This is a genomic window from Psychrobacter sp. CX14, assembly GCF_057396205.2.
In genome coordinates this window covers 2,825,902-2,941,244 of sequence record NZ_CM183187.1, presented here as the reverse complement: position 1 = coordinate 2,941,244, position 115,343 = coordinate 2,825,902, and the positions used below count along the sequence as shown (strand labels likewise).

The window sequence follows — 115,343 nt, the reverse complement described above, 5'->3', positions numbered from 1 at the left end:
GGTAGACATAATGGCGCCTGCATCACCAGGAACATTAATTAAGATTGCAGAAATTCGACCACCATACTCACATCCTAAGTAAACAGCTGCTAATAAAATGAGAGCACTTTCTGGGGGTAGACCTAAGGCATAAGCAAATGGCAGCAATATTGCAACACCATTTATAGGACCCAATCCTGGTAACATACCTACGATGGTACCTAAAAATGCGCCTATAAAAGCGATAAGCAGGTTTTTAGGGGTCATTGCAATGGCGAAACCATGCATTAAAAAGTCAAAAGTTTCCATAAATTTAACCCCTTATGCCTGATAAAAACCCGAGTGGTAACTTAACATCTAAAAATATATCGAATAGGATATATAAAAAGACACTAAGAATTGCAGAGAATACAAAGCTTTTAACAGGGTTGCCTCCAAATAGAATACCTACGGCGAAAGACATTAGGGTGGTTGCTATAGGAAATCCAAGGGTCTCGAAAAATAAACCATAAATAATTAAAGCTATTACACATAGAATTAAGTTCCGAATAATAGCTGGATTGAAATTCAGGTCTATTTGTTTGGTAAACCTTGAGGGTCTTAATGCAACAATAAATAAGCCCAATGCAAGAAGCGAGAAGATTAATATTGGATAAGGTCTAGGTCCTATTGGATCGTAAGCAATTGGTGCCGTATAGCCTATTGCTAAATATATTAGCCATAGACTGATAGCTCCTAAAAGACCAGAGAAAAGACGCTCCATTGTCATAATTTCATTCCTAAAGCTTGAAAGTAAGAAAGTTGGAAAAGGTATTTAAACCAACTCTTACCATTCTAGAGATTAATTATTGCTCAATAAGATTGAATTGAGAGGATAATTCTCTAAGCTCTCCAGTACGTTTATATACGTATTGTTCTAATTCTTCACCCGTCATAGAGAAAGGTAATAATTCTCTTTGCTCACGGATTTCAGCAAACTTAGGGTCGGCTAACATTTTATCAAAGCTATTTTTCCACCAATTATAAGCTTCTTCACTTACATCTGGCCCCATATAGAAACCGCGAATAACTGGCCATACTACGTCATAGCCTTGTTCTTTAGCGGTTGGAATATCTGCCATATTACCCTCTAGTCTTTCGTCTGAAAAGACTGCTAAAACACGAAGCTTTCCAGCATTAACTTGAGGCATTACTTCTGCTATACCAGAGCTGACGGCAGTAATATGTCCACCAAGTACAGCAGTTATAGCCTCTCCACCACCTTCCATGGCGACATAGGTCATACTACTAGGATCAACGCCTACTGTTTTAGCGAACATAGCGGTTTGGAGCCAGTCTTGTCCACCAACACTACCACCCGCACCAAAACTCACTGATTTAGGATCGGTGTTTAGCGCTTTGGCTAAGTCTTCGAGGTTTTTAATTGGCGAATCGGCACTTACTGCAACGGCACCATAATCAGTACCAACTGCGGCCAACCATTTGACATCCTGTTCGGTATACTTTCCAAATTTACCTTGCGAAAGGTTTAGTATTGAACCTGTTGAGAAAGCAATAATGGCATCATTGTTTTCACGATCATTGCTGACAATTTTATTATAGGCAACTGCTCCCACGCCACCAGGCATATAAGTAACCCGCATTGGCTTTTCAAGTAGTCCAGTTTCTTTTAAGCCAGACTGAGCAAGTTTACAGGTTAAGTCAAAGCCACCGCCAGGTTTAGCTGGGGCTATACATTCAGGGCGAGAGGGTTCCCCAATAGGATCAGTAGAAGTTGAAGTTGATTCAGAAGGGTTGTTACAAGCAGTTATTGATAGAATTGATAGTCCAATAGCTAAATAAGATAGTTTTTTCACACTAAATTCCTTTTTTGTGTTTTTTATCACTTAATGACTACTAATAAATCGAAGAGTCATCAATAATGTTATAGATTTTAAAACGGGTTGGTTCAACTTGGTAAGTTGATGCTCATAAGATGAAAAATTACTCATGAATAGACTATGAAGCATCCATGCTATAGCTCACAGATAATGCAACAAAAATTAGAAAAACTCAATACTTCTTTATAAATTTTCTAATCTAGTCATATATTATCTATAGGTTAATACTTTAGGTATCCTGCCAACACGCCGAAAACTCTTGATGGCGCACACTGCCATCTTTTTCTAGTTTGGATATTAAATAACTTCGAGTTTCCGCTTGCCACGCCTCAAAGTCACTAGAGGATAGTTTACCGCTTAGACGTTGCCAACGTAAATAAATCAACCATGTATTGAGTACATCTGATTCACAATAAATAGCCAATTTATGCCACTGTTCTTGCTGCACTAAATCGCCGACCATACTGCCATCAATATCGGTTTTACCAGGCAGGCCATATAAGCTTGCAACTACGTGCATGGCTTCTCTGTGGCTTGCGCCGTATTGACTAAAGCGGTCCATCAAATCCAGATGTCTGCTTTGATAGCGATTAACATAGTTATCAAAGCGCATACTATTTATTCGGTTACCTTCTTCAAATAACAATGGCACGCTTAAATCATACTGCATTGCCCGATATATCAGCACTGGAATATCAAAGCCAGAACCATTCCAGCTCACTAGTTGAGGGAGGTTGTTAATATCCTTAAAGGCTCTAAAAAAGGTCTGGATAATCTCTTTTTCACTTTTTGTTTCACCGGTCAATGAAAACAAAGAGAACTGACCGTCTTTAATATATAGCATAGAAATGCAGACGATACGCTGCAATGGCAGGCGCATAAAGGTATGACCTGACTCTTGCAGACGTAAGTTGTTTAATGCCGTCAGCGTGTCTTCATCGTTAAGCTTTGCTAGTTGCGAATAGACTTGGCGCGCCCCGTCTAAATCGGCAACGGTCTCGATATCAAAAACCAAAAGCGGCGTATTAGGAAAATCTGTCATCATATCTAAACCATGCTATAGACGATAATCAAACGAATGAACAGTAGTCATGACTCAGCCATAACCACGACAAAGTTAAACTTTTAAAAAGGTATTACTCAGCAGTAAACAAACCTGTCGATAAGTAGCGATCACCACGGTCACAAACGATAAAGGCAACGACTGCATCCGGCTGACTGTGTTGGATTTCAGCAGCAACTTGCAGCGCAGCCCAAGTAGCGGCACCAGAGGATACACCGGCCAAAATACCTTCGGTACGGGCCAGTTTACGCATGTATTCCTCTGCTGTATGCTGATTGATATCAATAACACAGTCTACCACACTGGCATCAAAAATCTCTGGCTTATACGCTTCAGGCCAGCGGCGAATACCTGCAATAGATGCTTCTTCATCAGGTTGTAGGCCAATTACTTGGATATCTGGGTTTTGTTCTTTCAAATATTTACCAGTGCCTGAAATAGTGCCTGTGGTGCCCATTGAGCTAATGAAATGGGTAATGTGGCCTTGAGTCTGGCGCCATAATTCTGGGCCAGTTGTTTCATAGTGAGCAGCACTATTATCTGGGTTTGAGAACTGATTAAGCACAATGCCTTTGCCTTCTGCCTGCAATTGCAGTGCTTGATCGCGTGCCGCTTCTATACCTTCGTCGACTTCAATTAATGTCGCACCGTAAGCGGCCATCGCATCTTTACGCTCTTGAGTCGAATTAGTTGGCATTAGCAATATCATCTCATAACCACGCATTGCGGCAACCATGGCCAATGCGATACCGGTATTACCGCTGGTGGCCTCAATCAAGGTGTCACCTGGCTTGATATCACCACGTTTTTCGGCCTGCATAATCATATTAAAAGCAGGACGGTCTTTTACCGAACTGGCAGGGTTGTTGCCCTCAAGCTTGGCCAAAACTTGTACCTGACCGCTGATACCTTCAAGCTTTGGCAAACGCTGTAATGCGACTAATGGCGTGTTGCCAACACAATGCGATAAAGTAGTCACTTGTTCGATGAAATTAACCGGAAGTTGAGTTGATTTTGACATAAAAGCTCTCAGTTCAAAAAGGTAAGTGTGGGTTATATAGAATATCAATGTGGAGGATTATAGCATTTTGACACTCAGCAAGTTATCTGCAATAGGTCGAAAAACTGTTACACTTAACAGCTGGTGCTTTAGTCTCTATTGACCGCTGATGGCTACGGCTAAACTTGCCCGTTTTCCTTTCTATTTTACTATTATAAAAGTTTAAACCATGCGAACAAAAATACTCGATTTTAGTAGTGCCTACGCTCAGCTTATTTTGATGGTGTTTTCACCCATTGTATTACTGGCAGCGGTGGGCGCGTATTTGGTTGAAAAGGAATCGAGTAAAGCCATTGAGTCTGAGCAGCGTACTTTAGCGACGGCGGCTTTAATTCGTTATGAGCCGATGGTAAAACAAATATTGCCGGTGATTTTGAACAGTCAAGGCATCGGCGATATCCAAAGTAATTGGGAAGTTGACCCAGAGTTATCAGCTTCGGCTCAAAATAGCTTACCCGCTCTATCTCAAAGGTCTAATAACTCTAATACATCAAGCGATATACCACAAAATACGGATGATAATACTGAGCGTACTGACCGCGATGAGTTAGAAGTTGAGGATCAAAGCACACCCAATAATACAGGCGCCAGCTCACTAAACCTGTCTTTAAATAACACGCTTGCTGACAATCAAGTCATTGAGGAGAATTTGCATTCTTTAGACGATGTGCAAAAACGTATTAGCTTTATCTTATCTTCAATGAATAACAATCAACATATTCAGCGCGTGGCCGTGGTGGATGCCAAGGGTAATTTAGTGGCTTCATCAGGTGATCAAAACGCCATGTCGTGGGCGGTTATTATCAATCAAGAAGCGGCAGATGCTTATGGCTTTATTGAGGGCGTGCCGACATCAGCAGGCACCGCCTATGGTCATCTCTTAGGAGAGTATGAGGGCACTAAGTATTGGCTATTTGTCGATATGGACAATGAGCCATTAACCATTGCTCAGCTAAAGGTGTGGCTAGGACTTGGGGTAACCGGTTTATTTACCTTATTGATTTTGTTATTGAGTTTAAATATCTATGCTAAACGGTGGATTGCGCCAATTTATGACTTGCGCCTACATCTGCAGCAAATTACACCAGAGAATATGTATCAGCCGGTCAATACCGATTCGCGCGGTGAGCTAAATCAGTTGCAGCAGGATTTAATGAAAACATTGCGCCGACTGTATAGCGATTTTCAAGAATTAAAAGACCACTCTGATCAGACCGAAGATGACTTACGTGATGCGTTCGATGAGATGGAGATGCAAAACATCTTTATTCGTGAAGCACGGGATCAGGCGATATCCAGTAGCCAAGCCAAGTCTGCCTTTTTGGCCAATATTAGTCATGAACTGCGCACCCCGTTAAACAGTATCGACGGCTTTATTAATCTGCTGGCACGTCATGGTGAGCTTACGGCCGAGCAAGACTTATATGTACAAACCATTCGTAAATCATCGGCGCATTTATTGGCGCTGGTCAATGACGTGCTGGACTTCTCGAAAATTGAAGCGGGCAAACTGGTCCTCGATAAGCATGAATTTAGCTTATATTCGGCCATTTATGATGTGATGGATATGCTATCGCCGCTTGCTGCTGAGAAGGGCTTACGCATGGCGGTGATGTACTATAACGACGTACCAAATACCATTATTGGTGATGCGCTACGCGTTAAGCAGGTGTTGACCAATTTGGTAGGTAATGCCATTAAATTCACAGATGTGGGTGAAGTGGTGGTGCGTGTTGGCATTGATGAAGTAGAGACCATTGACAATGCCTATATTATCGACAGTGAGTCAGATGCAGATAATGCGCAGCAAGGCAGTAAACGCAGCTCAAACAACAAAGCTAAGTCTGGCGGCATGATTCATATTGCCATTCAAGACACAGGACATGGTATTTCCGAGAAAGCTAAGACTCAGCTGTTTAAAAGCTTTAGCCAAGGCGACCCATCGATTACTCGTCAATATGGTGGTACAGGGCTGGGCTTGGTAATCTCTAAGCAATTGACTCGATTGATGGGCGGTAAAATTGGCTTTTATGACAATGACAGCGAACGAGATAACGAACAGATGTCTTTGTCAGAATCAGGGATTGCCAGTAGCGGTTTAAACAGCAATCCTATGGGCAAAGCTGCGCTGCGTTCTGGAGCAACTTTCTGGTTTAGCATTCCGGCTCATGTCGAGATGGATGTGCCTGACGATATCGAGTTTGGTGCCAGTTTTGATAGCATCGATAACGAAGAAAAGGTGCAATTGCCGGTATTGTGCCCATTTGCTCAAGCGGACGGTAACGGTGATACGCCGTTTGAAATGCTAGTTTGGATCAATCACGCCTCTAGCATGCAGGTATTTATGGCGGCAGTCAGACCACTGAGCATTAATGTGACTATAGCACGCTCACTGGCCGGTGCGCTTGAAAAATTAAAAGAGGGTGGCAACCGTTGGGATTGGGTTATTATTGATGGCGGAAACAGTGAGGCACGTGAGGACAGAGCCGCTTTATTAAAACAAATTCGCCTGCATTATCAAGGTAAACTGGCCATTTTTGGTTATCAGGTTGCACTAGATGCACTGCTATTAGAGCGTTATAAAGCGCTTGGATTGTACCAACCTTTAGACAAGCGACAGCTATATCGTATGCTCGATACGCGTACGGCCAGTATGTCGACCATGGTGGCATCCCCAACGTGGCAAGGAACGACAGTATTAGCCGTTGATGATCACTTGCCGAACTTATTGGTATTAGATGCCTTATTAAGTGAGCTTGGTATTAAGGTGGTAACGGCCAGTAGCGGCTATGATGCGGTGGATATTATTAGCCGGCAGGTCATGTCTGAGACTTATCAATTATCGAATAGGGCTAATCCGAGTAGTATAGACAGTGCCATAGATTTAGATAATAAGGCGCAAGATAAAAAAGGCCGTATTGATCTGGTGTTCATGGATGTGCAAATGCCGCGTATGTCTGGCGATGAAGCGGCCAAAAAGATACGTCAGCTAGAAGAAGAGGTAAAACGCAGTCACAAAGCGTATCAAAAGCATTTGCCGATTATTGCCTTAACCGCGCATGGCCTTGCCGATGGTAAAGACACGCTTATCTCTGCCGGTATTGATGATTATGTGGGTAAACCGATTAGTCGTCCGCAATTATTGCAAATCCTTCAGCGCTGGCTTGGTAAAGGTGGCGAGGCGCCAACCCGTGCGTCAGCAAATAAGTCGCCGAATATTGCGACAGGATTGACTAAGCCTGAGCCGCAAACTCATTCAGCGAATACGGTTAACAGTGAGGGTAATATAAAGTCTCATGATGAATTACCTGTGGTCGATTGGAAAGATGCCTTGGTGCGTTCTGCAAATAAACCAGATTTGGCCAAGCAGCTACTAGTTATGATGCAAGCGTCTGTGCCAGAAGAGATTCATGCGTTAGAGGCTGCGTGGGAGATGCGAGACCGTGAAGAACTGGCTCAAATATCGCACCGTATTTTGGGTGCCAGTCGCTATTCGGGGGTACCGCAAATCCGTCAAGCCAGCCAAGACTTTGAAGATAAATGTTTACTGAATGTGCAGCACACAATTCCGGCTCAGTTTGAGATGTTAGAGAATTATTATAAGCGTCTAATCAGCAGTCTTAAAACGTTGCAGACGCTAGATTTAGAGCATTACATTGAAGAGCAAATGCAGGCGAATGATGCAAAAACGCTCAGTGAAAATGACATGACCTGGAAAATGATTTAGCCCCTTTGATTCAGTCGTTTAATCCCTATTTGTCGATGGCTTAGCGCTAAATTTTTTTAGAAAATACTATTTAAAAAGGTCATATTTAGAAAAACGTTTATTACCCTTATTTTACTTATATAAAGAGGTCAGTTATGTCAGCCATTACTCGTAAAAGCTATCCACTATTAGCGCTTAGTGAACAAGATAATATCTTAACGATTACTCTAAACCGTCCAAACAAAAAGAACGCCATGAGCATTCAGATGATGCGTGAGCTGATTGATGTGGCTGAGCGTCTTAAAAAGGATCGCAGTATTCGTGCGATTATTATTAACGGTGCGGGCGATGCATTTTGTGCAGGGATTGACTTGGGTGATTTAAACAATCCAAAGAATGCATTGATGGGTCTGTATGAATTGGTCAAACCGAAGCAAAGCATTTTTCAGCGCGTTTGCCTCGTATGGCGAGAAGTACCGATGCCGGTTATTATCGCCACGCACGGCTACTGTATTGGTGCCGGCATGCAGCTAGCACTGGGCTGTGATATTCGGATTACCACGGCTGATTGTCAGATGGCAATTATGGAAGCCAAATGGGGCTTAGTGCCTGATATGGGACTGACACAGTCGGCGCTACATGTGGTGCGTGCTGACGTGTTAAAAGAGTTGACCATGACCGCGCGTATGATTGATGGCAAACGAGCGCAAGAGCTCGGTGTCTTTACTCATGTGGATGACGCGCCTTACGAGCGGGCACAAGCCTTGGCGGCCGAAATTGCCACACGCTCGCCAGATGCAGTACTCGCTGGCAAACGTGTCATCAACCGCATGACCAAGCAAAGCCGAGTGGCTCTATACAATGAGAAGGTGTGGCAATTAAAGCTGATGGCAGGGGGCAAAAACCGTAAACTTGCCATCAAAAAAGCTAAAGACAGCAGCGTGGCGTTCTTAAAGCGTCAATTTAAATAGCCGAGTCATATAGCGAGTTAAGTAGACAAGCGCATCCTTAAGTTATCATTAGGTACAGTGTGCGTAATTTTAGTTGAATAGACGGGGTGTAAGGGTAGGTAAGTTGTCATAAATTGGTTATCATGTAACTCTGATTTTGCTTAACCCTTCATCTTTAACAGCGCGTACCGTCCACTTGATATCTTGCACTTGATGTCTTGATGAGGTGTTTTGGTGCAGTACATTATCTTAATCCGCTGTTAACCGAATATCTTAGCCTACATTGGCAGTCTACCCCATTTACTGAACATTGTTTGAATAGCCTAGCTAATAGAATACTATTGGCTATTAAGTGGTCGGCTCCGAGTTCCTCTTAAATGGTCTTAATCTATCCAAGTCAACCGCTTATAGCTTGATCGAAAGTCTAGGCAGAGAGAAGAGTAAAGCAAACCAATATTTATTTAATAAGTGTTCATAACGAATAATCATAACTGAATCTATAGAAATAAATAAGCACTCACCCCATTGTGTGAGGATGCTTTTCTTAAATTGTTAGGTGTGCGTATCTTTTATGTCAAATAATTCAACTCATCACAACACTCATTCCAGCGACCAAAAGTTACCGGTCGCTTGGATTATGATGCTTGGACTGATTGTTGCCATCGGTCCTTTATCTATTGATATGTATTTACCGGCGCTGCCGCGTATGGCAGATGACTTCGGTGTCAGTACCGCTCAAATTGCAAACTCTGTACCTGCATATTTTGCTGGTCTGGTATTTGGCCAATTGGTTTATGGGCCACTAAGTGATCGGGTCGGCCGAGTAAAGCCGCTGTATTTTGGGATGACGTTATATGTTATCGCCTCGCTCATTTGTGCCACCACAAACAATGAATATGTACTGTTTGCGGCGCGAACACTACAAGCCTTAGGGGCATGTGTTGGTGCTGTGGTTACCCGTGCGGCGATTCGAGATACATTGCCACCAAAGCAAATGGCAAAAGCGTTTTCGATCATGGTATTGGTCATGGGCTTAGCACCAATTTTGGCACCATCACTGGGTGCAGCCTTTTTGACTTTCTTTAGCTGGCACGCAATTTTTTGGTTCTTAGCCAGTTTTGGCATCCTAAACCTGTTACTAACTAAGTTCTTCTTTAAAGAGACTTTAACCGAAGAGAACCGTAGCCATCGTCCATTCAATACCATCATTAGTCAATATATCGACTTATTAAAAGATCCCTCATTCGGCTTTCCGGCCATTGGCGGCGGTATGTTGATGGGGTCGATGTTCGTTTATATTAGTGCAGCGCCTGAGCTATTAATGGACGGGTACGGATTAACCGAAAGCCAGTTTAGTTTAATATTCGGTATGAATGCGGCAGGCTTTATTATTCTCACTCAGGTCAACCAATTCTTGACCAATCGCTTCCGTCTCATCTCGTTATTGCGCTTTGGTGCATTATTGCAGGTTACTGCGGCGACAGGTTTGCTAATATTGGGGGTTTTATTTGGTTCAGAAGCTTGGCTACCACTGGTATTAACCTGCATCTTCTTTTGTATTGCTGGTCTAGGTTTAACGCAGCCAAACGCCTCAGCCATTGCTTTAGCGTTCCAAAAACACCGTGCTGGTATGGCCAGTGCGCTTCAAGGCTCGTTAATGTTCTGTGTGGGTATTTTCGGCGGACTTTTACTAAATATGTTCCCAGTAAATCCAGTATTTAAGCTTGGTGCGACCATGTTCTTATTAATGTGTTTGGGCACCTTCTTAATCTTTAAAATTGATGGTAAGTTAAATCTAGACAATGCCGATTAAACGGACTGGATGAATCATTATCCTGATATTTTTATCAATAAAAAGCGCTGCAAATAGGCAGCGCTTTTTTGGTCTAGTAAATTAGGGCGTGTGCAACATTCGCAAATTAGCACTGCTGATAGCTAAAATTGTTTCAGACTAGGCGTAAACCGTCGTTAATGTCTAGACCTTGACTAGGTTTGCAACAACGTCTGGGGCGATTTTAGCATCAGCCTCACTCGAGCACAGCTCTCGCCTTGCGAACGGGCAAAGCAGTGCTTTGCTTAATCCGTTCTCAGGGGCGGGACTCTTTTTTACCAATATATTGCGAAATCGTCTAACTTAGAATGACTAAGCGTCAAAAATTTCACTGCATATTGACTAAAAAATAGTCGCCGCCAGTGCCATGGTCGAATGTTCCACACGCCCTATAGAAAGCTTACCAAACGGGTCTGAAATAAGGGCCATTCCAATAACGCGGATTGTAATAGCCGTAACGTCCGTAGCCATAACCCCAAGGATAGGGTGAAGCCAAATACTCTAGATCACGTTGGCGGATATAATAGTATCGGCCTTGATTATAAGCATCCTCTAACTTCTCAATACCCTCAAGCGGACAAACAGGTTGCCAGTCAAGGCCTTCACGTCCTAATTTATAGGCGTTCAATTCAGTGCAATAAGCCTCTAGCCCTTGCTGACGGCCTTCTTCCCATAAAATGCGATTGGGCTCACTGCCAGAAACGCCGGTGCATTCGCTAACGTGCTTGCCAAAATAGGCACCTGAGCGGCCTGCAGCGCCATCAGCATAGCCAATCTCTTTCCAGTTGCCGCTCTGACATTGCTGCGCAGAAAGCGTCGGTGTGGTAGCACAGCCGCTAAGGGCTATCATCGCAAGTCCAATAAGACTGCTAGCTAAGGTAATGTGTTTCATGATTATCTGCCCTCGTCGTTTATTAAGCTTCTGTCATAAAGCCAAGCTTTTGAGCGTAAAGTATGGCGCTTAAAATAACGCTTACTCTAAAGTCTAACTCTGAATAGCATATTTTTCTGTAAGCTTATATTGTATTTATTAGTTGTCATGCCGTCCATTTGCCAAGAGGCTTTGGTATGATAGGGTATTAATTTAACAAAGACAGCAAAGCAGCGGCTTACAGATTGGATAATAAAGCCCTTATTTCTGGTTGTTTAGAGAAATTAATCAGTTTATTTTAAGCTATATTATTAAATAATATATTGAATTCAGATCCAATTAGACGTATATAAATAGTATAAATCATACATGGTCAGTAGAGTTTTTCAGTATTTCAGCGATTATATGGGTAAACAGATATGAAGACCGTACTTGTAGCAAATCAAAAAGGCGGCTGTGGTAAGACCTCAGTCGCCATCACCCTTGCCGCTGCACTTGCTAATCAAGGGCAAACCGTAGCGCTAGCAGATGCAGACCCGCAAAAGTCGAGCTTACGCTGGCTTAAGCTGCGTCCAAGCGACGCCGCTAAGATATATTCAGTAGATTGGCATGATGAAGAGGATATAGGCGACTTACCTAAAAAGGTTGCCAAGAATCTGGGTAAAAAAGACTGGTTGATTATCGATGCGCCCGGTTCGGTTAGTGCTGAGCGAGCGCAGTCGTTAATTAGTGAAGCAAAGGCGATTTTGATTCCGGTGCTACCCTCAATCTTTGATGCCGACAGTACCAAGCAGTTTTTGACTTCGATTCAAGATATAAAACGCATTCGTAAAGGTAAAGTTGATATCCATCTACTTGCTAACCGGGTTCGTCCGCAGAGTAGTACCAATCAGGCGCTTCAAAGCTTCTTTGAAGAGATAGGACAGCCGCCGTTGGCTTGGCTTAGTGAAAGAACCTTATATCCGCAATTAGCCGAGCAAGGACTGAGTATCTTTGATCATACCCAAAAGCGCTACCGTGATGTGCAAGCCCAGTGGCAGCCGGTGATGGACGCTTTGATGCCCAAAGTTGCTAGCAAATATGAATCGCAATTAGCCGATGCCAATATTCCTGCCACACTAGAGAAATTAGCGACGGCAGATGATAAAAAATCAAAGTCGTCGGAACAAGATGATTCCACTTGGTACGAATAATGGTAAAATCTGAGCCTTTGTTGTAAAGGCTAATGCTTGCCACCTTATTTAAGGTCTGAATTTAGAGTGCCATTAGCCTAGATAATTTTACTGTAAACAATAACGGAAAACATATGGGTACTTGGATTGCAGTTGCCATCGGACTGTTTGTATTGGGTAGTATGATGGCGCTGAAGCCGAATGGGGTTGAGTTGCGGTTAGATAAGCTGCGGATGAGTGCCCGTAGATTAGAGCTTCACCCTAGGCTAATTTCGTGCCCTGAATGGATTCGTGGTCGTAATAATGAGTTTGGCAGCGGCATGATGGGGCAGTATGCGCTGGTCCTAGATGATATGAAGTTCCCAGAGACGCGTTATCAAGTGCTCGATGGACAGCTGCGCCCAGACAGTAGCGTCAAACCAGCCTCTGAGCAATCTCTAACAGAGCCGAGCGGACCTGTGGTTAATTACGATCTTGATGGGGAGCCACTGGATTTACCCGATACTATTGCGCCTTTTGTAAAAGCGGTTTATAGCAAAGCCAATAGTCTAGTTGTCTTCTGGGATGACAGTGGTTATGTCAAGCCAAATACCAATCCGCATTATGATGCCAATCAGATAGAGCCCGACTTATTAGCCCTTAAATCAAGAATGCTAGATTGGGCGCAAAAACTCTCTTAATAGTATTGATTTTAAACACGATAAATAGTCATTCAATCATCATAATACGCACCTGCACTTGAAAAACACTGTTGACAGCGCAACTGTTAGCAGTGTAACGTCTATTCAATTTTGACCGTAATGTTGCTGTAAATAAGAGACAGCAATCACGATTACGGCGCACAAAACATAATTTATAAGAAAGATTAATTAGGATTTTAATATCAATGGCAAAAACCACTCGCAAGAAAACAACAGAGGCATCCACCGCTAGTGCCAAAGGCAAGTCACTGGTGATTGTGGAATCCCCTGCCAAAGCCAAGACCATTAACAAGTACCTAGGCGATGACTTTATTGTTCGCTCAAGTATTGGTCATGTACGCGACTTGCCGACCAGCAGTGGTGTAAAGAAAAAAGCCACGGCAGCGGATGAAAAATTAAGCAAAGAAGAAAAAGCGCAACAAGCTTTAGTACGCCGCATGGGTATTGACCCAGAGCACGGCTGGAAAGCGGTGTATGAAGTATTGCCTAACAAAACCAAAGTCATTAAAGAGCTCAAATCTCTGGCTAAAGATGCCGATAAGATTTATCTGGCAACGGATTTGGATAGAGAAGGAGAGGCGATCGCTTGGCACTTACGTGAAGTGATTGGCGGTGATGACAGCAAATATCAGCGTGTGGTCTTTAACGAGATTACTAAGTCAGCGATTCAAAATGCGTTTAAGCAGCCGGGTAAACTCGATATTGACCGTGTTAATGCGCAGCAAGCACGCCGCTTTTTAGACAGAGTAGTGGGCTTTATGGTATCGCCACTACTTTGGCAAAAGATTGCCCGTGGCCTATCTGCTGGCCGAGTACAATCGGTGGCAACACGTTTGGTGGTTGAGCGTGAGCGCGAAATTCGTGCCTTTATTCCAGAAGAGTATTGGCAGATTTATGCCGATACCACGATGAAAGGCAGCGATAATGCCAATGTTGCCGAAGATACGCCGATTCGTCTAGAAGCAGTCAAGCAAGATGGCAAAGTATTAAAGCTTGGTAATAAAGAGCAGACAGACGCGGTATTAGAGATATTAAAACCTGCAAAATATATCGTCAAAGAGCGTGAAGAGAAACCGACTCAGTCGAAGCCAGGTGCACCGTTTATTACCTCTACCCTGCAGCAAGCAGCCAGCACCCGTCTCGGCTTCCCTGTGAAAAAGACCATGATGCTTGCTCAGCGCCTATATGAAGCGGGTCACATCACCTACATGCGTACTGACTCGACTTTCTTGTCAGCGGATGCGCTATCGACCGTACGCGGCTTTATTGAAGACAGCTATGGTAAGAAGTATCTGCCTGAAAAGCCAAACTTCTATGGCAGTAAGCAAAATGCACAAGAGGCTCACGAAGCCATTCGTCCGACCAATGCCAATTTAAAATCCACTCAGCTAAAAGGGGTTGAGCGTGATGCGATTCGTTTGTATGAGTTAATTTGGCGTCAGTTTGTGGCTTGCCAAATGTTACCGGCCAAATACAAGTCAGTGAATTTACTGGTTGAAGCTGGTAATGTTGAGCTCAAAGCGCGTGGTCGTACTATGACTTTTGATGGTTTTACCAAAGTAATGCCGCCAGCAAAAACAGACGACACCTTGTTGCCAGATGTTAAAAAAGGCGATGAGTTAAATCTGATTAAACTCGACCCAAGTCAGCACTTTACTAAGCCGCCGGCACGCTATACCGAAGCAAGCTTGGTAAAAGAGCTTGAGAAAAAAGGCATTGGCCGCCCATCGACTTACGCGTCGATTATCTCGACCATTCAAGACCGCGGTTATGTGAAGCTTGAAAATAAGCGTCTGTATGCCGAAAAAATGGGCGATATCGTTACTGATCGTCTGACCGAAAGCTTCCCTGAGCTGATGGATTACACCTTTACTGCAGGGCTTGAGGACAAGCTTGACAATGTAGCACAAGGCGATCAAGACTGGAAGGCGGTCTTAGATAACTTCTATGGCGACTTTAAGACCAAGCTTGAGCATGCCAAAGATAAAGACGGTATGCGCCCGAACGACCCAACCGATGTGCCTGACGTGCATTGTGATCTGTGTGACAGACCAATGCAGCTGCGTAATGGCTCAACCGGTGTGTTCTTAGGCTGTACGGGTTATAACCTGCCGCCAAAAGAGCGCTGTAAAGGCACCAAAAACCTAATGCCGGTTGAAGCCTTTGCCAATCTTGATGACAGCGAGATTGACGAGAGTGTTGAAGTCAAAGAGTTGATGGAGAAAAAGCGTTGCCCTAAATGTAGTACCGCGATGGATGGTTATATCGTTGATGGCGGCTTGAAGCTGCATATCTGTGGTAATAACCCAGATTGTGATGGATACTTACTAGAAGAAGGTAAGTTTGAAGTACCTGGTTCTGATGCGCCCACCATTGATTGTAATAAGTGTGATGGTCAAATGGAGCTGAAAACGGGTCGCTTTGGTCCATATTTTGCGTGTAATAAGTGTGACAACACCCGTAAAGTGCTAAAAAATGGTGAACCTGCGCCGCCGCGTATGGATCCAATCGATATGCCAGAGCTAAGATCAACCAAGCATGATGACCACTTTATCTTACGTGAAGGGGCAGCTGGTCTGTTCTTAGCGGCATCGAAGTTTCCAAAAGTACGTGAGACGCGTCCGCCTAAGCTTGCAGAGCTGCGTGCCATCAAAGATAAAATGGATGAGAAATTCCAATATCTATTTGATGGCCCAGACGAAGATCCAGACGGTAATCCAACCATTTTGCGTTGGTCACGTAAGCAAAAAGAGCAGTATATCGGCTCGGAGAGCTTAAAGACTGGCAAAGCCACACGTTGGGGTGTCTATTGGCGTAACGGCGAATGGGTAGAGCAGTAAGTTTTTGACCCTCTTTTCTCTGCCGTATTATTGATATAAAAATGCCCACCGTTAAACGGTGGGCATTTTTGCTAAGTGTTCATTATCAACTATTTCAATTTATTAGACTGGTTTCTTATCACCAAATAACAGCTATTGTTCGTTCTTTTGCTCTAACTTGGCTTGCAGCTTTTGTTGTTTACGGGCTTCAATCACTTCATTTACGTCAGCACCGATATGGGCTTCACCACGCTGCTTTGCCAGTTGGATTTGGCGTTGACGTTCACGAAAACGGGCGCGTTGCTCCTCTGTGGCTTTATCGATACAGTGAGGACATGACTCGCCTTTAACATAGGCAGGGTCTTGCTTATCCTCTTCAGTGATTGGCATACGGCAAGCATAGCACTGATCGTATTCACCTTTGTCTAGGCTGTGATTGACGGCCACGCGGTTATCGAATACAAAGCAGTCGCCTTGCCATAGAGACTCTTCGGCAGGCACTTCTTCTAGATATTTTAAGATACCGCCTTCTAAATGATAGACCTCATCAAAGCCTTGCTCACGTAAATAGGCCGTCGACTTTTCACAGCGAATACCACCCGTACAGAACATGGCGACTTTTTTGTGCTTATTTGGATCAAGCTCATTTTTGACGTATTCAGGGAACTCACGGAAAGTCTCTGTTTTTGGATTTACCGCGTTTTTAAAGGTGCCGATTTGCACTTCATAATCGTTGCGCGTATCAATTAGCAGTACCTCGGGATCGCTAATTAAATCATTCCATTCGCTAGGCTTAACGTAGCGGCCGACCGATTGTAGAGGGTCAATACCTTCTACGCCCATAGTGACAATTTCTTTTTTCAGCTTCACTTTGGTACGGAAAAACGGCTGGGTATCGGTAAAAGATTCTTTATATTCAAATGCGCCAATGGCTGGAATGTTTTGGATATATTCAAGCACTGCATCGACACCAGCACGGTCGCCAGAAATAGTACCGTTAATACCTTCAGAGGCTAGAAGCAAAGTGCCTCGTACGCCTTTGTCTAGCATCAGCTGACGTAGCGGTTCACGGTAATCTTCATAGTCATTAAAGCGGGTGAATTTGTACAGTGCGGTGACGACAATGTTGTTGGTGTCAGTTAATGTTGATGATGTGGTCATAATTTTCTCCTGCTGGCTAGGTCGTAAACCTAGTGCGTGATTTGGCTAAATGCTAAGCGTATTTGTCAAAGTGAAGGACTTAAACCCAAGGCTTAAGAGTGAATACAGCCTGAGCCTAAACCAGTAGACACAAGCTGATAGTAAAAAGGTAGTCTATTAGGGATTTATAGCGAACTTCAAGTGAGTTTATTCAGAATCTGAAGTATTCTCGCTGCTACTGCCCGACGCTGCATTGTTACTGCTGCTATTAGAGCTATTGCTGTTCTGGCTATTGGCTTGAGAACGGACAGGCCTTGCTGATTCAGAGCTCACAGCCGGTTTTGGCTCAGGCGGTGGCGGTGGTAACTGACGCTCACTCATGGCAGCTTTTGGCGGCTTTAAGTTAGAGCTTTCAGTGATTTTTCTATTGGTGATTTGACGCGTTTTGTCGTCTTTTGACTCTTCGCTGGTATTATCATTATCCTCAGATAGGTTAATAACGTCTTGCTTTTGCTTTTCAGATTTAGCGACATTATCAACGCTGACCCATTGATGTGGTCTACCTTTAAGCTGAGCACGCATAAAGTCCATCCAAATAGGCAAGGCCGCTACACCGCCATATTCTCCGCGGCCCAAAGTAGATGGTTGATCAAACCCCACCCAGACGATAGAGACTAGGCTTGGTTGGAAACCTGCAAACCAAGCATCTTTCATATCATTTGTGGTACCAGTTTTACCACCAATATCACTACGGCCTAAGGCCAATGCACGGCGTGCAGTACCACGTTGTACCACATCACGCAGGATACCAGCCATCTCATAAGCGACGATAGGCTTTAAGATACGAGGCGCTTGCTCAGCGGGTGAATATTGTATTGGTTTTGGTTTTAAGCGATCACTGATAGGAGATGCGTTGTAGCGTAGCGCTTCAATAGCGGCTTCACGTACTGCTTCATCATCTTCAGTAGTTGATATATCTTCGTCACTTGCGTTGCCAGCGATTAATACTTTTGCGGTCTTTTGGGCGTCTGCTGTAGAAAGGTTGGTCTCGTTCTTTAGGGTTTCTAATGCCTCATCACGCAGTTTGAGTTGCTCTTCTTGCTTTGCCTCATACTCCTCTTTAAGCTGAGTATTTAGCTTTTTAAGATTGCTATTAAAGCACAGCGCACAAGCACGTTTGGGGTTGGCTAAATATAGCAGATTATTGTCATAGTCATAAATCTGATCAATAAAGTAAGGCTGTACGCGGTGTCCGCCATTGGCAAAGGCGGCATAAGCAGTTGCCATCTGTAGCGGCGTGGCCTGACCGGCACCCAAAGCGAGTGATAGAGTAGTTGGTAGTTTTTCTTTATCGAGACCAAACTGATCTAAAAGTTGACGTGCATCCTCGGTACCGACGGCTTGCAATAGACGGATAGACACGAGGTTACGCGACAAGTATAAACCGCGGCGTAAGGTCATATTGCCATAAAATCGGCCATCTGAGTTTTTGGGTTTCCAGTCACCGATACGTAGCGGTCCATCCGAAATCATGCTGTCTGGACGATAGCCTTTTTCTAATGCGGCGGCGTAGTTTAAAGGTTTAATAGTAGAGCCAGGTTGACGCCAACCTTGAGTGGCACGGTTAAACTTACTATAGCGGTAATCAAAACCACCGACCAATGCAGTAAGTGCACCAGTTTCTGGGTCTAATGCCACCAAGCTGCCTTGAACTTTCGGTACTTGGGTGAGTCGCCAAGAGGTTTGGTCTTCATTGGCAATCAAACGTACGATGTCGTCTTTTGACACAATATCTGCCGCACGGTTCGGATATCTACGAATACGGTTTGCGTCTAAATATTCTTTCGCCCAGCTCATGCCTGACCAAGGAACGGTCACTACTTCGCCATTTTGAAGCTCAGCCTTAAAGCTGCGATAATCTACTTTAGTGACCTTGGCAGGAACCATGTTCGAGTAGGTCGTAAAGTCAGAAAGCGGCTTACCATTGGCTTCAGCACCGCGCCAGCCGTGACGTCTATCATAACCAATCAGGCCTTTTTTGATGGCGGTATCCGCGGTGCTTTGCGCCTCACTGTCTACAGTCAATTTAACACGCCAACCGGCATTAATAACGCCAGTACCATAACGGCTGACCAGTGCGTGACGGGTCATCTCTGCCAAATAAGGCATATTAACATCTAGCTTTTCTTTGTACAGATGCACGCCGATAGGAGCACGCACGGCTTCGTCATGCTGAGCCTGAGTAATATAGCCAAGATCTAACATGCGGCCAACAATCCAGTTACGACGTTCTTTGGCTTCTTCTGGATTAGAGACGGGATTATTTTGAGAGGGTGCTTTAGGCAGACCAGCAAGTGTCGCCATCTCTGCGATGGTCAAACGATCAAGCGATTTACTAAAATATTTCTTAGCAGCGGCTTTAATACCGTAAGCACCTTCACCCATATAAATCTTATTGACATAAAGTGTCAGAATCTCTTCTTTAGTCAGCTCATCTTCCATACGGCGGGCAAGATACAGCTCGGTCAGCTTACGACTAAAGGTACGCTCTGGGCTTAAGAAATAGTTTTTAGCCACCTGCATGGTAATGGTTGACCCACCGGTCTGACCCTCGTCATCAGTAATAATCTCGGTCACTGCACGGCCAAGACCTTTGATACTAATACCACTGTGCTCATAAAAAGAGGAATCCTCTGCAGCCAAGAACGCATTAATTAGGTCCTCTGGTACCTCTTCATAGGTCACCGGCAATGACATGCGATTGCCATACTGCCCAATGAGTTTGTCATCTTTACTATATATCTGTAGCGGCATCTCAAGATTGGCCGTCTTAATTTCAGAGACGCTTGGCAGATTGGGCGAGATGTACATCGCCATCCCATAAAATCCGATAGGAAAGGCCAATACCAAGATAATGACGAACGCTATAATCGCCAGTAGGAGATATACAAGGAAATGGATAAGACGAGAAGAAGCAGGCTTTTGAGGCATAGTGACTCTATTAATTAGAAACTGAAGTATTAGACACAGTGGTCCTCACAATTTGTGACGGGTTGACCATGTTTATATAGATGCAATTATAAAGCAAATTATAAAGTAAACGAGCGTTATCTTATAGGCTTTACTGTAAAACAGTCGCTGTAATTGACTTAATGATATAAGAAACAAAACCACTATTTAATAAATAAAGTCGATTTAATGAGTTTTTTGGATGCTTTATGGCTACGCTTAATAGTATCTGATAGCCAATTACTACCATAAATATTAGTCTTATCAATAAAGGTTAAAATATTAAATAAGTTGACAATAACACTTTATTTAAATATTGTTGTAAATAAGCAACTAAAACTAACTAAATATTAATTAATGTAATTTTAATTACATTGAGATTTTACTTGCCCCTAAAAGGATTTTGTATTGTGAGGTTGTTTCCCTCAAAGCGGCAGCGGCTAATAGGGATAGATATTAGTACCACCGCCTTAAAAATAGTGGAAGTGGTCAGACAGCATGACACCTACCACCTTAAAAGCTACGCTATTCAAAGTCTAGCTCAAGGTACGATTGTCGACGATATCTTAGTTGATAGTGACGCCATTGGTAAGGCCGCAGCGGCTTTAGCACAGCGCTTAACCGGCAGTTCGAGAAAAGCAGCCATTGCCATGCCGGCTGCGACGACAACCACTAAGCTGATGGACATGCCTGCGCACTTTACTGAACTACAAAGAGAGGCGCATATCTATGTCAATGCTGAACAATATATTCCTTATCCATTAGCAGAAGCCTATTTGGATTTTGAGGTGGTGGGCACGTCAACAGTGAACCCCACCGATATTCAAGTGCTACTGGTTGCATCAAAAGCAGAACCCATAGATCACCGTGTTGAGGCGTTAAAGCTAGGCGGCTTACGTGCTGTAGTCGTTGAAACCGTGCCTTATGCTATCGAGCGCGCCTTCCGACTTATTGATAATGCCTTGCCTAATGCCCCAAGTTTAATAGTTTTAGTCGATATTGGTGATGAGCATACCGAATTTTATATTGCTCGAGATGGCACGTTTGTGCACAGTCGTGAGCAGCGCTTTGGTGGTGGGCAGTTAACCGAAGCCATTGAACATAAATATGGGCTGAGTCTTACTGAGGCCATAGAAGCGAAATTTGATCCATCTGCCCTGTCAGATTATGAAGCGCAGGTACTAATTCCTTTTATTGACAATCTAAATCAGCAATTAAGCCGATTTATTCAGCTGTATCTATCCTCCAACCCATCATCACAAGTTGACCACATTGTATTATGTGGTGGTACGGCCTGTTTATCAGACCTGCCTTCTATTCTGCAAAACCGTTTGAATATACCGACCACAGTCGCCAACCTTTTTCAGAATATGAGTATTGATCGCAGCATTGACTTAGCTCAGCTAGCAGTAGATGCGCCGCGCTTAATGACGGCTTGTGGTCTGGCATTAAGGGTGGAGCACTAATTTATGGCTACTATTAATCTACTACCTTGGCGGGATGCTCAGCGCAAACGCCGCAACCGCAACTTTTTAATTGTACTTTCTGTCAGTTTGATTTTGGGAATAGTCGCTACTTTTCTTGCATGGTGTTATGTTGATCAGACTTTAGAGAGTCAATATGCGGCTAATGACCGTATTTCGGCAAAAAACAACGCATTAAGTGCAGAGCTGATTTTAATTAAAAATCTGATGCGGCGCCGTGATGATATTATGGCGCAGACGGAGGCTATTCATACCTTGCAAACTCAGAGCTCGATGCCGGTGCGTGTTTGGGATGATGTGGCCAAAGCAATCCCAGATACGCTGTATTTGAGCGGGATGGCAGGAGAACAGGCGCTGCTGACTTTAATCGGTAGAGCAGATAATCCAGATCGGGTAGGGAGATTGATCGAAGGCTTGGATGCCAGTGATTGGCTCAATGAGGCAACGGTTAAATTTGTTAAGCAAAATACGGCTAACATCGCTTCTATAAGCTCACAAGAGTCATTTAATTCCTTAAATAATGGGCAATACCCAGAAGACGGTTATATTGACTTTGTGGTGACTACCCAAATGCAGCAAGTCAGTCTATCTAATCCAAAGCAGCCGAACACACCACTTAATAGTGATGGAGTAGAGCCATAATGGGAGACGTTACAAAGCGTCCCAATCTTAATCACAATGCTAACCTTACCTCAAAAAAGCGTTTTGATTTACGCAATTTCTGGCAAGAGTTACAGCAACTTGATCGACAAAACTATGGCAGTTGGCCTTTGGTCATCAAAGTCTTGCTTATCTTAGTCTTGTTATTGGTCATAACAATAGTGGGTTATGCTGTGCCTATTCGCCATAAGTTAGCCGATATTCAAGCAGCGGAAGCACAGCAAGAAGTGCTGCTACAAACGTACCAGAGCCAGAAAGCTCAGTCAGGACAATTGCAATCCTATAAGGCGCAGGTAATACAGTTAGAGTCCCAGTTTGCAAAGTTGCTTGGACAAATGCCAGCGACTGCCTCTGCCTCTGATTTGGTTGACAGTATTAATAGCATAGGGGTAGATAGCGGTATTCGGTTTCAAGACATTGCTATTGATGCAGCGATTGAGCAGCCTCTATTTATTGAGCAGCCCATTCGCATTATTGCAGTGGGCCAGTATCATCAGTTTGGTCTGTTTATGAGTCGTTTGGGTGAGTTGCCGCATTTAATCACGTTGCATGATTTCGAAGTCACTAATCTAATGCCAAGTTTGCAGAAAGCACCGGAGCTGACCTTAACGTTGCAAGCCAAAGCGTATCGAGTGAAACCTATTGCTTCAGAGATTGCTGTCGCTAACTCTGAGCCAAATTATCCCGACGCGACTTTGGTGAATGACTAGATGAGAACTGTGATAAATATTCAGGGTGCTCAGGTTGTAGCAGCAAGTCTTCAATTAATCGGGTTGGTAACTATTTTATTGCTATCAGGGTGTTCAGACCGTGGTGCGATTGCCGATGCTGCCATAGCAAACATAGATACCATGTCAGCCACTCATCTTGAACCAATCGCTGCTCTGGACACCTCTGATACGATAACAGAACCCGATGCCTATATTTATTCTTCACAAAGTTTACGCAGCCCATTTATGCCGCTTAGTGTGTTAAACAAACGGCCGGCTGCTCCTGCTACTGGGGTTATCGAAACTCAGCCGGTAGAGGTAACACCGACACTACCGGTTCAAAAAACCATTCAAATTAAACATGGACTTGAGCGGTATAAGCTACAACAGCTGCATTATAGAGGGCGCATGACCTCAAAAACCAATGTGCTATATGGCTTGGTTGAGCGTCCTGATGGACTTATTGCCCGTGTGCAAGTGGATGATAAATTAGGTCCTTATAACGGCCGAATTGTTGCCATTACTGCCAACCATATTGAAATTGTTGAGCAGTTTCTAGATCCGCAAGGCGGTCAGCTTGAGCAGCCTGCCTTTCTTAGATCTTTCCAATAATACCTTTAAGACTCACACGCTTTATATTACTTAGGTCTGCATGTATTTGGATATCAGATACGAGCGTTATCACTATTAGAAATACCATTTGGATAATCAGCACCATTTTTAGGGAAGAGTATGCTCAGTAGAGATAAGACAGGCGGCGCAGTAACTGTGGCCGTTAAGATTAGCGTGCGTTTTATTGTTTTTATTATGGCAGCGATTGCCTTGTCTCTAAGCATCCTTCAGGTTTGTCTAAGTAAAACCCTAACAGGATTAATGGTTGATAAGTCGTCTGATAATTCGACACAGCTGCGACTTGGTTTTGATGGGACAGCTGTCATGCCAAAAGCGTATCAATTAGACAATCCGTCGCGTTTGGTATTGGATTTTAATGATGTGGCAAATGGATTGTCGTTACAGCAGTATGATATTCAGCAAGGCACTATATCGACAATTGAGAGTTTAAGTAGTGAGGCGCATACTCGATTGATTGTTCATCTAAGCCCTAGCGCACAAAGCCCGACCTTTATGAGTATGGCTCAGAATGATAGTTTGCTGGTTAATATTAACCAGCAGCAAAAAGTCGCCAATACCTATCGTTACGGCAATAGCTTGGTAGATAGCTCACAGCCGAGTGTCATTAATTATGGTAGTGAGCAGCTTAAATCCCTACCGAGTCCCACTCGAAAGGGTAAAGAGCAAAGCAGTCAGCTTTACGGTTTAGACAATCTGGCCTATAGCCGCCCAACAAAAGGGGTGGGCACGCTAAGTATTGAGCTGATTGATGAGACAGCTCTAGATATACAGCGCCGAGGCAATAAGGTCATGATACGCCTGCTAGGTGCGACTATTCCGCAACAGTTACTGGGACAGCATCATGTTAATGATGGTCTGGTCGATAAAATGACTGTGATGAATAAAAGCACTTCTAAGGGTGAGGAGGGGCTTATTACGCTTTCGATGCCTAAAGATTTTGAATACCAAGCGTATCAAGCTGGTAAGCAGTTCACTTTAACGATAAAGCCGGCACAGCTGTTACACACACCGGTTGTGACCAAAAAGAAATACAGCGGCCAACCGATGTCGATGGATTTTCAGAATGTAGAGGTGCGCAGTGCGCTACATTTACTGTCTGAATTTACCGAGATGAATATTGTCGTCAGTGATGCAGTCGCAGGAAAAATAACCTTAAACCTGATTAACGTGCCGTGGGACCAAACCTTAGATCTAATTTTGCAAAGCAAACAATTAGCGATGCAGAAGCAAGGTAATGTGATTTTGGTCGCGCCCATTGCAGAAATTGCTGAGCGTAATCTTAATGCGCTTAAAGCACAGCAGCAGTTAGCAAATAGGCTGCCGCTACGTACAGAATATGTACGCTTAAATTATGCGAAAGCCAGTAAGGTGGTTAACCTTATATCTCAAGCCCGAAGCTCATCTGCTCCATTAACCTCCAAAGCGCTAACATCTAAAGGGCTGACTCTGGTCAGTCAAGCAGGCGCTTTATTATCGGGTAGAGGCAGTATTACGGTTGATACGCGCACCAATACGCTGATAGTCAGAGATACTGCGGTAAGCCTAGAGAACATACATGAGCTGATTGCCAAAATAGATATTCCAGTGCGTCAGGTCATGATTGAGGTTCGTATTGTCAGCGCCACCGATAGCTTTAGTAAGGAGATGGGGGTTAAATGGGGCGTCTTGTCCAAAGGCATTGGCAATAATGATACTTTATTGGTCGGTGGTAGCACCCAGACGTTGGCTGATTTAAAACAGTTTACGATAGAGAATACGACAATAAATAGTAAGTCGGTGTCTTCCCCTAAATATGCTATCCATCGCCCCGATAATTTAAATGTGGATTTGGGTGTGTCTAATGCAGCAGGGCGTATTGCGTTTGGCCTACTCAGTATGTCCGATTTAATGATAGATTTAGAGTTATCGGCGATGCAGGCAGATGGACGTGGCGAGGTGATTTCGACCCCGAAGATTTTGACCATGGATAAGCAAACTGCCAAAGTATCTTCTGGTACCAAAATACCGTATCAGAGCGAATCAGAAGGCGGCGGCACCACCACTCAATTTGAGGAAGCGGTGCTTAGCTTAGAGGTCACGCCTAATATCACGCCCGAGGGTAAAATTGCCTTACAATTAAATATTGAAAATGGTCGCCCCAATCCAGTCGGGCAGGGTATTATTCTGATAGATACCGATACGTTAAGTACCAATGTGACCATTGATGATGGGCAAACCATTGTTTTGGGCGGCATTTACCGCAATCAAATCTTTAATAATGTCGAAAAAGTGCCTTTCTTTGGTGATATTCCTTATATGGGTCATTTGTTTAAGAAGGATTTGCGTAGAAATGATAAGCAAGAGTTGCTTATTTTTGTGACACCCAAACTTATCGATGAGCAGGTCGAGAGTTTTTATTAGTTTTTATATTTGTCAGCTTTTAGTGCCGCTTAACCCCATTTGCAAATAATAAAGGGCTATATTTGATAAATAATAAGCTATTTAGTTTAATGGGGTTGTGTACCAAAATAGCATTAAGCACAAAAATGTCTGTATAATCTGTGAATTTATGTGAGAGATAATAATGCAATCATCTTTGCCATCATTATTTATTGTTGGCCCTATGGGAGCGGGGAAGACCACAGTTGGTAAGCTGTTGGCAAAACACTTCGGCCGACAATTTTTAGATAGTGATCACTACATCGAGGCGCAGACAGGCGCAGACATTCCTTGGATTTTTGAAAAAGAAGGGGAAGCAGGTTTCCGTGAGCGTGAAGCAAAGGCCATTGCTGAGCTGACAGATTTGCCGAATATCGTTTTAGCAACTGGTGGCGGCGTGGTGGTGCAAGAAGCAAACCGTGAGTGCTTAAAAAAACAAGGCATTACTATCTATTTGCAAGCCAACGTTGATGTTCAGCTAAAAAGAACCTCCAAAGATAAATCGCGCCCTTTATTACAAACGCCGAACCCACGTGCGGTTTTAGAATCTTTGTTTGAGGTGCGTGACCCCTTATACCGAGAAGTGGCGGACATTATTGTTGAGACCGGTGAGGGTTATCCAAGATATATGCTGCGCAAAGTGGTGGAAGCGTTAAAAGAGAAATATCCTGAGTTTGCAGAGGCCGATTAATACGGTAGCAAGCAGCTATCTATATTAATTTTTGCAAATAGTATAAGATTCTAGCTAGCGGCAAATAACAAAGTTAACAGTGAAAGCTGACACAGAGAGTATTATGAAAGCCAATTTAACCGTTCATACCCAAAGCCACGATTATCCGATTGTCATTACCAGTCAGTGTGATATGGCGGCTGAGATTGCCCCTTATATTAAAGGCCAGCAGGTGATGATTGTTTCTAATGAGACGGTTGCGCCGTTATATTTGCAAGCGCTAGTTGATGGGCTTGAGGCTGATTATAAAGTGATGAGCGTTATCTTGCCCGATGGCGAGCAGTATAAAAATCAGCAGCACATAAATATGATTTATGATGCGTTGATGGACAATCACTGTAGCCGTGATGTGACCTTAGTGGCGTTAGGTGGCGGCGTCATTGGGGATATGACCGGCTTTGCTGCGGCGTCCTTTATGCGAGGGGTGAATTTCATTCAAATCCCGACTACTTTGCTGTCGCAAGTGGATTCTAGTGTTGGCGGTAAAACCGGTATCAATCATCCCAAAGGCAAGAACATGATAGGCGCATTTTGGCAGCCACAAATGGTGCTCGCTGATATGCATACGCTGACTACTTTGCCAAGACGCGAGCTGTCAGCGGGTATGGCTGAGGTGATTAAGTATGCCCTGATTATGGATGCCAAGTTTTTGGATTGGCTTGAGCAAAATATGAGTGCCTTAATGGCGTTAGACAAGATAGTACTGGCCGAAGCAGTGGCCAGATGTTGTCAGTATAAAGCGGATATTGTTAAGCAAGATGAGCGAGAAGCTGGCAAGCGTGCATTGCTTAATTTTGGTCATACCTTTGGCCATGTGATTGAAACGCATGAAGGCTACGGCGAATGGCTACACGGTGAGGCAGTTGCTGCGGGCATGGTACAGGCAGCTAAGTTATCGCAGCAAATGGGCTGGATTAGTGAGGCCGACCTGCAGCGTATTTGTAACGTACTGATATCGGCAGAGTTGCCTATCGCACCGCCGCCAATTGATACCCAAACGGCACTGGGCTTAATGCAGCATGATAAGAAAGTTAAATCAGGACAAGTACGCTTGATTTTGTTAAAATCACTCGGTGATGCCGTTGTGACTGCTGACTTTGATCCGGCGCTACTTGAGGCCGTATTAAGTGAGACCATTTAAGCAACTTTTGGTTTCATAAGCTTCACTCTCATAAGAGTCGCTCTTTAGGCTCAACTTGGTTAATAAGCGTTATATCAATTGTTATAATGGCTTATTGGCAATTAACAAAGAGACATGAGTTAAGGATCTATTTCACCGTTAACGATGCTCTTTATTATTAAATATTCTACTATACTATCTATTGACTGGATTTGCTCTATGGCAATCACACAAAGCCCCACGCCTAAAAAGACGCCTAATAATAAATTACAGAAGAACAAAAAGCGCGTTGTTGCCAGTGTCTGGTTGATTATGGCGTTGCTATCCGGAGCAGCGGCGTTGGCCTTATGGATGTTTAGTTCTGCCCCTGGGTTTGATGAAAAGACAGAAGAGACAGGACAGAAAACAGAAGAGACAGTGGCTAATACCTTAGGTCAAGTAACCAAAATTGAGCAGTTAAATGAGCTAGATAATGAAGTTCAGCCTATCTCTTTTGATGCTTTGGTACGTGATTTGCGTGATTATCCGCCTGAGTTTAAAGATGCCAGGTATCTGAAGAAAAACAAAGGCAAATGGACCGTTCAAGTGATGGATGTATCTGAGCATGATATTATCACTGATTATTTAAACTCGCGCGATGACCGTGAGAAGTTTGCTTATTTCCGTTATCGTGATGACAGCGATCAGCCGCGTTATATCTTGACCTATGACGTTGTGGGTAGCAAAAAGCTCGCTGAAGGTACTGCTGATGCAGTAGATTTTGATTTACCATCAAATGTGCGTTTAATACCAGAGCAGCTCAGTACCTATATCGATGTGATTGAAAACTATGAGTTATCTGCGCCGATTAAGGACTTATCATCGAATCGTACGCGTCAAGTAAGATTGCAGCCGACTAAGCGTGAATTAGCGGTACGTCGCCGCAATGAAGCTGCTTCGCAGTCGTCACAATCAAGCAGTAGCAGTGAGGTTAACGATAATAGTAGTAATAATAGCCAACGCTCAAACAGCCCAGCAGCCAGTTCATCACCAATTAGAAACTCTAATGACACCAATGATACCTTGTCAGTGCAAGAAGAGCGTAAAGTGATTGTGGATGGGGAGGAAGCACCATCAAGTAATACGGGTGTTGCCAATCAGTCTAATGCTCAAGGTAGCGCGCCTCAAACGCCATCGCGGCCCAAGTCTGATAGCAGCCCGAAACCTCAGAGCGCACCAGCAACGCCAGTGCCGCCAACCAAGCCGGCACCAAGCAATAACCGTCCTGCCAATAATTCAAACAGTGGCGGTAATGCAAGTACTGATAGTATTGGTCAGCTTATTGAAGAGAAAACCCAATAGCTTATTAAGTATCCTTTTACATACTGCTGTTATATAAAAGCGTTATCCTTGAAAGATAGCGCTTTTTTGTGCGCTAGTTTTAGCCAAATGATAAGACAAATCAAGCGGTCTTATAACTGGAAGTCATAAAAAGCAATCAGTAAAGAATGATTTACATTAAAAAAGTTATGACTAAAAGTTCAAGCCGGTCATTAAATTTCACTGGATTTTATACCCATGTTTCTCTAATATGGTTTATATTGACGTTTAGGAATGTTATCGCAGGTATTTATTATCTTGATAGTGAATATCACTATTGACTCACATTTTCCTAATATAGTGTCATTGTCAGTCATTATTTAAGACGCTTTTTGAGATGGCTGATACAGATTAAGAAGTAGTGACTAAGTAGGCTTGATAAAGCACGACGATTATCCTAGCTTTATTTTGCTTGCTTAAGATCGGTATTGCTGTTTATACGATATTATTTTTAAACAGTCTGCCCATTAAAGCGTTATAGTCATTTGATTTAGTTCGCTATGATAATATGATAAATAGTCATAACCCGATTTCTCTCTGAGCGTTTATCGACTCATTGAGGTTGGTTTACCGACTCCCTATAGCGACTATAAAGAAAGCATTCGGAATTCGATCTTTCTTTTTTGGCTCACTCCATACCGCAGTTGTCATATGAATGTTGCAACTGCGCTTATTTAGAACATTCATTTAGTAGTGGCTTTTTTATACCGCTATATAAATAAAGGACACGCCATGACCCAGAATTTTACAGCCAATCCTACCGCCGCAAACTATCAATATAGCCAGCCTCCTCATCCTATTGACGACACTCAATCCTACCTTGCTTCACCAGACGATTTTAAAGACAACTGTGGTTTTGGCCTCATTGCTCACATTGAGGGCAAACCAAGCCATCATCTTGTTAAAACAGCCATTCACAGCTTAAGCTGCATGACTCACCGTGGAGGTGTGGCGGCTGATGGTAAAACAGGAGACGGCTGTGGTCTATTATTGGCCAAGCCAGTTGATTTCTTTAATACCGTTGCTAGTGAATTAAACATTGAGCTGAGTGAAAACTTTGCAGTGGGCATGGTGTTTTTAAACCTAGATGAGACGCTTGCCAAGCACAGCCAAGACGTATTGAATAAAGAAGTAGAAGCTCAAGGCCTCAGTGTTGCCGGATGGCGTGATGTGCCGGTAGATTTATCAATTGTTGGTGAAATCGGCCGTGAGACATTGCCACAATTCAAACAAATCTTTGTGAACGCAGAAGATGATTTGTCGGTTGAAGACTTCAACCGTAAGTTATATGTTGCTCGCAAAAAAGCAGAGCTTGCACTAACTGACGATGAGCTATTTTATGTGACCTCACTGAATTGCCAAACGGTCATTTATAAAGGTCTGGTGATGCCATCAGATTTGCCAGCCTTCTATAGCGATTTGCAAGACAGCCGTCTACATTCTCATATCGTGGTATTCCACCAACGCTTCTCCACCAATACCTTGCCGCGTTGGCCATTGGCTCAGCCGTTCCGCTATCTTGCGCACAACGGTGAGTTAAATACCATTACTGCCAACCGTAACTGGTCTGTGGCACGTACACCTAAACTTGAAACAGAGAAGCTTCCAGAGATTACACAGCTGCATCCGCTGGTTAACCGTACCGGTTCTGACTCATCAAGCCTTGATAACATGCTTGAAGTGTTAATCTCAGGTGGTATGAGTCTGTTTCATGCGATGTCGATTTTAGTACCGCCTGCATGGCAGAATGTTGATAGCATGGATATGGATTTACGTGCGTTTTATGAGTTTTACTCACAGCACATGGAGCCATGGGACGGTCCTGCCGGTCTCGTTATTCAAGACGGCCGCTATGCGGTCTGTATGCTTGACCGTAATGGTCTGCGTCCCTCACGCTGGGTCACTACCAAAAATGGATATATCACCGTTGCCTCAGAGATTGGCGTTTGGGATTATGAGCCAGATGACGTAATTTCTAAAGGCCGCGTCGGACCAGGTCAAATGTTGGTTATCGATACCTTAAATGGCGAAGTACTTGATGACCAGGTTATTAGTAACCGTCTGAAAAAGGCGCATCCATATCGCAAATGGTTACGCGAAGAAGCAACGCGTATTCGTGATGTTGAACAAGCTGAAGAGAAGTTGTTAGAAAAAGGCGTGCGCGGTGAGCCGCTTAAAGCCTTACAAAAAATGTTTAACATTACCAATGAAGAGCGTACCGAAATTATTCGCCCGAATGCCGAAAATGGTCAAGAGCCTGTCGGTTCTATGGGTGATGATACGCCAGTCGCTGTGTTGTCTAAGCAAGTGCGTAACGTGGCAGACTTTTTCCGTCAGCAGTTCGCTCAGGTGACTAACCCACCAATCGATCCCTTACGTGAATCGATTGTGATGTCATTGCAAACTTGTTTGGGTGCTGAGACCAACATCTTTAACCCAACGCCGCGTGATGCGCACCGTATTATCCTATCGTCGCCTGTATTGTCACCAAGCAAAATGCAGCAGATTGAAGCGCTGGATGACCCTGCTTTTATAAGTCAGCGTATTGATATCAACTATGACCAATCACTGACACTAGATACCGCAATCAAACAGATTTGCGAGCAAGTTGAAAGCGCTGTTAAAGATGGTAATACGATTATCATCCTGTCAGATAAAGCGATTGAGAAAGGTAAAGTACCTGCTAATGCGATTATGGTAACTGGTGCTGTGCATCATTATTTGATTGAAAAAGGTCTGCGTACCGATGCCAACTTAATTATTGAAACTGGTGTGGCGCGTGACTCGCATCAAGTAGCGGTCTTAATCGGCTTTGGTGCAACCTGTGTGTATCCATACCTTGCGTATGATGTGATTTCTGATTTAGTCGCCTCTGGCGAGCTATTAGGCGACCCATTACAAGCACGTGCGAACTTCCGTAAAGGCTTGGATAAAGGCCTATTAAAAATTCTATCAAAAATGGGTATCTCAACGATTGTGTCTTACCGGGGCGCTCAGTTATTTGAAGCTGTGGGCCTATCTGAGGAAATCGTTGAGCTGTGCTTTAAAGGCGTTCAAAGCCGTATTAAAGGCGCAACCTTTGCTGATTTAGCACATGACCAAGCGATACTTGCAAAAAATGCATTCAGCCGCCGTACGCCTTTAGATCAAGGTGGTATGCTGAAGTTCGTATTCAACAAAGAATACCATGCGTTTAATCCAGACGTGATTAACACCCTGCATAAAGCAGTGCGTACTGGTGATTACGAAAATTATCGTGAATATGCCAACTTGGTTAATACACGTCCTGTAGCCACTTTACGTGACTTGCTACAGTTAAAATCAGAAAATGGTATTGATATTGATGAGGTTGAAGATATCGAGAGCATCCTGCCACGCTTTGATTCAGCCGGTATGTCACTTGGCGCATTATCGCCAGAAGCGCACGAAGCCATTGCTATGGCGATGAACACCATTGGTGGTCGTTCAAACTCTGGTGAGGGCGGTGAAGACCCAACCCGTTACGGCACGATACGTAACTCAAAAATCAAACAGGTGGCCTCAGGTCGCTTTGGTGTAACGCCTGCTTATCTGCGTTCGGCACAAGTGATGCAGATTAAAGTTGCTCAGGGTGCAAAACCAGGCGAGGGTGGTCAGCTACCAGGTGGTAAAGTAAACTCATTAATTGCACGTCTACGTTATTCAGTACCTGGTGTGACGCTGATCTCTCCACCACCGCATCACGATATTTATTCAATTGAAGATTTGGCACAGCTGATTTTTGATTTAAAACAAGTCAACCCAGATGCGCTGGTATCGGTTAAATTGGTATCACGTCCAGGCGTGGGCACCATTGCGACCGGTGTTGCTAAAGCTTATGCTGATTTAATTACTATTTCAGGTTATGACGGCGGTACAGCAGCCTCACCATTATCCTCCATTCACCATGCCGGCTCGCCTTGGGAGCTTGGTCTAGCCGAAGCGCATCAATCGCTACGTGTGAATGGCCTGCGTGATAAAGTACGTATGCAAACTGACGGCGGTCTAAAAACCGGTCTTGATGTGGTGAAAGCCGCTATCTTAGGCGCTGAAAGCTTTGGTTTTGGTACCACGCCAATGATTGCAGTGGGCTGTAAATACCTACGCATTTGCCACTTAAACAACTGTCCAACCGGTGTGGCAACTCAACAAGCGCGTTTACGTGACGAGCATTTCATCGGTGAAGCAGAAATGCTGATTAACTTCTTCAAATTTATTGCGACAGAAACCCGTGAATGGTTGGCCTTCTTAGGTGTACGCAGTATGGAAGAGTTGGTTGGTCGTACAGATTTACTAGAGCTGTTAGAAGGTACGACAGATAAGCAGCGTAATTTAGACTTATCGCCACTATTACGTAGCCATCCAGCTGCACAAGGCAAACCGCAGACTTGCCAAGTTGAACGTAACGAGCCATTTGATAAAGGTCTACTGGCTGAGAAAATAGTAGAAGATACTATTGTTGCAATTCGCCAAGGTAAAGGCGGCAGCTTTAGCTATCAAGTCGGTAACTGTGACCGCTCAATTGGTGGCAGATTATCTGGTGAGATTGCTCAAGTTTGGGGTAACCTTGGTATGTCTGATAAGCCAATTACTCTACATCTTACAGGTACTGCCGGTCAGAGTTTGGGTGTTTGGAACGCGGGCGGCTTAAATATTGAGCTTGAAGGCGATGCTAATGACTATGTGGGTAAAGGCATGGCCGGTGGTGAAATCGTTATCTATCCACCCAAAGGCTCAACCTTTGCTTCACAAGAGACAGCGATTATCGGTAACACCTGTTTGTACGGTGCCACTGGCGGTAAGTTATATGCTGCGGGTACGGCAGGTGAGCGTTTTGCGGTACGTAACTCAGGCGCGCATGTGGTTGTTGAAGGCGTGGGCGATCACTGCTGCGAATATATGACAGGCGGTGTGGTCACTGTACTGGGTAAAACTGGTCTGAACTTCGGTGCCGGTATGACAGGCGGCTTTGCGTTTGTGCTTGATTTAGATAATACCTTCTTTGATCGCTGTAACCATGAGTTAATCGATTTACATCGTATCTCAAGTGAACAAACAGAAGAGCACCGTATCTACTTGAAGCAAATTATCGAGACGCATATTGAGAAAACAGGCAGCGCTTGGGCACGTCAAATCCTAGCGGACTTTGAGCATTATGTGCGTAAAGTGTTCCTAGTGAAGCCAAAAGCGGCCAATATTGCGTCGCTACTGAATAGTACAACGGCTGACCCACAGTAAGCAGCTGTTTTAACTTGGCATAAGTGGCATACCAACTGATTATATGAGTCATGAGGTGTGCCGTTAGTCAAAATAAGTTTGGCTTGAACACGAAGTAGTAAAGACGTACCGATACGTGAACCCGATAGCGACCGGATAGATGTAAAGTGAATGCAAAAGCTTGATTGGTTAGCAAGTAAATAATGAACTGTGTCATCACTTTATAACTATCCCCCATATATTTTGTCCAAGTAAGGAAGCAATCCCTCTTGTGGCAGGTTTTACAGGCAGCAAACAGTTATCTTTTGCCACACTGACGCCACCTGTAATACCAACTTAAGGAGACAAAACCCTAATGAAGCGTATTAATAACAACTTTCAATTTCTAGATGTGCCGCGTAGTGAGCCTGAGAAAAAAGACATCGTCACGCGCTCTACCGAGTTTGTAGAAATCTATACGCCATTTGAATCGCAAGATGCTGCACAACAAGCACATCGCTGCTTAGAATGTGGTAACCCGTACTGTGAATGGAAATGCCCAGTACATAACTACATTCCAAACTGGTTGAAATTGGCTACCGAAGGTCAAATCTTCCAAGCGGCCGAATTGTGTCATCGTACCAACACTTTACCTGAAGTTTGTGGGCGCGTTTGTCCACAAGACAGATTGTGTGAAGGCGCGTGTACTCTAAATGATGGCTTTGGTGCCGTGACTATTGGTAATGTTGAAAAATACATCAATGACACTGCGTTTGCCTTAGGCTGGCGTCCGGATATGAGTGACGTGCAGTGGACCGATAAAAAAGTCGCTATTATTGGCGCTGGCCCTGCTGGCCTTGGCTGTGCGGATATCTTAATCCGTGCTGGCGTGAAGCCGGTAGTGTTTGATAAGCGTCCTGAGATTGGCGGTCTATTAACCTTTGGTATTCCAGAGTTTAAGATGGAAAAACAAGTGATGCGCAATCGCCGCACCATCTTCGAGGGCATGGGTATTGAGTTCCGTTTAAACACGGAAGTGGGCACAGATGTGACCATTGATGAACTTATGGAGGAGTACGATGCCATCTTTATGGGCATGGGTACTTACACCTATATGCGCGGCGGTTACCCTGGAGAAGAGCTAGAAGGTGTCTATGATGCATTAGACTATCTGATTGCTAACGTTAATCGCTGCAACGATTGGGAAGTAAACCCAGAAGAATATATTGACCTAAAAGACAAGCGTGTGGTGGTATTAGGCGGCGGTGATACCGCGATGGACTGTAACCGTACAGCGATTCGTCAAGGTGCTGAGCGTGTGGTTTGTGCTTATCGCCGTGACGAAGCCAACATGCCTGGCTCGTTGCGTGAAGTAAAAAATGCCAAAGAAGAAGGCGTTGAGTTCCTATTTAACCGTCAGCCGACACAAATCGTTGGTCTAAATGGTAAAGTAACTGGCGTAAAAGTAGTGACCACACAATTAGGTAAACCAGACAACCGTGGTCGTCAGCGTCCAGAGCCGATTCCAAATTCAGAAGAGATTATCGAATGTGATGCGGTGATTATGGCCTTTGGTTTCCGTCCAAGCCCTTCTGATTGGTTTGACAGCAATGAGATTGCGACCGATGATTCAGGCCGAGTAGTTGCCCCAGAAGAGCAAACCTTTAAATTCCAGACCAAGAATCCAAAAGTATTTGCAGGCGGTGATATGGTACGTGGCTCTGACCTAGTGGTAACTGCCATCTGGGAAGGTCGTGAAGCGGCAAAAGGTATTTTAGATTACTTAGAAGTGTAGTATTAAGAGAATCGAGCAGAGATATTGATTATCCTACTTGCTTTTATGTTTTGTGAATTTTTGCTACTAAACCCTCCATTGTGAGGGTTTTTTATTGCGTCAATTTTATTGGTTAACTCAATAATGCTATAGTCAGGTTAACCTAAAATTATTGCATGTTTTAATCCATATATTTAAGGTAAAAATGACTCAAATACAGAACCGTTCAAATGACGAAAAGCGGCTACCAAGGTGGGCAAAATCTCTACATGATTTGGCCAACCTGTTTAAGGTAGATGATAGATTATATCGCAGTGAGCAGTTAGAGGCAGATGAAGCAGTGCTACTTACCAAGCACAAAATTGATGCGGTGATTAATCTGCGATTCTTTGATCGTAATGATAATGAGCAGCGCTTTTCTGATTTACCTGAGCTCAAGCAGGTCGACTTTTATAATTGTCCGCTGATGACTTGGTATGTGACGCCAGAGCGTATCGCTAATATCCTATGGCGGATTAGGAGTCTGCAAAGCCAAGGTAAGTCAGTGCTGGTACATTGCTATCATGGCGCTGATAGAACCGGTATTATTATCGCCATGTACCGTGTTGTGATACAGGGCTGGTCGATAGCTTATGCCAAAGAAGAGATGACGCAGGGTAATTTTGGCTATCACGCAATTTGGCGCAATCTTGAGAATATGCTTAATGCAGAAGAGGTTGAAGAAGTTCGAGCGGCGTATCTTGAGCTGAGTCAAGAACAGTCATATTAGTTTATCAACTCGGTGATAGATGATTTATTCGCAGGTTTTTAGTAGTAGATTTTCAGGTTACTGTATTGCACTGCGGAGAATCTAAAACCCTGTGATAAAATGAACACCTTATTTTTATACACGCTAGACTTATCCAAAATCATACTGACTCAAGAGATCTTATTTATGACATCAAACTCTGCATCAAGTCGCCCGAAAAATGCTGAAGAGGCACTGCAATGGCTAAAAAAAGGCAATCACCGTTATGTTGAAAGCCTGACAGATACCGAACAAAAAATGCAAAAACGCCCAGAGTTGGTTTCAGAGCAGGATCCGTTTGCGATTATTCTAGGATGTTCTGATGCTCGTGTACCGGTAGAAATCGTATTTGACCAAGGTTTAGGTGACTTATTTGTTATTCGAGTTGCCGGTAATGTGGTCGCGCCCTCACAGATTGGCTCTGTCGAATTTGCGGCAGAAAAGTTCGGCACACGTCTGGTAGTGGTATTGGGACATTCTCATTGCGGCGCAGTGACGGCCTGTGTAGAGGCGTTAATTAACCCAGAGCAGAATTACACACCAAACCTGCAATCTATTGTTGATCGTATTCGCCCAAGTGTCTATAACTTGCACGAGCTTGCCACAGCAACAGGCGCAGATATTGATGCACAAGAGTTAATTGACCGCTCAATTAGTGCCAACGTGCGCATGTCGGTTAGCCAGTTAAAGCACGGTTCGCGTTTGTTAGAGGATATGCACCGTAGCGGTGAGCTACTTATCGTGGGTGCCGAGTACGATTTGACCACAGGTAAAGTTGAATTCTTGGCAGATTAAGTGCCCTCTATCAGTCGATAATCAATAGTTAAATGAAGTCTGTATTTATAACTTACTAAATAAAGGAGCAACCATGTCTGTTAATCATGTTGACCAACCAAAATCATCTACCATCGTAGACGGTGTGCAGCCTATTCCTTTAGCAACGACTGGCTATACGTTTAACCATACCATGCTGCGCGTTAAAGACCCAAAAGTCTCATTAGAATTTTATACCGGTGTATTGGGTATGACGCTATTGACCATTAAGAAGTTTCCAGAAATGGAGTTTGATTTGTACTTCTTAGCCAAATTAACTGAGGAGGAGCGTGCGAACCTTCCTGAAAATGAAGATTTAGCCATTTACACCTTCCGTCAGCGCGGTATTTTGGAGCTGACGCACAACTATGGTACTGAAACACAGGAAGGCACTATCTATCATGATGGTAATAGCGAGCCACAAGGCTTTGGTCATATTTGCTTTAGCGTGCCGAATTTAAAAGAAGCCGTCGCTTGGTTTGATCAAAATAACGTTGAGTTCAAAAAGCGTCCTGAAGATGGTAAGATGAAAAATATCGCCTTCATTAAAGATGTAGATGGCTATTGGATTGAGATTGTACAAGCGGACTTAATGGGTTAATTCTACGTCGATAATAATGGAAATAAACTAAGGGTGAGTGAATGCCAGATATAAAGGTAACGGATAAAGTAAGCGATAAGATAGACGAGTATCAAACCATTGCATCAGCAGCCAATGGCATGTTTGATGACTTTATGGCTCGGGTGCCTTATTTTATTGTGGCCATCATTGTTCTGTTGTTGTTCTGGCTATTATCCAGTATCTTCAAAAGTTTAGTCACTAAGCTATTAAGTAAAAGTCATACCCACCGTAATTTGGTGCGCGTGTTTCAGCGTATTGGCGGTGCCTTGATTTTGTTTGTTGGCTTTATGATTGCCATGGTCATTGCCATTCCTGGGTTCACTCCGGCTAAGCTGGTCGGTGCGCTAGGTATTGGGTCAGTGGCCATTGGTTTTGCATTCAAAGATATTTTCCAAAACCTATTATCCGGTATTCTACTGCTGTTATCTGAACCCTTCAAAATTGGCGATCAGATTATCTCAGGTGACTATGAGGGCACGGTAGAGGACATCAAGGTTCGCGCCACTACGATTCGTACCTATGATGGACGTCAGGTGGTTATTCCAAATTCGCAGCTATATACTGGCGCACTAACAGTCAATACGGCTTATAAACGTCGTCGCCTAGAGATGACCGTCGGTATTGGCTATAACGATGATATCCGCGGTGCAAAAAAAGCGATATTAGCAGCGTTAGAGAATGCTAAAACGGTTTCTAAATTAGCAGAGCCGTCAGTGATTGCTACTGAGTTTGGTGATTCAAGTATCAACTTAAAAGTCAGATGGTATATCGATGACGGCACCCAGGCGAACAAAGTGGCCTCTATTCATGAAGTCATTGTCGAAGTCAAAGATTACTTAGATGAAGCAGATGTGAATATTCCGTTTCCTATTCGCACCTTGGATTTCAGTGATGGTTCAGCCAAAGCTTTGGCAGAACAGGTGGTTGATATCCAAGCAAAAGGTACTGGGAAGAGTAAGACGTAAGCGACTATTCAAAACTAGGTTTAATGCCTATATAAAAAAGCGCCCTGATATTTTATCAGGGCGCTTTTTTATGTCTTACAATAATTAGCTGTAATAGCTGTTTAGATTAATCCTTAGGTGCTTTAAATGTCTCGTGGCATGACTTACAGCTTTGGCCAACCTCAGTGAAGGCAGCTTGCAACTCATCAACTGAAGCGTTGTTTTGCGCTAAGCTATTTAATTCAGCAGTCGCTTCTTCAAAGTGGGTGGCTGCTGCTTGAAATCCTGCTGTATCAGACCAGACCGCAGGGGTAGCGCCGCCAACCTCATTTTCATCAGCGAAATACTGCCAAGGCTTACTGGCATCATCTGCCAAAAACTGCGCTTCTGATTTAAACTTTTCAGCATCAAAAGCGTCTGGCGTTTCTAATAGACTCTCCATAGAGTCTTTGGCGTCTTTCCAATTTTTCATAGTATCTTCGCGCGCTTCAATCGCATCGCTAGAAGCGGTATTGCTGCTATTACAGGCAGCAAGAGTTAAGCTTAACGGAAGTAGGGTGGCTAGCAATAATGACTTTATTTGCATGGCTAAATCCTTTTTAGGTGTTATTCAAATACGATAGACAAGAGGGTACAAACCAATATTAGCATTTAGCATAACTTCTTGAAAAGCTCATTCTGGTCAAAAGAGTTGAGGCGTTTTTGCAAATACTACACCCCTTATCATGAGTGATAGCTATAGTCATAGTCATATAAATGAGGTACGGTGTTAACCTCGCTAAGCCTACATTTGTAGTACTTGCGCTCGGTTGCCTTGTATCTCAAATATATGACTACGACTATATAAAATAAATGCTTAGACAAAAAAATAGACAGATGCGATGACGTCTGTCTATTTTTGATATAGAAACGGCTAGTGACTATTAACAACTAATAATAACAACTAATTAAGTCTAATCTATTTTGCAGTTGACTCTAAATTCAACCAATCTTGAGGTTTAAGATAGAAGTCAGTTAGCTTATCTTCTGGTGTGCCTGGCTCTGGCTCATAACGATATTGCCAACCGGTTAATGGCGGTAAGCTGACTAAGATAGACTCAATACGCCCGTTACTTTGTAAGCCAAATAAGGTACCACGGTCATAGACGAGGTTGTATTCAACATAACGGCCACGGCGATAAAGCTGAAAATTACGCTGCTCTTCAGTGACCGGTAGCTGCTTACGCTTCTCAAAAATAGGCAGAATACCGTCTAGATAGCCTTGACCAACTGCCTGCATAAATTTAAAGCAAGTCTCGAAATCCCAGCCACGACTTTCGGTATTGACATCATCATAGAATAGACCGCCAACTCCGCGCTGCTCATCACGGTGACGTAGATAGAAGTAGTCGTCACACCATTTCTTGAAGTCAGGGTAGACACTATCACCAAAAGGCGCGCATAAATCATGACACACTTGATGCCAATGCACGCAGTCTTCTAATACTGGATAAAATGGCGTCAAATCAAAACCGCCGCCAAACCACCAAATCGGCGCTTCGCCTTCTTTTTCTGCCACAAACAGACGCACGTTAGCATGGCTTGTGGGTACGTGTGGATTGCGCGGATGCACAACCAATGACACACCCATAGCTTGAGCGGTACGGCCTGCAATATCAGGATGGCGAGCAGTAGCAGATGCTGGCAGGTTATTAATCTGGATATGACTGAACATCACGCCTGCTTTTTCAATGACTTTACCGTCGGCCATAACGCAAGAACGGCCACCACCGCCTTCAGGACGCTTCCAATCATCAGCGATAAAGGTTGCCGTACCGCCGCCATCTACTTCTTGTTGTTCTAGCGCCTTGCAAATGTCGGCTTGTAGCGTCACTAAAAACTGACGAACCCTTTCGATATCTTGTGCCGTTGGGTTATTCCCATCGCTCGCATTCGGGTTAGCAATATTTGGATTCTGATTACCGTTTTGTGAGGTCATACTAGGCTCCGTTTACGTGTTTTGCGACGTTTGATGTATCTGGTCTAAGAACCTGTATTCACAAGCTATAATTGGCTCTTTTTGCCTAAAACAAGCCACTACTTTGTTAAAATTCGGCTCGAATAGAATGACTATTCAACCCAATTTTGCCTCGTATTGTCTCATTTTATTCTAAAAATACCATAACTGTAGCTTATGAATACAGGTTCTAATAAGAAGTGATGGCTCAGCGCGACCTCTGATTGTTAATCAGAGGTCGGCTTAAACACCAATGATGATATGTCATTCGCAAGATAATGGCCCATACGCTCACGTTTTGTGGCCAAATAATCCACATTAAACGGGTTTAGCCCCACTACTAGAGGAATACGCTCGACTACTTCAAAGCCCAAATCTTCTAGATAGCTTAATTTTTCAGGATTATTGGTCATTAGGCGCAGCTTGCTTACACCCACATGGTCAAGCATCGGTTTACACATCTCATAAGTACGCGCATCAGCCGGTAGCCCTAACATTAAGTTCGCATCTAAAGTGTCGTGACCTTGGTCTTGTAAAGCATAAGCACGTATTTTATTGGTCAGACCAATGCCGCGGCCTTCTTGACGCAGATACAAAATAGCGCCGCAGCCTTCGGCTTGAATTGCTTTCATAGTCGCATTTAGCTGTGGGCCACAGTCACATTTTAAAGAAGAAAACGCATCGCCGGTTAAGCATTCAGAGTGAATACGCACCAATGGCGCTTTTGGGTCGGCAGAGTCTGTTTCTTTGTCATCAGGCAAGGGTAGACCGCAGGTTAGCAGTACGTGCTCTTGGCCGTCATCATTTTCAAAGACATGAATATCAAATTCGCCATGCGCTGTAGGCAACTTGGCCTTGCTGACAAAGTGGTAGGGTGAAGGGATCGTATTTTTCAAGGATTTTTGAGACATTACAGACCTAAATAGTCATATTCGTGAATAAGAGTGAGCGTTAGGTTGATAATTTTAAAAAGCGTGACGCTGTCTTATCTAAGGTTCTTTTAGATATATATAGGGGCACTGCTGCGAGAATTAAATTAAAAACATAGAAAATTCACATATGAAACAGGATGACTAAAGCGTTAAATGAAAAAAAATGCTATTATGCCATACTCTTAATTCTGATACAGTATTTGCTTAAGTCAGGCTCAGTAATATTACTAGGGTTTGTTCTTATGTGCTTACTATATATTTATTATTTTGGTAAAGGCTGTATATCGTACCCTGTTGTTATCACTGGTTGCTAAGACTCATCACACCTGTAATAAGGGTTGGATACGCTTTTAGCTTATCTAGGGTAGATGGTTGAGCCGATAGTAAGCTTGTATGCTGGTGCAGAAGATGCACAGCTCTGATATCTTATAAGGGTGCCTTAGCGATATCAGGCAGATTATTTCTACACATATTCATTCACGCTGATGCTACCAAACAGTCAAGCAGAGGTTTTCTATCTCGACTGTCGGCCGCCCTGATATGACACTGTGATATCAACTGCCGAAGTAGTGTCGCTACAATAAGATTAGTAGGTTTTGTAAGGTCTATGCAGCAATCATCTAACCCCACTACGCCCGTGTCTGCGCCTTCGCAAAAAGTTAATTCATCGCCAAAAGGTGATACAGATAAAGGCTTAAGTGATGCTGCGAAAAAGGTGTCCGCAGGGATGCGCTTATTTAGCGACATTCCTACTGTACGTCCAATCACACCTATATTAGATAACATAGACTCGCCTGCTGATTTAAAGCCATTAAACCAAGAGCAACTATTAACTCTTGCCAACGAGCTGCGTGAATACTTATTGTATTCAGCCGGTCAAAGCGGTGGACATTTTGGGGCAAATTTGGGCGTGGTTGAATTGACCATTGCTCTGCATTATGTATTAAATGCACCCAATGACAAGCTGGTCTGGGACGTGGGGCATCAAGCCTACGCACATAAGGTGCTAACCGGTCGCCGTGATCGTATATCGACCATTCGCTCGAAAGATGGATTAACTGCTTTTCCAGAACTTCAAGAGTCAGAATACGATACCTTTGGTGTTGGACATTCTTCTACTTCTATTTCAGCCGGCTTGGGCATGAGTCTTGCCCTACGTCATTTAGGCAAGCAAGCAAAAGTCGCCTGTGTGATCGGCGATGGTGCGATGACCGGCGGGATGGCCTTTGAAGCCATGAATGATGCGGTGCAACAAGATGCCGATATCATGGTCGTATTGAACGACAATGATATGTCAATCTCTCAAGCCACGGGTGGGTTCTCGAAGCATCTAGCTGTCTTGTGGCAGCGCGGTCTGGCAATTGATATCGATAAGTCAGGTAATCCTGTTTTAACTAAGCGTACCATTGACAGTGCAGACAAGCGTTTCCGTCATTATGTGCATATGGCAAATGGTGCTATTAACGATTGGTCAGCGCGCATTCCTAACAAAATCATTACGAAAATTGCCAAGCAGTTTGCTGAGGGCACCATACCACGCCCAAGCGATCTTGAAGGGCTGCCTGATAAAATTGCCAATAAAATCGTAGATGACTTATTTGCAGACAACTTATTCAAAGCAATTGGCTTCAAATATTTTGGCCCTTTTGATGGGCATGATGTGGTTAAGCTCACACAAGTATTGGAGCGCGCTAAAAACTTGAAAGGCGCGGTACTGGTACATGTGCATACCGTTAAAGGTAAAGGCTTTGTACCTGCAGAAGCTGACCCTGTTGGCTACCATGCTATTAGTAAAGCCCCCAAACAGTCAGAAGCAACTGTAGAATATGACAAAGCCGATAAGGCATCTGCTGAGCCAAATCACAAAAAGAAATATTCCCAAGTATTTGGTGAGTTTATTTGTGATAAAGCGGCTACCGACGCTAACTTAATGGCAATCACGCCTGCAATGGAATCAGGCTCTGGTATGACGGAATTTGCTCAAAAATTCCCGAAACGTTTTTTTGATGTAGCGATTGCAGAGCAGCATGCAGTGACTGTGGCAGGCGGTATGGCAACCCAAGGGGTTAAGCCGATTGTCGCTATCTATTCAACCTTCTTGCAGCGCGGTTATGATCAGCTTATTCATGATGTAGCACTACAAAATCTTGATGTGATGTTTGCAATCGACCGTGCCGGATTGGTCGGTGAAGATGGCGCAACCCATGCTGGCGTATTTGACATAGCCTATATGCGCTGCGTGCCAAACCTAGTGATTGCTACGCCCAAAGATGAAAACGAATGTTATCAGTTATTAAATACTTGTTATGAATATAAAGGCGTAACCGCAGTCCGCTACCCAAGGGGCACAGGTCCTGGAGTTGCTATAGATAAGCCTGCGCAACAATTTACGGTGGGTAAAGCTGTGATAGATGCAGTTTATCATTCTAATAACACAGCTGATCAATCCAATGCAGATGAGGTAACCAAAGTTGCTTTATTAGGCTTCGGCTCTATGGTCGCCACAGCGCATCAAGTCTCTCAGAATCTTGTCTCAACAGATAATAACGATAGCAACCTTGAGATTAGCGTGGTCAATATGCGCTGGGTCAAGCCGCTCGATAGCGAGTTGTTAGATCAGTTGATTGATCAAGGTTATACTTATATTGTGACCTTAGAAGAACATGTGGTTATGGGCGGTGCTGGCAGCGCAGTCAATGAATATTTGCTGAATCAAGCATCAAATGTTACTGCTAATTTACGTATCAAAAATATCGGTATTGCCAATGAATTTATTGCTCATGGCAGTCATGATGAACAATTAGCAGACTGTGGTTTGGATGTCGCTGGCGTGACAAATAAGCTACAACAGATGCTACATCTTAAGTAGAATAGATTAACCGCTGCTTTTTTATCACCTTATGTCCTCTCTATTTTAGAATGGACATTAGCTAAATAAACGAGCAGCACTCATCAGTTATCTATGATGAGCATTCTACTACATATACCCATCAGGCAAGGTGGCTGACTTTTATTATCAACTATCCTTAGCCGTAAATTTAATCAAACATCCAACTGACACTTCAATACATCTCGTAAAGTAAATAGGAAAATTATGGAACCAATGGTCGTCATTGCAGCCCGTGCTGCTGAAAAAGTAGGTGCTGAACTTCTTAAAGCGCATCAAAATCGTCATAAAATTGAATTTGATACTGAGTCTAAAGGTCTTGAGGGTTTAGTGACTAAGATTGATCGATTCAGTGAAGAGCTGACGATTGAAACCTTAAAGTATAACTATCCTAATCATTCATTCTTGGGTGAAGAGTTTGGTTTGCAAGAAGGTCAAGGTAGCGACGCTGAGTGGTGCTGGGTTATTGATCCACTTGATGGTACGCATAACTTTGTACACGGCGTTCCTCACTTCTGTATCTCTATCGCTGTACAGCACAATGGCGTTACTGAGCATGGTGTCGTTTATGATCCTATCCGTGATGAGATGTTTTCAGCCAGCCGTGGTAAAGGCGCACGTTTAAATCAGCGCCGTTTACAAGTTAGTCAACGCAAAACTATCGAGGGCGGCTTATTTACTACCGGTCACCCACTTGAGCGTCAAGAAGGCGATAAAGTGGTGTCTTATGCCAAAGAGCATTTTGCGACCTTGCAAAAAATCGCTGAAGAAGGCGGTCAAGTACGTCGTTTAGGCTCTGCTGCATTAGATTTATCTTATGTTGCGGCCGGTCGTTTTGACGGTTACTTCGAGATGAAGTTAAAGCCTTGGGATATCGCAGCAGGCGAGCTTTTAGTAAATGAGGCACGCGGTGTGGTGGTTGACCACAACGGCGCACACAATGCGATGGAAACAGGCTCTATCTTTGCTTGTAACGTGAAGCTATTAAAACCATTGATGAAAATGGTTGTACCAACGTGGGGTAATGCCGTTCGCGGTTAAGACCACTGCGTTACTAATGCCCATCTGGGTCATTAGTAACGGTATATAAATATTAAGAAACCCCGCGAATTCTATTTGAATCTGTGGGGTTTTTTATAGATATTATTGGTAATGCGCTATCGTTGACAGCAGCAGTTATTAGTAGTCATCTTTAAAATGGTAAACTCATTGATAGAATAAATTATACGGGTGGATTGTCATCTGATACCGAGGATACTCTTATGAAAAATAGCGCATTAACCGCCTTAATATCTACGACTTTATTACTAACAGGGTGTGGTTTAGGGCCTGAAACAGAGTCTAAAGAAACAGGGTCGGCAAATACCGAAGAAGTCGCGCCACCCGGACATCAAAAAATGACCCGAACCTCGTCAGGCTCTCATACCGAACTTACCAAGAAGCCAAACTTTGATATCAGTGTGCAGACTTATGGTGAGACGCTTAACAAGCTACTGCAAGAGACAGAGTTTGCAGACAAAACTATCACAGATTTGTCAGAAGGTGATAGCGACAAGGTATTTATTACCGACTATACCCATCAGATCAGCGTTGTCGGTGAGGTAAGTGAAGACGACAAATTAGAAGATTTAACCTATACCATGCCGGTAAATGACAGCATCAAGACCGAAGCAAACTCATTAATTGAACTCACTGCTGCTTCTATGCAGGTATTGAATACTAACGTCGATGCCAATCAGGCGAAAGAGTCAGTTTCAAAGCTCATTAATCAAGTAATCGCTAATTTTGAAGAGACGAGTGAGCAGCAACAAGCGGTGAGCGTAGTGGAGGACAAGGTATATGTCGCGCAGATATCAGACAGAGGATTGAGGTTTTTGATTGAGCCTGCTGAAGATAGCCGATTTGCTCAATAATTTTATGTCAATAAAAGGGCGCTATCAAATAGATAGCGCCCTTTTATTGTGTGAAAGATGAGAGTTTTGTTCAAATTAGCTGTTTGCGGTTTCTAATATAGAAATAAATGGCTGTACCTAATGCAATCCAAAATACCAGGCTAAAGTAAGACGGCAGTGAGATATTAGAATCAAAAATAGGCGTTAATAGGAAGACTAAGAAGGCCAATGATACAAACATACCCAATCCGCTAAAGATGACATCTTTACGATTCTCAGAGATTTTATAAGCACACAAACAGGTCATAAAATAAGCGACAGAGGCACCGATTGAGGAGAGGTCAACGAACCAAAGCAGGGCAGTGCGACCAAAGAAAGGTACGATGATGGCACAAGCACCAATAAAATAGATAACCCATCTAGGGATAGTCCCGTTACCTGTCTTCTTCGCCCCCTTTCGTTTGCCCACATCATAATCTTCACTCATGGTATCGACCAAACGGCTTGAGCTGATAAAAAAGCCGTTTAAGCCAGAGACCACGGCACCGAACATGGCGACCGCAAGGAAGTAGAAGATACCGTCTCCGACTAAGATGCGAACCGCATGACCAGTTGCCCAAGCAGAATCCGCTAGTGATTGATTGGGTATGCCTAATGCAGTAACGATATTCAACACATTATAAATAATGGCACCAAAGACAATCGCTAACATGGTGATTCGTGAGACCGACTTTGAAGAGACATTGTGATCTCCTGACATCTGCGCTACCGCATCGAATCCGATAAATGCCCACGGGGCAAAAGCGATAATGCGTACGATAGAGGAGGTGTTTAGCTCGCCCCAGTTGGAGTCAAAATTAGTGATTTGAGTGCTCTCGATATTAAATAAGGAGACGATAACAATTAAAAATAAAGAGCCTATCAGTGCAAATACCAATAAGTTTTGTGTCTTTAAAGCACCCTTAATCCCTTTAATATTAATCAAGGTAAAGAGAATGATGATGCTTAAAGAAACAATGATATCGTTTAAATAGACCGGATAGCCTGAAACCGAGTAGAGGTAGAGCCCTTTTGAGTAAAAGGGGAACACCGCATCTAATACCATAGGCACTGCTGTGGCATTAAGTGGAATAATAGATAAATAGGCTAAGAGCAACCCCCAACCGGTAATAAAACCTGATTTTTTGCCCAAAAGCGTGGTCGCAAAACTATATTCCCCTCCGGACTCAGGTACTTTAGTCATGACTTTGGAGTAGCTATTCTCAATAAATACCAACATGATAATAGCAATCATAAAACCAATCATCGTATTGAGTACGCCATAATTTGGCAAAAACACATTGCCTGGGAGAATAAATGCACCCCAACCAATCACCGAGCCTAATGCAATGGTGAAAATCTCTTTTTTACCCATGTAACTCATAATGGTATCAGTATCCTTGCTTCAATTATTTTTCATATTCCACCGGCAAATACACTGATGGAGCTATTAGAAATGACGTATGATTTGGTATCAGTAAATAACACCTAAACAGTAACTTACTATATTTGCGGTTAGTTTTATATTGTCGGTTTGAGAGTGTTTTGCAAGATTACTAATAACAAAGGCCAGTACGCATATCGCATACTGGCCTTTGTTGATGGTTTAGACTCAGTAAGTTAAGTATTGCTGCTTTAATTACTAGTCATGTTGTAACCGCCTATTTATGTACAGGTCATTTTAGCTGAAAACGACCGTCTTATTACCTGAGACAATCACACGGTTTTGTACATGCCAATTCACCGCACGCGCTAACACATTACGCTCAACATCGCGGCCAATAGCACGTAGTTCAGTGACGCCTTGGCGATGGGTAACACGGTGTACATCTTGCTCGATAATAGGGCCTTGGTCCAAGTCAGCAGTGACATAATGCGCAGTTGCGCCAATCAGCTTCACCCCTTTATCAAATGCTTGACGGTAAGGATCTGCACCGACGAAAGCAGGCAAGAAGGAATGGTGGATATTGATAATCTGCATCGGCCAACGATTGACGAAATCCTCAGACAGAATTTGCATATAACGCGCCAATACTAATAAATCATTGCCGGCCATAATTCGATGAATCTGTTCTTCGGCTTCTACTTTGGTCTCTTTGGTCACGGGCACATGATGGAAGGGAATGTCAAAGTTCTCGACGGCTTGACGCAAGTCGTCATGGTTGCTGACCACACAAGTTATGTCACAATCTAGCAGACCACGCTGATGGCGCCACAATAAGTCGAGTAAGGCATGGTCGAATTTGGAAACGAGGATACCGACTTTTGTTTTAATCGCATTGTTATGCAAGCGCCAATCCATGTCATAGCGTTTGGCTACGGTATGATCAAAGCTGGCTTCAAAGTTATCAATAATCTTAGCCAAGCCGGCCAATGCAAACTCTAGACGCATAAAATACTGGCCACCTTCATAAGCGGTTGAGTATTGGTCTAGGGTAATAATATTGGCGCCATAGCGATGGATAAATTCCGACACAGCTTGCACGATGCCTGCTTTATCTCGGCATTTAATTAATAGAGTGGCAGTGTCGATAGCATTCGCAGAATTGACTCGTGTATTTGTCGAATTTTGGGTTGATTGTGGGTTCTCTGACATAATGACCTTGGATTTTAATAACCTTAATAACAAGTTGTTTTTATAGCAATAGTCACTCATTTTATATTAAAAATGAGATAGAGACAGTAAAACATCTTAGTAAAGGGAATGAAAACTAAATCTGCAACACATAAAAAAAGCCAGCAATCCCAAACAGGATTACTGACTTCTTAAAAAATTTGGTCGGAACGGCAGGAAGTAAACATAGGATGCAAAGCGTTATTTTTAAAGGATTTTAATGTTTAAAGAGAACAATAATACCAACAATAATACCAACAAATGCAGACGGTTATAGCTAGTTTGAGATACAGAAAAGGGGTGATTACTCCTCTATAATGAATTAGTAGGTCTGAATAATTCATTCTCCACCGTATCTAGGTAGTCTTCAGAGTTTGCTAAAGCATAGTAAGTAGCATGATAAAATGTATTAACATTATAGTCTTGCAAAATATCCAATAAATAGGCCTTATGTACTCTCTTTATTAAGTTAGGTTTACCACGATTTCTTCCTAACCTATTTAATTCCTTAGATATTGTTGGAGCACAACAACGTGCATAGCTTCTTTTTAAAAGGTTGTTAAATTGAAACTGTAGCCTACCAATGAGCTCTTTATCCAGACTAAAACCTCTAAAATCCGTATAAAACTCTATTCCTAAAGAGGTAAAACTTTTCTTCGTAAAAAAATCCTGATTAGTAGGGACTTTAGCGTATATCCATTGCTTATTGTAAATTTCATCCTGATGTTCGAAATAAGGATGGATTACCATAGGCGGATTTTTATTGTATTTTTTAAAAAGATTGTTTAATTTGAAGTTGCAGTCATTACAACAGGGAATAAGGTTCGAAGGAGATATAGAGAGCAAAGGATAGTCATCTTTTGGTAAATAATGGTCAAGAGGTTCTACTTGTCCAATATTACAGTATAGACATTTATCATAAGAATTCTTAATTATATCGTAGTATTTCTTAGGAGCTTTATTGTCTCTCAATCTTGAATAAAGTTTGATAATTTCATCATGGTTGATTGTATTAGATATACTAGTTACTGACCTTTCTGTATTAACAAATGAGTCTAAAATCTTAGCTTTAGCTAATGAATTATAAGTACTATCTGATTTAACAAATAATTCTTTACTAGATTGAAATTCAATTTTTAAATTCGAGTTTCTTATGGAACTAATACATGCATCAAATACATCTGAATAAACTAATGCAGGTTTAGGCATTTTTTTCATATAGTGAAGTCTTCCCCGTTATCCTCTTCCTTATTATATTCTAGTAAGTATAAAAGGCTAAGAGCTTCTGTACCTAGCTCATTATTGAACTCATCTTTAATTGCTTCAAGTGTAGTAGTTTCAGTAAACTTTTCAGTGAGAAGGTTGTAGAAGCCTGTGGACTTTAACTCAAGCGAAAACACTTCATGAGTCAATGTACTAACATTCTCTCCAAAGGTTTCTATTCTTGGACGGTCAATCCTTAAACTCTCACCTTCTCTAAAAACAGTAAATACACAACTCTTGGGTATTTCCTGAAGAACAACTGGTGAATGAGTTGCAAATATACACACCCCATTCCTGTAAATGAGAATATCATTGATAGCTCTAATAAGTGCTGATAGTAGAGGTGGATGCAAATGAGTTTCGGGTTCATCGAATAGTACTAAGGTCTTTTCTACAACATTTGCAATTAAATTAACAATTATAAGTAGAACAATACTATGACCAGAACTTAAGGATTTGAATCTTTTATCATCAAATACTACGTCATTCTCTTGTTTCAAAGACATTATTAAATCGGTATCATAACTATTAGCAAATTGAGTTATTATCTCATGAAATAAACTTTTCATAGAATTTGATGAATTAATTTTAGATAGATTCTTGAAAAAGTCCCTAGAGATTTCATCTATATCTACAATGTACTCTTCTCCGTTATCTTTTTGATTCTTAAGTCCTAGATAATCAAAATTATGGTCATTTTTTACTTCAGGGTAACCTTTACCGAAGATACTGTAGGATATAAACATTACTTTGCTAAAGTAATCTTTTTCTATATGACTTTGTGTCTTATTATCTATGAATTGGTTAGTAGATTGGTCTAGTAGACGCTGAAAAGGTGTTTCACGATTGGTTTGAACTAGCTTCTCAAACATGCTATTTAAAATACTGGTTTTACCTACTCCATTTCTACCGATTAGACCATGTATGTTAGTAGGTGGAGTAGAAGAGGCAACTACATTAAATCTCAGCTTTTGTTCAGAGTATTGAAAAGTAAAATCGTAATCATCAAGTTTATAGCCACCTTTAAGTATCCGATGAAACTGATTTTCTATTTGCCATATGTCGACAGTCCGAAGTAAAGATGCATCAAGAACTGCTTCACTCTTAAATTCATCAATACTTTTAGGAGAGACAGATAAATCATTCAACTTAGCAAGGTAGAGCCTAGATTTGTTCTTGAATAAATTATAGAAGTTCTCGTAGAACTCTGGGCTTTGACCGAGAGAGAAAAAAACACTCTTATCTAGTTCCTTAAAGTTTTTCTCTAACTTTAAATAGGTTTTTGTCAGTTTACCTTCAATATAATCATTTGACCTCTGACCTTTATAACCTATCTTTATTTCCCCAATTTCATGAAATTCCCTACTTTCATCTAAGTATCTAAGGTGAAACATAGTTACGTAACCATAATCATCCCATTCATCGGTGGATAGTATAAACGAGTGAGCAGGAATATCATCGTATTGGTTTAGGCTTTTGTATTTGACCACGTAGAATTTTGGCATTGTAATCTATAACCTTAGATATTTTACATTATAGAATGTATTATTGAATATTAGGCTAATCAAGTAAAGCAGACCATATGTTTTTATAAATATGGACATCTTATAAATTGGAAGTGTATGGCTGATGTAGAGTAGTTAAATACTGAACACTAAGAATTATAAAATATCATTAAAATCAATATGTTATAGATTATCGAACAGCTAAATGAACAGCTTTTCAAGACTGTTCATTGTTTAAATAGTTAATTTTTGATACGACTGGCTGAATAATTATTAGCAGTCTTTCCCTTATAACCTTTCCCACGTTCTTTAGCTAAATAGCTCCCTCTATAAAATGCCTTATTAAAAATATTTTGATTCAATCGAGTTAGTAGGTAATAACAGTTCTTAGGTGTATAAGGCTTAGGTAAATCATTAAGGTATGCTAGTTCCTCAATACGTTCTATTATCCGTTTAGGATGCCTAACCTTGTTACCATCTACCATCACTATCAAATGGTAATGTTGATGCTCTGCTTTTTCGAGCTCTCTTACCCATAAATGACCAATTCTCTTAGTCCTATACCTTCTTTTAAGCCATTTCTTTAACTGCCTCATCAACTTGCTCATGATAGCGTTATCAGGTGTATATTTAAGTATCTTAATATCAAGCCTAAAAAATAAGACTTTGCTATGATGAGCTAAGAGGGCTTTCATTTCACGGTATAAAGCTGTTAATATTTCAGTGTAGCAACCACGTCCAGCACTAGTATTTATAGGTAGCTGTTTTTCATCTAGCTCAATTAAGCTGGCATATGTTAACTGTCTCATATGATAGCCTGAACTAGTAATTATAGTTATGAAGCCTATAGATATTATGAAATACCGACCTATTTAATAGTGTCTAATAATACGCCTGATAGCTACCGTTAATAGCTATTGAACGTATTATCAGAATAGAAAATAAGGGTACAATATTGGCAACTCTCAACTGATAGAATTAATCACTAGTTCTTTTAAGACGGCTTTTAGTACGCATAGATACTCCTAGTTTCTTAGCTAGTTTGCCAAACTTAGGGGGGCTATGCGTTGATAAGACACTATTAAGGCATATCTTCACCTTTAAACTAGCTGATACACCTATAGCCCCTCTTATTTTTGTCAATCCTCCTTTTTTAATAGCCTCCCTCAAATAGTAGCAAGTTGATTCATCTCTAAGATGTATGCGATTAAGAAAATTGCTATCAAGGGGACAAATAGGGGCATTACAACTATTAAAGCGATTACATCGGGTAGCGTTCATTTCGTTACCCCTCTATTCATAGTAGTAATGAATGGTATCTGCTGGTTATATTGCTTAATATCTTCTAATTCCATCCAGTAAATGGCATATTTTGATTTACCTATCATTTTTGTCTGAATGCATAAGCCTTGTTTACGCAATCGGTAAATAACATTTCGGTAAGCCAAACATTGATATTCCAGCATTAAATGTTTGCCTGTTAATTTATGTCCTTGCAATAATGATTCTTTTACCCGTTGCATCTTATTTATTTTAATCATTAGATGCCTCAATCTCATCAGAAGGGCTATTTAGCTGGTGAAGCCAATTTAGTACATCGGTATTATGCCAAGCAGTTATAGTAGGGGATAGCTTTACTGGCGCTGGGAAGCGTCCATCTTTCGACCATGCCCATAAGGTGGAACTTCCGAAGGGAAGAAAAGGTAAGATTTGACTTGCTCTACTCATACCAACTGTAGACAAAGTCTTTGGGCTGGCAAGCGTAGGAAGAGGTGTTTCAGTATTTAAAGCATGATAAGAAAAGTTTAATGTTTCAGGACTAGGCATAACTAGTTACTCCGTAATGGTGGTTTAACAACCATGCTGGTTAGCTATGGTTGAGAAACTACATATTAAGAGTTCACTTGCTACTAATCCTTTCTATAGAAAGAATCATTATTTCTATAGAAAGAATTGTTTAGTTAAGCCTTTGTTTCAAATGGTTTTTAGCTTCAGATATTTTCTTTTTCAAAGTGCTTTCGGATATGCCAGATACCTGTGAATATTGGTCAAGGATAGTAGATATAAGGCTTTCTTGCGTATAATTCTGTTTTGCTACTGCTTTAATGCTTCCCATAACTGCACCTAGTATCAGTAATGAGTCGCCTTGACCTTCAGGTTGCAATTTTCTAGCGCTTTGTGTAGTGGTGTTTAGTTTGTCTTCAAGTTCATTTAAGCGGTGTCTTAGGGTTTCGTTTTCCTTTTCTAAAGCGACTATTATTTGTGAATTAGGTTGTTTCAAATCAGATTTAAGAAGCTTATATACTTGGTTGACTGGATATACTAATTTATCAACATTAAGTCTTAAATGGTCTTTAATGTATAGTTGACATAATTCTATATTGTTATCGCAACGTTCTACTACACTTAATAAAGGCGCTGGAGTGCCATATATGCTATATGTCATAACAGATAAGTCAGCTATATCTAAACCAAAATCAGGGTTTTTAAAGGCATCTACATAGAAATCAACATAATTATAGCTACTCAGATAAAAGTAACCTTTTAAAAGATGAGTAGTTTCTTTCACTACTTCGCATTCTTCTTCTGAATCCATATTTATAAAATAGCACGCAGAAATTTTGCCTTCATAATGGAATACTGGCGTAAGTTTGCGTTTGGTTAGAGCATCTAAAATGAGGTCTCTGGTTTCTCTAGTATTCCATAGATAGTTATGGGTAGTTAATAACTGTCTAAACTCTTCATACGTTAAAAGTTTCTCAGTCATGGTAATCCTAGTTAATTTGTTTGATAGAAGATAGGAAGAATTAACTACACTATAAATGAATAGTAGGGTTTTCTTGGAACTACATTCTTTAAGGAGAGATTGATTCAAGAACAGGGTGACTAATCTCACCAGTTCTAGCCCTATCAATGTAATCAGCCCAATCTTTCATCATTTTTTTACGGTAACGCAAGTGTTGAGCACCATTATAGGCTTTGCTGACCTTGTTTTCTTGCTCATGGGCGATTTGCAGTTCTATGGCTTCATGCATATAACCAAGCTCATGGAGAGTAGTGCTGGCGAGTCCTCTAAAGCCATGACCAGTCATTCTACCTTTATAACCCATACGCCATAAAGCAGTAATAAAGGCGTTAGTACTATAAGGTTTGTGAGTAGAAGTGTTGAAGAAAACATATTTATCAGAAAAACCTAATTTTTGGATATCTTTTAATATCTTTAAGGTTTGAGGTGCTAGAGGTACAAGGAAAGGTCTATCCATTTTCATTTTATCGGCTGGAATCCTTAACATTTTTTCTTGATAATCAATTTCATCCCATTCTAAAAGCCTTAGTTCTTGTGTCCGAAGAAATGTGTAGCACATAAACCTTAAACCATATCTGACTAATACATCTCCTCCATAGTTATCTATAGCATCCAACAACTTAGGTAGTTCTTGAATTGAGATTCGTGCATGGTGCTTGACCTTATGAGGTTGTAAAGCTTCGGTTAGGTCGTTAGCTGGATTAGTCGTTACTATTCCTTCACGAATAGCTTGTTTAAATATCTGTCCTACTTGTCGCATAGAGCGTCTAGCCATATCAGTAGCACCACGGGCTTCAACTGCCTTACCTATTGATAAAACTTCAGGCGATGTAATTGTATCTATATCTAGGTTACCTAGAACGGGCTTAATGTCTCGTAAATACATTGAATAATCACGACTGTATGTAGTCTGTGCTATATGTGCTTTACGGTTTTCATGCCAGCGTTGAGCAATAGTATCAAAAGTTCTCGTACCGTCTCGTTTTGCTTCCTGCTGTTTCTTAGCTTGCTTTGGATTGATACCTTCGCTTACTAGCTTTTTGATTTCTAGGTTACGCTGGCGAGCTTCAGCAAGGCTTAGATTCGGATATGTACCTAAGGTAAGGGTTTGCTGTTTACCTTGCCAACGATAAGCACTTATCCAAGATTTCACACCTGTATAACGTACCCATATCTGTAAACCTTGAGAATCGCTATATTTATCAAGACGTTTAGTTTCAATAGATTTTGGAGTAGGCTTAAACCCCTTAACTTTGCGGTCAGTTAGGCTCATTGTTGGTATTATCCCTATGAGAATTAATCAATACCAACGATAGTACCAACAAATAACGTGGATTACTATGGATTACAATGGAGTATCGTGTAACGGGAATGTCCTGAATAGCAGGCAAATAAAAGGGTAGACAGTCATTGACGGTCTACCCTAATATTATGTTTGGTCGGAACGGCAGGATTTGAACCTGCGACCCCTACACCCCCAGTGTAGTGCGCTACCAGACTGCGCTACGCCCCGATGGTCAAACTATTTTACTCATAATTGCTTTTAATGCAAGTATTAAAGCAACTATTTAGCCCAATAACTCTTTTAGAATCTGATTTACTTGTTGCGGATTGGCTTTACCGCGGCTGGCTTTCATTACTTGACCAACCAGGCCGTTAAACGCCTTCTCTTTACCGCCTTTATACTCATCAACCATTTGCTGATTATTGGCGATAACCTCCTCAACCATCGCTTTAATTGCGCCAGTATCAGTTTCTTGCTTTAGACCTTTGGCTTCAATAATCTTATCTGCTGCATCAGCGTCTGTACCGCCTTCACCCTCATACATCGCAGTGAATACTTGCTTAGCCAATTTGCCAGATAGCGTATTGTCATTTAAGCGTTTTAATAGACCTGCCAGCTGCGCTTCAGAGATAGGCGATTCAGTGATGCCTTTGTCTTCTTTATTTAGCGCGCCAAGTAACTCACCCATCATCCAGTTCGCGGTTAGCTTAGCATGCTCAGTACCTACAGACTCAAGCACTGTCTCGAAGTAATCAGCGAGGTCACGGCTATCAGTCAGTACACGAGCATCATATTCTGATAGGCCAAGCTCTTCTTCAAAGCGGGTACGGCGAGTTACAGGTAACTCTGGCATCGCTGCACGGATGGCATCAACGGTTTCTTGCTCGATACGGACAGGTAGCAAGTCAGGGTCAGGGAAGTAGCGGTAATCGTCCGCATCTTCTTTGGTGCGCATGATACGGGTTTCGTCCGCCTCTGGGTCATACAACATAGTTGCTTGGACTACTTTTCCGCCGTCCTCGATAATATCGATTTGACGTTCAATTTCACGTTTAATCGCATTTTCAATGTTACGGAATGAGTTTAGGTTTTTAAGCTCGGTACGGGTACCAAATTCTTCGCCAGGCTGGCGAACAGATACGTTACAGTCGCAGCGGAATGAACCTTCAGCCATGATGGCATCTGAGATATCAAGCCATGTGACTAGCTGATGGATAGCCTTGATATACGCAACCGCTTCGCTCGCTGAACGCATGTCTGGTTCAGACACAATCTCAATTAGTGGCGTGCCAGCACGGTTTAAATCGACACCAGTCATGCCAGCAACCGCGTCATGTACAGATTTACCGGCATCTTCTTCTAAGTGACCGCGTGTGATACCAATACGTTTGCTGTATTCGTTTTTCTCGCCTTCATTAACGATAACGTCAATATAGCCTTTACCCACGATAGGATTAGCCATCTGGGTAATTTGATAACCTTTTGGTAAGTCAGGGTAGAAGTAGTTCTTACGGTCAAAGGTATTTAGCATACCCAGTTCCGCATTCACCCCAATACCAAATTTTAAGGCACGCGCGATAAGTCCTTCGTTTAGTACAGGCAAAACACCGGGCAAGCCCAAATCAACGATATTGGCTTGGGTGTTTGGCTCATTACCAAATTTAGTCGGTGAGCTTGAGAAAATCTTACTGTCAGTATTAAGCTGACAGTGAATCTCAATACCAATGACCACTTCGTAGCCATCAACAAGTAATTCTTTACGAACGGGCTGGTGTGTGGTGTTGCTTTCAGTGATAGCAGTCATTAGATGCTCTCCTGTGCAGTAGCAGATAGCTTGGTGTGATGGTCAGTATGTTGCTGGAATAGGTGTGCAGTTGATAACAGTTTGCTGTCATCCCAGTGCTTGCCGATAAGCTGTAAACCGACCGGTAAACCGGCATCTGTTAAACCGGCCGGCATGCTAATCGCAGGCAGACCGGCCAGGTTCACCGCGATGGTATAGACGTCACCTAAATACATAGTCACTGGGTCAAGCGCTGTGTTTAATTCATACGCTGCGGTTGGTGCAGTTGGGCTCGCAATCACATCGCACTTCTCAAAGGCATCTTTAAAGTCTTGCAAGATTAGACGACGTACTTTTTGCGCTTTGTTGTAATAGGCATCGCAGTAACCGGCTGATAGGGCGTAAGTACCCATTAGGATACGGCGCTGAACCTCAGCACCAAAACCTTCTGAACGAGAGCGGGTATATAAATCTGCTAGGTCTTTTGGATCTTCACAGCGATAGCCAAAACGAACCCCATCAAAGCGAGATAGGTTTGATGATGCTTCTGCTGGCGCTAACATATAATAAGTAGCTAGGGTAATCTCTGGATCAGTGATGTTTACCTCAACAATAGTCGCGCCCAAGTCTTCGTACTGTTTTAATGCCGAACGAACATTGGCTTCTACCTCAGAGTCTAAGCCTTTATCAAAGTATTCTTTTGCCACACCAATGCGTAGACCAGCAAAAGGTTTGCTGGCATCTGCATCTTTTGCGGCAGTATGCATATTGGCAACATAATCTGGTACATTGCGCTTGATAGAGGTCGCGTCGCGTGGGTCATGACCGGCCATAGGCTGTAGCAAATAAGCACAATCTTCTGCTGATCGGCCGAAGGTACCGGCCTGATCTAAGCTTGAGGCATACGCAATCATACCGAAGCGTGATACACGGCCATAGGTTGGTTTGATACCCGTTAAACCGCAAAATGACGCGGGCTGACGAATAGAACCACCCGTGTCACTACCGGTAGCAAAGGGTACAAAACCTGCAGCAACGGCAGCAGCAGAGCCCCCAGATGAGCCACCAGGCACACGATTTAAATCCCAAGGATTATGTACCGCACCATAATAAGAGCTTTGGTTGTCTGAGCCCATGGCAAATTCATCCATGTTCAGCTTACCTAAGCACACCGCACCAGCTTCACGAATATTAGCAACCACAGTTGCATCGTAAGGGGATACGAAGTTGTGCAACATTTTTGAACCAGAGGTGGTTAATAGACCTTTGGTACAAAATAAGTCTTTGTGCGCCATTGGAATACCTAATAGGGCAGAGGTATCACCAGAGCTGCGTTTTTCATCGGCTGCTTTAGCCGCTTCGCGAGCACCTTCGTCATCAACGGTGATAAAGCTATTAATCTTTTTATCTAAGGTGTTGATGCGTTTTAAGAAGTGGTCGGTTAATTCCATACTGCTAAACTGCTGGCTTTTTAAGCCATCTGCCAGCTGGGCAATGGATAAATGATGTAGGTCAGACATATTGGGTGTCCATTTGTTAAGTGAAAAGGATAAGATTAAAAATATAGTTATCGCTATTAGTATTAAGCGGCGGGTTCATTAACGTTTATATTTTGCCGCCTAGCTTTTATTTATTAGATAGCTTTTATTAAGCAGCCATTATTCGATAACTTGTGGCACCAGATACAGTCCTTGCTCAACGGCTGGCGCGATAGATTGGTTTAACTCACGGTCGATATCGGCATTCGGGATATCGGCGCGCAGCTCTTGGGCTGCTTCATGTACGTTTGCTAAAGGCGTTAGATGATCGGTATCAACACTAGCAATGGTCTGCATCATCTTTAAAATTTTATCAATGTCATTGGCATAATCTTGTGCCGTGTTGTCATCAACTGCTAAACGAGACAGTCTGGCCACTTCTAGGATGTCTTCAGTACTGATTTTGTCGTCGCGGATGTCGCTTAAAGGTGCATCAGAACCTGGGGTGCATTTGTCAGTCATGAGTCTAATTATCCTATATCAAGGGAGTGATTTAAGGGAGTTGTGCGTTATTAATATAATAGGTGGTGCAAGTGGCGTATATTATAAAGCAACTGGCACTTATTTTCAGTGGTCACCACGTTAAAGGTAGTTTAGATAATGGCCTCTGTATTCGCTAGCAAATATCAGATGCTTTATGTTGTTCAGTATTAGTCGACACTTGTTGGAATACATTTATTGAAATAACAGCAAAAAGTCAGATAGTCATTGTTATTACTTTTGGACCAATATGGGTCAGTAGTAAGGTGTTGTAATGGTTCTGACATGAGATGTTGCAAATTAGTCACATAGTCAATGATGAAAAATATGATATTCGCATGATTTATGCACGATTAAGCGCTATAATTTGCAGCAATTTAATATTTCACTAAACTTTTTGGTTTTACTCTTGTCGTCATACTTAACTTTAGTTAAAGTATTTGCTTATATTTGTTCGGCAAAATCTCAAAATATTATTTAGTATATCAAACCCACTCGTTTGAGAGCCTTATTTGTCTCTGCTAATTTAATGCGCCTGATGATGACGGCTCCTTCTTAACTCGCAATACGCTGGAAATACGATACATGAACCCGTTTGGATTTTTATCTAACAATATCGCCATAGATCTTGGTACTGCCAATACTTTAATTTACACGCCTGGCAAAGGGGTGGTTCTTGATGAGCCAACCGTGGTTGCCTTGCGTAGTAATCGCACTCAAAACCCAACGGTTGCTGCTGTTGGTATCGATGCAAAGCAGATGCTGGGACGTACGCCAGATAACATTACTGCGATTCGTCCTTTGAAAGACGGTGTGATTGCAGATTTTGAGGTCACTCAAAAGATGTTAAAACACTTCATCACTAAGGTAAAAGCTAAGCGTTTTTTAGCGCAGCCTAATGTGATTGTTTGTGTGCCTTGCAAATCTACTCTAGTAGAGCGTCGTGCGATTCGTGAAGCGGTTTCATCTGCTGGCGCGAACAAAGTTTTCTTATTAGAAGAGCCAATGGCAGCGGCAATCGGTGCTGGTTTGCCAGTTCATGAAGCCAGTGGCTCAATGGTTGTTGATATCGGTGGTGGTACCACTGAGATTGCGGTTATCTCTTTATCAGGCTGTGTATACGCTGATTCTATCCGTATCGGTGGTGACATCTTTGATGAAGCGATTATCACTCACGTTCGCCGCAACCATGGCTGTGTGATTGGTGAAACCACTGCTGAGCGTATTAAGCAAAGCGTAGGTTCTGCCATTGACGAAGACGCCAAACTTGAAGTAGAAGTGCGTGGTCGTAGCATGGCGGAAGGTGTGCCTAAGACGCTAACGGTCACTTCTGAAGAAGTTCAAAAAGCGTTAAGCGATTCATTAACCGGTATTGTTAGTGCCGTGAAGACAGCACTTGAGCAAACCCCACCAGAATTATCTTCTGATATCGCAGAGCGCGGTATTGTATTAACAGGTGGCGGCGCATTATTACGTAACTTTGATAAATTATTGTCAAAAGAGACGGGCCTGCCAGTAACGGTTGCAGAAGATCCATTAACTTGCGTAAGTCGTGGCGGCGGTGCTGCTTTGTCTTTTATTAATAATAAAAGCCTTAATATGATTTTCGTGTAGCCTATAAGTTTGTAAATTAATATGCCAACAAGCATCTTTGCTCAACACAGTCTATCGCTACGCAAAACCGCTGCCGTTTTATTGGTGGCGATGATATTAATGCTTTTAGATAGCAAAAATCCTGACTGGTTCACGCCTGTGCGTGATACCAGTCATGCGGCTATGCAGCCTATTTATCAATTGTCAGTGTTACCGACCTTTGTCAGTCATTGGGCTGACGGTACTATGATGAGTAAAGAGTCGCTGCGCCGTGAAAACGTACAGCTGCATGCTCAATTATTGCATGCACAAGCCAAATTACAGCAGCAAGATTATATTCTGGCGCAAAACGCACGGCTGCAAGGCATCTTATCAACGACTAAGCCGGATCAATACGATTTAAATTTAGCACAAGTAATTGGTACCGATACCAATCCACTTAAGCAAATCGTGGTGATTAATAAGGGCAGTAAAGATGGTGTGGAAGTGGGTCAGACCGCTATTGATGAAAATGGTATCTTAGGCCAAATCATCAATGTCTATCCTAATACCAGTCGTTTGCTACTGATTACTGATGAGCTGCAATCGGTATCAGTGACAGTAAGACGTACCGGCCAGCGTGCAATTGTGTCGGGGCAAGGCTCTGCGAATGCGTTGAGTCTTGATTATATATTCAAGACCTCTGACATTCGTATTGGGGATGAATTAGTTTCATCAGGTTTGGGTGGACGTTTTCCAGCCGGTTACCGAGTGGGACGTATTGAATACATCAACCCGACTCAAAAAGATAACTTCTTGAATGTCAAAGTCACACCAGCGGCCAACTTTGTTGACAGCTCTTACGTGCTTATTATGCAAGACAGTGAAAATGTACCGACCTATGCCGATGATACTTTTACAGAGTCTTTAGAGTTAACCGAGCCGGCTTATGTACCGCCTAGCCGTATCGCTGAACCCTGATATAAGTCACAATGTGGTATAAATCACTGTTCCCAGCGATTGGCTATCACCTTATAATGACTGCCTAAGCGTTCACTAATAGGTGCTACCGGCATTATGATGAAACCCTCCTTAAATCCGATGCAAGCCTTGCTGGTTGTTGTTGCAAGCTTTGTTATTGCATCTGTCATTAATATCTACCCCATGAGTTTAAGTGCTTCGAGTCTACGCCCTATGGCACTTATCATGGTGCTTGTGTTTTGGCTTATCTATAAACCCAAATATGTGGGTGTGGGTACAGCGTTTATCGTGGGTATTATTTGCGACTTACTATTAGATACGCGTTTAGGGCAACAAGGGTTTGCGGCAGTGGTTATGGCTTTTGCGATTCGTTTTATTAATCAATATATTCGAGACCTTAATCTATCCATGACTTGGTTGGTCGCAGCGGGTGCGCTGATTGTGTTCCAAATTATATTGTGGTTGGTACAATATATCACCCAAAATATCTTCTTTACTGGCGGCATCTCTGGTCTATTGGTTAGTATTGTGACGTGGCCGTTGGTTTATTTAGCATTAGTGCGTTTTAGACGCTAGCTTTTTTCTAAAAGAAGATTATCTCTTAAACCGATGCTAATTAACCCAAACTATTTCTAGCTTTACCAAAAACACGACTACTGGATTTATAATGAATATTATTCTTGCTTCTACCTCGCCCAGACGTCGGCAACTACTGTCATTGGCGGAGCTTGATTTTGTGACTCAAGCGGTGGAAATAGATGAGACAGTAGAGACTAACGAATTACCGCAAGACTATATTGTGCGCATGGTGGGTGCCAAAGCTAAAGAAGCATGTCAATCACTAATCAATACGCTCAATCAGCATCAAGAAAATAATGATAACGACAATCATAGTCTAATTATCACCTCAGACACGATAGGCGTGCTCAGTGATGGGCATAGTATTCTGGTCAAGCCCACTGACAAGGCAGATGCCTTTGCGATGTGGTCAAAGATGTCAGCTAATAGTCATAGTGTTTGGACAGCGGTTCAATTAACCGTAATCGATAGTACTGGTCAGGTCCTAGATGCAGAGACTGTATTAGAAAAAACAGACGTTGTCTTTATTGAGTTAAATGAAGAGGCGATGGAAGCGTATTGGGCGACCGGTGAGCCGAAAGATAAAGCGGGCGGCTATGCGATTCAGGGCAAAGGTGCTGCTTGGGTAGAGCGTATTAATGGCAGCTATACTAATGTGGTAGGCCTGCCGTTAGCGCAAACCTTGGCGGCGATAGATAGGCTGCAACACAAATTTAATAAACGATAATGGGCGAAAGATAACAATTTATCGGTGCCAGTGCTACACTGAGAACAAGTAAAAATATAACAATGTCTCGTCGATAATTATAACGCTTCACTACTCATAGAATAATTAAGGTAAAAGGTCTGCTATGTCAGAAGAGCTACTCATTAATGTCAGCCCAATGGAATCTCGAGTTGCCGTTTTGGATAATGGCGTGGTCAGCGAGATTTATATTGAGCGGCACAATAAGCTAGGTCTAGTTGGCAATATTTATCTCGGTACTGTGGTGCGTGTTTTGCCGGGTATGCAGGCCGCTTTTGTAGATATTGGTCAATCACGTACTGCGTTTTTACATGTCAATGATATGCGCCGTGTACCGCGCAATCCTCCTAAAGAAAAACCATCCGAAACGACTACCCATCATCATGTCACACGAGAACCGACCGTACTGACCAGTATGCCGGTTGATCGTTGTGAGCATTTAGCCGAAAATGTGGCGACAGATAACGGTTCGGTTGTGAATTCTGAAAGCAGTGATGCTAAAGATGCCAATAATATGACCATGGCCGCTCTTAAGAAAGCAGAAGTTGAGTCAGCAGGGTTACGCGAAAAGCAATCGGCATTAGCAGATGAGTCCAATCAATCAGATAGCGACTTGCCAGATACGGTGGGTAATGCCATCACTCAAATAGATCCAAAGCCATCTACGACCAAAGACCGACAAATCATTGAGCCTCCGCGCCATGAGTTGATTCAATACCGTCTGCAAGAAGGTCAGAAAATACTGGTACAGGTCACCAAAGACCAATTGGGTACTAAGGGCGCACGGCTAACGACTAATATCTCTTTACCATCTCGCTACCTCGTGTATCTACCATCAAGCGAGCACATCGGTATTTCACAGCGTATTGATAATGAAGAAGAGCGTACTCGCTTAAAGACGGAGCTGTCGCAGCTAATGCAAACAGTGAGTTTAACCGGTGGTTTGATTGCTCGTACTGCCGCAGAGCGGGTACCCGTCGCTAAGCTTGAAGAAGATATCTATTATCTTGTACAGCTGTGGCGTACTATTCAAGCGCGAAAAGAAGAGTCGGCGATTAGTAATAAAACTGCCGTGCTCATCTATCAAGAGCTGTCTTTAGCGCTACGATCCATTCGCGATCTAGTGCATGCCGATACCGAAAAGGTCATCGTTGATAACGAAGGCATGTATAACGAAGTACGTCAGTTTGCCAAAGAGTTTGTACCCTTTGTTTATCCGCGTATTCTGCCCTATACCGGTGAGCAGCCTTTATTTGATGTCCACCGTGTTGAGGATGACCTACGCGATGCGCTCAAGCGCCGTGTCGATTTAAAATCTGGCGGTTATCTGATTATTGATCAAACCGAAGCGATGACCACCATTGATGTCAATACAGGCTCGTTTGTCGGTGGTCGCTCTTTAGAGGACACAGTATACAAAACCAACTTAGAAGCCACTCACGCCATTGCTAGACAGCTGAGATTGCGTAATTTAGGTGGTATCATTATTCTTGACTTTATCGACATGCTAGAGCAAGAGCATAAAGATGATGTGTTAGAGAGTCTGCAGCATCAGTTATCACAAGATTATGCCAAAACTAAAATTACTCAGGTCAGTGAGCTTGGACTGGTTGAGATGACCCGTAAGCGCACCCGTGAATCGCTTGAACAGCAGCTATGCGAGCCGTGTAAGACCTGTGAGGGCAAAGGCTTTATTAAAACGGCTGAAACGGTTTGTTTTGAGATTTTCCGTGAAATCATGCGCTGTGCACGCACTTATAACTCACCGAAGAAGTTTACAGTGGTGGCGCATGCGGCAGTGATTGACTTATTACTATCGTCTGAGGCGGACACGGTTGCTGATTTAGAGTATTTAGTAGGCAAAGTGATTACTTTTGAAGTCGAAAATCTGTACACCCAAGAGCAATATGACATCGTTTTAGACTAATTATAGCTATTATTTATAAACTCATTATTAAGTAAAGCAGGGTAGTAGGCAGTCGAATAACCGCTTAAAATAAATGTTATTAATCTGTAAATATTGCTGCTAAGCCCGAGTTTAAAGCGGTTAGTAATAAATATTAAACTTGCAATCATCTGTGAGCTGTGTATAATACACACCACTGAATTTATATGAGCGTTTCAAGTGGATGCAAGTGAAAATACGGTAACGTATTTAAACAATCAACACTTCTAAAGCTTGACGTTAATACAGCTGGAGCATCGTTTCCGGCACTAATTTCATTCTTCTTTGCTACCTTCCTAAATGGAAATGGTGGGCAAGGATTAAACTTATTTTGTTTTTTGTATTGTTAGATGTGGTTTTAATCATTATTTGACCAAAAAATGAATCATTTATATAACGGCTATTTATCATCGATTACTGTCATTAGGGCAATAATCACAGATAAAACCATTTATTAGGAGCTTGCTGGCATGGCTAACCAGAGAATCCGTATCCGACTAAAGTCTTTTGATCATAGATTGATCGATCAGTCGGCACAAGAGATTGTCGATACCGCAAAGCGCACTGGTGCGCAAGTTTGTGGTCCTGTACCGTTGCCTACTCGCATAGAGCGTTTCAATGTCCTAACCTCGCCACACGTCAACAAAGACGCGCGAGATCAGTACGAGATTCGTACTCACAAGCGTATGCTTGACATCGTGCAACCGACTGATAAAACAGTTGACGCATTGATGAAATTGGACTTGGCTGCTGGTGTAGACGTTCAAATCGCATTGGGTTAATCAAATAAGTACGTCACTAATTAATGCGTACTGATTAATATAGAGCGACTTAGTAAAAATTACCCAAACTATTAATTGAAGATATAAAGAGGTTTAACATGGCGATCGGTTTAGTCGGTAAGAAATGCGGCATGACCCGTGTCTTCACTGAAACAGGCGCTTCTATCCCTGTAACAGTTGTTGAGGTCGATGCAAACCGCATTACTCAAATAAAAACGAATGACACTGACGGCTATCAAGCCATTCAAGTCACCACAGGCGTACGACGTGACAGCCGCGTAACAGCAGCACAAAAAGGTCACTTCGCTAAAGCAGGCGTTAAAGCCGGCCGTGGTATGTGGGAATTTCGTGTTACAGAAGAAGAGCTAGAAGGACGTGAAGCGGGTAGCGAAATTGCTGCTGATCTATTTGAAACAGGGCAACTTGTTGATGTAACAGGTCAAAGCAAAGGTAAAGGCTTCCAAGGTGGCGTAAAACGTCATAACTTTAGTATGCAAGATGCTACTCACGGTAACTCAGTATCGCATCGCGCGCTGGGTTCTACAGGTCAGAACCAAAGTCCAGGTAAAGTTTTCAAAGGTAAGAAAATGCCAGGGCAAATGGGTAACAAACAAGTTACCGTTCAAGGACTTGAAGTCGTGTCAGTAGACGCTGAAAAAGGTCTTCTCGTCATTAAAGGTGCCATTCCAGGCGCCAATGGTGGCGATGTCATCGTACGTCCGTCAATCAAAGCCTAAGCAAGGGGATTAACGTGAATTTAAAAACTGTTACAGGCGCAGCGGTTGAGCTGTCTGACACGGCATTTGGTCGTGAATTCAACGAAGCCCTCGTTCACCAGGTCGTCACTGCATATTTAGCAGGCGCACGTCAGGGTACACGCGCACAAAAGACTCGTGCTGAAGTTTCTGGCGGTGGTAAGAAGCCATGGCGTCAAAAAGGCACAGGCCGTGCACGTGCAGGCTCTATCCGTGGCCCAATCTGGCGTGGTGGTGGTCGAGCATTTGCTGCTAAGCCACAAGACTGGTCACAAAAAGTGAACCGTAAAATGTATCGCGGTGCGATGCAGTGTATCTTAGCCGAATTAGTTCGCCAAGATCGTCTAATTTTAGTTGAAGATATTAATATCTCAGCTCCTAAGACGAAAGAGCTAATCAGCAAGTTAGAAGAACTGAATGCACCAAGAGCATTAATCGTGACCAATGAAGTTTCTGAAAACTTATATTTAGCGGCTCGTAACATTCCACATGTGAATGTTCTAGGCACTAACGAAGTGGATCCAGTTAGCTTGATTGCGTTTGATAAAGTCATCATGTCTGTTGACGCAGCGAAACAATTTGAGGAAGCACTAGCATGAATAACGCAAGACTTTATCAGGTCTTAAAAGGGCCTGTGTTCTCAGAAAAATCTCAGCTGTTAGGTGACTCGCTAGGTGTTCAAGTTTTCAAAGTAGATGGAAACGCCACTAAGCGTGAAATCAAGAAAGCAGTCGAGTTAATGTTTGAAGGTGTGGAAGTTACTAAAGTAAACACCTTAAATGTTAAAGGTAAGACAAAGCGTTTTGGTAAGAGCATCGGTCGTCGTAATGACTATAAAAAAGCCTATGTTACCTTAAAAGCTGGTCAAGATGTACAAATGGCTGATGCTGGTGAAGACGTTGCAGAAACTGCACCTTCTACTAGCGAAACAGCGAACAACGAATAAGGATACAACTCATGCCTATCGTAAAAGCAAAGCCAACATCACCAGGTCGCCGTTTTGTTGAAAAAGTGGTGCATCCACACCTTTACAAAGGTCGTCCGCATGCGCCGCTTGTTGAAGCACAAGGCAAATCAGGTGGTCGTAACAACAATGGTCGTATCACAACACGTCACATTGGTGGTGGACACAAGCAACATTATCGTATTATCGATTTCAAGCGTACTAAAGACAATATCCCAGCGACGGTAGAGCGTATCGAATACGATCCTAACCGTACAGCGCATATTGCATTACTTAAGTATGCTGATGGTGAGCGTCGTTACATTATCGCCCCTAAAAAACTTAGCGTTGGTGATACTGTATTGTCAGGTGAGACTTCACCTATCCGTCCAGGTAACTGCCTACCATTAAAAAATATTCCAGTAGGTTCTGTTATTAGTAACGTTGAACTAAAAATCGGTAAAGGCGCGCAATTAGCTCGCTCAGCTGGTGCATCAGTTCAGTTACTTGGTAAAGATGGCATCTATGCAATCTTACGTTTACGTTCAGGCGAGACTCGCCGTGTACACGTGAATTGCCGTGCTGTTATCGGTGAAGTTTCAAATACTGAAAACAACCTAAAATCACTTGGTAAAGCAGGTGCATCACGCTGGCGTGGTGTTCGCCCAACGGTTCGCGGTACAGCGATGAACCCAGTTGATCACCCACATGGTGGTGGTGAAGGTCGTACTATGGGTAAACATCCAACAACGCCATGGGGTCAGAAGACCAAAGGTCTTAAAACGCGTTCTAATAAGCGTACTGACAGTATGATCATCCGTCGCCGTCGCGCCAAGAAGAAATAAAGGAAAATTTCATGCCTCGTTCATTGAAAAAAGGTCCATTCATTGATGCGCATCTGTTTGCCAAAGTAGAGAACGCTCTTGAGTCTAACTCACGTAAGCCAATCAAAACTTGGTCACGTCGCTCGATGATTCTGCCACAAATGGTTGGTTTAACAATTTCTGTTCATAATGGCCGTACTCATGTACCGGTTATCATTAGTGAGCAAATGGTTGGCCATAAACTAGGTGAATTTGCCCCGACCCGTACGTATCGCGGTCATGGCTTTGACAAGAAAGCAAAAAAATAAGGTGCTCACTATGGAAGTAACTGCAAAATTACGCGGTGCCGCCATTTCGGCACAGAAAGTTCGACTTGTCGCAGATGAGATTCGTGGTAAGTCTATTGAGCGTGCTTTGGATATCCTTGCGTTCAGCAACAAAAAAGGCGCAGTATTCGTCAAGAAATGTCTTGAGTCTGCTATTGCCAATGCTGAACACAACCACGGTTTAGATATTGATACACTTAAAGTATCAACTATCTATGTGGATGAAGGCATCACGCTAAAGCGTATCCTACCACGTGCAAAGGGTCGTGCTGATCGTATCAGTAAGCGTACCTGTCACATTACTGTTAAGGTAGGAGAATAATTCATGGGACAAAAAGTACATCCAATCGGAATTCGTCTTGGTGTTGTAAAAAAACACAACGCTAACTGGTATGCAGACCCAAAACAATATTCTGAATACCTAATCAACGATATCCAAGTACGTGATTACCTTCGCAAGAAGTTAGACAATGCTATGGTAAGCCATATTATGATCGAGCGTCCTACTGGCGCTGCTAAGATCACAATTTCAACGGCTCGTCCTGGTATCGTAATTGGTAAGAAAGGCGAGGATATTGAGAAGCTACAGAAAGAATTAACCAAAATGATGGGCGTACCAGCTCAGGTTAATATCGAAGAAATTACTTCTCCAGATTTAGATGCCCGCCTTGTTGCTGAAGGTATCGCAAGCCAGTTAGAACGCCGTGTTATGTTCCGCCGCGCTATGAAGCGCGCCGTACAAAACAGCATGCGTTCTGGCGCTCAAGGTATTAAAGTTGAGCTGTCTGGTCGTTTAGGTGGTGCTGAAATTGCACGTACTGAATGGTATCGTGAAGGTCGTGTACCTTTACATACGCTTCGTGCTGACATTGATTATGCATCAATCCGCGCTGAGACAACTTACGGAACCATTGGTGTTAAAGTATGGATTTTCCGTGGTGAGATTCTAGATGGTATGGATAGCGTTTATAATCCTCCTAAAGAAGATAAATCTCGCGCTCCAAAACGTCGCGGCCGTGGTAACCGTCGCAATTCCGACAGAGCAAACACAGATAGAGGTTAAGCTATGTTACAACCAAAACGTACCAAATTTCGTAAAATGTTCAAAGGGCGTAACACGGGTTTAGCTCATCGTGGTAGCACTGTTGCATTTGGTCAATTTGGCCTAAAATCAGTTGGACGTGGCCGTATGACCGCTCGTCAAATTGAAGCAGCACGTCGTGCTATTACTCGTAAAGTTAAACGCGGTGGTAAAATCTGGATTCGTGTATTCCCTGACAAACCAATTACTGAAAAACCATTAGAAGTTCGTATGGGTAAAGGTAAAGGTCCTGTTGAGTACTGGGTATGCGAAATCAAACCAGGTAAAATGCTTTATGAGATCGAAGGGGTATCAGAAGAATTAGCACGCGAAGCGTTCACGCTAGCAGCCGCTAAACTTCCCTTCAAAACTACCATTGTTAAGCGGACGATAATGTAATGAAGATCAGTGAATTACGAGACAAATCAGTAGAAGAGCTGACTGGATTACTAGATGAGAAGCAACTTGACGCTTTCCGTCTTCGTATGGCAAAAGCCACCGGTCAACTAGGTAGCACACACGAAGTCAAAGCAAATCGCCGTGCGATTGCTCAGATTAAGACTTTGATTAATGAGAAACAAAGAGGCGCCTAATGAGTAACGATATTCAACAAACCGAAGGTGTAGGTATTGTTACTGGTAAGGTTGTCAGTAACAAGATGGATAAGTCTATTACAGTGCTAATCGAACGTAAAGTTCGTCACCCACTATATGGCAAACAGATCCGTCGTTCTACAAAAATTAAAGCCCACGATGAAAACAATGTCTGTAAAGAAGGGGATGTGGTTCGTATTGCTGAAACACGCCCAATCTCTAAGACTAAGTCTTGGAAATTAGTTGACGTTGTGGAAACAGCGGAAAAAATATAAGCAAATTGCAATTGGCATTAATAACTGGTAGAATACGCCCCCTTGTGGTGACATACCAGATAAGTGAAGTCGTTCCAGAATCATCGTTTTAATGATGAGTAGGGGTGATTCCACCAGTATAGTTATTGCCTGTTGTATATGATTGGAGTAACGCGATGATTCAGACTGAAACAATTCTGGAAGTTGCAGATAATAGTGGTGCACGACGTGTACAGTGTATTAAGGTTCTTGGCGGTTCACATCGTCGTTATGCCTCTGTAGGCGACATCATTAAAGTATCTGTTAAAGAAGCAATTCCACGTGGTCGTGTTAAGAAAGGCGATGTAATGAATGCTGTGGTTGTACGTACCAAAAAAGGTGTACGTCGTCCAGATGGTTCAGTACTTCGCTTTGATGACAACGCCGCTGTATTGCTTAACCAGAATAAAGCCCCGATTGCCACTCGTATCTTTGGGCCGGTAACTCGTGAACTACGTGGTGATCAATTCATGAAGATTGTATCACTAGCACCAGAAGTACTGTAGAGGTAACCCATGGCTAAATTACGTAAAGGCGACACTGTTCTTGTTATTGCTGGTAAAGATAAAGGCAAACAAGGCACTGTGCTAGCGGTAAAAAATGACCGTATTAAAGTTGAAGGTATTAATATTGTAACCAAACACCAAAAGCCAAATGCGGCAACTGGTGCTGAAGGTGGCATTATTAAGCAAGAAGCATTTTTACATATCTCAAACGTCGCAATTTTTAATGCGCAAACCCAAAAAGCTGATCGTATTACTTATCAGTTTGACGATGAAGGCAACAAACAACGTGTCTATCGCTCAAACGGTGAAGTAGTGGCGACTGCGTAAAACACTAAGGGTGTAATAGCAATGGCTAGATTAAAATCATTATACAATGACCAGTACAAGCAGCAGATCAAAGAAGAACTGGGCTTAGAAAACGTCATGCAAGTACCAAAAATTACCAAAATTACTCTTAACATGGGTGTTGGCGGTGCTTCACAAGACAAGAAGCTTTTAGAAGGTGCCGTAGCGGACATGACTGCAATTGCAGGTCAGAAGCCGGTCATCACTAAAGCTCGTAAATCTGTCGCAGGCTTTAAAATTCGTGAAGAATGGCCAATTGGTTGTAAAGTGACACTTCGTGGCGAGCAAATGTATGAGTTTTTAGATCGTCTCATTGCTATTGCTATCCCACGTATCCGTGACTTCCGTGGCTTTTCTCCAAAAGCATTCGACGGTCGTGGTAACTACTCGTTAGGTATTAAAGAGCAAATCGTTTTCCCAGAAGTTGATTATGACAAGATTGATCGCCTTCGTGGGCTTGATATCACTATCACGACATCTGCTCAGGATGACGAGCAGGGTCGCGCACTGCTTAAAGCATTCGGCTTCCCATTCAAATAGGAATAAAGCATTATGGCAAAAAAGAGCATGATTAATCGCGAGTTAAAACGCGAGAAAATGGTTGCTAAGTATGCTGAGAAGCGTGCAAAGCTTAAAGCAATCATTAGTGATGTAAATGCAAGTGACGAAGAGAGAATGGAAGCAATTCTTGAGCTTCAATCTCTTCCGCGTAATTCATCACCAGTAAGACTACGTAATCGTTGTGCCGTAACTGGCCGTCCTCATGGTTACTTTCGTAAGTTTGGTTTATCACGTAACATTTTACGCGAACGCGTAATGCAAGGTGATGTTCCAGGCGTTCGTAAAGCTAGTTGGTAAGGGAGTAATACTATGAGTATGCAAGATACAGTTGCTGATATGCTAACCCGTATCCGTAACGCACAAATGGCACGTAAAGTTAATGTTGCTATGCCTAACTCTAAACTACGTAAGTCAATTGCTGACCTACTAGTTCAAGAAGGTTACATCGCTTCTGCTGAAGTAACTGAACAAAGCAATGGTAAAGCAACCTTGACTATCGAACTAAAATATTTCGAAGGCAAGCCTGTTATCGAAGTAATTAAACGCTACAGTCGTCCAGGTCTACGTCAATACCGCGGTAAAGACGCTATTCCCACGGTACAGCAAGGTTTAGGCGTTGCAATTGTTTCAACCAGTAAAGGTATCATGAGCGATCGCGCTGCTCGTGCTGCTGGTATTGGCGGTGAAGTAATCGCATTTGTTGCTTAAATCACTATTTGTATTATTTAACTTTTTAAAACACTATTAATCAGTTATAATAGGCGCCTTTATTTAGGCACCTATTAAGTTAATAGTATTAAAAGCTTATCTAATATAGAGCTGATTATATAAATTAACAGGCCTAGTGCCTGTTAATTTTTTCATAATCATTCGTTATTTATCTGTAATTAAGGAATATTCCTATGTCTCGTGTGGCTAAAGCCCCAGTAACATTGCCTAAGGGCGTAAGTGTTACTTTGAACGGTCAGCAGGTTGAAGTTAAAGGCAGTAAAGGTACTATGTCTTTACACCTGCATGATTTGGTCGAGCTAAAACAAGAAGATGATCAACTGATCTTATCACCTGTTTCTGACTCTAAAGAAGCATGGATGCACACTGGCACAATGCGTTCTACATTGAACAACTTTGCTATCGGTGTATCTGAAGGCTTTGAAAGACGTCTACAGTTGATTGGTGTTGGTTACCGTGCTCAAGTAGCGGGTAATAAAATAACCTTAAACGTTGGTTATTCACATCCAATCGAGTACACGCTTCCAGAAGGTGTAACTGCTGAGACGCCAACTCAAACTGAAATCATTTTAAAATCTAATGATAAGCAGGCACTGGGTCAAGCTGCTGCGAAAATCCGTGGTTATCGTCCACCTGAGCCTTATAAAGGTAAAGGTATTCGCTATAGTGACGAGCATGTGGTTCGTAAAGAAGCTAAGAAAAAATAAGGTGAAATGACATGTTTGATAAAAAAGCTGCTCGCTTACGTCGAGCTAAAAAGACACGTGCCCACATCCGCTATTTGGGTGTGCATCGGTTAGTAGTTAACCGTACTCCACGCCATATCTATGCGCAGATCATTTCTCCAACCGGCGGAGAAGTATTGGCTCAAGCGTCTACGCTTGATAGCACTTTACGCTCTGGCGCTACTGGTAACGTTGAAGCAGCAAAAGCTGTTGGTCAACTTATTGCTGAACGTGGAAAATCTGCTGGCATCACAAAAGTCGCCTTTGACCGTAGTGGTTTTAAATACCATGGCCGTGTTAAAGCATTGGCTGACGCCGCTCGTGAAAATGGATTGGAGTTTTAATCATGGCTAAAGTAGAACAAAATGACGGTCTAGTAGAGAAGTTAGTCTCTGTTGATCGCGTATCAAAAGTTGTTAAAGGTGGTCGTATCTTCTCATTCACAGCATTAACTGTTGTTGGTGATGGTAATGGCCGTGTTGGTTTTGGACGTGGTAAAGCTCGTGAAGTTCCTGCTGCTATCCAAAAAGCACTTGAAGCTGCTAAACGCAACATGATCACTGTTGATCTTGATGGCGTAACACTTCAGCATCCTATCGTTGCTCGTCATGGTGCTAGTAAAGTATACATGCAGCCTGCTAACGAAGGTACTGGCGTAATCGCCGGTGGCGCTGTACGTGCCGTATTAGAATCAGCTGGTGTTGAAGACGTATTAACTAAATGTTACGGTTCAACGAACCCAACAAACGTAGTACGCGCAACATTCAATGGTTTACGTGATATGTCGTCACCTGAAAAGGCGGCTGCAAAACGTGGTAAATCTGTAGACGAAATCTTGGGCTAACCATTTTTTAGATATTAAAGTAGGTGAGTTACGATGAAAACAATGAAAGTTACTCAAATTAAATCTGGTGCCCATCGCCTCAAGAGCCATAAAGCTTGTCTTATGGGCCTTGGTTTACGCCGTATTGGACATACAGTTGAAGTTGAAGACACGCCTTCAACCCGTGGAATGGTGAATCGCATCAATTACATGGTTAAAGTGGAGGAAGCGTAATGGGACTTAAATTAAACGAATTATCACCAGGTATTGGTGCTAAGAAAACTGCCCACCGTAAAGGTCGTGGTATTGGTTCGGGCCTTGGTAAAACTGGTGGCCGTGGTGTGAAAGGTCAAAAATCACGCTCAGGTTCAAGCATTCGTCGTGGATTTGAAGGTGGCCAAATGCCTTTATTCCGCCGTGTGCCTAAGTTTGGCTTTACCAGTCAAATGGCATTCACTACTGCACAAGTACGTTTATCTGAGCTGAATAAGCTTGATGGCGATGTAGTCAGTGTTGAAACTTTAAAAGCTGCTAACATTATCCGTCATGACATGAAACGCGCACGTATCATCTTATCTGGCGAGATTAATAAAGCTTACACTTTTAAAGGTGTTAAAGTGACTAAAGGTGCTAAGGCTGCTATTGAAGCTGCTGGCGGTACTGTTGAAGTCGCTGAGGGTACTGAGGAGTAATTTAAATGGCTAAGCAATCTGCGCCTACCTCTGCAATTCCGATGAACCCGCTTGTCTTTATCCGTAAGTATGATGAGCTATGGAATCGTCTGTTATTTTTGATAGGGGCGCTGGTTGTCTACCGTTTAGGTTCACATATCCCAGTTCCTGGTATTAATCCAGTTAGCCTAGCAGAGCTATTCTCTCGTAACGAAAACACCATCTTGAGCATGTTTAATATGTTCTCAGGTGGTGCTTTAGAGCGAATGTCTATCATGGCTTTAGGTATTATGCCTTACATTTCGGCTTCTATTATTGTTCAAATGATGTCAGCTGTGTTGCCCTCATTGGAAGCCTTAAAAAAAGAAGGAGAGGCCGGGCGCCGTAAACTTAATAAGTATACGCGTCAAGGGACTCTCTTTTTGGCATCTATTCAAGCCATCTTTATGTGTACTGGATTAATCAGCCAAAATCTGACTTTATCCTCAGGTTTAACTTTTTATATTCCTGCTGTAAGCTCGCTTGTAGCAGGTGCCATGTTTTTGATGTGGCTTGGTGAACAAATTACAGAGCGCGGTGTGGGCAACGGTATTTCGATGCTGATTTTTGCCAGTATTGTATCCAGTGTTCCTAGTATGTTAGGGCAATCTTTTGAGATGGTTCGGAACGATCCGCAAAGCTTGATTGTACTGCTTGTATTTGCTGTTTTAGGTATAGCGGTTACCGCAGGTATCGTCTTTATTGAACGAGCCCAGCGTCGTATTCCGGTTAACTATGCTCAAAAGCAACAACAAGGCCGCAAAATTTATGCTGATCAGCAATCACATCTGCCTTTAAAGATTAATATGGCCGGTGTTATTCCAGCAATTTTTGCCAGTGCGTTGTTGATGTTCCCAGCAAGTTTAGGCCAGTGGGTTGGTAACTCTGCTGATCCAAGTATGTGGCAACAACTATTACAAACTATGTCTTTAGTCTTAGCGCCAGGTCAGCCATTATATTTAGTGCTATTTGGAGCGATGATTATTTTCTTCTGTTATTTCTATACGGCGCTAGTTTTTAGCCCACGTGAAGTAGCTGAGAACTTGAAGCGTAGTGGGGCATACATTCCAGGTATTAGACCGGGTCTTCAAACACAACGTTATTTAGATCATGTATTAAATCGTTTAACCTTTATCGGTGCGATATACATGACTGTGATTTGTTTGATGCCGATGCTCCTACAGTCTTCATTTGGCATACCATTCCACTTAGGTGGTACATCACTCTTAATTATGGTAGTCGTAGTTATGGACTTTATCTCCCAGCTACAGGCTCACTTAATGACACATCAGTATCATGATCAAACTCTTATTAAATAAGTTCTACATGTAGCCTATCTAAGAGAGTTTGTTCAACAGGAGAATATTATGAAAGTTCAAGCATCTGTTAAAAAGATTTGTGGTAGCTGCAAAGTCGTACGCCGCAAAGGTCGTGTTCATGTTATTTGTAAAGCTGAACCACGCCACAAACAGCGTCAAGGTTAATTTATATTAATTGTGTTTTGAGTCATTAAAGCACAAGTTGTGAATTACACTTGAAAAAATAGGGCGGATGAGTTATCATCCGCCACTTGCCGTCGTTTGCTATCCTTTATTTCCTGTTTTGGTATCAAAGCCAATCGATAAATAAAGCGATTTAGTAAATGGCAAAATCTGAAACATAAGTCTGACTATTATTCTTAATATAATAAAGACTCATTTTTCATAACTGGAGAGAAATCAATGGCTCGTATTGCCGGCGTCAACATTCCGGATAACAAGCATGCAGTGATTTCATTGACTTATATTTTTGGTATTGGTCGTACTACCGCTAAGCAAATCTTAGAAGCGGTTGGCATCGAACCTACTACTAAAATCAGTCAATTAGATGACACGCAGCTTGATGCTATCCGTGCACAAGTTGGTAACTACATGACTGAAGGTGACCTTCGTCGTGAAGTTTCAATGAATATCAAGCGTTTGGTCGATTTAGGTTGTTACCGTGGCATCCGCCATCGTCGTAACTTACCTGTAAGAGGTCAAAACACGAAGAATAACGCTCGTACTCGTAAGGGTCCGATTCGTTCAATTAAAAGATAATTAACTTAGGAAGCTAAAAGATGGCAAAAGACACCCGTGGTCGTAAAAAAACGGCACGTCGTTCGGTATCAGAGGGCGTAGCCCACATTCATGCGTCTTTTAATAACACCATTGTAACGATTACTGATCGTCAAGGTAATGCATTGGCTTGGGCCACTTCTGGTGGACAAGGCTTCCGTGGTTCACGTAAATCTACACCATTCGCAGCTCAGGTTGCAGCTGAAGTTGCTGGTAAAGCAGCTCAAGAATATGGTGTAAAAAATGTCGATGTTCTGGTTAAAGGTCCAGGACCGGGTCGTGAGTCTGCGGTAAGAGCTTTAGGTGCATTAGGTTATAAAATTAACAGTATATCTGATGTAACCCCAATCCCACACAACGGTTGCCGTCCGCCTAAAAAGCGTCGCGTATAAACTATTGTTACCGTATGCTTTGCTTTATTAAAAGCAAAGTTACGGTGTGTGTATTAAGACGAAATTACCGTTACAAGTTACTATTAAGACGTAACTCAAGGAGACACAAGCATGGCCCGTTATATAGGTCCAAAATTAAAGTTGTCGCGTCGTGAAGGTACTGATTTACAATTAAAATCAGGTGTTAAACCTTATGACGTAAAGACTAAAAAAGCAGGTCGAGTACCTGGCCAACACGGCAACACTCGCAACAAAGCTTCAGAATACTCATTACAGCTTCGTGAGAAGCAAAAAGTTAAACGTATCTATGGCGTATTAGAGCGTCAGTTCGCTAATTATTATAAAGAATCTGCACGTGCTCGCGGCGCAACAGGTGAACACCTACTGCAAATGCTAGAGCGTCGTTTAGACAACGTAGTATACCGTATGGGCTTTGGCTCAACTCGTGCTGAAGCACGTCAGCTAGTAAGCCATCGTGCTGTTATGTTGAAAAAAGCGGGTCGTGATGAGTTTGTTCGTGTGAACATTCCATCTATCCAAGTTCAAGATGGTGACGTAATCGCCATCCATGAGAAAGCGAAAGAACAGTTGCGTATTAAGAATGCAATTGAGCTTGCAACTCAACGTGGTATCCCTGAATGGTTAGACGTTGATCATAGCAAAATGCAAGGTACATTTAAGAAAGCACCAGATCGTATTGATTTGCCTGCAGAAATCACCGAAAGCTTAATCGTTGAATTGTACTCTAAATAATCGCTAACAATAATTTGATTAACTAATCGAGGTGACAATATGATGCTAAATGCTACCGAGTTTCTGACCCCTAATGCCATTAACGTGGATGCGGTTGATGAAACCAATGCAAAAGTCACGCTCGAGCCGTTGGAACGCGGCTTTGGGCATACCTTAGGTAATGCCCTTCGTCGTATTCTTCTATCTTCATTGCCTGGTGCAGCCGTTATTGAAGCAGAAATTGAAGGCGTAGATCATGAATATTCTACCCTTGAAGGCCTGCAAGAAGACGTTTTAGATTTATTATTAAATCTAAAAGGTCTAGCAATTACAATGCACGATCAAAATGAAGTATTTTTGACACTAGATAAAAAAGGTCCTGGCACTATCACTGCGGCAGATATCGAACTGCCACATAACGTTGATATTGTTAACCCTGATTTGGTTCTAGGTACTTTAGGTGACCGTGGTCACCTAAAAATGCGCTTACGTGTGGTTATGGGCCGTGGTTATGAGCCTGCTAACTTACGCCGTGAAGATGGCGACACTAAAGCAATTGGCCGCTTGAAATTGGATGCTAGCTTTAGCCCAGTATCACGCGTTGCTTACCAAGTTGAAAATGCTCGTGTTGAACAGCGCACGGATCTTGACCGTCTAATCATTGAACTTGAAACCAATGGTACGATCGATCCTGAAGAAGCAATTCGCAAAGCAGCAACTATTTTGCAGCAACAAATCTCAATCTTTGTAGATTTAGAAGCAGAAGAAGCGCCAGAGCCTGTGAAAGAGAAAGAAGAGGTTGACCCTGTGCTATTACGCCCAGTGGATGACCTTGAACTAACGGTTCGCTCAGCAAACTGTTTGAAAGCTGAAAACATTTACTATATCGGCGATTTGGTACAGCGTTCAGAGACTGAATTGCTTAAAACACCAAACCTTGGTAAGAAGTCATTAACTGAAATCAAAGACGTATTAGCGTCTAAAGGTCTTGAACTGGATATGCGCCTAGAGAATTGGCCACCAGCTGACCTACGTGTTGATGACCGTTTTTCTTACCGTAGCCGTTAAACTATTAAGGATATTTGACCATGCGACATCGTAAGAGTGGAGTTAAGCTGGGTCGCACCGGCAGCCATCGTAAGGCAATGTTCCAGAACATGACAAACTCATTGTTTGAACATGAACTGATTAAAACAACATTACCAAAAGCTAAAGAGCTTCGCCGTGTGGCTGAGCCTTTGATTACATTGGCAAAAGAAGATTCAGTTGCTAACCGCCGTCTGGCTTTCAGCCGTATGCGCAATAAAGATATGGTTGGTAAACTATTTGGTACACTAGCACCACGTTATCAAGATCGTCCAGGTGGATACTTACGTATCATCAAATGTGGCAATCGTGATGGTGATAATGCACCAATGGCATATGTTGAATTGGTAGATCGCGACTAATATTTATTTGAGTTGAATAAACTCATTTAAGGTTAGCAAAGTCTATTAGTCATCGTGCTAATAAAAGAACCTCAGTAGCTTTTTAAATTATGTTCTAGAACATATTTTAATATGGTTACTGAGGTTTTCTTATGTCATTTTAAAATGCAGCGAGATATCTAGATTATTCGGATATTAATGTTCAATTATTCAATAATTTGTGAAACATCTCCTGCGCCATGTCGCACAAGCTCTGGTGGAAACTGAGTCATATCGACTACAGAAGTCAACTTAGTGGTTAATACACCCGCATTAATCATCACATCAATGTTATTGGCAAGCTTGTCTTCAATATCAAAAGGATCATCTAGCGCAAGCGGTGTTTCGGTCTCTGGCAAGATTAATGAGCTAGTTAGTATTGGTTCACCCATGGCTTCAAGCATCATTTGGGCTATTGGATTAGAGGGTACACGAATACCAATGGTTTTTTTCTTAGGGTGTGAGAGTTTTTTAGGTACATCCTTTGTGGCCTCTAATATATAAGTAATAGGCGCAGGAGTGTTGCCCTTGAGTAGTTTGAATTGCTGATTGTCTACGGTTGCATAGGTAGCGATTTCACTTAAATCACGGCATAAAAGTGTAAATTGATGTTTGTCATCAAGTTGACGAATGTGATGTAATTTTTCTAGTGCATTTTTAGAGCCAATTTTGCAACCAAAAGCGTAACTGGTATCAGTAGGGTAGACGATAAGCTGATCGTTATTGAGTGCATTCGCCACTTGTTCAATTAGTCTTGGCTGTGGATTTTCTGAGTGAATATATAACGTTTGCATGGGATGCCTCACAGTAAAAAATTAAAGAGAAGTCAGGCAGCCGCACAAGTGATTTTATTGGTTATGGGAATCATAAGCCTAATTCATGTGCAGTGTGTTTGACCTTATTTTATGTGTTCATATTATCATGACATAAAGCGGTGAGTATGGTCAGTAGGGTTTGTGCGTCTTTGGGTAATGCGTTAGGATTTTGGATATAGTCTGTGGCCTGATTAAACACGTCATTAGCAAATGTGCTGTGACTGGTATCAAAGTCGGCATTTAAGTTATCTTGTGAGACTCTAAAGTGCTTATGACACATTAAGGTAAATAGGCACTCAATTGCTTGTGGTTTGATTTCTACCCGCTCAAAAGCACTTTGCTGCGCTTCTGTGCGTCCGTCAGGGGCATACCAGTAGCCAAAGTCAGGCAACGTACGGCGATGACTACCTGCGATGCTCCAGTGGCTGATTTCATGTAAGGCACTTTGGAAAAACCCATGTGCAAATTCAATACGAGCAGGCTGCTGCTCATGCGCAGGGAAGTATTCTGGTTCATGTTCACCGCGAGCAAGAATGACATTATGGTGGACAAAGGTTTTGTTAAAGACAGTAATAAGCCAGTCAACTTCTTGAGCTTCTAATTGCTCACTAGAGAGTTGCTCGGTGGCATTAGAATGATGCAAGTATTGCCATTGTTGTTTCAGCTGCGCCCAGCTTGAATCTTCGCTTTCTAAGACAGAGCTGTTAGCCACTGCATAATTAAGCTGAATAAAGAGTGGCTTATGTTCAAGCTCTGCGACAAGCTTACGAATCGGCAATTGAGAAAAATCAGGTGTTGGCATAGTGATTCTAATAACAGATAAGTAAATGGATATAAACAGACCAGTTAGGCTGATAAACGCGCTATTCTAGCAAGGAATGGTCCATTTATATATTGTTGGTAGTAAAGTTGCCATGATATGGTCTTATTAAAAGCAATCCTAGTAATTAAGATACTGATATGACTATGCTTGCCTTTATCGCTTACAATACCAACATAAGACATACGTTCAAAAAATACAGGTTTAAATAAAGAGAAAACTATGAATAAATATACTCAAAAAGCTGACATGTCATCACCGGTGGCGACGAACAACACTGAAAAAAGTGCCAAACATTTACCGGAACTGGTTAATTTAGAGAAGTGGGAAGATGCCGGCTACGTATGGTCAGGTACGATTACACCGAGCATTATGCAAAGACTGGTTAGTGTTGTGCCAGAGGCTTACCAAGATGCTCCAATTGAGCTAAAATGCGAGCTCACTAAACAAGGCCAGTTATTGACCTTGATTATGGAATTCTCAGGCGATGTTTGGGTCAACTGTCAGCGCTGTCTACAGCCACTGGCCATTGATGTCGGCCATCAAGCGCAGTTGGTCTTATTGCAACGTGAAGAGCAAGAGAGTCTAGTTGATGATTCTGATGATTATTTATTATTAGAAGAGCTACTAGAAGAGCAGCCAGAGAATAAAAAAGGCGATCGGATGTTGCCGCTCAAAAAGTTGGTCGAAGATGAGCTGTTACTTGATATTCCTTTATCTGCCAAGCATGATGATTGTGAAATGGCGGTAGAGCAAGTCGGCGAGATTATTGAAGAGGAGAATGAGAACCCGTTCGCCGCTTTAGAGGCGTTAAAGGGTAAGCTATAATTAGATTAATTTAACACCGGATATTAGCTTTTAAGGTAGCTTTGGTCAGGATATTGATGATTAATAACAGTCATTACTCTATGTCCTGACTGAGTAGATGAATACCCCCTTTATTTTATGTGATAAAGCGAGTATAATCCCTCGTTTATTATTCCCAGATTTTAAACCTATTTGATTTTTAATAAGAGTTGCTCTTATTGAGGTCAATAGAGAACTCATTTTTGCTAAGTTAGCGTTTTAAGGTTTGTTAACAAACATAAGCGTTTACCTCTACAGCATATTTTAGAATAGGAGCAAGACCCATGGCTGTTCAAAAAAGTCGTAAAAGCCGCTCACGCCGTGATATGCGTCGTTCACACCACCATATGGAAGTTGCTGAGCTAAGCATTGATGCCACTACTGGTGAAAAACATCGTCGTCATCATATGACTAAAGATGGTTTCTACCGTGGTCGCCAATTGTTCAAAGCGAGCCAAGAAGACTAATCTACAATCATTTATAATGATTGCAGTGTAATATAGAGCTAAGCTTTACTAATGATCTTATTTCATTAGTGGCGCTTGGCTCTTTTTTTATGGTTATCTTTAGATATCTCAAGGCATAAGAAGGCTAATAATGTCGTTAAAATCGTCTCACTCAGTTAAAAAACAAACACAACCTGATATGCCACGCCGCATTGCCGTTGTGTTTCCAGGCCAAGGGTCACAGACCGTTGGTATGCTTAATGAGCTTAGCGAGGCATATCCCATCGTTGAGCAAACGTTCTCAGAAGCCAGCGAAGCATTAGGATTTGATCTTTGGGCGGTCTGCCAAGATGAGGAAGCTTTAGCGAGCACTGAGAATACTCAGCCCGCGTTATTAGCTGCCAGTATTGCCGTATGGCGTATATTGCAGGCACATGCAGAGATTGATATTGAGCCGCTGTTTTTTGCCGGCCATTCTCTTGGCGAATACAGTGCATTATGTGCAGCTGGTGCTATTAGCCTTGCCGATGCGGTTAAATTGGTACACGCGCGTGGTCAATTTATGCAGCAAGCGGTAGAGGGCCTAGACACCAAGATGGCAGCAGTGCTTGGCTTAGAGAACAGTCAAGTTATTAGCGTCTGTGAGCAAGTAGAGAGCAACAATGAAGATGCCATTGTTAGTGCTGCTAATTTTAATAGTCCAGGTCAGATAGTGGTTGCTGGTAACGCAAAAGGCATTGAAATATTAAGCCAACACATTCAATGTATGGGTAAGCGTATGCTACCGCTAAAGGTGAGCGTACCTTCACACTGTGCGTTAATGGAGCCAGCAAGTGATGCGTTAGCGGAGCGCTTGGCGAGTATTGAGTTTGATCTGCCGTCTGTGCCTGTGATTCAAAACCGCTATGCCACTGAAGAGAAAACTGTCATAGCGATTAAAAAAGCACTTACCGAGCAGCTAAGTCACCCTGTGCTATGGACACAAACCATGCAGAAATTTGCTGATAAGCACATTAACTTGATTATTGAATGTGGTGCTGGCACGGTATTAAGTAACTTGGCGAAGCGTCAAGAAACCCCGATTCCAGCGTATCCAACGGATAAGCCAGCACGTATTAATAAGCTGGTTGAAAAGCTACTTGAGGAACAGTCATGAGTCGTACGATTACATTGGTCACAGGCGCAAGTCGAGGTATCGGTAAGGCCATTGCAAAGCAGTTTGCAAAAGAAGGCCATTTTGTAATTGGTACCGCCACAACTGCCGAAGGTGCTCAGCTGATTGATGATTATTTACATGATGCTGGTGGTATTGGCCGTGCGTTAGATGTTACCAATCAAGAGCAGATTAATAAGCTGTTTGAAGAGATTGAAAGTGTTTATGGTAGCGTGCAAGTGTTGGTGAATAATGCTGGTATCTCGCAAGACGGTCTGCTGATGCGTATGAAAGATGAGGATTGGGATCAAGTAGTTGATACCAACTTAACCTCGATTTATCGTATGAGTAAGCGTGCCATTCGCGGTATGATGAAAGCGCGAAAAGGCCGTATTATCAATATCACCTCAGTGGTGGCGCAAATGGGTAATGCCGGTCAGGCAAACTATGCGGCGACCAAAGCAGGGGTTGAAGGCTTTAGCCGTACATTAGCGCGTGAAATTGGGTCACGCCAAGTGACTATTAACTGCGTAGCACCCGGTCTTATTGAAACAGATATGACTGATGAGCTTGATGAGCGCCTACTAAACTCTATGTTAGATGCGGTGCCAGTGGGACGCTTGGGTCAGCCAGAAGATGTGGCCGCTGCGGTCTCTTATTTGGCCAGTGATCAAGCCAGTTATGTCACCGGTGCTGTTATTCCTGTTAACGGCGGCATGTATATGTAGTCTGCTTATTAGCGAATCCTATGAATAATAATTAGCCTAAAGTTTAACTAAGTATTGGCATTGCTAATTGTCAGATTTATAGTAAGTTAGCAATAAATGGGCGGTGATAACTAAAAGTTATGTATTTTGCTGCCCAATTATCAGCTAAGTCAGTTAGAATTGAGCAAGTGTATTCGGTAAGATAAACGATATACCTTTATAAACTAAGAACATTAAGGATGGAGATTTCTATGAGCGAAGATATCGAGTTAAAAGTAAAGTCAGCCGTTGCTGAACAATTAGACGTAGATGTTGAAGACATTAACAATGAGTCTTCTTTTATCAATGACTTAGGTGCAGACTCTTTAGACTTGGTAGAATTAGTGATGACGTTTGAAAATGATTTTGATATCACTATTCCTGACGAAGATTCAAATGAGTTAACCACGGTTCAAAAAGCAGTGGATTACATCAAAGCTAAGCTGTAATTTATACCTATAAGTAAGTGTATAAATTTAATTAGGTAGCCTTGGCTATTGATTTACTTGTGAAAGCATCAGCCATAACGTATTCGTTGTGGCTTTTTTATGGTCGATGATAAGACAGGGTTGATTGATAGAAGAGATTCATCTAACTATTAAGGTAATAAAATTTAACATTTAACTACATAGCGAGTGTAATAAATTTACGTGGTAATGCGTATAATTTGTTCAGTGTAATGATACACCCTGTTAGCTGACTGCTTTATTTTGAGTTAAGAATTTAAAATTGACTACTGAGATAAAGCCACTGATCATTGTTAGATTGATGTTATATAAATACTATTATATGAATTAAAACGCGATGATCGGTGTATACAATAATTAACCAGCTAACTGTTTGAACAATAATTTATGATAGGAGTAAGACATGGGGATTTTTAGCTTTGCAAAGGATATGGGCGATAAGATTTTTAATCGCGATGATGCTAAAAAAGAAACAGAATCACACGCGGATGCGAATGCTGCACCAGCTTCTACTGAGCCATCAGCGCAATCAGTAGCTAACTTATTATTACAGCGTATCCAAAGACAAAACCTAAATATCACTAACTTGAAAGTGAAATATAACGGTACAACAGATACAGCTGAAATCAGTGGTCATGCTGAAACTCAAGCGGACCGTGAAAAAGCGATTATTGCAATTGGTAATGTTCAAAACGTTGCTAAAGTTATCGATAATATCGATATCAAGCAAGATGCGCCTGAATCAACTATGTACACTGTAAAATCAGGTGACTCGTTATCTAAAATTGCTCAAGAAGTTTATGGTTCAGCTAATGAATACAATAAAATCTTTGAAGCAAACAAGCCTATGCTAACTAGCCCAGATAAAATCTATCCTGGTCAAGTACTGCGTATTCCAAAGCCATAATTAAGCTTTAATGCTATCAGGTATTGTTATTTGTACCGACTAAAAATAGTAGGTACCAAATTGATAGCAATGCATGAGCAGAATCTAGCAGAATAATAAAAAAAGGGACATACCAATGGGTTGTGTCCCTTTTTTAGATTCGGTGTTGTATTTGGCAGACTAGGTTTTGAAGATTAATTGAAAAATCATCTGTTATTATCACTTCTATTGTTTGGTAAGCTGCTCATTAATTGCCCAGTTGATGTGTTCATCAAGCATGTCATTGTGCTCACCCAAACGCTGCTTTAAGAGTTGGATGTTGTGTTCAGAATAAAGCGCATTGCCGATACCAATAGAGAGGTTACGCAGGAAATTGACATAACCGGTACGGCGAATAGGACTGCCTTGAGTACGCTCTAGAAACTCAGCTTCTGTCCACTGCCATAAGTCCGTTAACAAGCTTTCATCTAGCTGATGGCGGGCATGAAAATCATCAATTGGGCTGACTTTTGCATAACGGTTCCAAGGGCAGATGAGCTGACAGTCATCGCAGCCAAACACTCTATTACCCATGGGTCTACGGTATTTCTCATCAATAGGGCCGTCATGCTCAATGGTCAGATAAGAGATACAGGCGTTGGCATTAAGCTTATGGGGCGCAATAATTGCCTGTGTCGGGCAGATATCAATACAGGCACTACAGCTACCACAGTGTGCACTCACCGGAGCATCTTCAGGTAACTCGAGGCTCAGGAATAACTCGCCTAATACGAAAAAAGAGCCAGACTGTCGGTTAATCAGCAAGGTGTGCTTACCGGTCCAACCGAGTCCTGCTGCATCTGCAAGCGGACGCTCAAAGATGGGTGCAGAATCACTAAAAGGGCGAAAGACGAAAGGCGTGTCAGCGGCTATGTCAAGGTGTTGCCACTGCGGTAGCATGCTCTGTATTTGTTGTGCCAGTTTTTTGAGGCGAGAGCGCATGGTCTTGTGATAATCACGACCTCGGGCATAGCGCGCGATAATGGCATGATTGGGACGCAGATTATCCTCAATTGACCGCGGCTTAGGTGTTGCTTCTAGATAATCCATACGCACAGAGAGGATAGTGCGCGAGCCTTCAACCAATAGCGCAGGATTGGCGCGTTTGTCGTGGTTGTTTTCCATAAAGGTCAGCTGCCCATGATAGCCTTTGGCAAGCCAATCACGTAAGCCTTGCATTTGGGCTTCAAACACAGGGTTATTAACGTTGATAAAGCCGCAGTCTGCAAAGCCAAGCTGCTGCGCCTGCTGACGTATCCATGCCTTCACATCTTGGGCATCATGAAAGGTGTTTATCTCCAAAGTATCGGAGCGCGGCGGAGTGTAAGGAGCAGACATAATCAGAACAGCTTTAAGACCAAATAAGCCGCTATGATAAGCTATAACGTGTTAAATATAAAATAAATAGCCGGCCACTTTTTTCATAAGGATAAAAAATGACACAGCAAACACCTATCAACGCCCATATAGCAAACATACCTTTGTATACCCCAGAACAAGTGTATGAGATTGAAAAGCACTGGTTTGCGCAGTCCAATCCCAGTTATGGACTAATGCAGCAAGCAGCATGGCAAATGGCGCATTGGCTGCAGCGTCAGTGTGATTTGGCAGGGTCGTTAAAGGCTTGGGTGTGGGTAGGTAGTGGTAATAATGGCGGTGATGGTTGGCTAGTCTCCAGTTATTTAAGCCAGCTCGGTGCTAAGGTCACTGTGGTCGAAGTGGGGCAGAGTAACACTCAAGATGCTCAATCTGCTAAAAGAGATGCACAGAATCAAGATATCCAAGTACTCAGCCTTACAGAGGCTGATAGTCATTTGGAGTATTTAAACGCTGATTTATTCGTCGATGCCTTGTTTGGTATTGGGCTAGATAGAGCGCCAAAGGGAGACTATAAACAAGCGATTGATACCATCAACAGTATCAAACGACAGCGCGGTGATGCGTTGACGGTAGCCAGTGTCGATGTGCCTAGTGGACTTGTAACAAGTACAGGACAAGTCTTCGATGACTGTGCGATTAGGGCAGATGTGACGCTGTGTTTGGTAGCACGTAAAATTGGGCTGCATATCAAAGATGGCAGTGATTATAGCGGGCAAGTGATAGATATGCCTATGATACCAAGTGTGTTATCGCAGTTGCCAAAAGCTTGGCTACAGCAGACAGCTAAGTCGATGCCGCAGCGGGATAATAATTCGCATAAAGGCAGTTACGGCAATGCGCTCATTATTGGCGGTAATCGGGTTGATAGCTCACAAGGCATGGGCGGTGCGGCTATTCTAGCAGCCAGTACAGCGATGGCGACTGGGCTAGGTAAGCAGACCGTCGCTTGTCATGAGATGTTTCATCCAAGTTTAATCACCAGTCTGCCTAATGCAATGAGTATTGATTTGCATGATGTCGATGGCGTGAAACAGATGATTGAGCAATGTGATACGGTAGCCATTGGTATGGGCTTGGGGCGTGATGAGGCGAGTTTGACGCTCTTTCAGCAATATCTTCAGGCGGCGATAGCCGCCGGTGTGAATCTGATTATTGATGCCGATGGTCTGTATCATTTAGCCACTGTTGCCAAGCAAGATACCGATTTAAAGCAGCGGTTGGTACAGCATGCAGATAAGCATGACGTTTGGTATACGCCGCACAGCGGAGAGGCAGCACGGTTATTAGGTATTACCGCATCAGAGGTGGAAGCTGACAGAATGGCTGCCATTGAAGAGTTGTCAGCGCAATATCATGGGAGTTGGCTGTTGAAAGGTGCAGGCTCGATTGTTAAGGAACAAAAGGGCTGTTATGTCTGTGCAGCAGGTAATCCTGGTATGGCGACAGCCGGAATGGGCGATGTTCTTTCTGGATTGGCATTGGGATTATTGGCGCAATCTGCATTACCGAATAATGTCAGACAGTTACGACAGGTGGTGATGGTGCATGCTTTGGCCGGTGATATATTGCAGAAAGAAGTCGGTGTATGGGCATTGCAAGCCAGTGATATGCCAAAAGCGGTAGGTAAGGTGCTGCAGCAATTAACTGCAAATAATTAATCAAAGCGATAGGGATAGAATCTGCGTCATTCTAAGAGAATATCAGCGACAGTATTGAGTCAGTACAAGCTCGATATTCTCTTTTTTTAATTCTATTTCGCCTTGATCGATATGACGACCGCCGCCCTTACTATTGGGCTTATAGATAGGCTGCCCTGATTGCAATTCACCTAAACTGGTGCGTAAGTCATTGCATTGTCTTAAGCGCTCTTGTTGTTTGTGCTGCTTTTTTTGGTCAATGTGAGCGTTTTGGCTGGTCGTTCTAGTGATATCAGTCGCTTTTGTTGTTATAGGGAGACTGTTATTTTGTGCTACCTTTACAGGTTTGGCTTGCGGCGAGGCATGGTAAGTATTGAGCTCCATGATATCGACCTTCGTGTCAGATTCGGGCGCAAACTGCGAATACTTGACCTCACCAAAATCGCCCACCGTTTTATACACGGTCATGGCGTGACTGCCGCTAAGACCAACCCAAGTTAGTATGAGGCTAAGACTGGAAAAATGAGTGATAATGGCTAATTTTGCTAAGGCAGATGACCTTTTCTTCTTAAAGCTGTTTTTTAATACAAAAAAGGTCATAAGTTTATTGCCTTGGTATAAAGCGTGGGTTTGTTTTTAATAGAGCATTTAAGGATTTGGCTATATTATATTTATCTAAGTCGAACTCAATGGCTGGCTAGTAACGCTTGATGCTTTTATCTTTAGATATGGTTTCTTGATGCAGTGGAAAACCGTCATGGGCATCGATGCTTTGACGGTCTTTAAAGTAATGCGTCAAGGTGCGTTTTACAGCCTCAAATGCGATGTCATCCCAAGGAATGTCTTTTTCTTCAAATAAAGCACACTCTAAGCTTTCAGGTCCTACACCATATTTACCCTCTTGCAAGTCGGTTAGATACAAGGTGTAAATTTGACCAATGGCAGGAATGTCATAGATGCAGTACAGATGTGGATTGATGGCAACGGCATCGGCCTCTTCCATGGTTTCGCGAGCGGCGCCTTCTGCAATCGTTTCACCGATTTCCATAAAACCTGCAGGCAATGTCCAGTAGCCGTATCTTGGCTCAATGGCGCGGCGGCATAATAGAACCTTTTGCTCATGCACTACTAACGCACCGCAAATAACTTTAGGATTTTCATAATGGATGTAATCACAGTTTGGGCAGACAAGCCGCGGATTGTGATCGCCCTCTGGTATTTTGTGCTCTGCTTCGTGCCCACATTGTAAACAATATGCCATAAGGGATTCCTTGAATTGGTTATTGATATTAGCGTGTCTGATTGTGTGTTGACTCTGTGTACAGCGTCTACTCAAATCACATAAGATATTATATTATCAATCTTCTCAGGCGTATGCGCTGATTGGCTAGGTTATTGTTGGTCCTAACCTACATCTTTATTACTGTCAGAGAGCTTGGGTTACACAATGACTAAGTCGAGCCAGTCATCACGATAGCATACTTAATAAGAATGCGTTAGGCTAACACAACGCCCTAAACAATCGATGATAGTCCGCTATGAAACGTTCTAATGCCTCCTCATTTTCCTTACCGCAGAATCCAAATGTGCAGTCACCTCGCTTTGAAGAATTGTCGGTACTGCTGCCAGATTATATTGAACAGCCGCTATTAAAGCAGCTAGCGCAGCGGCTTCAGGATGATATTTTGCAAAAAGCAAAGCAGCAGAATGCTAATGAGTATAATCAGGCCGAAAATGACTATCAACCAGGGGATATTGGCAAGACACAAGCGCTGCTTAATATGCTGCTCACCACGCCTGTCGCAGATGCATCGGTGCTGGTAGTGATTACTAATGAAGCGAAGCCGAAGCTGCTATTAACCCGCCGTGCGGCGCATTTAAATAGCCATGCTGGCGAGGTTTCTTTTGCCGGTGGTAAGCATGATGAGGATGATGGTAATAATATAGTTACAGCGCTGCGTGAGGCCTGTGAAGAGACGGCTTTGCCGCCTAATGAGGTGCATATTATTGGGCAATTGCCTATTCAGACCTCAAAGTTTGGTTTAAGTGTGCGTCCTATCGTGGCATTGGTGAAGCCGCCGATTACTTATGTGCCTGAGCTTGGCGAGATTGCACGTATATTTTGGGCAGACTTTGAAACGCTTATTTCTGCGCCGACCACAGATTATATTCTTGCCTATGAGATGGAGGGTAAGAGCATTAATATCAGAACGCCAAGTTGGGTGATTGATAACGAGGTGGTGTGGGGATTAACCGGACGTGTCATCGCCAGCTTATTAAAAGTAGGCTTTGATCGTGAGATTGAGTGGTATTACAAAGCAACAGATTAAGATTAGTCTACTAATTTGTATGCTTATTTATTATTTAGCTGTCTATTTATTTGACCGTCGATTATCTAACCATCCATTATCTAATAGCCGTGACCCGAATGTTTCCGGTATAAATATTGAGTGCTTGTCGCTCATTCTCGATTGAACCTTGAGCCAACTTAAGACTGCCATCTGCATTAATTCCCAGTACTTTACCTTGTTGTACATTCTGCTTCAGGGCAACGGTTGGCGCATTTGTGTCTGCGTCTAATTTATCTGACTTAGTGTCACTGCCATGTTGTAATACTTGAATATCACGACCTGCTAATACGCTGACCGTATTGTATTCGCTGATAAATTTATTCACTGCATAAGGAGAGTCCGCAAAAGATATGAATTGCTGAATCGCCCGCAAAATTGTGGCACTAACTGGCAGATATAAGTCCTCTGCACGCGGTGAATTTGCTAAAGCTGATAGGGTCGTTATTTGTTTATTGTCCTGACTTTGTACAGCAGTATGAGTATCGGTGATGAGTTGATTGAGACTCACTGCATGATAATCCATTCCTTCTTTGGTCATCTCGCTTAATAGAGGTGCCGCTTTAATATTAATACCCACTCCGACCACCACGCCAGTAATACGCTTTCCAGTAGTGACTGGCTCAATGAGTATTCCTGCAAGCTTGTTAAAAACCAAGCTATCTTCTTTATCTTGACTATCTGACTCTAGGCTTTTTTCTTGCTTTGGCAGATTGTTTTTAGCATCACGATTATAAAACCCAATATCATTAGCCCATTTGACCCCAATCATAGGCAAGCCTACTTGGTGACGTATTCTGTTTAGGTTTTGGATAATAGGCAGACGAGTTAAATGATAGCCGACAACCAACGATAATAATCCCGATAAAGGGGCGGCCAGCGGATGATACAGCGATAGATAAATATTACCAATGGGCGATTGCCAAGTCCTTTTGTGTTGCCCACGTCCTGCAGTCTGCATACCGGCTGTCAGCATATAAGGACGCATTTTACTAATACGACCACTCTCTAACCAGTGCAGCAGCTCGCTATTGGTCGAGGCGCTAACGGCAACATGATGGTGAGTTAGGTTGTTATTGGTATTTTGTTGAAACGGACGCTGCATTTGCAAAGCCTGTATGAAATTGACTTAAATGACGGAAGTAACGATTTAAAAGAGAGGTAATATTAACACAGTCATTATGGTGCAGTGGCCATCGATATAGCGACCGCTTTTGCTATACTGACAGTCTAATATCAGTGGAAAGAGTAAATGGCATGATGATTGTTTGGTTTGTAGTAGCAGGTGCATTTGCTGGCTTATGCGCGGGGCTGTTCGGTATTGGCGGCGGTATGATTATCGTGCCAGCCTTGGTTTGGATTTTTACAGCCTATGGCTTCTCTCCTGAGATAATCGCGCATTTGGCAGTCGGCACCTCTCTGGCAACCATTGTTGTTACCTCTATTAGCTCCTTAACTGCGCATCATAAGCGCGGCGGCGTGCGTTGGGATATTTGGAAAAATATGGCCATTGGTCTGGTAGTGGGTAGCTTGCTTGGTGCAGCCGTAGCTGATCAAATCAATGGTTTAATGCTACAGGCGTTGATTGGTGTTGCGGCATTATTGGTTGCGTTTAAGATGCTATTTTTATCAAACAAAGAGCAGTTAGGCAAACCGCTACCTTCTGCGCCGGTACAAATCGGTGCCGGCTCAAGCATTGGTATGGCGTCCTCTATATTTGGTATTGGCGGTGGTAGTTTGACCGTGCCTTTTTTGACATGGGCTGGCTTGTCGATGCGTCAGGCAGTCGGTACCTCGGCGGCATGCGGACTACCGATTGCACTGGCAGGGGCGGCAGGGTTTGCTTGGTTTGGTCAAGACGTGGCCAATTTGCCTGAAGGGGCGATTGGGTTTGTACATATCATTGGTTTTATTTGTATTTCAATCGCCAGTTTTATTACTGCCAAATTAGGGGCAAAATTGGCACATCAGTTGCCGGCCGCTACATTAAAACGTGCTTTTGGCATACTACTGGTATTCGCCGGTGGTCAACTGCTTTGTTCAGGACTACAAGGCATGGGTGTGGTTTAGCAGACCTACATTTGATATGACAGATTAGCGCTTGTCTAATGCATCAATGCCCAGTCGTATCCACTTGCGGGCAAGCTCGTCTTGCTCGGTTAACATGTTCCACAAGGCGTCTTCACTAAAGATAGAATGCGCCTCGCCAGAATACTCAATTGGTAAGTCGGCTTCTCGGTCAGTCATCCATTGCCCATCGAGATAATAAGCTTGCAGTTCCGCCCGTAATACTTCGGCCTCAAGCCACTGTGCTTGTGCTTCTAGCTGCTTTTGATACAGGTTATACCAACGCTCATATTTTTGCTGCAAGGCTTGTGGGTCGTCCTTGCTATTGCTTGGATTAGTCATGGAACATCCTTTCATATTTGTGTTGTTAGTTATGTTTAGTAATCTAATTATTGGTTAGGTGTCCGTCCATTATTTTACTATTTTACGTATCTATATTGATAATTACTATTTTGATAATTAGTCATTCTAGGTGTAATGGACAAAATTCAGGCTAAAAACGAGCGGTTAGTCTCTAATGGACAAAATTCAGGCTACCCTTCAGAGTATGTCATTAAAAAGTTGTTAATAAACTTAAGCTTACGTTGTTTATTGAGCCCATTATGACTGCTTAATTGGCGTTTTAACTCGCTAAACAAACCTTCTAGAGAATTAGTTGTATTTGGAATGTTTAAGTCATCTAATTCTCTATAAGTGAATAACCAATCACTATTTACTCGCAAGCTTCTATAGGCACTTCTAAGACGCTTATGGGTGTACCAAGTCTTACCAGTATCTATATTGGTACTACGTTCATTTAAGTAGTCCTCATGAGTTAAATACCATCTATCCAAGTCCTGAATGAACGTTGTCTTATCATAATCCTTTATATTTAAAGCTAGCTGTCTAAGTGCAATACTTGCGATATTTTGAGGCCTACGAGTTAAGTATCGAGTGATGATCTGTAGCTGATGAAACTGGCACATTTGTATCGGTATATCTTTAAACAAAGCATTAAGACCTCGTCTTCCATCGCAAGTAATGCTAGTGATATCAATGCCTTGTGATTTTATATGCTCTATTCCCAGTTTATACAGAGCGTTGGTCTCATAGTGAATAATACGGTGGTGTAATACCGCTTTGCTTGTATAGTCGAGAAATACCATTAAGCCAAATGTTCTACCAAAGTAGGTCGTGTCCATCACTATGTTGGCACGAGTAGGTAGCTTATTAAGTGACTTTATCTCAATAGTATCTAGTCGCCTTTGTATGGTCTTTATGCTACAGCCATACTTATGAGCAAGTTGTTTATAAGTCTGTTTACCTTGAGTATATTCTTGCCACAAAGTTGTATTATTGAGCCGCCTGCCACCTAAAAACTGCCGATTACAAACAAGGCATTTGTACTGCTGTTTCCCTGATTTATAACCATTCTTTTTCGTGTGTTTTTCACCACAAAAAGGGCAGTTTTTTGATTCATGGCTTTCAATCCTTGCAAATACTTATAGTATATAGCTTTAAAGGGGGTCTCAGCCTGAATTTTGTCCATTACACCTCATTCTATAATAAGAATTTAATCTTATCTGAGCTTAATCGCTGCTAAAACCTGAAAAATACTGGGTTTTACGGTAAAATAGCCGCCCTTATTAAGCGTACTCATCATTCGACTTCTAACCTAATTGTGCGGCCTTCATGCGTCTAAAATCTCTTAAATTATCCGGATTTAAATCTTTTGCGAATCCAACCACCTTTACCTTCCGCCATGGCATCACCGCTATTGTGGGACCAAACGGTTGTGGTAAATCCAATGTGATTGATGCCATCCGTTGGGTGCTCGGTGAATCCTCTGCTAAGCAGCTGCGCGGCGGTGCGATGAGCGATGTGATTTTTGCAGGAACGCAAAGCAAAGCGGCCAAAAGCTTGGCCAGTGTGGAGCTGGTATTTGAGCATACTCAAGATGAGCAGACCGGTATCCGTCATGAGTTAAATTTATATCATGAGCTGTCGGTACGTCGTCAAATTAATGCAGAAGGTAAGTCAGACTATTTTATCAACGGTACGCGCTGCCGTCGACGTGATGTGGTCGATGTATTTTTGGGAACAGGTCTCGGTCCTCGTAGTTATTCGGTGATTCAGCAGGGTATGATTGGACGTATTGTTGACTCAAGTCCGCTACAGCTGCGTGAATTTATTGAAGAGGCAGCAGGCGTGTCACGCTATCAGGCGCGCCGTGAAGAGACGCAGAAAAAGCTGTTAAAAACCCGTGAGAATCTTGAGCGGTTAACAGATATTGAGTCAGAGCTGACTAAGCAGAAACAAAAATTAGCCAAGCAGGCAGAAAGTGCTAATGAATATCAGCAGGCCAAAGAGTCGCTTGAAGCCGTCAAAGAGCAGCTAGCAACCTATCAATTATATCAAGCCAAAGCTGCTCAAATGCAGCACAAGGCAGAGCAAGAGCGATTAACCAAAACGCTTGAGGTACAGCAAGCAGAGGATACTAAACTGAAGCAAAAACTGGCGAAAGTCAGCGCACGGCTAGCAGAAGAGCAGTGGCTCAAGGATGAAGCGCGCGATAAGTTGCACGGACAGGACATGCAGCGTCAGCAGGTCGAGCATCGCCTGAAAGAGCTACAATCAACACTGAGTCAGCTTGATGGCAGGCTGCAAGGTAATCAAGAAAGGCAAAAAAAAATACAATCCAGTATTACAACCACTGAGCAGGATAATCAAGCTCAAAATGAGACTCTAGCACGTCTAAGCCCAGAGCTTGAAGCTCTACAAACAAAGCAGCAGCAAACACAGGCGAAATATGCACCACTGCAATCGGCTTGGGAAGCAATCAATACCAAAGTCGCTAAGATTGAAGCAGATAAGCGTGAAGCTGAGCAGCGACTGGCATTAGACAAACAGTCTCAATCACGTCTGACATTGGACTTATCAAAGTGGCAGAATAAAGACAAGCTGTGGTGGCAAGAAGCCACCAAGTGGGGCATAGCCTCAACGATTACGCATGAAGACTCATCACACCAGCAGCAGGATAAGGGCCGCTCGCTAGCCAATGATATTGCCCATATTAATGCCGAGCTTAAAGGCTTGGATAAGCAGCAAGACTCGATTGAGGAGCAGTTAGAAACAGAGCAGCCGGTCTTTAATCAGTTAAAACAGTCACTGGGTGAGCAGCAGAAGCAACTGGCTCAATTAGAGAAGCAGCATGCCAGTTTGATGGCAGAATACGACACACTACATGCCATCGTACATCCCAAAAAGCAGGCAAAAACAGAACAGCCTACTGCATCTAAAGAATCTGTAACGGCTGATAGTAAAGCGTCGATACCAAAGGTATTAGAGAAACTGTCGCCACTGCATGAACGAATTAAGCTGACCAAGACAGGTGAGCAATATGCAGACAGCTTAGATAAATGGTTAGCATTTTGGCTAGATACTCGAGTGCTACCAGTAGCTAATGCTGATGCAAGTGCGCAAGATAATGAGTGTGCTAGCTTGTTACAAAACCTATTGTCTGATGAGTCATTAAATCAGTCTGCTGCTAAAGAGGCGACATCGAAACCTAATAGCGTATTTTTTGAAAACAAAACGGGTGTTACTTCAGAGAATAATCAAGAGAACCTGCCACCCAATCTTATTGCGTTATCAGAACTGATTGCTGCACCCAAATTAATAATTTGGCAGCAGGCATATTTGTATGTTGAGCAATCAGACTCAGAAAATAATACAGAGACTGATTCAACACCTAATAAAATAGCCAACTTGTTAGAGCTGTTGCCTAAACAGGCGGTTATCTTGACCCAGTCTAGATGGTTTATTAGTCATATTGGCGCTGTTCATTTAAGCAAGTTAAATGCAGGTGCGCCAAATGAATCCTTTTTAAGCATACGCTTACAGCAGCAACAGCGTCTGGAAGAACTAGAAGATAGTTTAAACGAGATAGAAGAGGCAATTGAGCAGCTAAATAAAGCCATTAAAGCCGATAGCAATAAGCACGAGCAATTGTCAGTGGTGATGGAGGAGCTGTCAGCACAACTGTCTGCTTTAACTCATAAACGTCATGATTTGCAGCAGCAGCGAGTGACGTTAACTGCCAAGCAAGAGCGACAAGACAGTGAGCAGCAGCGGCTAGGTGCACAGCGAGAGGAGCTTGATACAGAGCATCAAGAAATTGAGCAGGCATTGGCGCAATTAACCCAGAAAATGAGCGAAGACACTCAGTATTTGGAGACGCTAATGCCAAACTTAGACTCGGCTAAGTCAGAGCAGCAGCAGCTTGAGCAAGAGCGTCAACAGATTACCCAGCAAGAGCGTGATGACAATGAGAGACTGCGTCAATTGCAGCTACAATATGGTCAAGCGCAGATTGCAGCGAAGCACAGTAGTGAGCAATTGACCCAGTTTAATGCCGATAAGCAGCAGCTAGAGCGTAATTATAAAAAGCTACTACAAGAGCAAGAAAAGGCTCAAGACAAGCTGCCCGCGTTAGAGACTGAGTTGAAAGCTGCGAGCACTCAGCATTATGAGTTGCAAGTGGCTCTCGATGAGCGTCAAGCGGTTATTATCACGCTTCAAGCAGAGGTCAATGACTATCAAGCCAAACGAGGTGTTTTGGCGTCGGAGCTGCAGCAGATTCAGGATACATTGGCACAAACTGCGACTCAGGTCGCTATTGCTAATGAGCGTATTCATGAGGCCAGTGAGCGGTTAAAGGCGTTAAATGCTGAGGTTAACCCTTCGGCATTGTTGACTGATTATATTACGCATGGGCGCCGAGTATCAGAAACCAAACAACAAAAGCTGCAAGCAGAAGAAAGCCGGTTAACTGCCAAGCTTGATAATATGGGCCCAGTGAACCTTGCTGCTGCAGAAGAGCTTGCTGCCGTTGACAAAAGACTGTTGCCGCTTGAGCAGCAAATTAATGATATTACTGCCAGTATGGATAAATTAACCGATGCCATTGCCTCTATTGATAGCAAAACCAAAACACTGTTCTTGGATACGTTAGATTCTGTCAATGAGTCATTAACCCGTTTGTTTACCAAGGTGTTTGGTGGCGGGCAGGCAAGCCTAACCTTGGTTAAAGAAGAGGGTCTTGAGAAAAGTGAACAGTGGCGAGCGGGGCTTGAGCTGATGGCGCAGCCAAAGGGTAAGAAAAATAGTCGCCTTGCGGTATTGTCAGGTGGTGAAAAAACACTCACTGCACTGAGTCTAATATTTGCTATCTTCAAACAACATCCTGCGCCATTTTGTGTTCTGGACGAGGTTGATGCACCACTTGATGATGCCAACGTCGCCAGATTTACCAACTTAATTGCTGATCTTGCTGATGATGTACAGTTTGTGTTTATCAGTCATAACAAATTGGCGATGCAAATTGCCGATGAGCTCAAGGGTATTACCATGCCGCAAGCAGGTATCTCAACCTTAGTTAGTGTGAGTTTAGAGGAAGCGGAGCGTTACTTAGAGCCGACTGCGTAGCCGATTAATGTGGTAAATATACTTTTTTTAAATGAACCGCTTGTATAAAAGTTGCTGAGACCGCTTTCGGATTGATGACGAGCGCGGTTAAGCGTGCTAGACTAATAGCGTTTTTTTCTATCTTAATTTTAGGACACGCATGCCATGACCACCGTACAATATATTTTAATTATTATCGCTATTGTCATTATGGTGGTCGGTCTGTACATGATAATTCGTGGAATTTTGAATCGTAAAAAGAACACTGCGAACAAGGCGGTGCATTACGATAAAAATGGTATCCCTATTATTCCTCGTCATGAGCGTGAATTGGTTAAAGACACCAATTTGGATGAGGCAATCGAGGGTGAGACCACCATTACCCCAGACCGCGACCATCTTAAACCTGTTATTGAAGAGGTGCCATATGATGCGCCTCTAGAGCAGGCAAACCCTGCAGATTCAAAATATACAGCCAGTAATACGGCTGAGCAGCCGGCATCAACAGCCCCTGAGTCATGGCAGCAGCCAGTCGCAACGCAGCACTCAGAGCAGTCGCAATTTGAAACAGAATCAACTGCTTTACTAGATGAGCATGACAGTGAAGATGATTTGTTCTCAAATTTAGCCTCAGCGACTGAAAGCTTGATGCCGATTATTGAAACGGCGCCTGAGCCTGGATTTAGCGAAAACAGCCCGATGCTTGATAGACATTTATTGGCAGAGGCGGATCAAGATCAAAACAGCCCGCTTAACCATGCTCAAGAAAATATCAACATTACGTTAGTACCTAAAGATCCGATGCAAGCAATCCTAGGTAAAACGGTATTGTCCTTGGTCACTCAGTATGGTTTAAAATACGGTGCTATGAATATGTTCCACCGTTATGAGACCAAAGATGGTGACGGTATCTTATGGTTTAGTATGATGGGAATCACCGAAGAGGGTATTGCACCGTTTGATTTGAACCTATTACCAACTTCTAAGTTTCAAGGTCTAGTGTTGTTTTTATCACTGCCACATCCAAAAGCGACTCAAGGCTTTGATAGTATGATGAGTGTGGTAAATCTTATTTCTAATGAATTTGATTTGCTGGTATTAGATGAGAATAACGAAGTGCTGACTCGGGAACGTCGTCAACAACTGCGTACACAAGTACAAGAGTATCAAGCTTCTATACGTTAGTATGGGCCTATTTAGTAGGGGCTTATACTGTGTGACTTATAACAAAAAACCGTGCTATTAAGCACGGTTTTTTATTGTCTATTAAGCTATTTATAGTGAATCGGATACTAGCCAAGTTTATTGACTAAATGTAGCGGTAAAACCTTCATCGCTTTACCAATAAATAACCATGGCATAGCTGGCACACAGGCCTCATCAACACCTGATTCAATCGCCGCAACCAGTGCATTACTACCGGTCTGCTCATCGACTTCAAACGGCAGCTTTGGTGCGCCCTCATTAATCTCAGTACGAATATAGCCCGGATAAATAGTGGTCACATTAATCGGTAGATTATCCGCAATCATTTCCGCACGAATACCCTCAGCAAGATGGGCAAGACCGGCTTTACTGGCTGCGTAAACAGTAAGGTGTTTGGGTAGACCGCGCATGGCTGACATACTTGAGATAGCAACTAGGTGACCATGATTTTGCTCACGGAATATCTCCATCGCTGCCTCGCATTGGGCTAAGGCAGAGATAAAGTTGATTTCTGCTGTTTTGCGATTGATGTTAAAACGACCAGTGCCCACACGGCGACCAGCACCAACACCTGCATTCACAATAACGCGGTCAATGGTATTAAAGGTGCTCTGGAAGTCTTTGAATACGCTAAAGACAGCATCATAAACGCAGACATCGAGCGCTCTAAATTCAACACGAATGTCTGGGCTATCGGCTAATATTTGCGTTTTTAAGGCTTCTAGTCGATCTGTGCGGCGAGCACAGATAGCCAAGTTATAGCCCAGTTTTGCAAAGCCTTTGGCCATACCAGCGCCAATACCTGAACTGGCACCGGTGATGAGGACGGTTTTGTTTTTACCTACTTTGCGCTTGGTTAAGTCGTCTAAATCTTTGCTTGAAAGCAGTAGCTTTTTGGTTTCATCTACTTTGGTTTGTAGACTTCCCTTTAAGCTGTTTTGTAGAGTGCTAAATAATGAGTTTTTCATAAATATCCTTATAAGATGAAATAGTACTCAGTCGTTAAGAGTGTTTAGTGTTAATGGTTTAAGCTTAGTGCCAAGTGATAAACTTTTGACCGGCTTGGTATAAATGACTGTGTTCGTTTAATGATAATAATCGCGGCTTGTTGTCTTTTAGCACGACCGAGGTAACACCGGTGTTAATTAATCTACGATTAATTTGATACGCGGTTTGGCTACCTTGACCAAGCAGGCTTGCCACTATCGCAGCAATCACACCACCCGAGGTAAAGATGAGTACCGTCTCTAGCTGCTGGCTTTGTGCGTAGTCGCTAATTTTAGTCAGGGCATTCTGTACACGTTGATTAAAATCAGACCAACTTTCGATATAGTCTGCATCATGCTCACCTGAATGCCAACGAAGCATCGCTTCATTAAACAGCTCTGCCAAACGCAGTTTGGGAACAGGCGCATCAGCAATGGCAGTCATCACCCCCAATTCGGTTGCAAAACTGGGATCATATTTAATAAACACATCGGTATGATTAAATTCGTTTAGCTCTTCAATGGTTGTTGGCGTAGATAATGATAATTCTGAATCATTACCCGTCTGATACGCTGTCAAAAAATGCGCTGCAGAATCTTGTTGACGCACCAAAGAGCCCGTAATGATGGCATCAATTTGACGCTCTGCTTGTGCGTACTGTGTACCCAGTAAAGCTACTTGCTTGGTACCCAGTTCTGATAGCTTATCGTAATTTTTTTGACCAAATGAGGCTTGTCCGTGTCTGGCAAAAAGTAAGGTTGTCATAATGTCCTATTGTATTTGTTCAAATGATAATCAGCCCAGCTTGGTATCCGTAAAAGCTGGTAGTTCTACGGACACCAAAGGTTATTGTTGACCTATTTTGCCATAGTTTGATGATAACCAGTACGCTGATAGTGCGTTGTTTCAGTGACTGTATAGAGAATCAACAGCACCTCTAACCACTGACTATTTCAAGAATTTAAAGCTCAGTACTTTTTGAGTTATATTTGCGACCGGCGCAGGCAGTTTATTACTATCTACCAACTTGGCTGCTTCATGTTTCGCAATTAGCTTTAACGTACGCGCGTGAATGGCATGCGTAATTACCCAAAAATTCTTAAAGGCTTTGTTATCCGTTTGCTTGTGGTAATAACGGTAATAAATTTGCTGAGCGATACCGGCCAAACGGAACAGACCAAATACTTCGTAAAAGGTCCAATTATCGGTGGTCAAGCCGGTCTTGTCTAAATAGTAATCAACTACCTCATCGCGGGTCATCATACCTTTTAAATGGGTTGGTTGACGACGTGATTGACGCATAATAATATTGTCATCGCGCTGTACCCAGTAGGCAAGGGCGCCACCTAAATCCATCAATGGGTCGCCTAAAGTCGCCATTTCCCAATCAAGCACACCAATGACCGATGTTGGGTTCTCAGGGTCCAATACCACGTTATCAAAACGCCAATCATTGTGAATCACACAGGTATGGCTGTCTTGAGGTAGGTTACGCTTTAACCACTGGCGCACAAGATAGAAGCTAGGCACATTTGGTGTTTTTGCCTTGGTATAACGGCGCTCCCAACCCAGTACTTGACGCTCACAATAGCCGTCGCCTTTACCAAGCGCAGTTAACTCTGGGTTATGTTGATAATCGACTTGATGCAGTTCAATCAGCGCGTCTATCACATTTGTACACAGGGTACGAACCTCGGACTTATCTAACTTTAATTCTTTAGGTAAATTGGCACGAGGGATAATGCCGATAAGCCGCTCCATGACATAAAAGTCGCAGCCAATGACCGACTCATCAGTACATAGGGCAATCATCTCAGGCACATAAGGGTAGTCGTTAGTCAGTGCTTGCTGAATTTTAAATTCACGAACCATGTCATGCGCTGATTTGGCCTTGGTGCCGGTAGGTGGGCGGCGTAGAATTAAGTCTCGATTGTCATAGTGCAGACAGTAGGTCCAGTTAGAAGCGCCACCAGAGAACTGAGTAACCTCAGCCGACCCTTGAACATCGACATCTTGCGACTTTAGCCATTCAGTGACAGCGTCACTATCTAATTTTTCGGTTTCTCTCACTGCTGTTGGTTTGTCGATGACCGTATTGTTAGCAGCGTCTTTGGCAGTATTTTGATTAGACTGATGAGGGGTGCTCATAAAAATCCTTTTTATAGGCAAAATTAAATAAATGGGTAATCAGGATATCAGGGTTAAACCATTAATCTCTAAAGATCCCTACCTTCTATTTAAAGAAGATAGGAAGGGTTTAATCGAGTTATAGTCTTAGCCAAACTAAAGAGCTACAGCGTTAACCTCACTAAGCCTACTAGAGTAGTACTTGCACTCGGTTGCCTTGTATCTCATTTAGTTGCCTATGACTATACGAGATACTTTATTTTGATTTAGGCTTTGAGTAACCGTGCTTTTTAAGCTCTAACTTGGCAATCATACCTTTATGAACCTCATCTGGGCCATCTGCTAGGCGCAAGCTGCGTGCTTGAGCATAAAAGGCCGGCAATATCGTATCCTGACACACGCCCATACCGCCATGAATTTGCATCGCCATATCGACCACTTCTTGTAGCACATTTGGCGCAACCACTTTAATAGCCGATATTTCGGTCAATGCTTCCATCACGCCTTGTGTATCAATTTTTTCGGCAGCATGGAGCGTTAGCAGTCGGGCTTGGTCAATCTTGATACGTGCTTCAGCGATACGTTCCATATTGCCGCCTAGCATCATAATCTTTTTGCCAAAAGCTCTACGGTCCATGGCACGGTGCACAGCAAGTTCTAGTGCTTTCTCAGCAGCGCCTATACAGCGCATGCAGTGATGAATACGTCCAGGACCTAGGCGACCTTGTGCGATCAAAAAGCCCATACCCGGTCCACCAATAAAGTTGCTCACCGGCACGCGTACGTTTTCAAATAGTACTTCGCCATGACCATGCGGCGCATCGTAATCACCGAATACTCGAAGCATACGCTGAATTTTAACGCCTTCGGTTTTGATGGGCACTAATACCATAGAGTGCTGTTGATGGCGGCTTTTGGTCTCATCAGGGGTATGGGCCATAAAGATAATGAAATCAACGTCAGGATCGCCCAAACCAGAAGACCACCATTTACGGCCATTTAACACAATCTCATCACCCTCCACGATGGCAGTGGCTTCCATATTAGTGGCATCACTTGATGCAACATTGGGTTCGGTCATACAGAATACAGAGCGAGTTTTACCCTCTAATAAAGGCTTTAAGAAACGCTCTTTTTGGGCTGTACTACCAAAGCGCCATAACAGCTCCATATTGCCACTGTCAGGAGCATTACAGTTGAAGATATTTGGCGCAATTAAGCTACGGCCGGTTAGCTCTGCAATAGGGGCGTAATCAGTAACAGACAAGCCTGCGCCAAGCTCATCATCGGGTAAAAATAGATTCCAAAGTCCGGCGTCTTTGGCCTTTTGACGTAGCCTGTAATATTCTTCAGGCCATTTCCACTGAGTCCAATCGCCATGATTGTTTGCTTCGTGGCTGGCTTTGATAAGGTCGGCTTCAATAGGTTCGATTTCTGTTTCGATGAAATCTTTGACGCGATTATAAAACGCTTGTCCGTGAGAACTGATGTTATGCATCATAAAATCCTTTTTATGTGAGGGGGAGTGGTTGATAAGTTAATCTAATCAACAGATCAATAACAGTATGACTGAAAGTGTTTATTGTTTCTATTAATTATTTTTCACTATTAATAAATGGGATTATCACTGTAATCCATTTGTTTTGTGTGGATCAAGATGATTAAACACTTGTTTAGTTTATCATTAATCGCTTTCTGTTTATGTCACTCTATTGACTGATTGGTGTTCCATTTGATTCGTTTTATACATAGATGATTCTACAGATGAGTGTGAAGCGTATCAACGGTGAATGGCGTATTATTGAGTGTTTTTATCTCGGCAAGCACAGCTCAAAATTGCTATCATATTGTCAACAAAATCTTTGATTAAATCGCAAATAAAGCGCAGAAAAATGCAAATAAAATAAGGCGAATACCATGACTCAGACTGCAGATAATCATAACCACTCAACCTGTGATGCGCAGCAAATTATTGCCAAAATGCGTACCTTAATTAATGAGGTACGCAAGCATAATAATGCCTATTACGTCATGGATGAGCCGACAATTAGTGATAACGAATATGATCAGTTGAGGCTGAGTCTGATTGAGCTTGAAGAGCGTTATCCAGAATTAACACAATCTGATAGCCCGACTGCGAGCGTAGGTGATGACCCATTGCCGTCATTCTCGCAAGTGGAGCATGATATTCCAATGCTGTCGCTGGGTAACGTCTTTAATTATGATGATTTAAAAGAGTTTATGCGCCGCGTCAATGATCGCCTAAGTAATGCTGACCAAAACCCTAAATATGAAATAGAAATGAAGCTTGATGGCTTGGCAGTATCGCTTAAATATCACAATGGTGAGTTTGTGCGCGGTGTGACCCGAGGCGATGGTCAGACTGGCGAAGATATTACCCAAAACGTGAAAACCATTAATAATATCCCATTAGTGATAGAAGCCGCGCGCGATATCGATGTGCTTGAGGTGCGCGGTGAGGTGTTAATGCCCAAAGCTGGCTTTAAGCGTCTTAATCGTTTGGCTGAAGAAAACGGTGATAAAACCTTTGCTAATCCGCGTAATGCAGCAGCAGGCAGCCTTCGTCAATTAGACCCAGCCGTGGCAGCCAGTCGTCCGTTAGCATTTTATGCGTATTCAGTAAACCAAGGATTGCCAGAGGACATTACTTTGCAATCGGGTGCCTTAAACTGGCTGCAAGAGATTGGCTTTACGGTAAGCCGCTTTAAGATAGTGGATACGTCAGAGCAGGTTCAAGAATATTATGAGTCAATGATTGAAGAGCGGGCAGATTTGGCGTTTGAAATTGATGGCATGGTCATTAAAGTCGATGACTTGACACTGCAAAATCAGTTGGGCGCGTTATCTCGTGAGCCACGTTGGGCGACAGCTTACAAATTCCCTGCCGAAACAGTGATGACAAAATTGAACAGCATTGAATGGCAAGTGGGGCGTACCGGACAGATTACCCCTGTTGGTAAGCTTGAGCCAGTGCAAGTGGGCGGCGTGACTGTCAGTAATGTGACTTTGCATAACTTCGGTGAGATTCAGCGTCTTGATGTGCGTGCCGGCGATACGGTCAGCGTGCATCGTGCGGGTGATGTGATTCCTAAAGTAACCCGTGTTTGGCATGATTTGCGTCCAGAAAATACTCAGCCGGTGACTTTGCCGACCAATTGCCCCGTGTGTGATTCTCCCGTAGTGTTGCCCGAAGGCGAGGCATTGGCACGTTGTTCTGGCGGGCTGTTTTGTCCTGCACAGCAGCAGGAAGCGTTGATTCACTTTGTGTCGCGTAAAGCGATGGATATTGATGGGCTAGGTGAACGCTGGTTAATTAGCTTCTTTGAGCATGGCATCGTCAAAACCGTGGCAGATATTTACCATTTAAATGAACATCAAGATGAGTTGATTAACTTTGAAAAATTGGGTGAGAAGTCGGTCAGCAATATACTTAGTGCTATCGAGGACAGTAAGGACACCACGTTATCGCGCTTTATTTATGCCCTTGGCATCCGCGGTGTGGGTGAAACCACGGCACAGAACTTGGCTCAAGAGTTTGGTGATTTGCCTGCATTAATGCAAGCAAGTATTGAGGATTTGCTGGCCACTCAGGATATTGGCACCATTACCGCTGAGCTGATTTATGACTTCTTCCGCGCTGAGCATAATCTTGAGGTGATTGAGGCGCTGCAAAAAGCGGGTGTGCATTGGGAGCCTGTTGAACAAGTGGTGTCTGATAATCTGCCGCTGGATGGTCAAACGTGGGTCATTACCGGTACGCTGGTTAATAGTGGCATGGCACGCGATGAGGCCAAAGCCAAGCTACAGGCGCTTGGTGCGAAAGTATCTGGTAGCGTCTCTGCAAAAACCTCAGCGTTGCTGGCAGGTGAGAAGGCGGGATCTAAATTGACTAAAGCTGAGAAGCTTGGCGTACGTGTGGTATTAGAGGATGAGTTTTTGGAGATGATTGCGGAGTAAAGCAGGCGTTTCGCTCTACCTAATTAAAAGACAAAAAATAAAGAGACTGGCCTCATCATTCAATTATTCACCTTGCTTTAAACGAGTGGGTGCATCCTTTATGTAACTGGCAGGCTCGTGGCGAAAGGCTAAACTGGTGATATTTAACCAGTAAGAACAGATATAGCGAAACAAGGTTTTGTTAGCTTGCAGGATATTCGATGCGTTCGAGTAATGTAGAAACTTTGGTTAATACAAAAGCGATGACTGGTTTTGTGTGAGGGACGAGCACTGCTTAAGTCCTTAAAGAGCGCCTACCTAAAAGCCGCATATTTCTCCCTTTCAAAAGAACATCGAGGCTAAGGCCAGTCTTGTTGTTCTTTTGTCTTTATTAGAGCCGCTAATTGACTCATTTAATTAAAGTTTTGATCTGAGAAAAGTGCGTCTAAAGCTAGGCAAAACAAAGTCTGATTTTTGATTGATAAACTCAATCAATTTAATAACACGCATCGCCTATAATAGCGTTATGATAAAGGGGCAGGTCGCCGTATTGAGGTGACCTATAAGCCCCGTTTTTAGAGGCTCTTTTTCATTAACTTATTTACCCAGCTTGAAGGCTTGGTTGCAAGGATATTTTATGCAATACGACGTTATTGTTATCGGTTCAGGGATGGTGGGTACCTCAATTGCGTGGCATCTACAAAAAAATAATTCCCAAGTTTTGTTATTGGATAAAAAAGCACCCGGTGAAGAGACTTCTTACGGTAACGCAGGTTTGATTCAGCGTGAGGCCGTGTATCCGAAGCCTTTCCCAAGGCATGTTGGTGAGATTTTGAGAGTATTACCGAATACCAGTACCGATATCCGTTATCGCTGGTCGGCTATTTTTAATTACCAAAGCGCGTTATACAAATATTGGACCAGCTCTGCCAAATCTAGAATTGGTAAAATTCAAGACGAGTGGGCGACCTTAATTGAGCATTGCACCAGTGAGCATGCGGTGATGATTGAAGCGTCCGGTGCTGATGATCTAGTACGTAAAGATGGCTGGTTCGAATTATATCGTCATCAAGATAAGTTTAATGAGGCGCAGCAGCTTGCGAAACGTGCCGAGCAAAAAGGTGTCAAACACAGCATTTTGACCCCAGAAGAGTTAAAAGAGCGTGAGCCCAATGTCGACTTTTCAGAGTTTATTGGTGGGATTCATTGGCAGAATTCTTGGCAAGTCAAAAACCCAAGCCGCTTAGTAAAAACCTATGCCAAAAGCTTTGAGACCATGAATGGTGAAGTCAAGCAAGCGACGGTTAAAGAGCTGAATAAAGCAGAAGATGGCAGCTGGCAAGTGGTGGTCGAAATTAATGATTCACAGTCGGGCGCTCAGACCCAAACCTTTACCAGTACTCATGTGGTGATTGCCGCCGGTCCTTGGTCGACACAACTGACGCAGCCGCTAGGTTATAAGTTCCCATTATTTCCAATGCGCGGCTACCATCAACACTTCAAGGTGAGCGAGGGCAATCGTATTGGTCACAGCTTATTCGATGCCGAAAAAGGCTATTTGATGGGGCCGATGGATCAAGGTATCCGTATTACTACTGGCGCTGAGATGACCACCATTGATGCACCCAAAAATGTGAAGCAGCTTGAAGCAGTATTGAAGATTGCCAAAAGAGTCTTGCCTTTAGAGGATGCGGTGGAGTCGGAGCCTTGGCACGGGTCAAGACCGTGCATGGCTGATATGAAGCCCATTATCGGGCCTGCAGCCAATCATGATAAGTTATGGTTTGCTTTTGGTCATGCGCATCAAGGCTTTACCTTAGGCCCTGCGACAGGCCGTTTGGTAGAAGAGATGATTCATGAGAAGCCACTTTATATTGATGCTACGCCATTTAGTTGTGAACGCTTTATGCGTTAATTGCTTGATCGGCAAATATTTAACAATATAAATAATTTAAACGTTTAATAAAGAGACCTTAGATGCAAAAATTACACAGCAATCAGCGCATGAGCAAAATCGTTATCCATAACGACACCATCTATTTATGTGGTCAAGTAGGAAACGCTGAAGATGATATCTCGGCACAAACCTTAACCTGCCTTGAAAAAATCAAAGCGCTGTTAGAAGAAGTAGGCAGTGACAAATCTAAAATCTTATCAACCACAGTCTGGCTAAAAGATATGTCAGACTTCGCAGAGATGAATGCAGTATGGGATGAATGGTTTAGCGATGTGACACCCCCAGCACGTGCCTGTGGTCAAGCAGCTCTAGCGCGTCCAGAGCTATTGGTTGAGATGATTGTGATTGCAGCCGTTTGATGGTTAATCGGATAATTAACGATGACAACATGCATGCTATTAACGGTTGGTTAGACTGAATATTTAATCAAAAAATAGCGCAAAAAAAGACAGCCCACTGGCTGTCTTTTTTATTGTGTACTCAATATATAGTCAATCTATTTAGCCTCTGTTTCTGGTACCGCATTATCTGCAGATTGCTCAGTTTGCGCTTTAGGCGGCGGCTCGGAGGTAATCTCTATCGGCAACGTCAAGCCATGTGCGAACTTGTGGGCAATCACATAATCAAACTGACTGGGTGTGACATTGGGTGTGGTATACACAATCAGTTGGGCATCCTTTTCAGAATACGTATGCGACAAATAGCTGTCACCCAATTGATTGAGCAGCTTCTCCATAGGCTCGTTACTGGCCATACCGACGGTCAAGCTATGGCGTGCTTGCTCCGCAGAGATGCCGGAAAACTTAGCTTGTGATTGCACAGAAGCACTATCAAGCTCAAACGGATAATTAAAGCTGTCTGGATCAACAGGTTTAACACCCGAATCAATCGCTTGCCAATTAACTGTCAGCGGCTTACCACGTGTAGACTCAAGTTGTACGTCTTCGATATCTGCCATGTCATGCGTTGACGCAGCGGTATCGTCAGTCGCCTCGCTTGTCTGGGCAGCATTCTCTTCAACGACTGCCTCCGAAACGGCTTCACTGTCATCACTTGATGTACTGGTCTTTTGCTCACAAGCAGATAGAGAGAATAGAGCCATGCAAAGGCTCGATAGCATGAGCACTGAACGAATAGTCCGCTTTTTTGAGCTGATGGGGTATAAATCTGTCATTAATGCATATCCAAAAGATAAAAGCTTAGTTTAATGCATCCGCTAATTCAACCAGTTTAATAAACTCACGGCGGCTACCGGTACTATCGGCTGGGCTATTTATACCAGATTTGGCCAATTGTGCGACGTCGGTATAGCTTAGATTGTTGACGTATTTACTGTTTGAGAGTAGTTGACCGTAGCCTGCGACTGCCATAGCAAATTGCGTATCGCTCGACGCTTGAGTAACTTTATTGGCAATCGGGAAGGTGAGTAATTTTGAGGTGTCACCATTAGGCGCTTTATAACGAATTTTTAGGAATCCAAGCTCGTTTAGATTGCTGCCTTTGGTCACAAGCTTTTGATAACGGCTGTCATCTAATAAGCCTTTGTTGCCGACTGGGGTGATTTCAAATAAGGCCACTACAGATTTACCCGCACCCAACTCACCGGCATCGACTTTGTCATTATTAAAATCTTCTTTGGCCAATACACGGTTTTCATAACCGATTAAACGCCATTCAGAGACGGTTGCAGGGTTAAATTCTACTTGGATTTTAACGTCTTTGGCCACGGTATTAAAGGTTGATGACATCTCATCGATAAGTACTTTTTTGGCTTCGGACAAGCTATCAATATAGCTGTAATTACCGTTACCATTGTCCGCCACTTGCTCCATCATATGATCATTATAATTGCCTTGACCAAAGCCAAGCGTCGATAATGAGATGCCTTTGTCACGGTTATTGCGGATAATCTCAAGCATGTCATCGACGCTTGAGACACCGACATTAAAGTCGCCATCAGTGAGCATCAAGATACGGTTAATACCTTTAGGCTTAAAGCTTTTCTCTGCTTGTTGATAAGCAACTTTGATGGCTGCTTCACCATTGGTTGAACCGCCTGCATCTAAATTATCAATAGCATTAAGAATCTTTTGGGTGTCACTACCTGAGGTCGGCGGTAGGACCACTTCGGTGTTGCCGGCATAAGTGACTAAGGTGATGGTGTCTTGCGGACGCAGCTGCTTGGTTAGCATTTTTAAACTGGCTTTGGCCAATTGTAGCTTATCGCTTGCTGACATAGAACCTGAAACATCGACCATAAATACTAAGTTGGCAGGGGGTTGCTGCTGTGCGCTAAGGATGTCTTCGGCTTTAATACCGACTTTGATAATGTTATTGGTCGGATGCCACGGTGATTTCACCACCTCAGTACTCACTAAAAATGGCGCATTTGCCTGTTTTTTGGCACGACTAAAATCATAATTAAAATAGTTAATTAGCTCTTCAACGCGAACGGCATCAGCGGGCGGTAAACTGCCATTGTTTAAAAAGCGGCGTGTATTGGCATAACTGCCCGTATCGGTATCAATACTTAATGTCGCAAAAGCTTGCTCACGAGTAGATTTGACGGCATTACGCTCAATATCTGCATAGTTCTCATTATTTTTCGGTGCCATACTAGGCGTAGGCGCATGAGAGCTGGTAATCATTGCGGCAGGCGCTTGTTTGGCCATTGCCATATCGTTTGAGCTTTCAACCACGATAACAGGCATGGCCTCAACAGGCTCTGCAGCAGCAACTTCTATGTTTTCAGTAACAGGAGGCGATACCACTTGTTGTCCCTGACTACACGCAGTCAATATTGCTAGGCTCAGCACACTGACAGTAGTGGCAAAAATAGGGCGCATAGTCACTGCATTATCATTGTTATTGGTCGCTAGGTTATTGGTCACTGGTCTTTTACTCTGTAAAGATGCCGACATAAAAAATCCTTGCTGAAAGCGATAAAGTATTTAGTTGAATTAAATTGATTATAAAGGATTAATAGACTCTATGGTAGTGAAGGAGACCCAAGATTAGGTTGGATTTAGAGTAATATGCATTGCTACTTACAATCGTAATATGGTTTTCATCAGATTAAACGATACACTAAGGCTAAATAGATGTGGTCTACTTCATAATACATAGCAGCAGTTATAGCCCTTTGAACTTGCTTATACCGAGTTTAAGCCTGTGAATGTGCTTGCTAATTAAAAAAGCCAGACCATCGAATAAACAGATTTTATACCCTGATAGCGCAGTATCTTTTTATATGAGTCGCTCAAATGACTGATAACACATAAAAAGGTGGGTGCTAGCTGTTGGGGTTATTAAGGAGATTTTATGGCAGGTGGTAGTTTATTGTTGCTACTCGACGATATTAGTTTACTTATGGACGATGTGGCGGTGATGACCAAGGTAGCGGCTAAAAAAACAGCCGGCGTCCTAGGTGATGATTTAGCATTGAACGCAGAGCAGGTCACGGGCGTTAAGCCAAGCCGTGAGTTACCCGTTGTCTGGGCAGTAGCGAAAGGCTCGTTTATAAATAAGCTTATTTTAGTGCCCGCGGCATTACTGATCAGCTACTTTATTCCTTGGTTGATTACGCCTTTACTGATGCTTGGGGGCTTGTTTTTGTCCTATGAGGGCGCTGAAAAAGTGGTACATAAGTTTTGGCCAAAACTATTGCCGCATGATGAAGAGCATGAAGCCCGAAAAGCGGCAAATGCGGATGAGTCTGTCGATTTAGTGGCATTAGAGAAGAAAAAGGTAAAGGGTGCAATTCGTACCGATTTTATCTTGTCAGCTGAGATTGTGGTTATTGGTTTGGGTACCTTGACTGCCGCAAGTATGGTTAATAAGACCATCGTACTGTCTGTTTTAGCCATTGGCGTGACCATTGGTATTTATGGCTTAGTTGCTGGTATCGTTAAAATTGACGATGTGGGTTTGCATCTGATACAAAAGCCGGGTGCTAGCAATACCACTAAAAAGTTTGGTGAGTTCTTATTATCTGCAGCGCCTAAGCTAATGAAATTTTTATCTATTGTGGGTACTATTGCGATGTTCTTGGTCGGTGGCGGTATCATTGTGCACGGTATCAGTTATTTACATCATGCGGTAGAAGATATTTCTCATTTAGCGGGTATCTTTGAAGGTGTTTCTAATACCTTATTAAATGGTCTTGTTGGTCTGATTATTGGTGTGATTGTTTTGGCTATCGTGACAGGTATCAATAAGGTACGCGGACAGCACTAATTTAAGGTATTGGGTTAAACTGATTAGTTCAGATACCCGTTTAATATAAAGTCAATTATGACCTAGTATAATTTAGAGCAATGCTCTTAAAAGACCATACGAAAAAGACAATAAAAAGCGCCCCTGCTATTTATAGTAGGGGCGCTTTTTATCACAACTATTAATATTTTATAGCGTTAAGACAATACGCTAGATCTCGCCGTCTTGATCTTTGCTATCATTTGACGCAGGCTTCTTATTATCCTCTTTCACTTTACGAGTGCGTGCTTTAGGCACTTTAGGTGAGGTCAGATTTAATAAACCTGTTTGTGGTAATAGCTGTTCAGAGATATTCTCAATCATACTCTTATACGTCTCGATACTGGTCTTATTCGACGTATTGGCGCTTTGTTGAGTTTCAGCTTGAGTCGTCGTTTCGGCTATTTGCTGCTCAGCATCAACATGCGTGTGCGGCTCATGCAAACGCTCTTCGCTTTCCTCACTGATCGCATCTGCTTGCGGCTCGTTGGCTAATACATCTGCTGGGTGCTCAGTGATGTCGCTATCTGTAATATGCAAGCTAGGCTCAGAGGTAACAGTAGTACTATTGCCACCCTCTACAGACTGAGCCACTGATACTAAGACGCTCCAAGGTTGACGTAGCGCTTTTAAGAAAGCCGCTTCGGTTTGACCTGACGCAATGATGTCAAGACCTTCTTGTCCCAATACCTTACCGACGAAGTTACCAACATTGAGCTTTAGCAAATCTGCCATGGCCTGTGCCGACGACTTTTCATTGCTGTCAGATGCTGCTACTGCTGGTTTA

At 42.8% G+C, this 115,343-nt stretch carries 107 protein-coding genes, 1 tRNA gene and 2 pseudogenes (2 of these 110 only partly in view); 71 read left to right on the top strand and 39 right to left on the bottom strand.

The features are described from left to right. From AC2SLO_RS11550 to cysM, 5 genes are all read right to left on the bottom strand, one after another. Window positions 1-288, bottom strand: the start of a protein-coding gene (locus AC2SLO_RS11550) for a tripartite tricarboxylate transporter permease (protein ID WP_486541703.1). It extends 1,215 nt beyond the left edge of the window; only the first 288 of its 1,503 coding nucleotides appear in the window; it begins with the start codon at window positions 286-288; its stop codon lies beyond the left edge, outside the window. Window positions 289-292: 4 nt separating this feature from the next. Next, the gene (locus AC2SLO_RS11545) at window positions 293-748 is read right to left on the bottom strand and encodes a tripartite tricarboxylate transporter TctB family protein (RefSeq protein ID WP_486541705.1); all 456 of its coding nucleotides are present in this window, start codon (window positions 746-748) and stop codon (window positions 293-295) included. A gap of 76 nt (window positions 749-824) precedes the next feature. Next, window positions 825-1,835 carry a Bug family tripartite tricarboxylate transporter substrate binding protein gene (locus AC2SLO_RS11540; RefSeq protein ID WP_486541707.1) on the bottom strand — a complete coding sequence of 337 codons (1,011 nt, stop codon included), beginning with the start codon at window positions 1,833-1,835 and terminating at the stop codon, window positions 825-827. A gap of 253 nt (window positions 1,836-2,088) precedes the next feature. Further along, window positions 2,089-2,904 (bottom strand): 3'-5' exonuclease, encoded by an 816-nt coding sequence (locus AC2SLO_RS11535; RefSeq protein ID WP_486541709.1) that lies wholly within the window; start codon window positions 2,902-2,904, stop codon window positions 2,089-2,091. A 91-nt stretch (window positions 2,905-2,995) separates the two neighbouring features. Further along, window positions 2,996-3,943 (bottom strand): cysteine synthase CysM, encoded by a 948-nt coding sequence (cysM, locus tag AC2SLO_RS11530; RefSeq protein WP_486541711.1) that lies wholly within the window; start codon window positions 3,941-3,943, stop codon window positions 2,996-2,998. Between the two features lie 208 nt (window positions 3,944-4,151). Here cysM and AC2SLO_RS11525 point away from each other — a divergent pair, with 208 nt between their 5' ends. The 3 genes from AC2SLO_RS11525 to AC2SLO_RS11515 all read left to right on the top strand — a co-directional run bounded on the left by AC2SLO_RS11525 (window position 4,152) and on the right by AC2SLO_RS11515 (window position 10,451). Continuing rightward, complete coding sequence (locus AC2SLO_RS11525; RefSeq protein ID WP_486541713.1) at window positions 4,152-7,709, top strand: histidine kinase dimerization/phospho-acceptor domain-containing protein; 3,558 nt, start codon at window positions 4,152-4,154, stop codon at window positions 7,707-7,709. A 134-nt stretch (window positions 7,710-7,843) separates the two neighbouring features. After that, a complete protein-coding gene (locus tag AC2SLO_RS11520; protein ID WP_486541715.1) occupies window positions 7,844-8,659 on the top strand; it encodes a crotonase/enoyl-CoA hydratase family protein in 816 nt (271 codons plus the stop codon). A 550-nt stretch (window positions 8,660-9,209) separates the two neighbouring features. Next, on the top strand, window positions 9,210-10,451 hold the full coding sequence (locus AC2SLO_RS11515; RefSeq protein ID WP_486541717.1) for a multidrug effflux MFS transporter: 1,242 nt from the start codon (window positions 9,210-9,212) through the stop codon (window positions 10,449-10,451). 418 nt (window positions 10,452-10,869) lie between these two features. On the opposite strand, the gene AC2SLO_RS11510 is transcribed toward AC2SLO_RS11515, so the two are convergent. Then, window positions 10,870-11,361 carry a DUF2799 domain-containing protein gene (locus tag AC2SLO_RS11510; RefSeq protein WP_486541719.1) on the bottom strand — a complete coding sequence of 164 codons (492 nt, stop codon included), beginning with the start codon at window positions 11,359-11,361 and terminating at the stop codon, window positions 10,870-10,872. Between the two features lie 398 nt (window positions 11,362-11,759). On the opposite strand from AC2SLO_RS11510, the pseudogene AC2SLO_RS11505 reads away from it, so the two are divergent. The 3 genes and pseudogenes from AC2SLO_RS11505 to topA all read left to right on the top strand — a co-directional run. Beyond that, window positions 11,760-12,401 (top strand): annotated as a pseudogene (locus AC2SLO_RS11505) (ParA family protein); the annotation flags it as partial. 245 nt (window positions 12,402-12,646) lie between these two features. Continuing rightward, window positions 12,647-13,192 carry a hypothetical protein gene (locus AC2SLO_RS11500; protein ID WP_486541721.1) on the top strand — a complete coding sequence of 182 codons (546 nt, stop codon included), beginning with the start codon at window positions 12,647-12,649 and terminating at the stop codon, window positions 13,190-13,192. A 206-nt stretch (window positions 13,193-13,398) separates the two neighbouring features. Further along, the gene (topA, locus tag AC2SLO_RS11495) at window positions 13,399-16,053 is read left to right on the top strand and encodes a type I DNA topoisomerase (protein WP_486541723.1); all 2,655 of its coding nucleotides are present in this window, start codon (window positions 13,399-13,401) and stop codon (window positions 16,051-16,053) included. 132 nt (window positions 16,054-16,185) lie between these two features. On the opposite strand, the gene trhO is transcribed toward topA, so the two are convergent. Next, window positions 16,186-17,193, bottom strand: coding sequence for an oxygen-dependent tRNA uridine(34) hydroxylase TrhO (trhO, locus tag AC2SLO_RS11490; RefSeq protein WP_486541725.1), 1,008 nt, complete (start codon window positions 17,191-17,193; stop codon window positions 16,186-16,188). 186 nt (window positions 17,194-17,379) lie between these two features. Beyond that, entirely contained in the window at window positions 17,380-20,163 is a 2,784-nt protein-coding gene (locus AC2SLO_RS11485) for a penicillin-binding protein 1A (protein WP_486541727.1), read from the bottom strand. 428 nt (window positions 20,164-20,591) lie between these two features. On the opposite strand from AC2SLO_RS11485, the gene pilM reads away from it, so the two are divergent. From pilM to AC2SLO_RS11415, 14 genes are all read left to right on the top strand, one after another. Further along, window positions 20,592-21,647, top strand: coding sequence for a type IV pilus assembly protein PilM (gene pilM, locus AC2SLO_RS11480; protein WP_486541729.1), 1,056 nt, complete (start codon window positions 20,592-20,594; stop codon window positions 21,645-21,647). Between the two features lie 3 nt (window positions 21,648-21,650). Continuing rightward, window positions 21,651-22,307 (top strand): PilN domain-containing protein, encoded by a 657-nt coding sequence (locus AC2SLO_RS11475; protein WP_486541731.1) that lies wholly within the window; start codon window positions 21,651-21,653, stop codon window positions 22,305-22,307. Then, a complete protein-coding gene (locus AC2SLO_RS11470) occupies window positions 22,307-23,035 on the top strand; it encodes a type IV pilus inner membrane component PilO (protein ID WP_486541733.1) in 729 nt (242 codons plus the stop codon). Before AC2SLO_RS11475 ends, AC2SLO_RS11470 begins: the two co-directional genes overlap by 1 nt. Window positions 23,036-23,044: 9 nt before the next feature. Continuing rightward, a complete protein-coding gene (locus tag AC2SLO_RS11465) occupies window positions 23,045-23,647 on the top strand; it encodes a pilus assembly protein PilP (RefSeq protein WP_495637076.1) in 603 nt (200 codons plus the stop codon). 120 nt (window positions 23,648-23,767) lie between these two features. Beyond that, entirely contained in the window at window positions 23,768-26,068 is a 2,301-nt protein-coding gene (locus AC2SLO_RS11460) for a type IV pilus secretin PilQ (protein WP_486541737.1), read from the top strand. A 163-nt stretch (window positions 26,069-26,231) separates the two neighbouring features. Next, a complete protein-coding gene (gene aroK / locus AC2SLO_RS11455; protein ID WP_486541739.1) occupies window positions 26,232-26,777 on the top strand; it encodes a shikimate kinase AroK in 546 nt (181 codons plus the stop codon). A gap of 103 nt (window positions 26,778-26,880) precedes the next feature. Continuing rightward, complete coding sequence (gene aroB / locus AC2SLO_RS11450; protein ID WP_486541741.1) at window positions 26,881-27,957, top strand: 3-dehydroquinate synthase; 1,077 nt, start codon at window positions 26,881-26,883, stop codon at window positions 27,955-27,957. A 198-nt stretch (window positions 27,958-28,155) separates the two neighbouring features. Next, window positions 28,156-29,277 carry a hypothetical protein gene (locus AC2SLO_RS11445; RefSeq protein ID WP_486541743.1) on the top strand — a complete coding sequence of 374 codons (1,122 nt, stop codon included), beginning with the start codon at window positions 28,156-28,158 and terminating at the stop codon, window positions 29,275-29,277. 750 nt (window positions 29,278-30,027) lie between these two features. Continuing rightward, window positions 30,028-34,551 (top strand): glutamate synthase large subunit, encoded by a 4,524-nt coding sequence (gene gltB / locus AC2SLO_RS11440; RefSeq protein WP_486541745.1) that lies wholly within the window; start codon window positions 30,028-30,030, stop codon window positions 34,549-34,551. A 334-nt stretch (window positions 34,552-34,885) separates the two neighbouring features. Beyond that, window positions 34,886-36,304, top strand: coding sequence for a glutamate synthase subunit beta (locus tag AC2SLO_RS11435; protein ID WP_486541747.1), 1,419 nt, complete (start codon window positions 34,886-34,888; stop codon window positions 36,302-36,304). Between the two features lie 184 nt (window positions 36,305-36,488). After that, entirely contained in the window at window positions 36,489-37,052 is a 564-nt protein-coding gene (locus AC2SLO_RS11430) for a dual specificity protein phosphatase family protein (RefSeq protein ID WP_486541749.1), read from the top strand. A 165-nt stretch (window positions 37,053-37,217) separates the two neighbouring features. Further along, the gene (locus AC2SLO_RS11425; RefSeq protein ID WP_486541751.1) at window positions 37,218-37,865 is read left to right on the top strand and encodes a carbonic anhydrase; all 648 of its coding nucleotides are present in this window, start codon (window positions 37,218-37,220) and stop codon (window positions 37,863-37,865) included. A gap of 73 nt (window positions 37,866-37,938) precedes the next feature. Beyond that, window positions 37,939-38,484: a lactoylglutathione lyase gene (gloA, locus tag AC2SLO_RS11420; RefSeq protein ID WP_486541753.1), complete on the top strand. Its 546-nt coding sequence runs from the start codon at window positions 37,939-37,941 to the stop codon at window positions 38,482-38,484. Between the two features lie 41 nt (window positions 38,485-38,525). Continuing rightward, entirely contained in the window at window positions 38,526-39,470 is a 945-nt protein-coding gene (locus tag AC2SLO_RS11415) for a mechanosensitive ion channel family protein (protein WP_486541755.1), read from the top strand. Between the two features lie 106 nt (window positions 39,471-39,576). Here the strand turns inward: AC2SLO_RS11415 and AC2SLO_RS11410 are convergent, their stop codons facing one another. The 3 genes from AC2SLO_RS11410 to ribA all read right to left on the bottom strand — a co-directional run bounded on the left by AC2SLO_RS11410 (window position 39,577) and on the right by ribA (window position 42,356). Further along, a complete protein-coding gene (locus tag AC2SLO_RS11410; RefSeq protein ID WP_486541757.1) occupies window positions 39,577-40,035 on the bottom strand; it encodes a c-type cytochrome in 459 nt (152 codons plus the stop codon). Between the two features lie 372 nt (window positions 40,036-40,407). Continuing rightward, entirely contained in the window at window positions 40,408-41,427 is a 1,020-nt protein-coding gene (gene hemF, locus AC2SLO_RS11405; RefSeq protein ID WP_486541759.1) for an oxygen-dependent coproporphyrinogen oxidase, read from the bottom strand. Window positions 41,428-41,672: 245 nt separating this feature from the next. After that, complete coding sequence (gene ribA, locus AC2SLO_RS11400) at window positions 41,673-42,356, bottom strand: GTP cyclohydrolase II (RefSeq protein ID WP_486541761.1); 684 nt, start codon at window positions 42,354-42,356, stop codon at window positions 41,673-41,675. Window positions 42,357-42,984: 628 nt separating this feature from the next. Here ribA and AC2SLO_RS11395 point away from each other — a divergent pair. The 3 genes from AC2SLO_RS11395 (at window position 42,985) to AC2SLO_RS11385 (ending at window position 47,177) form a co-directional block, all read left to right on the top strand. Next, window positions 42,985-45,246 (top strand): 1-deoxy-D-xylulose-5-phosphate synthase, encoded by a 2,262-nt coding sequence (locus AC2SLO_RS11395; RefSeq protein WP_486541763.1) that lies wholly within the window; start codon window positions 42,985-42,987, stop codon window positions 45,244-45,246. 225 nt (window positions 45,247-45,471) lie between these two features. After that, window positions 45,472-46,305, top strand: coding sequence for an inositol monophosphatase family protein (locus tag AC2SLO_RS11390; RefSeq protein WP_486541765.1), 834 nt, complete (start codon window positions 45,472-45,474; stop codon window positions 46,303-46,305). A 221-nt stretch (window positions 46,306-46,526) separates the two neighbouring features. Then, window positions 46,527-47,177, top strand: a complete 651-nt coding sequence (locus AC2SLO_RS11385; protein ID WP_486541767.1) for a hypothetical protein — start codon at window positions 46,527-46,529, stop codon at window positions 47,175-47,177. A 70-nt stretch (window positions 47,178-47,247) separates the two neighbouring features. On the opposite strand, the gene AC2SLO_RS11380 is transcribed toward AC2SLO_RS11385, so the two are convergent. The 13 genes from AC2SLO_RS11380 to gatC form a co-directional block, all read right to left on the bottom strand. Next, complete coding sequence (locus tag AC2SLO_RS11380; protein ID WP_486541769.1) at window positions 47,248-48,579, bottom strand: APC family permease; 1,332 nt, start codon at window positions 48,577-48,579, stop codon at window positions 47,248-47,250. A 297-nt stretch (window positions 48,580-48,876) separates the two neighbouring features. After that, window positions 48,877-49,791, bottom strand: a complete 915-nt coding sequence (gene purU / locus AC2SLO_RS11375; RefSeq protein ID WP_486541771.1) for a formyltetrahydrofolate deformylase — start codon at window positions 49,789-49,791, stop codon at window positions 48,877-48,879. A gap of 330 nt (window positions 49,792-50,121) precedes the next feature. Further along, window positions 50,122-51,027, bottom strand: coding sequence for a hypothetical protein (locus AC2SLO_RS11370; RefSeq protein ID WP_486541773.1), 906 nt, complete (start codon window positions 51,025-51,027; stop codon window positions 50,122-50,124). Then, window positions 51,024-52,577 carry an AAA family ATPase gene (locus AC2SLO_RS11365; protein WP_486541775.1) on the bottom strand — a complete coding sequence of 518 codons (1,554 nt, stop codon included), beginning with the start codon at window positions 52,575-52,577 and terminating at the stop codon, window positions 51,024-51,026. The genes AC2SLO_RS11370 and AC2SLO_RS11365 overlap by 4 nt, the downstream gene beginning before the upstream one ends. 242 nt (window positions 52,578-52,819) lie before the next feature. Beyond that, a complete protein-coding gene (locus tag AC2SLO_RS11360; RefSeq protein WP_486541777.1) occupies window positions 52,820-53,386 on the bottom strand; it encodes a YagK/YfjJ domain-containing protein in 567 nt (188 codons plus the stop codon). Window positions 53,387-53,854: 468 nt separating this feature from the next. Then, complete coding sequence (locus AC2SLO_RS11355) at window positions 53,855-54,118, bottom strand: hypothetical protein (RefSeq protein WP_486541779.1); 264 nt, start codon at window positions 54,116-54,118, stop codon at window positions 53,855-53,857. Then, window positions 54,111-54,404 carry a helix-turn-helix transcriptional regulator gene (locus AC2SLO_RS11350; protein WP_486541781.1) on the bottom strand — a complete coding sequence of 98 codons (294 nt, stop codon included), beginning with the start codon at window positions 54,402-54,404 and terminating at the stop codon, window positions 54,111-54,113. The genes AC2SLO_RS11355 and AC2SLO_RS11350 overlap by 8 nt, the downstream gene beginning before the upstream one ends. 130 nt (window positions 54,405-54,534) lie before the next feature. Continuing rightward, the gene (locus AC2SLO_RS11345) at window positions 54,535-55,344 is read right to left on the bottom strand and encodes a hypothetical protein (RefSeq protein ID WP_486541783.1); all 810 of its coding nucleotides are present in this window, start codon (window positions 55,342-55,344) and stop codon (window positions 54,535-54,537) included. Window positions 55,345-55,432: 88 nt separating this feature from the next. Then, window positions 55,433-56,656 carry a tyrosine-type recombinase/integrase gene (locus tag AC2SLO_RS11340; protein WP_486541785.1) on the bottom strand — a complete coding sequence of 408 codons (1,224 nt, stop codon included), beginning with the start codon at window positions 56,654-56,656 and terminating at the stop codon, window positions 55,433-55,435. A 163-nt stretch (window positions 56,657-56,819) separates the two neighbouring features. Continuing rightward, window positions 56,820-56,896: transfer RNA gene (locus AC2SLO_RS11335), tRNA-Pro, on the bottom strand. 55 nt (window positions 56,897-56,951) lie between these two features. Continuing rightward, window positions 56,952-58,472 carry an Asp-tRNA(Asn)/Glu-tRNA(Gln) amidotransferase subunit GatB gene (gene gatB, locus AC2SLO_RS11330; RefSeq protein ID WP_486541787.1) on the bottom strand — a complete coding sequence of 507 codons (1,521 nt, stop codon included), beginning with the start codon at window positions 58,470-58,472 and terminating at the stop codon, window positions 56,952-56,954. Beyond that, window positions 58,472-59,971, bottom strand: a complete 1,500-nt coding sequence (gene gatA / locus AC2SLO_RS11325; RefSeq protein WP_486541789.1) for an Asp-tRNA(Asn)/Glu-tRNA(Gln) amidotransferase subunit GatA — start codon at window positions 59,969-59,971, stop codon at window positions 58,472-58,474. The genes gatB and gatA overlap by 1 nt, the downstream gene beginning before the upstream one ends. 138 nt (window positions 59,972-60,109) lie before the next feature. Further along, window positions 60,110-60,451 (bottom strand): Asp-tRNA(Asn)/Glu-tRNA(Gln) amidotransferase subunit GatC, encoded by a 342-nt coding sequence (gatC, locus tag AC2SLO_RS11320; protein WP_486541791.1) that lies wholly within the window; start codon window positions 60,449-60,451, stop codon window positions 60,110-60,112. Window positions 60,452-61,054: 603 nt separating this feature from the next. On the opposite strand from gatC, the gene AC2SLO_RS11315 reads away from it, so the two are divergent. The 33 genes and pseudogenes from AC2SLO_RS11315 to rplQ all read left to right on the top strand — a co-directional run bounded on the left by AC2SLO_RS11315 (window position 61,055) and on the right by rplQ (window position 80,955). Then, window positions 61,055-62,083, top strand: coding sequence for a rod shape-determining protein (locus tag AC2SLO_RS11315; protein ID WP_486541793.1), 1,029 nt, complete (start codon window positions 61,055-61,057; stop codon window positions 62,081-62,083). Between the two features lie 21 nt (window positions 62,084-62,104). After that, on the top strand, window positions 62,105-63,022 hold the full coding sequence (gene mreC / locus AC2SLO_RS11310; RefSeq protein ID WP_486541795.1) for a rod shape-determining protein MreC: 918 nt from the start codon (window positions 62,105-62,107) through the stop codon (window positions 63,020-63,022). Between the two features lie 96 nt (window positions 63,023-63,118). Then, entirely contained in the window at window positions 63,119-63,598 is a 480-nt protein-coding gene (gene mreD / locus AC2SLO_RS11305) for a rod shape-determining protein MreD (RefSeq protein ID WP_486541797.1), read from the top strand. Between the two features lie 91 nt (window positions 63,599-63,689). Further along, window positions 63,690-64,328 carry a Maf family protein gene (locus AC2SLO_RS11300; RefSeq protein WP_486541799.1) on the top strand — a complete coding sequence of 213 codons (639 nt, stop codon included), beginning with the start codon at window positions 63,690-63,692 and terminating at the stop codon, window positions 64,326-64,328. Between the two features lie 124 nt (window positions 64,329-64,452). After that, complete coding sequence (locus tag AC2SLO_RS11295) at window positions 64,453-66,273, top strand: Rne/Rng family ribonuclease (protein ID WP_486541801.1); 1,821 nt, start codon at window positions 64,453-64,455, stop codon at window positions 66,271-66,273. Between the two features lie 488 nt (window positions 66,274-66,761). Next, window positions 66,762-67,073: a 30S ribosomal protein S10 gene (rpsJ, locus tag AC2SLO_RS11290; RefSeq protein ID WP_007394248.1), complete on the top strand. Its 312-nt coding sequence runs from the start codon at window positions 66,762-66,764 to the stop codon at window positions 67,071-67,073. A gap of 98 nt (window positions 67,074-67,171) precedes the next feature. Further along, window positions 67,172-67,810: a 50S ribosomal protein L3 gene (gene rplC, locus AC2SLO_RS11285; protein ID WP_486541803.1), complete on the top strand. Its 639-nt coding sequence runs from the start codon at window positions 67,172-67,174 to the stop codon at window positions 67,808-67,810. 14 nt (window positions 67,811-67,824) lie between these two features. Then, on the top strand, window positions 67,825-68,427 hold the full coding sequence (gene rplD, locus AC2SLO_RS11280) for a 50S ribosomal protein L4 (protein WP_486541805.1): 603 nt from the start codon (window positions 67,825-67,827) through the stop codon (window positions 68,425-68,427). Beyond that, window positions 68,424-68,774, top strand: coding sequence for a 50S ribosomal protein L23 (gene rplW, locus AC2SLO_RS11275; protein ID WP_486541807.1), 351 nt, complete (start codon window positions 68,424-68,426; stop codon window positions 68,772-68,774). Before rplD ends, rplW begins: the two co-directional genes overlap by 4 nt. 11 nt (window positions 68,775-68,785) lie before the next feature. Then, window positions 68,786-69,616, top strand: coding sequence for a 50S ribosomal protein L2 (gene rplB / locus AC2SLO_RS11270; RefSeq protein WP_486541809.1), 831 nt, complete (start codon window positions 68,786-68,788; stop codon window positions 69,614-69,616). Window positions 69,617-69,627: 11 nt separating this feature from the next. Next, a complete protein-coding gene (rpsS, locus tag AC2SLO_RS11265) occupies window positions 69,628-69,903 on the top strand; it encodes a 30S ribosomal protein S19 (protein ID WP_486541811.1) in 276 nt (91 codons plus the stop codon). Between the two features lie 10 nt (window positions 69,904-69,913). Next, on the top strand, window positions 69,914-70,243 hold the full coding sequence (gene rplV, locus AC2SLO_RS11260) for a 50S ribosomal protein L22 (protein ID WP_026348696.1): 330 nt from the start codon (window positions 69,914-69,916) through the stop codon (window positions 70,241-70,243). Window positions 70,244-70,246: 3 nt separating this feature from the next. Beyond that, a pseudogene (gene rpsC, locus AC2SLO_RS11255) lies at window positions 70,247-71,048 on the top strand (30S ribosomal protein S3). Then, window positions 70,988-71,401: a 50S ribosomal protein L16 gene (gene rplP / locus AC2SLO_RS11250; RefSeq protein ID WP_486541814.1), complete on the top strand. Its 414-nt coding sequence runs from the start codon at window positions 70,988-70,990 to the stop codon at window positions 71,399-71,401. The pseudogene rpsC and the gene rplP overlap by 61 nt, the downstream one beginning before the upstream one ends. Further along, the gene (gene rpmC, locus AC2SLO_RS11245) at window positions 71,401-71,595 is read left to right on the top strand and encodes a 50S ribosomal protein L29 (protein ID WP_028858245.1); all 195 of its coding nucleotides are present in this window, start codon (window positions 71,401-71,403) and stop codon (window positions 71,593-71,595) included. The genes rplP and rpmC overlap by 1 nt, the downstream gene beginning before the upstream one ends. Then, entirely contained in the window at window positions 71,595-71,870 is a 276-nt protein-coding gene (rpsQ, locus tag AC2SLO_RS11240; protein ID WP_486541816.1) for a 30S ribosomal protein S17, read from the top strand. The genes rpmC and rpsQ overlap by 1 nt, the downstream gene beginning before the upstream one ends. 155 nt (window positions 71,871-72,025) lie before the next feature. Continuing rightward, a complete protein-coding gene (rplN, locus tag AC2SLO_RS11235; RefSeq protein ID WP_007394238.1) occupies window positions 72,026-72,394 on the top strand; it encodes a 50S ribosomal protein L14 in 369 nt (122 codons plus the stop codon). A 9-nt stretch (window positions 72,395-72,403) separates the two neighbouring features. Next, complete coding sequence (rplX, locus tag AC2SLO_RS11230; RefSeq protein WP_486541818.1) at window positions 72,404-72,721, top strand: 50S ribosomal protein L24; 318 nt, start codon at window positions 72,404-72,406, stop codon at window positions 72,719-72,721. Between the two features lie 21 nt (window positions 72,722-72,742). Further along, on the top strand, window positions 72,743-73,279 hold the full coding sequence (gene rplE, locus AC2SLO_RS11225) for a 50S ribosomal protein L5 (RefSeq protein ID WP_019671645.1): 537 nt from the start codon (window positions 72,743-72,745) through the stop codon (window positions 73,277-73,279). Between the two features lie 12 nt (window positions 73,280-73,291). Next, window positions 73,292-73,597, top strand: coding sequence for a 30S ribosomal protein S14 (gene rpsN / locus AC2SLO_RS11220; RefSeq protein ID WP_486541821.1), 306 nt, complete (start codon window positions 73,292-73,294; stop codon window positions 73,595-73,597). Between the two features lie 12 nt (window positions 73,598-73,609). Continuing rightward, window positions 73,610-74,008 carry a 30S ribosomal protein S8 gene (gene rpsH / locus AC2SLO_RS11215; protein WP_486541823.1) on the top strand — a complete coding sequence of 133 codons (399 nt, stop codon included), beginning with the start codon at window positions 73,610-73,612 and terminating at the stop codon, window positions 74,006-74,008. A 194-nt stretch (window positions 74,009-74,202) separates the two neighbouring features. Continuing rightward, window positions 74,203-74,736 (top strand): 50S ribosomal protein L6, encoded by a 534-nt coding sequence (rplF, locus tag AC2SLO_RS11210; protein ID WP_486541825.1) that lies wholly within the window; start codon window positions 74,203-74,205, stop codon window positions 74,734-74,736. An 11-nt stretch (window positions 74,737-74,747) separates the two neighbouring features. Beyond that, entirely contained in the window at window positions 74,748-75,098 is a 351-nt protein-coding gene (gene rplR, locus AC2SLO_RS11205; protein WP_486541827.1) for a 50S ribosomal protein L18, read from the top strand. A 2-nt stretch (window positions 75,099-75,100) separates the two neighbouring features. After that, the gene (rpsE, locus tag AC2SLO_RS11200) at window positions 75,101-75,598 is read left to right on the top strand and encodes a 30S ribosomal protein S5 (protein WP_019671650.1); all 498 of its coding nucleotides are present in this window, start codon (window positions 75,101-75,103) and stop codon (window positions 75,596-75,598) included. 33 nt (window positions 75,599-75,631) lie between these two features. After that, a complete protein-coding gene (gene rpmD, locus AC2SLO_RS11195; protein WP_011959727.1) occupies window positions 75,632-75,811 on the top strand; it encodes a 50S ribosomal protein L30 in 180 nt (59 codons plus the stop codon). After that, on the top strand, window positions 75,811-76,269 hold the full coding sequence (gene rplO / locus AC2SLO_RS11190) for a 50S ribosomal protein L15 (RefSeq protein ID WP_486541830.1): 459 nt from the start codon (window positions 75,811-75,813) through the stop codon (window positions 76,267-76,269). The genes rpmD and rplO overlap by 1 nt, the downstream gene beginning before the upstream one ends. Window positions 76,270-76,274: 5 nt before the next feature. After that, the gene (secY, locus tag AC2SLO_RS11185) at window positions 76,275-77,606 is read left to right on the top strand and encodes a preprotein translocase subunit SecY (RefSeq protein WP_486541832.1); all 1,332 of its coding nucleotides are present in this window, start codon (window positions 76,275-76,277) and stop codon (window positions 77,604-77,606) included. 48 nt (window positions 77,607-77,654) lie between these two features. Beyond that, on the top strand, window positions 77,655-77,771 hold the full coding sequence (rpmJ, locus tag AC2SLO_RS11180; protein WP_201497744.1) for a 50S ribosomal protein L36: 117 nt from the start codon (window positions 77,655-77,657) through the stop codon (window positions 77,769-77,771). A gap of 237 nt (window positions 77,772-78,008) precedes the next feature. Further along, entirely contained in the window at window positions 78,009-78,365 is a 357-nt protein-coding gene (gene rpsM / locus AC2SLO_RS11175; protein ID WP_486541834.1) for a 30S ribosomal protein S13, read from the top strand. A 20-nt stretch (window positions 78,366-78,385) separates the two neighbouring features. Then, complete coding sequence (rpsK, locus tag AC2SLO_RS11170) at window positions 78,386-78,775, top strand: 30S ribosomal protein S11 (RefSeq protein ID WP_486531045.1); 390 nt, start codon at window positions 78,386-78,388, stop codon at window positions 78,773-78,775. Between the two features lie 111 nt (window positions 78,776-78,886). Next, the gene (rpsD, locus tag AC2SLO_RS11165) at window positions 78,887-79,528 is read left to right on the top strand and encodes a 30S ribosomal protein S4 (protein WP_486541836.1); all 642 of its coding nucleotides are present in this window, start codon (window positions 78,887-78,889) and stop codon (window positions 79,526-79,528) included. Window positions 79,529-79,567: 39 nt separating this feature from the next. Next, window positions 79,568-80,575, top strand: coding sequence for a DNA-directed RNA polymerase subunit alpha (locus tag AC2SLO_RS11160; RefSeq protein WP_486541838.1), 1,008 nt, complete (start codon window positions 79,568-79,570; stop codon window positions 80,573-80,575). A gap of 20 nt (window positions 80,576-80,595) precedes the next feature. Further along, window positions 80,596-80,955 (top strand): 50S ribosomal protein L17, encoded by a 360-nt coding sequence (gene rplQ / locus AC2SLO_RS11155; protein ID WP_096065015.1) that lies wholly within the window; start codon window positions 80,596-80,598, stop codon window positions 80,953-80,955. Between the two features lie 185 nt (window positions 80,956-81,140). Here the strand turns inward: rplQ and AC2SLO_RS11150 are convergent, their stop codons facing one another. Then, window positions 81,141-81,767: an L-threonylcarbamoyladenylate synthase gene (locus AC2SLO_RS11150; protein WP_486541840.1), complete on the bottom strand. Its 627-nt coding sequence runs from the start codon at window positions 81,765-81,767 to the stop codon at window positions 81,141-81,143. Between the two features lie 109 nt (window positions 81,768-81,876). Further along, window positions 81,877-82,590, bottom strand: a complete 714-nt coding sequence (locus AC2SLO_RS11145) for an elongation factor P hydroxylase (RefSeq protein ID WP_486541842.1) — start codon at window positions 82,588-82,590, stop codon at window positions 81,877-81,879. 240 nt (window positions 82,591-82,830) lie between these two features. Here AC2SLO_RS11145 and AC2SLO_RS11140 point away from each other — a divergent pair, with 240 nt between their 5' ends. The 6 genes from AC2SLO_RS11140 to lysM all read left to right on the top strand — a co-directional run bounded on the left by AC2SLO_RS11140 (window position 82,831) and on the right by lysM (window position 87,173). Beyond that, window positions 82,831-83,436 (top strand): YceD family protein, encoded by a 606-nt coding sequence (locus AC2SLO_RS11140; protein ID WP_486541844.1) that lies wholly within the window; start codon window positions 82,831-82,833, stop codon window positions 83,434-83,436. Window positions 83,437-83,738: 302 nt separating this feature from the next. Then, window positions 83,739-83,921 (top strand): 50S ribosomal protein L32, encoded by a 183-nt coding sequence (gene rpmF, locus AC2SLO_RS11135; RefSeq protein ID WP_011959737.1) that lies wholly within the window; start codon window positions 83,739-83,741, stop codon window positions 83,919-83,921. Between the two features lie 130 nt (window positions 83,922-84,051). Further along, entirely contained in the window at window positions 84,052-85,056 is a 1,005-nt protein-coding gene (gene fabD, locus AC2SLO_RS11130) for an ACP S-malonyltransferase (protein WP_486541846.1), read from the top strand. After that, entirely contained in the window at window positions 85,053-85,781 is a 729-nt protein-coding gene (gene fabG / locus AC2SLO_RS11125; protein ID WP_486541848.1) for a 3-oxoacyl-ACP reductase FabG, read from the top strand. The genes fabD and fabG overlap by 4 nt, the downstream gene beginning before the upstream one ends. Before the next feature lie 230 nt (window positions 85,782-86,011). Then, a complete protein-coding gene (acpP, locus tag AC2SLO_RS11120) occupies window positions 86,012-86,248 on the top strand; it encodes an acyl carrier protein (protein ID WP_486541850.1) in 237 nt (78 codons plus the stop codon). Window positions 86,249-86,669: 421 nt separating this feature from the next. Beyond that, the gene (lysM, locus tag AC2SLO_RS11115; protein ID WP_486541852.1) at window positions 86,670-87,173 is read left to right on the top strand and encodes a peptidoglycan-binding protein LysM; all 504 of its coding nucleotides are present in this window, start codon (window positions 86,670-86,672) and stop codon (window positions 87,171-87,173) included. A gap of 204 nt (window positions 87,174-87,377) precedes the next feature. On the opposite strand, the gene queG is transcribed toward lysM, so the two are convergent. After that, window positions 87,378-88,529: a tRNA epoxyqueuosine(34) reductase QueG gene (queG, locus tag AC2SLO_RS11110; protein WP_486541854.1), complete on the bottom strand. Its 1,152-nt coding sequence runs from the start codon at window positions 88,527-88,529 to the stop codon at window positions 87,378-87,380. A gap of 98 nt (window positions 88,530-88,627) precedes the next feature. Between queG and AC2SLO_RS11105 the strand changes: the two genes are divergently transcribed. Further along, window positions 88,628-90,229 carry an NAD(P)H-hydrate dehydratase gene (locus AC2SLO_RS11105; RefSeq protein WP_486541856.1) on the top strand — a complete coding sequence of 534 codons (1,602 nt, stop codon included), beginning with the start codon at window positions 88,628-88,630 and terminating at the stop codon, window positions 90,227-90,229. 42 nt (window positions 90,230-90,271) lie between these two features. Here the strand turns inward: AC2SLO_RS11105 and AC2SLO_RS11100 are convergent, their stop codons facing one another. Beyond that, window positions 90,272-90,808 (bottom strand): hypothetical protein, encoded by a 537-nt coding sequence (locus tag AC2SLO_RS11100; RefSeq protein WP_486541858.1) that lies wholly within the window; start codon window positions 90,806-90,808, stop codon window positions 90,272-90,274. Window positions 90,809-90,905: 97 nt separating this feature from the next. Continuing rightward, window positions 90,906-91,469, bottom strand: coding sequence for an NUDIX hydrolase (locus AC2SLO_RS11095; protein ID WP_486541860.1), 564 nt, complete (start codon window positions 91,467-91,469; stop codon window positions 90,906-90,908). A gap of 277 nt (window positions 91,470-91,746) precedes the next feature. Here AC2SLO_RS11095 and AC2SLO_RS11090 point away from each other — a divergent pair, with 277 nt between their 5' ends. Beyond that, window positions 91,747-92,538, top strand: coding sequence for an NUDIX hydrolase (locus tag AC2SLO_RS11090; RefSeq protein ID WP_486541862.1), 792 nt, complete (start codon window positions 91,747-91,749; stop codon window positions 92,536-92,538). Window positions 92,539-92,614: 76 nt separating this feature from the next. Here AC2SLO_RS11090 and AC2SLO_RS11085 read toward each other — a convergent pair whose 3' ends face one another. Then, a complete protein-coding gene (locus AC2SLO_RS11085) occupies window positions 92,615-93,661 on the bottom strand; it encodes a biotin--[acetyl-CoA-carboxylase] ligase (RefSeq protein ID WP_486541864.1) in 1,047 nt (348 codons plus the stop codon). A gap of 152 nt (window positions 93,662-93,813) precedes the next feature. On the opposite strand from AC2SLO_RS11085, the gene AC2SLO_RS11080 reads away from it, so the two are divergent. Next, window positions 93,814-94,626 carry a sulfite exporter TauE/SafE family protein gene (locus AC2SLO_RS11080; protein WP_486541866.1) on the top strand — a complete coding sequence of 271 codons (813 nt, stop codon included), beginning with the start codon at window positions 93,814-93,816 and terminating at the stop codon, window positions 94,624-94,626. A gap of 24 nt (window positions 94,627-94,650) precedes the next feature. Here the strand turns inward: AC2SLO_RS11080 and AC2SLO_RS11075 are convergent, their stop codons facing one another. Both AC2SLO_RS11075 and AC2SLO_RS11070 read right to left on the bottom strand, forming a co-directional pair. After that, complete coding sequence (locus AC2SLO_RS11075) at window positions 94,651-94,965, bottom strand: DUF4298 domain-containing protein (protein WP_486541868.1); 315 nt, start codon at window positions 94,963-94,965, stop codon at window positions 94,651-94,653. 191 nt (window positions 94,966-95,156) lie between these two features. Then, window positions 95,157-96,092, bottom strand: coding sequence for an IS256 family transposase, variant Zn-binding type (locus AC2SLO_RS11070; protein WP_495637104.1), 936 nt, complete (start codon window positions 96,090-96,092; stop codon window positions 95,157-95,159). Window positions 96,093-96,294: 202 nt separating this feature from the next. Here AC2SLO_RS11070 and AC2SLO_RS11065 point away from each other — a divergent pair, with 202 nt between their 5' ends. Together AC2SLO_RS11065 and AC2SLO_RS11060 are read left to right on the top strand one after the other, a co-directional pair. Then, on the top strand, window positions 96,295-100,089 hold the full coding sequence (locus AC2SLO_RS11065; protein WP_486542284.1) for an AAA family ATPase: 3,795 nt from the start codon (window positions 96,295-96,297) through the stop codon (window positions 100,087-100,089). 144 nt (window positions 100,090-100,233) lie between these two features. Next, complete coding sequence (locus AC2SLO_RS11060) at window positions 100,234-101,253, top strand: cell division protein ZipA C-terminal FtsZ-binding domain-containing protein (RefSeq protein ID WP_486542286.1); 1,020 nt, start codon at window positions 100,234-100,236, stop codon at window positions 101,251-101,253. Between the two features lie 107 nt (window positions 101,254-101,360). On the opposite strand, the gene AC2SLO_RS11055 is transcribed toward AC2SLO_RS11060, so the two are convergent. The 4 genes from AC2SLO_RS11055 to AC2SLO_RS11040 form a co-directional block, all read right to left on the bottom strand. Then, window positions 101,361-102,242 (bottom strand): SDR family oxidoreductase, encoded by an 882-nt coding sequence (locus AC2SLO_RS11055; protein WP_486542288.1) that lies wholly within the window; start codon window positions 102,240-102,242, stop codon window positions 101,361-101,363. Window positions 102,243-102,306: 64 nt separating this feature from the next. After that, complete coding sequence (locus AC2SLO_RS11050) at window positions 102,307-103,026, bottom strand: histidine phosphatase family protein (protein ID WP_486542290.1); 720 nt, start codon at window positions 103,024-103,026, stop codon at window positions 102,307-102,309. A 183-nt stretch (window positions 103,027-103,209) separates the two neighbouring features. Further along, window positions 103,210-104,409: a phosphotransferase family protein gene (locus tag AC2SLO_RS11045; RefSeq protein WP_486542292.1), complete on the bottom strand. Its 1,200-nt coding sequence runs from the start codon at window positions 104,407-104,409 to the stop codon at window positions 103,210-103,212. Between the two features lie 235 nt (window positions 104,410-104,644). Then, complete coding sequence (locus tag AC2SLO_RS11040) at window positions 104,645-105,886, bottom strand: acyl-CoA dehydrogenase family protein (RefSeq protein WP_486542455.1); 1,242 nt, start codon at window positions 105,884-105,886, stop codon at window positions 104,645-104,647. A gap of 419 nt (window positions 105,887-106,305) precedes the next feature. On the opposite strand from AC2SLO_RS11040, the gene ligA reads away from it, so the two are divergent. The 3 genes from ligA (at window position 106,306) to AC2SLO_RS11025 (ending at window position 110,661) form a co-directional block, all read left to right on the top strand. Next, window positions 106,306-108,366 (top strand): NAD-dependent DNA ligase LigA, encoded by a 2,061-nt coding sequence (gene ligA / locus AC2SLO_RS11035; protein ID WP_486542294.1) that lies wholly within the window; start codon window positions 106,306-106,308, stop codon window positions 108,364-108,366. Between the two features lie 616 nt (window positions 108,367-108,982). Then, a complete protein-coding gene (locus AC2SLO_RS11030) occupies window positions 108,983-110,260 on the top strand; it encodes an NAD(P)/FAD-dependent oxidoreductase (RefSeq protein WP_486542296.1) in 1,278 nt (425 codons plus the stop codon). A 62-nt stretch (window positions 110,261-110,322) separates the two neighbouring features. Then, on the top strand, window positions 110,323-110,661 hold the full coding sequence (locus AC2SLO_RS11025; protein ID WP_486542298.1) for a RidA family protein: 339 nt from the start codon (window positions 110,323-110,325) through the stop codon (window positions 110,659-110,661). 137 nt (window positions 110,662-110,798) lie between these two features. Here AC2SLO_RS11025 and AC2SLO_RS11020 read toward each other — a convergent pair whose 3' ends face one another. Together AC2SLO_RS11020 and AC2SLO_RS11015 are read right to left on the bottom strand one after the other, a co-directional pair. Continuing rightward, a complete protein-coding gene (locus AC2SLO_RS11020) occupies window positions 110,799-111,404 on the bottom strand; it encodes a hypothetical protein (protein ID WP_486542300.1) in 606 nt (201 codons plus the stop codon). A gap of 97 nt (window positions 111,405-111,501) precedes the next feature. Further along, window positions 111,502-112,980, bottom strand: coding sequence for a vWA domain-containing protein (locus tag AC2SLO_RS11015; RefSeq protein WP_486542457.1), 1,479 nt, complete (start codon window positions 112,978-112,980; stop codon window positions 111,502-111,504). Window positions 112,981-113,623: 643 nt separating this feature from the next. Between AC2SLO_RS11015 and AC2SLO_RS11010 the strand changes: the two genes are divergently transcribed. After that, window positions 113,624-114,538 carry a DUF808 domain-containing protein gene (locus AC2SLO_RS11010; protein WP_486542302.1) on the top strand — a complete coding sequence of 305 codons (915 nt, stop codon included), beginning with the start codon at window positions 113,624-113,626 and terminating at the stop codon, window positions 114,536-114,538. Between the two features lie 189 nt (window positions 114,539-114,727). Here the strand turns inward: AC2SLO_RS11010 and AC2SLO_RS11005 are convergent, their stop codons facing one another. Beyond that, window positions 114,728-115,343, bottom strand: the end of a protein-coding gene (locus tag AC2SLO_RS11005; protein WP_486542304.1) for an Rne/Rng family ribonuclease. It continues 3,608 nt past the right edge of the window; the window shows 616 of its 4,224 coding nt (coding positions 3,609-4,224); its start codon lies beyond the right edge, outside the window — the gene reads right to left on this strand; it ends in the stop codon at window positions 114,728-114,730.

Coding starts and splice junctions, on each gene's coding strand:
- AC2SLO_RS11545 (WP_486541705.1), bottom strand. CDS start 748: ATGACAATGGAGCGTCTTTTCTCTGGTCTTTTAGGAGCTATCAGTCTA.
- AC2SLO_RS11535 (WP_486541709.1), bottom strand. CDS start 2,904: ATGATGACAGATTTTCCTAATACGCCGCTTTTGGTTTTTGATATCGAG.
- cysM (WP_486541711.1), bottom strand. CDS start 3,943: ATGTCAAAATCAACTCAACTTCCGGTTAATTTCATCGAACAAGTGACT.
- AC2SLO_RS11525 (WP_486541713.1), top strand. CDS start 4,152: ATGCGAACAAAAATACTCGATTTTAGTAGTGCCTACGCTCAGCTTATT.
- AC2SLO_RS11520 (WP_486541715.1), top strand. CDS start 7,844: ATGTCAGCCATTACTCGTAAAAGCTATCCACTATTAGCGCTTAGTGAA.
- AC2SLO_RS11515 (WP_486541717.1), top strand. CDS start 9,210: ATGTCAAATAATTCAACTCATCACAACACTCATTCCAGCGACCAAAAG.
- AC2SLO_RS11510 (WP_486541719.1), bottom strand. CDS start 11,361: ATGAAACACATTACCTTAGCTAGCAGTCTTATTGGACTTGCGATGATA.
- AC2SLO_RS11500 (WP_486541721.1), top strand. CDS start 12,647: ATGGGTACTTGGATTGCAGTTGCCATCGGACTGTTTGTATTGGGTAGT.
- topA (WP_486541723.1), top strand. CDS start 13,399: ATGGCAAAAACCACTCGCAAGAAAACAACAGAGGCATCCACCGCTAGT.
- trhO (WP_486541725.1), bottom strand. CDS start 17,193: ATGACCACATCATCAACATTAACTGACACCAACAACATTGTCGTCACC.
- AC2SLO_RS11485 (WP_486541727.1), bottom strand. CDS start 20,163: ATGCCTCAAAAGCCTGCTTCTTCTCGTCTTATCCATTTCCTTGTATAT.
- AC2SLO_RS11475 (WP_486541731.1), top strand. CDS start 21,651: ATGGCTACTATTAATCTACTACCTTGGCGGGATGCTCAGCGCAAACGC.
- AC2SLO_RS11470 (WP_486541733.1), top strand. CDS start 22,307: ATGGGAGACGTTACAAAGCGTCCCAATCTTAATCACAATGCTAACCTT.
- AC2SLO_RS11460 (WP_486541737.1), top strand. CDS start 23,768: ATGCTCAGTAGAGATAAGACAGGCGGCGCAGTAACTGTGGCCGTTAAG.
- aroK (WP_486541739.1), top strand. CDS start 26,232: ATGCAATCATCTTTGCCATCATTATTTATTGTTGGCCCTATGGGAGCG.
- aroB (WP_486541741.1), top strand. CDS start 26,881: ATGAAAGCCAATTTAACCGTTCATACCCAAAGCCACGATTATCCGATT.
- AC2SLO_RS11445 (WP_486541743.1), top strand. CDS start 28,156: ATGGCAATCACACAAAGCCCCACGCCTAAAAAGACGCCTAATAATAAA.
- gltB (WP_486541745.1), top strand. CDS start 30,028: ATGACCCAGAATTTTACAGCCAATCCTACCGCCGCAAACTATCAATAT.
- AC2SLO_RS11435 (WP_486541747.1), top strand. CDS start 34,886: ATGAAGCGTATTAATAACAACTTTCAATTTCTAGATGTGCCGCGTAGT.
- AC2SLO_RS11430 (WP_486541749.1), top strand. CDS start 36,489: ATGACTCAAATACAGAACCGTTCAAATGACGAAAAGCGGCTACCAAGG.
- AC2SLO_RS11425 (WP_486541751.1), top strand. CDS start 37,218: ATGACATCAAACTCTGCATCAAGTCGCCCGAAAAATGCTGAAGAGGCA.
- gloA (WP_486541753.1), top strand. CDS start 37,939: ATGTCTGTTAATCATGTTGACCAACCAAAATCATCTACCATCGTAGAC.
- AC2SLO_RS11415 (WP_486541755.1), top strand. CDS start 38,526: ATGCCAGATATAAAGGTAACGGATAAAGTAAGCGATAAGATAGACGAG.
- AC2SLO_RS11410 (WP_486541757.1), bottom strand. CDS start 40,035: ATGCAAATAAAGTCATTATTGCTAGCCACCCTACTTCCGTTAAGCTTA.
- hemF (WP_486541759.1), bottom strand. CDS start 41,427: ATGACCTCACAAAACGGTAATCAGAATCCAAATATTGCTAACCCGAAT.
- ribA (WP_486541761.1), bottom strand. CDS start 42,356: ATGTCTCAAAAATCCTTGAAAAATACGATCCCTTCACCCTACCACTTT.
- AC2SLO_RS11395 (WP_486541763.1), top strand. CDS start 42,985: ATGCAGCAATCATCTAACCCCACTACGCCCGTGTCTGCGCCTTCGCAA.
- AC2SLO_RS11390 (WP_486541765.1), top strand. CDS start 45,472: ATGGAACCAATGGTCGTCATTGCAGCCCGTGCTGCTGAAAAAGTAGGT.
- AC2SLO_RS11385 (WP_486541767.1), top strand. CDS start 46,527: ATGAAAAATAGCGCATTAACCGCCTTAATATCTACGACTTTATTACTA.
- AC2SLO_RS11380 (WP_486541769.1), bottom strand. CDS start 48,579: ATGAGTTACATGGGTAAAAAAGAGATTTTCACCATTGCATTAGGCTCG.
- purU (WP_486541771.1), bottom strand. CDS start 49,791: ATGTCAGAGAACCCACAATCAACCCAAAATTCGACAAATACACGAGTC.
- AC2SLO_RS11370 (WP_486541773.1), bottom strand. CDS start 51,027: ATGAAAAAAATGCCTAAACCTGCATTAGTTTATTCAGATGTATTTGAT.
- AC2SLO_RS11365 (WP_486541775.1), bottom strand. CDS start 52,577: ATGCCAAAATTCTACGTGGTCAAATACAAAAGCCTAAACCAATACGAT.
- AC2SLO_RS11360 (WP_486541777.1), bottom strand. CDS start 53,386: ATGAGACAGTTAACATATGCCAGCTTAATTGAGCTAGATGAAAAACAG.
- AC2SLO_RS11355 (WP_486541779.1), bottom strand. CDS start 54,118: ATGATTAAAATAAATAAGATGCAACGGGTAAAAGAATCATTATTGCAA.
- AC2SLO_RS11350 (WP_486541781.1), bottom strand. CDS start 54,404: ATGCCTAGTCCTGAAACATTAAACTTTTCTTATCATGCTTTAAATACT.
- AC2SLO_RS11345 (WP_486541783.1), bottom strand. CDS start 55,344: ATGACTGAGAAACTTTTAACGTATGAAGAGTTTAGACAGTTATTAACT.
- AC2SLO_RS11340 (WP_486541785.1), bottom strand. CDS start 56,656: ATGAGCCTAACTGACCGCAAAGTTAAGGGGTTTAAGCCTACTCCAAAA.
- gatB (WP_486541787.1), bottom strand. CDS start 58,472: ATGACTGCTATCACTGAAAGCAACACCACACACCAGCCCGTTCGTAAA.
- gatA (WP_486541789.1), bottom strand. CDS start 59,971: ATGTCTGACCTACATCATTTATCCATTGCCCAGCTGGCAGATGGCTTA.
- gatC (WP_486541791.1), bottom strand. CDS start 60,451: ATGACTGACAAATGCACCCCAGGTTCTGATGCACCTTTAAGCGACATC.
- AC2SLO_RS11315 (WP_486541793.1), top strand. CDS start 61,055: ATGAACCCGTTTGGATTTTTATCTAACAATATCGCCATAGATCTTGGT.
- mreC (WP_486541795.1), top strand. CDS start 62,105: ATGCCAACAAGCATCTTTGCTCAACACAGTCTATCGCTACGCAAAACC.
- mreD (WP_486541797.1), top strand. CDS start 63,119: ATGATGAAACCCTCCTTAAATCCGATGCAAGCCTTGCTGGTTGTTGTT.
- AC2SLO_RS11300 (WP_486541799.1), top strand. CDS start 63,690: ATGAATATTATTCTTGCTTCTACCTCGCCCAGACGTCGGCAACTACTG.
- AC2SLO_RS11295 (WP_486541801.1), top strand. CDS start 64,453: ATGTCAGAAGAGCTACTCATTAATGTCAGCCCAATGGAATCTCGAGTT.
- rpsJ (WP_007394248.1), top strand. CDS start 66,762: ATGGCTAACCAGAGAATCCGTATCCGACTAAAGTCTTTTGATCATAGA.
- rplC (WP_486541803.1), top strand. CDS start 67,172: ATGGCGATCGGTTTAGTCGGTAAGAAATGCGGCATGACCCGTGTCTTC.
- rplW (WP_486541807.1), top strand. CDS start 68,424: ATGAATAACGCAAGACTTTATCAGGTCTTAAAAGGGCCTGTGTTCTCA.
- rplB (WP_486541809.1), top strand. CDS start 68,786: ATGCCTATCGTAAAAGCAAAGCCAACATCACCAGGTCGCCGTTTTGTT.
- rpsS (WP_486541811.1), top strand. CDS start 69,628: ATGCCTCGTTCATTGAAAAAAGGTCCATTCATTGATGCGCATCTGTTT.
- rplV (WP_026348696.1), top strand. CDS start 69,914: ATGGAAGTAACTGCAAAATTACGCGGTGCCGCCATTTCGGCACAGAAA.
- rplP (WP_486541814.1), top strand. CDS start 70,988: ATGTTACAACCAAAACGTACCAAATTTCGTAAAATGTTCAAAGGGCGT.
- rpmC (WP_028858245.1), top strand. CDS start 71,401: ATGAAGATCAGTGAATTACGAGACAAATCAGTAGAAGAGCTGACTGGA.
- rpsQ (WP_486541816.1), top strand. CDS start 71,595: ATGAGTAACGATATTCAACAAACCGAAGGTGTAGGTATTGTTACTGGT.
- rplN (WP_007394238.1), top strand. CDS start 72,026: ATGATTCAGACTGAAACAATTCTGGAAGTTGCAGATAATAGTGGTGCA.
- rplX (WP_486541818.1), top strand. CDS start 72,404: ATGGCTAAATTACGTAAAGGCGACACTGTTCTTGTTATTGCTGGTAAA.
- rplE (WP_019671645.1), top strand. CDS start 72,743: ATGGCTAGATTAAAATCATTATACAATGACCAGTACAAGCAGCAGATC.
- rpsN (WP_486541821.1), top strand. CDS start 73,292: ATGGCAAAAAAGAGCATGATTAATCGCGAGTTAAAACGCGAGAAAATG.
- rpsH (WP_486541823.1), top strand. CDS start 73,610: ATGAGTATGCAAGATACAGTTGCTGATATGCTAACCCGTATCCGTAAC.
- rplF (WP_486541825.1), top strand. CDS start 74,203: ATGTCTCGTGTGGCTAAAGCCCCAGTAACATTGCCTAAGGGCGTAAGT.
- rplR (WP_486541827.1), top strand. CDS start 74,748: ATGTTTGATAAAAAAGCTGCTCGCTTACGTCGAGCTAAAAAGACACGT.
- rpsE (WP_019671650.1), top strand. CDS start 75,101: ATGGCTAAAGTAGAACAAAATGACGGTCTAGTAGAGAAGTTAGTCTCT.
- rpmD (WP_011959727.1), top strand. CDS start 75,632: ATGAAAACAATGAAAGTTACTCAAATTAAATCTGGTGCCCATCGCCTC.
- rplO (WP_486541830.1), top strand. CDS start 75,811: ATGGGACTTAAATTAAACGAATTATCACCAGGTATTGGTGCTAAGAAA.
- secY (WP_486541832.1), top strand. CDS start 76,275: ATGGCTAAGCAATCTGCGCCTACCTCTGCAATTCCGATGAACCCGCTT.
- rpmJ (WP_201497744.1), top strand. CDS start 77,655: ATGAAAGTTCAAGCATCTGTTAAAAAGATTTGTGGTAGCTGCAAAGTC.
- rpsM (WP_486541834.1), top strand. CDS start 78,009: ATGGCTCGTATTGCCGGCGTCAACATTCCGGATAACAAGCATGCAGTG.
- rpsK (WP_486531045.1), top strand. CDS start 78,386: ATGGCAAAAGACACCCGTGGTCGTAAAAAAACGGCACGTCGTTCGGTA.
- rpsD (WP_486541836.1), top strand. CDS start 78,887: ATGGCCCGTTATATAGGTCCAAAATTAAAGTTGTCGCGTCGTGAAGGT.
- AC2SLO_RS11160 (WP_486541838.1), top strand. CDS start 79,568: ATGATGCTAAATGCTACCGAGTTTCTGACCCCTAATGCCATTAACGTG.
- rplQ (WP_096065015.1), top strand. CDS start 80,596: ATGCGACATCGTAAGAGTGGAGTTAAGCTGGGTCGCACCGGCAGCCAT.
- AC2SLO_RS11150 (WP_486541840.1), bottom strand. CDS start 81,767: ATGCAAACGTTATATATTCACTCAGAAAATCCACAGCCAAGACTAATT.
- AC2SLO_RS11145 (WP_486541842.1), bottom strand. CDS start 82,590: ATGCCAACACCTGATTTTTCTCAATTGCCGATTCGTAAGCTTGTCGCA.
- AC2SLO_RS11140 (WP_486541844.1), top strand. CDS start 82,831: ATGAATAAATATACTCAAAAAGCTGACATGTCATCACCGGTGGCGACG.
- rpmF (WP_011959737.1), top strand. CDS start 83,739: ATGGCTGTTCAAAAAAGTCGTAAAAGCCGCTCACGCCGTGATATGCGT.
- fabD (WP_486541846.1), top strand. CDS start 84,052: ATGTCGTTAAAATCGTCTCACTCAGTTAAAAAACAAACACAACCTGAT.
- fabG (WP_486541848.1), top strand. CDS start 85,053: ATGAGTCGTACGATTACATTGGTCACAGGCGCAAGTCGAGGTATCGGT.
- acpP (WP_486541850.1), top strand. CDS start 86,012: ATGAGCGAAGATATCGAGTTAAAAGTAAAGTCAGCCGTTGCTGAACAA.
- lysM (WP_486541852.1), top strand. CDS start 86,670: ATGGGGATTTTTAGCTTTGCAAAGGATATGGGCGATAAGATTTTTAAT.
- queG (WP_486541854.1), bottom strand. CDS start 88,529: ATGTCTGCTCCTTACACTCCGCCGCGCTCCGATACTTTGGAGATAAAC.
- AC2SLO_RS11105 (WP_486541856.1), top strand. CDS start 88,628: ATGACACAGCAAACACCTATCAACGCCCATATAGCAAACATACCTTTG.
- AC2SLO_RS11100 (WP_486541858.1), bottom strand. CDS start 90,808: ATGACCTTTTTTGTATTAAAAAACAGCTTTAAGAAGAAAAGGTCATCT.
- AC2SLO_RS11095 (WP_486541860.1), bottom strand. CDS start 91,469: ATGGCATATTGTTTACAATGTGGGCACGAAGCAGAGCACAAAATACCA.
- AC2SLO_RS11090 (WP_486541862.1), top strand. CDS start 91,747: ATGAAACGTTCTAATGCCTCCTCATTTTCCTTACCGCAGAATCCAAAT.
- AC2SLO_RS11085 (WP_486541864.1), bottom strand. CDS start 93,661: ATGCAGCGTCCGTTTCAACAAAATACCAATAACAACCTAACTCACCAT.
- AC2SLO_RS11080 (WP_486541866.1), top strand. CDS start 93,814: ATGATGATTGTTTGGTTTGTAGTAGCAGGTGCATTTGCTGGCTTATGC.
- AC2SLO_RS11075 (WP_486541868.1), bottom strand. CDS start 94,965: ATGACTAATCCAAGCAATAGCAAGGACGACCCACAAGCCTTGCAGCAA.
- AC2SLO_RS11065 (WP_486542284.1), top strand. CDS start 96,295: ATGCGTCTAAAATCTCTTAAATTATCCGGATTTAAATCTTTTGCGAAT.
- AC2SLO_RS11060 (WP_486542286.1), top strand. CDS start 100,234: ATGACCACCGTACAATATATTTTAATTATTATCGCTATTGTCATTATG.
- AC2SLO_RS11055 (WP_486542288.1), bottom strand. CDS start 102,242: ATGAAAAACTCATTATTTAGCACTCTACAAAACAGCTTAAAGGGAAGT.
- AC2SLO_RS11050 (WP_486542290.1), bottom strand. CDS start 103,026: ATGACAACCTTACTTTTTGCCAGACACGGACAAGCCTCATTTGGTCAA.
- AC2SLO_RS11045 (WP_486542292.1), bottom strand. CDS start 104,409: ATGAGCACCCCTCATCAGTCTAATCAAAATACTGCCAAAGACGCTGCT.
- AC2SLO_RS11040 (WP_486542455.1), bottom strand. CDS start 105,886: ATGCATAACATCAGTTCTCACGGACAAGCGTTTTATAATCGCGTCAAA.
- ligA (WP_486542294.1), top strand. CDS start 106,306: ATGACTCAGACTGCAGATAATCATAACCACTCAACCTGTGATGCGCAG.
- AC2SLO_RS11030 (WP_486542296.1), top strand. CDS start 108,983: ATGCAATACGACGTTATTGTTATCGGTTCAGGGATGGTGGGTACCTCA.
- AC2SLO_RS11025 (WP_486542298.1), top strand. CDS start 110,323: ATGCAAAAATTACACAGCAATCAGCGCATGAGCAAAATCGTTATCCAT.
- AC2SLO_RS11020 (WP_486542300.1), bottom strand. CDS start 111,404: ATGGCTCTATTCTCTCTATCTGCTTGTGAGCAAAAGACCAGTACATCA.
- AC2SLO_RS11015 (WP_486542457.1), bottom strand. CDS start 112,980: ATGGCAATGGCCAAACAAGCGCCTGCCGCAATGATTACCAGCTCTCAT.
- AC2SLO_RS11010 (WP_486542302.1), top strand. CDS start 113,624: ATGGCAGGTGGTAGTTTATTGTTGCTACTCGACGATATTAGTTTACTT.